This is a genomic window from Pseudomonas sp. Au-Pse12 (assembly GCF_021341665.1).
Classification (GTDB): domain Bacteria; phylum Pseudomonadota; class Gammaproteobacteria; order Pseudomonadales; family Pseudomonadaceae; genus Aquipseudomonas.
In genome coordinates, this window is sequence record NZ_JAJTTH010000002.1 from 1 (window position 1) to 115,343 (window position 115,343).

The following is a 115,343-nucleotide window of genomic DNA, read 5'->3' on the forward strand; positions in this document are numbered from 1 at the left end:
CAGAATGAACGCCAACCCGCGTTTCGACAGCCCCCAGAAGGTGTCGCGCGGTTGCAGGGCTGCGCACCCCAGCGGGAGCAAGCTCCCTCGCCACAGGGCAATGCGGTGCACTTGAAGGACTTCTCCTTTGGGGCGGCAGCGGAGCCCAAGAAAAACGGCGCTTGCTCATCTTGAGGAGGCGCCGTTTTTTGTTAAGTGAACAGTATTAGGACCAGGTCCGGGCTTTTCATCGACAGCAGGCGGCGGGTTTACTCAGCCGCCGGCGCCTGTGGCTTGCGGCGCTTGAGTGGCGCCAGGCCGTCCTGGCTGACCAGGCTGTCGCTTTTCGGGCGGTTGGCGGTCTTGCGCTTGGTCGGGGCCTTGGCCACGGCCTTTTTCTTGTCGCCCTTGGCGTCGGTCTTTTTCTTCTTCACGCCAACGGCCTTGCCGGACGCCTTGACCTTTTTCGGGCCGCTGTAGGTGCCTTTGACTTCCTTGATGGTGCGGCGCTCGAAGCTCTGCTTGAGGTAGCGCTCGATGCTCGACATCAGGTTCCAGTCGCCGTGGCAGATCAGCGAGATGGCCAGGCCATCGTTGCCAGCGCGACCGGTACGGCCGATGCGGTGCACGTATTCGTCGCCGCTGCGCGGCATGTCGAAGTTGATCACCAGGTCCAGGCCGTCGACGTCCAGGCCGCGGGCGGCGACGTCGGTGGCCACGAGGATCTTGACCCCGCCCTGCTTCAGGCGGTCGATGGCCAGCTTGCGGTCCTTCTGGTCCTTTTCGCCGTGCAGCACGAACGCCTTGTAGTCCTGTGCCACCAGGCGGCCGTAGATGCGGTCGGCCATGGCCCGGGTGTTGGTGAAGACGATGGCCTTCTGGTAGGTCTCGTTGGCCAGCAGCCAGTTGACGATCTGTTCTTTGTGCTGGTTGTGGTCGGCGGTGATGATCTGCTGACGGGTGGTTTCGTTGAGCTGGCTGACGCTGTTGAGTTGCAGGTGCTCAGGGTTGTTGAGGACCTTGGCGACCATTTCGCGCAGGCCGGAGCCGCCGGTGGTGGCGGAGAACAGCATGGTCTGCTGGCGGTTCGGGCATTCGTCCACCAGGCGCTGCACGTCTTCAGCAAAGCCCATGTCGAGCATGCGGTCGGCTTCGTCGAGCACCAGCACTTCGACTTCTTTCAGGTCCAGGTTGCCGGCATTGAGTTGCTCCAGCATGCGCCCCGGGGTGCCGATGAGGATGTCCGGCACCTTGCGCAGCATGGCAGCCTGGACCTTGAAGTCTTCACCGCCGGTGATCAGGCCGGACTTGATGAAGGTGAACTGGGAGAAACGCTCGACTTCCTTGAGGGTCTGCTGGGCCAGTTCCCGGGTCGGCAGCAGGATCAGGGTCTTGATGCTGACGCGGATCTTCGCCGGGCCGATCAGGCGATTGAGGATCGGCAGGACAAAGGCCGCGGTCTTGCCGCTGCCGGTCTGTGCCGTCACCCGCAGGTCACGCCCTTGCAGCGCGAGCGGAATAGCCGCTGCTTGCACCGGCGTCGGCTCGACAAATTTAAGCTCGGCCACGGCTTTGAGCAGGCGTTCGTGCAGGGCGAATTGGGAAAACACGGGTGCTACCTCGAAGATATGCAAAAAAACAGCTGCATAGGGTAACGGTTTCGAGCGCGAAGGCCGAGTTTCTTTGTGCAAACGGTGGCAAAGAGTTGGTTTTTTGTTAGCCGATTTGTCCTTGACCGTAACTTTCCCAGGGTTAAATGCTCTAATCCTCCCCTTGTGTCTCATAGAAGAATCGTTTTAGCCCATGGATTTCAAACAGCTCTGGCTCGATACCCAGGACCTCTGGGGAGCCCTCGATCAACACCCTCTCCTGCACGCCGGCATCGGCTTGGCCCTGTTACTGGTGGTCGCCCTGGTGCTCGGACGAGTGGCCCGCTACCTGGTCCTGCACGCCGTCCGGCTGCTGGGGCGCCAGCCGGCCCTGCACTGGCTCAATGACCTGCGCCACAACAAGGTGTTCCACCGCCTGGCGCAAATGACCCCGTCCCTGGTGATCCAGTTCGGCCTGCACCTGGTGCCGGAGCTGAGCAAGACCAGCCTGCTGTTCCTCGGCAACCTGGCCATGGCCTTCACCATCCTGTTCCAGTTGCTGGCCCTGAGCGCCCTGCTCAATGCCCTGCTGGACATCTACGCCCGCACCGAACACGCCCGCACCCGCTCGATCAAGGGCTACGTGCAACTGGCGAAGATGGTGCTCTACGTGTTTGGCGCGATCATCATCGTTGCCACCCTGATCGACCGCTCGCCGCTGTTGCTGCTGTCGGGCCTGGGCGCCATGTCGGCGGTGATCCTGTTGGTCTACAAGGACACCCTGCTGTCCTTCGTCGCCAGCGTGCAGTTGACCAGCAACGACATGCTGCGGGTCGGCGACTGGATCGAGATGCCCCAGGTCGGCGCCGACGGCGATGTGGTGGACATCACCCTGCACACGGTCAAGGTGCAGAACTTCGACAAGACCATCGTCTCCATCCCCACCTGGCGCCTGATGAGCGAGTCGTTCAAGAACTGGCGCGGCATGCAGCAGTCCGGCGGCCGGCGGATCAAGCGCAGCCTGTACATCGATGCCAGCGGCGTGCGTTTTCTGCATGACGACGAAGAACAGCGGCTGAGCAAGGTGCGCCTGCTCACCGACTACATCGGGCGCAAGCAGGCCGAGCTCAAGAGCTGGAACGAAGCCCAGGGCAATGTCGCCGCGCTGTCGGCCAACCGCAGGCGCATGACCAACATCGGCACGTTCCGCGCCTACGCCCTGGCGTACCTGAAGAGCCACCCGGAGATCCAGCCGAACATGACCTGCATGGTGCGCCAGATGCAGACCACGGCCCAGGGCATTCCGCTGGAGATCTACTGCTTCACCCGCACCACCGCCTGGGTCGATTACGAGCGTATCCAGGGGGATATCTTCGATTACCTGCTGGCGGTGATGCCGGAGTTCGGCCTGAACCTCTACCAGCAGCCCAGCGGCACCGACCTGCGGGCCGGTTTGCTGCCCGCGGTGCTGGGCGCCAGCCACGTTCCCCAACCGGAGAAACACGCACTTTAATCTGTCGCCGCAGCCGAGCCATGGCGAGGCTGCGCGAAGGCCCGCAGGGCCTTTTTACGTCCCTGCGGCAGCGGCTACAGCACGCCCGAGCCGCTGCGCCACGGCTTCAGCGAGTGACCAACCGGGAGCCGCGGCGGCTGATCCACACCGCCCCAAGGATTACCAACCCGCCCAGCAACAAGCGCCCCAGGTCTTCGTGCTGGTTCCAGATCAGCAGGTTGATCAACAGCCCCACCGGCACATGCAGGTTGTTCATCACCGCCAGGGTGGCGCCGGTCACCAGGCACGCGCCCTTGTTCCACCAGTACATGCCCAGGGCCGTGGACACCAGGCCGAGAAACAGCAGCACCGCCCATTGCAGCGGCGCATCAGGCAGGTAATGGGCCTTGCCGAACAGCAGGAACGCCGGCAGCACCACCAGCAGCGCCCCCAGGTAGAAGTAGCCGAAACGCCGGTAGTGCGGCTGGTCGCTGGGGTAGTGCGCCACCAGGTGCTTGTACAGCACTTGCCCGGCGGCATAGGTGAAGTTGGCCAGTTGCAGCAACAAGAAGCCGATGAAGAAATCCGGGTTGATGCTGTCGTAGCGAATCACCACCGCGCCCGCCACCGCCACCAGCGCCGCCAGCAGCCCCCAGGGGTTGAAGCGCCGGTTCAGGGCGTCTTCGATCAGGGTCACGTGCAACGGGGTAAGGATGGTGAACAGCAGCACCTCCGGCACCGTCAACACGCGAAAACTCAGGTACAGGCACACGTAGGTGATGCCGAACTGCAGCGCGCCGATCAGCAGCATGCCGCGCATGAAGGCCGGCTCCACCCGGCGCCAGCGGGTCAGCGGAATGAACACCAGCCCGGCCAGCAGCACCCGCACCAGCACCGCGAAGTAACTGTCGACATGCCCGGCCAGGTATTCGCCGATCAGGCTGAAGGAAAACGCCTGGATCAGCGTGACAAAAAGTAGATAGCCCATGCTCGCCTCGTCTTGAATGGCGGCGACGATAGCGGTTTTGCCCACCGAGATGAAATCCCGGGCAAAAAAAAGCCCGATCTCGCTAGGCGTGCAATCGGGCGTCGGTACTGAAGGAGCAACCAGTACAAAGGGAGGTTCGATGCGCGAACCGGCTTGAAGGGGATCCGCAGGCGCTACTTCAACACCGGGGGATTATCTGCGGATTAACAGCGCCGCCCAGCCCTTCGCTGAGCGGCGCCGCGGCTCAAGAATCGTGGCTCAAGCCACCTGGGCCAGCTTGGCGTTGGCCTGGTTCAGGCCCTTCTCGTGGAAGTCGCCACCTAGGTTCAGGCCTTCGGCATGGATGAACTCGACGTCGTGGATGCCGATAAAGCCCATCACCTGACGCAGGTAGGGTTCCTGGTGATCGGCGCTGCTGCCGGCGTAGATACCGCCACGGGCAGTGAGCACGTAGGCGCGCTTGCCGGTGAGCAGGCCCTGCGGCCCGGTGTCGGTGTACTTGAAGGTCACCCCGGCGCGCAGCACATGGTCGAGCCAGGCCTTCAGGGTGCTGGGAATGGCGAAGTTGTACATCGGCGCGGCCATCACCAGGACGTCGGCAGCCAGCAGTTCGTCGGTCAATTCATTGGAGCGTTGCAGGGAGTCCTGCTCGGCGGCGCTGCGCTGCTCGGCGGGTTTCATCCAGCCCCCCAGCAGGTTGGCGTCCAGGTGCGGCACCGGGTTGCGGGCCAGGTCGCGGACCGTGATCGAGTCACCAGGGTGGGCGGCCTGCCATTGCTGGATAAAGGTCTGGGTCAGTTGCCGGGATACGGAATCCTGCTGGCGGGCACTGCTTTCAATGATCAGGACGCGGGACATGGCTGAAGCCTCCATCGGGGTATGCGTAAGTCGATGGAGCGCAGATTAAACAGAGTGATATCGATGAAAAAGCGCAAATAACTGCTATAACCAATCAACAAATTCGTTTATAAGCGGAGCAATCCCCAAGGCCTTGCCCCGCCTGCATCATTTGGCTGAGCAGTTCAGGTCCAGGCGCAGCTTGATGATCTTGCGGTTGAACTTGGCGGTGACGTTCTTGCTCTGCCCCGCGGCGACTTCCACCTTGCGGGTGCGCGGCGACTCGGGACCGTTGCGAAACACCACCGAGCACAGGGCATCGCGCTTGCCGAAGTTGTTCAACTGAATGGAGCCGATGTCTTCATCGGTGTCGTAGGCCGTGTAATCGATGCTCAGGCCGTTGAGCTGCTTCTCGACCTCGATGGGGTAGGCCCAGGCGCTCAAGGGCAACAGGGCCAGCAACACACAACAGAATTTTCTCATTCGGCAGTCTCCAATAAGGAGCGCCAGCTTAGGACAAGAGGAGTCCCTCATGAAAGCGCCCCGCGTGACCCTGGATCAATGGCGCACCCTGCAGGCGGTGGTCGACCACGGCGGCTTCGCCCAGGCCGCCGAAGCCCTGCACCGCTCGCAGTCCTCGGTCAGCTACACCGTGGCGCGCATGCAGGACCAGCTCGGCGTGCCACTGCTGCGCATCGACGGGCGCAAGGCCGTGCTCACCGAAGCCGGCGGCGTGTTGCTGCGCCGCTCCCGGCAACTGGTCAAGCAGGCCAGCCAGCTGGAAGACCTGGCCCACCATATGGAGCAGGGCTGGGAAGCCGAAGTGCGGCTGGTGGTGGACGCCGCCTACCCCAACGCGCGACTGGTGCGCGCCCTGACCGCTTTCATGCCGCAAAGCCGCGGCTGCCGCGTGCGCCTGCGCGAGGAAGTGCTGTCCGGGGTCGAGGAAGTGCTGCTCGAAGGCGTGGCCGACCTGGCCATCAGCGGTTTCAACATTCCCGGTTACCTGGGCACCGAGATGAGTTCGGTGGAGTTCGTCGCCGTGGCTCACCCGGAACACGCGCTGCACCGCCTGCAGCGCGAACTGCATTTCCAGGACCTGGAAAGCCAATTGCAAGTGGTGATCCGCGACTCCGGCCGCCAGCAACCGCGGGATGTCGGCTGGCTCGGCGCCGAGCAGCGCTGGACCGTGGGCAGCCTGGCCACCGCCGCGACCTTCGTCGGCAGCGGCCTGGGTTTTGCCTGGCTGCCCCGGCACCTGATCGAACGGGAACTGCGCGAAGGCCTGCTCAAGGTCCTGCCCCTGGACCAGGGCGGCAGCCGCCACCCGACCTTCTTTCTCTATTCCAACAAGGACAAACCCCTGGGCCCGGCCACGCAGATCCTCGTGGAACTGCTGCGCACCTTCGACACCGCGCCCCTGGATGCGCCCTTTGCCGCCCCCGAGCAAGCCTGACGTCCCCACCACCAGAACAGGAGTTCTGCCATGGCGTATTTCGAGCATGAAGGTTGCACCCTGCACTACGAGGAATACGGCCGGGGCGACCCCCTGCTGCTGGTCCACGGCCTGGGCTCCAGCGCCCTGGACTGGGAAAAACAGATCCCCGAACTCTCGGCCCGCTATCGGCTGATCGTCCCGGACATTCGCGGCCATGGGCGCTCCGACAAGCCCCGGGAGCGCTACAGCATCAGCGGCTTCACCGCCGACATCGTGGCGCTGATCGAGCACCTGAACCTGGGCCCCGCGCACTATGTCGGGCTGTCCATGGGCGGCATGATCGGCTTCCAGCTGGGGGTGGATCAGCCGCAGTTGCTCAAAAGCCTGTGCATCGTCAACAGCGCCCCCGAGGTCAAGGTACGCAGCGCCAACGACTACTGGCAGTGGTTCAAGCGCTGGAGCCTGTCTCGGGTGCTGAGCCTGGCCACCATCGGCAAGGCCCTCGGCGCACGGCTGTTCCCCAAGCCGGAACAGGCCGAGCTGCGGCAGAAGATGGCCGAACGCTGGGCAAAAAACGACAAACGTGCTTATCTCGCCAGCTTCGACGCCATCGTCGGCTGGGGAGTTCAGGAACGTCTGGGCCGCATCACCTGTCCAACCCTGGTCGTCAGCGCCGACCGCGACTACACCCCGGTGGCGGTCAAAGAAGCTTATGTCAAACTGCTGCCGGATGCGCGGCTGGTGGTGATCGAGGATTCCCGACACGCCACGCCGCTGGACCAGCCGCAGCGCTTCAACCAAACCCTGCTCGAATTCATAACCACAGTCGACACCACCACCCAGGATCACTGACCCATGCTGAAAAAAATCGCCCTCGTCGCCGGCTCCGTACTCTTCGCGGCCAACCTGATGGCCGCGCAACCGGCCAAGGCGCCTCACGTCCTGCTGGACACCAGCTTCGGCAAGATCGAAGTCGAACTGGACCCGATCAAGGCACCGATCTCCAGCAAGAACTTCCTCGACTACGTCGACAGCGGCTTCTACACCAACACCATCTTCCACCGGGTGATCCCGGGGTTCATGGTCCAGGGCGGTGGTTTCACCGCGCAGATGGTGCAGAAGGACACCCGCGACCCGATCAAGAACGAAGCCTCCAACGGCCTGCATAACGTGCGCGGCACCCTGTCCATGGCCCGCACCTCGAACCCCAACTCGGCCACCAGCCAGTTCTTCATCAACGTCGCCGACAACGCCTTCCTCGACCCGGGCCGCGACGCCGGCTACGCGGTATTCGCCAAGGTGGTGAGCGGCATGGACGTGGTGGACCAGATCGTCAATTCCCAGACCACCACCAAGCAAGGCATGCAGAACGTGCCGATCGACCCGGTGCTGATCAAGTCGGCCAAGCGCATCGACTGAATCCGCCAGCCTGTCCCGACGGCGGCGCCCCACCCGGCGCCCCGTCCGCTTTCAGAACAGGAGAGCCCGTACCCCGGGCGTCAAGACCCCCATGCTCTATCGTCGTTTTGAACAACTGATCGATATCTTCCGCGACGCTCCCAGCGCCACTCCGCCCAATCGGGTCCTGCCGTTCTACTTCCACTACATCAAGCAAGTCTGGCCGAGCTTCGTCGCCCTGCTGGTGGTGGGCCTGTTCGTGGCGCTGATCGAGGTGTCGCTGTTCAGCTACCTGAGCACCATCATCGACCTGGCCCAGGGCACGCCCAGCGTCCAGGTGTTTACCGACCACGGCCTGGAACTGGCCTGGATGGCGGTGGTGGCGCTGTTGTTCCGGCCATTGATGGTCGGCCTGCACGACCTGTTGATGCACCAGACCATCAACCCCGGCATGACCAGCCTGATCCGCTGGCAGAACCACAGCTACGTGCTGCGCCAGAGCCTGAACTTCTTCCAGAACGACTTCGCCGGGCGCATTGCCCAGCGCATCATGCAGACCGGCTACTCGCTGCAGGATTCCTCGGTGCAGGTGATCGACGCCCTGTGGCACGTGACCATCTACGCCATCGGTTCTTTGGTGCTGTTCGCCGACGCCGACTGGCGCCTGATGATTCCGCTGCTGCTGTGGATTGCCGGCTTCATCGGTGCCATGCGCTACTTCGTGCCGCGCATCCAGAAGCGCTCGGTGGACGCCTCCGACGCCCGCTCCAAGCTCATGGGCCGGATCGTCGACGGCTACACCAACATCACCACCCTCAAGCTCTTCGCCCACACCCACTTCGAGCAGAGCTACGCCCGCGAGGCGATCGCCGAGCAGACCGAGAAAAGCCAGCTGGCCGGGCGCGTGGTCACCGCCATGGACGTGACCATCACCAGCCTCAACGGCCTGCTGATCGTCAGCACCACGGGCCTGGCCCTGTGGCTGTGGAGCCAGTCGCTGATCAGCGCCGGGGCCATCGCCCTGGCCACCGGCCTGGTGATCCGCATCGTCAACATGTCCGGCTGGATCATGTGGGTGATCAACGGCATCTTCGAGAACATCGGCATGGTCGAGGACGGCCTGCAGACCATCGCCCAGCCGCTGCAGCTCACCGACCGCGAGCAGGCGCCCAAGCTGGCCGTGGCCAACGGCGGCGTGCGCTTCGAGCATGTGGAGTTCCACTACGGCAAGGCCAACAAGGTGATCAGCGACCTCAACCTGGACATCCGTCCCGGGGAGAAGATCGGCCTGATCGGTCCGTCCGGGGCCGGCAAGTCGACCCTGGTCAACCTGCTGCTGCGCCTGTACGACCTGCAGGGCGGGCAGATCCTCATCGACGGCCAGAACATCGCCGAGGTGACCCAGGAAAGCCTGCGCGAACGCATCGGCATGATCACCCAGGACACCTCGCTGCTGCACCGTTCGATCCGCGACAACCTGCTCTACGGCCGCCCCGACGCCACGGACGAGGAACTCTGGGAAGCGGTGCGCAAGGCCCGCGCCGATGAGTTCATCCCGCTGTTGTCCGATGCCCAGGGGCGCACCGGTTTCGACGCGCATGTCGGTGAGCGCGGGGTCAAGCTGTCCGGTGGCCAGCGCCAGCGCATCGCCATTGCCCGGGTGCTGCTCAAGGACGCGCCGATCCTGATCATGGACGAAGCCACTTCGGCCCTGGACTCGGAAGTCGAAGCGGCGATCCAGGAAAGCCTGGAGACCCTGATGCAGGGCAAGACCGTGATCGCCATCGCCCACCGCCTTTCCACCATCGCCCGCATGGACCGCCTGGTGGTCCTGGAACAGGGGCGCATCGCCGAGACCGGCACCCACGCCGAACTGCTGGCCCGTGGCGGTCTGTATGCACGCCTGTGGCAGCACCAGACCGGAGGGTTCGTCGGCATCGACTGACCGGCGGCGACAGGTTGCAATCAGGTGCAGAAGGTTGTGCCTCGCGACGCCAGGGCCCTGTTTCCAGGGGCCCTGGCGTTTTTTTGCGGACTGGAATTGCGCCGAAAGCCTGCTGTACTGACCCTAGGTTCCGGAGCGGAACCTGTAGTTAACCTGCGGGATGCATAACAGTTGTATCGCGTTGATAGGTTGACCTATCAAGGACTCACTCATGTCTTTGTTCAAACGTTCCGTTACCGAAATGCTCGGTACTTTCTGGCTGGTCCTGGGCGGGTGCGGCAGCGCCGTGCTCGCGGCGGCCTTTCCCAATGTCGGCATCGGCCTGCTGGGCGTTGCCCTGGCCTTCGGCCTGACGGTGCTGACCATGGCCTTCGCCATCGGCCATATCTCCGGTTGCCACTTGAACCCCGCCGTGTCCGTAGGGCTGGTGGTGGGCGGACGCTTTCCGGCCAAGGAACTGCCAGCCTATATCGTCGCCCAGGTGATCGGCGGGGTGATCGCCGCGGCGTTGCTGTACTTCATCGCCAGCGGCAAGCCCGGCTTCGAGCTGGCCTCGGGGCTGGCTTCCAACGGCTATGGCGCCCACTCCCCCGGCGGCTATTCGATGGCGGCGGGGTTTGTCTGCGAGCTGGTGATGACCTTGATGTTCGTGGTGATCATCCTCGGCGCCACCGACAAGCGCGCCCCGGCGGGGCTGGCGCCGATCGCCATCGGCCTGGCCCTGACCCTGATCCACCTGATCTCGATCCCGGTCACCAACACCTCGGTCAACCCGGCCCGCAGCACCGGCCCGGCGCTGATCGTCGGCGGCTGGGCCTTGCAGCAGTTGTGGCTGTTCTGGCTGGCGCCGATCCTCGGCGCGGTGATCGGTGGCGTGGTCTACCGCTGGCTGGGCAAGGAAGACAGCTGACGCAAGGGGGCGAGGGTCACGCCTGCCGATACGGCAAGGCGTCCCTCGCCTCCTCGGCGTAGACGCGAATTCCGCTGCGCTCCTGTTGCAGGAAATCCTTCACCGCGGCATTCAGGCCGGGGTGGCGCAGGTAGTGCCAGGAGCGGGTCAGCACCGGTTCAAAGCCGCGGATCAGCTTGTGCTCGCCCTGGGCTCCAGCGTCGAAGCGTTGCAGCCCGTGGGCGATTGCGTAGTCCATGCCCTGATAGAAACAGGTCTCGAAATGCAGGCGGTCGAACTCCGCCAGGCAGCCCCAGTAGCGCCCGTAGAAACTGTCGCCACCCACCAGGCTGAAGGCCATGGCCACTGGGCGCCCGCCCTGCTTGGCCAGGACCACGCGAATCGCCTCGGGCATGCGCTCGGCCAGCAGGCTGAAAAACGCCCGGGTCAGGTAGGGCGACTGGCGCCGCACCGCATAGGTGTTGGCGTAGCAGGCGTAGACGAAATCCCACTGTGCCTCGTCCAGTTCATGGCCTTCGAACCACTGGAAATCAAAGCCCTGCCCCGCCACCTGCTCGCGTTCCTTGCGCATCTGCTTGCGCTTGCGCGAGCTCAGGGCATCGAGAAAATCCTGGAAGTCGCGATAGCCACGGTTCTGCCAGTGGAACTGGCAGCCCAGGCGCTGCTGCCAACCCGGTTGCTGTTCCAGGGCGGCGTCGCTGAAGTCGTCGGTGAAGTTGATATGGGCACTGGAAAGCCCTTCGATCTCCAGGTAGCCGGGCAGGCTTTTCAACAGCTCGAACGCATCCGCCTGGGTCGCCGCCAACACCCGCGCGCCACTGACCGGGCTGAAAGGCACCGCCGTCAGCAGCTTGGGGTAATAGTCGATGCCGGCCCGCGCGCAGGCGTCGGCCCAACCGTGATCGAACACGTACTCGCCGTAGGAATGCCATTTGCGATAGCTGGGCAGCGCCGCCAGCAGGCGGCCGTCCTCCACATGCAACAGGTGCTCGGCCTGCCAGCCCGAGCGCGGGCCGAGGCTGCCGCTGTCTTCCAGGGCACTGAGAAAGGCGTGGCGTACAAAGGGTTGCCCGTCCTTGAGCAGGCCATCCCATTGCGCGGGATCGACGGCAGACAGACTGTTCAAGGATTGCAGCGGCATCGGGGTCCCCGGAATTCAGATCGGACAACCCGGCGAGTATCCTCCATCCCCGGGCTCACCGAAACCGCTGCCAGCCGGGCACCGCCTCAACGCCCCAGATGCTCGGCGAGAAAATCGATGAACACCCGGGATTTGCGCGGCAGGTGCGCGCTGTTGGGAAACAGCACATGCACCGGCTGCGGGGCCAGGCCGTACTGCGGCAATACCCGCACCAGGCGGCCGCTGCCCAGGTCGTCGAGGACCATCCACTCCGGCAGCACCGCCAGCCCCAGGCCCGCCAGGGCCATGGCACGAATCGCCGTCGCCGAGTTGGATTCGTGCCCGGGGCTGACCTTCACCTCCACCTCGCCACGACGCGCATGGTTGAAGGTCCAACCGGGTGGCCCGGCCAGGTTGCTGTTGCCGATCCACGGCAGTGCGCTCAGGTCTTCGATCTGCTGCAGCGCCTGGCCCTCAAGCAGCGCCGGGCTGGCCACCAGGGCAATGGCGTAGTCCGCCAGCTTGCGTCCCTTGAACCCCGAATCCGCCAGGTGGCCGAGGCGGATCACCAGGTCGAGCTTTTCCGCCACCAGATCATTCAGCGATGAATTGAAGTGATAGCTCAGGCGTACTTCGGGGTAGCGCGCGGTGAACAGCGGCAGGATCGGCAGCACGAACGTCTCGGCGTACTCCGCCGTGGAACTGATGCGCAACTTGCCGCTGACCCGGTTGCGCCCATGCAGCACGTTGTCGAAGGCTGTGTCGATAGTGGCGACAATCCCCTTGAATTCATCGTAGAGGTCCTGGCCGGTTTCGGTCAGGGTCACCTGCCGCGTGGTGCGCACCAGCAAGGTGCTCGCCAGTGCCTGTTCAAGGGTCTTTACATGCAGGCTGGCCATGGCCTTGCTGATGCCCAGGTACTGCGCGGCGCGGGTGTAGGAACCGAAGTCGACCACCGCGAGGAAGGTCTGTATCCGGTGCAGCTGGCCGTGAAAATGATCGCTCACTGTCAAATCCTGTTAAACAATGCGTCAAGTATAGGCACCTCGACACCCCGCCCCCAAGCTCCCTAAGCTGCGCGCAAAAAGGGAGACGGCATGACTTACAGATACAAAGTGGCGGTGGTATTTCTCCTCGGGTTCTTTATCGACTGCGTCAACATCTTCATGTCGGCGGTGGCCCTGCCCAGCATTGCCAGCCACTTGCAGGTGTCCAGCGCCGCCGTGGCCTGGGTCGCCAACGCCTACATCCTCGGCCTGACCCTGGTGATCGCCATCAGCACCTGGCTGGCCGGGCGCTTCGGCAACCGCCAGGTGCTCTGCGCCTCGATGCTGCTGTTCAGCGGCGCGGGGCTGATGTGCGGGCTGGCCGACAGCTTCATGTCGCTGGTGTTCTGGCGGCTGGTCCAGGGCATGGCCGGCGGCCTGCTGATTCCCCTGGGGCAGGCGCTGACCTTCAACCTGTTCCAGGGCGTGCAACGCTCGCGGATCTCCACCCTGGTGATGGCCGTGGCCCTGCTGGCGCCGGCGCTGTCGCCGACGCTGGGCGGCGCGATTGTCGACCACAGCTCCTGGCGCTGGGTGTTCTTCGCCAGCCTGCCGCTGTCGCTGCTGGCGGCGCTGCTGTCCTGGTGCTGGATCAACCCTGAACGCACGGCGCCCGTGGATCGCCCGGACCTGCGCGGCCTGCTGCTGGTGAGCGCGAGCCTGGGTGGCCTGCTGCTGGGCATGTCGCTGTACGGCAGCGGCTACCCGGCGTATCAGGCGGCACCGAGCCTGATCGCCGGGCTGTTATCGGCCGAGTGCTATCGGCGCCACTGCAAGGCCTGCGCCCGGCCCATTGTCGAACTGCGGCTGCTGAAAAACCCGCGCCTGGGCCTGTCGGTGGCGATCTATCACGCCATTCCGGGGATCTTCACCGGGGTCAATCTGCTGAGCCTGTTCTTCCTCCAGCAGCACCTGCACCTGAGCGCCCGGCACAGCGGCATGTTCATGCTGCTGTACGCCGCCGGCGCGCTGCTGGCGATGCTGGTGGGCGGGCGCTGCTACAACCGCCTGGGCGCCGCGCGGCTGTTCGCCATGGCCCTGGTGCTGCACAGCGCCGGCATCGCCAGCCTGTGCTGGGTCGACTCGGCAGCCGACCTGCCGCGGCTGGTGATGGCCTACCTGCTGATGGGCCTGGGCGGCGGTGCCGGCGCCAACACCGCGCAGACCACCGCCCTGCTGGACTTCGACGGCGCCGATACGCACCAGGCCAGCGTGATCTGGAACATCAACCGGCAGGTGGCGTTCAGCCTCGGCGCCGCCTGGCTGCTGATGCTCTACAACCTGCTGCTGGGGTACTCCGACGCCACCGGCGCCTACCACCTGAGCCTGTTGCTGGCCGCCGCAGCCGGTCTGCTGCCGCTGCTGACCCTGAACCGACTCCCCACCATGAAGGCCTCCCATGCCCAACTCGATCGTTGAACAAGCGCAACACAGCGTGCAGCGGATTCACCAACTGATTCACAGCGTCTTCAGCAACCAGCGGGGGGACGGCGCGGCCTGCCTCGAACCCTTGATGGCGTTGCTGGCCGAGGACTTCCAGATGGTCACCACCGGCGGCGCCCTGGTCGGCCGCGAGCAGGTGCAACAGCTGTTTCACACGGGCCTGGGCAAGCGCCCGGGGCTGGAAATCCGCCTCAGCGACCTGCATTGCGTGTGGCAGGAAGGCCGGTGCGCGGCGATCCGCTACAAGGAAATCCACCGCCTGGACTCGCTCGAAACCGCACGCCTGTCCCTGGCGATCATCCGTGTCCAGGACAACTCGGCGCAGTGGCTGTACCTGCACGAAACCACCTGCCCCTGACCCCGCCAGGCCCGAGCCCCGAGCTCGGGCCAAGCTGCCCGCCCCGCTTCTCCGACCTCTTGCGGCACGACACCCGCCCGCTGAACGACGGCTGATCGCCCCCGGCATCCCCCCTTCCCCGGCACCGACAACGCCCCTCGCCCAGGGGGGCATTGCCGTCAGCAATCGTCATCTACACGCCATTACTTTGCCACCCCGCTGTCATAAACCATCGTGATACTGGCGCCTGTTTTTAGAGCGCCGGGTTCTACCCGACCACTGTTTTCCGATCTGCACAGGTCGGTTGTGTCCTGGATGGTTGAGCCATCCACTCTTACCTTCGGAGATTGCTATGCGTCTTGCTTCCACGAAAACCGCGGCGGCCCTGTGTGGCGGCCTGTTACTGGCCATGAGCGTTCCCGCCAGTGCTGCGGTCGACGCCAAACTGCTCGACATGCTCAAGGCCAACGGCTCGATTTCCCAGGCGCAGTACGTTGAACTGCAAGCCGAACTGGCCAAGGATCAGAAGGCCCAGCAAATCGCTCAGCAAGCGCAGCAAGAAACCAACGAACAAGTGGCGGCGGCCGCCAAGAAAGCCAACGAGCTGAGCGCCTTCGACCAGAAGCTGGCCTGGGCGGCCAAGACTCAGTTCAAGGGCGACGTTCGGGTCCGCCAGGAAACCGTCAAGATCGATGGCGAATCCAACAACGGCGGCCGCGACAAGGATCGTCAGCGCATCCGTGCCCGCCTGGGCGCCTACAGCGAGATCAACCCGCAGGTGGACACCGGCATCCGCATCGCCACCGGCGGCGGCGACGATGCCCGCTCCACCAACCAGGACATGGACAACTACTTCGACAAGAAACAGATCTGGCTGGACCTGGGCTACATCGACTATCACCCGGACGCCGTCAAGAACCTGCACGTGATCGGCGGCAAGATGCTGCAACCCTGGGTCAGCATGGGCGACGTGATCTGGGACAGTGACATCAACCCTGAAGGCCTGGCCGTCACCTACAAATACCCGCTGGGCGGCAGCGCCGAACTGTTCGGCAGCCTGGGCAACTACAGCCTCAAGGACAACGTCGACGGCGAAGGCGTGCAGTTCCGTCACGACCTGCGCCTGACCGCCGGCCAACTGGGTAGCCGCTTCGCCATCACCGACAATCTGAAGCTGACCGTCGGCGGCAGCGTCTATGCCTACCAGAACGACAAGGACAGCCGTTGCACCGGCACATCCACCCCGTGTGCCCTGGCGGTCAACGGCAACTCGGCCGACAACCAGTTCCGCCTGTACGAAGGCTTCAGCCAGATCGATATCGGCGGCCTGCCGATACCGCTGTCGTTCTACGGCCAGTACGTGAAGAACAACGATGCGGTGACCGATCAGGACACCGCCTGGCTGCTGGGCGCCAAGTCGAAAGTGTTCGGCTTCAACCTCGACTACAACTACCGCGACGTGCAGCGCAATGCCGTGGTCGGCGCCTTTACCGACTCCGACTTCGCCAACGGCACCACCGGTTCCCGTGGCCACAAGTTCAAGGTCGGTTACGACATCGACAAGAACTTTGCCCTGGGCGCAGCCTACTTCCTGACCAAGTCCGACTACTCCAGCCGCACCCAGCGCGACGCCAATACCAACACCCTGCAACTGGACGCCGAAGCCAAGTTCTAAGCGACCCGGTCGTACACCGCAGACGATGCGCGCGCCAACCGCGAGCATCGCCTGCCGGGTTTCAACAGTCCGGCGCGGGGCAACGATCCCCCATCATCCGTTCGTCGTCGCCGCGCCGGCCTGTGTTTTTTCCCTCTCAAGCATCCTTGTTGCGTTGCGTCGCCAGACGCTCGGCCAAGGCATCCAAGCCCTCCAGGGGCGGTTCCGGCAGCACCCGCAAGGTGGCCTGGAGCAGGCGCATCTGACGAATGAATCGCCGGCAATTGGGGCAGAACAGCAGGTGATGACGCACCATCAAGCGCTCGCGAAAGCTCAACTGACCATCGAGATAATCGCTGGAGCGTGCCACTTGTTCCTTACAGGTCAGCATTGGCCGGTTTCCTCAAAATGCTCCACGGTGGCGAAGACCTTCAGACGCGCGCGGTGCAACAGCACCCGGACATTGGAGAGCGTGAGCCCCAAGAGATTACAGATTTCCTCCAGCTCCAGCCCCTGGCGCTCGCGCAGCAGCAGGACGCTGCTTTGCAGCTCCGAGAGGCTGAGCAGGGTGTGCTCCAGGCAGTCGCGCAGTTCGGACTCGGTCAGCAGGGCTTCGGGGGTGTCTTCATGCCAGGCGAAAGGTGCCACCAGCCAGTGGCCGTCCGTGGAAGAGAAGCGCTCATCGCCCACCGTGCCATGGGGCGCCGGCAGGTCATCGAGCAAAACTTCCCGGCGGTTCTGCTTGTAGCGGCCCTTGGCCGCGTTGGCCGTGATGGTCAGCAGCCAGGTCTTGAGGCTGGAACGCCCCTGAAAGCCCGACAGATTGCGCACCACCGACAGCCAGGCATCCTGCACCACTTCGTCGGCGTGGCGGTTGCCGACAATCGCGTAAGCCACCGCGCGCATGGCGCTCTGGTAGGTGCTGACCAGTTCCTTGTAAGCCTTTTGTTCGCCCGCCAACAGGCGCTCTAGCAGTTGCGTGTCATCAGCAGCAGCCATTCGTGCCTCGTTCAATCATGCAGGTTTGAGAGGGTGTGACGCGCCAATGCCGCCCGGCGCCACACCTCAATCAGCCTAGATCAACGCTTGCGCAGCAGGACGCTACCAATCGAATACCCGGCACCGAAGGAACTGAGCACGGCCAGGGAGCCGCTGGCCAGGTCGTCCTGGTACTTGTGGAAGGCAATCACCGAACCCGCCGAACTGGTGTTGGCGTAGGTGTCGAGAATCACCGGCGCCTCTTCCACCGACGCTTCGCGGCCCAGGAGTTTCTTGACGATCAGGTGGTTCATGCTGAGGTTGGCCTGGTGCAGCCAGAAGCGCTTCACGTCGCTGACGTTGAGCTGGTTCTCTTCCAGGTGCGCGGCAATCAGCTCGGCGACCATCGGGCACACGTCGCGGAACACCTTGCGGCCTTCCTGGACGAACAGTTTGTCGCGGGCACCGATGCCCTCTTCCGCGGCGCGGTTGAGGAAGCCGAAGTTGTTGCGGATGTTGTTGGAGAACTGGGTCAGCAGCTTGGTGCTGACGATCTCGAACTGGTGCTTGGAGGTGGCCAGGTCGGCGCGCTCGATGATCACCGCGGTGGCGGCGTCGCCGAAGATGAAGTGGCTGTCGCGGTCACGGAAGTTCAGGTGCCCGGTGCAGACTTCCGGGTTGACCATCAGGATCGCCCGGGCCTGGCCCAGTTGCACGCTGTTGCAAGCAGCCTGGATGCCGAAGGTTGCCGAGGAGCAGGCCACGTTCATGTCGAAACCGAAGCCCTGGATGCCCAGTGCGGCCTGGACTTCGATGGCGATGGCCGGGTAGGCGCGCTGCAGGTTGGAGCAGGCGACGATCACCCCGTCGATGTCGGCGGCGGTCTTGCCGGCCCGTTGCAGGGCTTGCTCGGCGGCGGCCACGGCCATCTGGCAGAGTACCGACCACTCGTCATTGGAGCGCTCCGGCAGGCGCGGCGTCATGCGCTGCGGATCGAGAATGCCGTCCTTGTCCATGACGAAGCGGCTCTTGATGCCCGAGGCTTTCTCGATGAAAGCGGCGTTGGATTCCGTCAGGGCCTGCACTTCACCGCGCTCGATGGCGGCGGCGTTGTCGCTGTTGAACTGGTGGACGTAAGCGTTGAAAGACTCCACCAGCTCTTCGTTGGAGATGCTGTTGGCCGGGGTAAACAGGCCGGTGCCGCTGATGACGACGTTATGCACGGTCGTTCCTCTAATGTGTTGAGGCAGAAGGTATTGGCACCGTCGTGCCAAACCGTAAAGGGACGACTCCCGCTGAGGGAGCCATTCCTGGCATCGCTTTATTCCGATCCGCCCGGGCTGGCTGGGGTGCAGATAACCGGGGCCGGCATTTATGACGGCGAAGTTTGCCATAACCACCGATCTTTCGCCGCAACTGCAAGATCGACGGAGCCTACCTGTAGGAGCCGGCTTGCCGGCGAGCCGGCCCTTGAGCATCGCCCTTGATGGCGCCTTCGCTGGCACGTCAGCGCCTACGGGGGGGCAGGGTCAGGCGTCGACCTGGCTCCATTGCTTGCTCAGGCGCTTGTCGGAAATCGGCACCTTGGTCCCCAGCTGCTGGGCGAACAGGGACACCCGGTACTCCTCCAGCCACCAGCGGTACAGCTCCAGTTGCGGATCACGCTTGCCTTCCTGGGCATGCTTCTGCGCCCGGGTCTGATACTGGTTCCACAGGCCCGTGAGCTCGGTGCTCCAGACCCGGTCCTTCTGCACCTGGCTACCGAGTTTCTCGAAACGCAGTTCCACCGCCTTGAGGTAGCGCGGCAGTTCCTTGAGCCACAGGGCCGGGGTTTCCCGGACAAAGCCCGGGTACACCAGGTTCGCCAGCTGGGCCTTGATGTCGTTGAGGGCCACCGCCTGGGCCAGGTCGATCTTGCCCTTGAAGCGTTTTTGCAGGCCGTGCCAGAGCTTGAGGATCTCCAGGGTCAGGCGCGCCAGACGCTCGGCGTGCTCGGTCCAGGCGCCGCGCTTGCGCTCGGCCAGGGAGGCCAGCCCCGCGCCATCCCGGGGCAAGGTGGCTTCGCCTTCAAGAATGCAGCTGTCGAGGCTGGCCAGCAGAATGTCTTCCACCAGCGCATCGACCCGGCCCAGTTCGCGGTACAGCAGGCCCAGCTCGGTCAGCCCCGGCAACTTGCCACGCAGGAACTTGGCCGGCTCGGCCAGTTGCTGCAACAGCAGGCGCTGCAAGGCCCGGCGGTGCTGGAACTCGGCTTCGGCGGCGGTGGAGAAACGCCCTTCCTTGACCGTCCCGGCCTCTTCCACCAGGGCCGGATACACGGTCATCGACAGCCCGGCGATCTTCTGCTGGGTCTTTTCCGCGACGGCGGCAAACACTTTGGCTTCCACCGGCTGCTGGCTCTTGGCGGTTTGCGGCACCGCCAGGGCAGCCTGGCTGGCTTCGGCGAAACGCGCGGTCAGTTCGGCCAGGTCACGGCCTTCGCCGAGGAACTTGCCCTGGGCGTCGACGATTTCCAGGTTCATCCGCAGGTGGCTTTCCACCTGTTGTTCGGCTTCGCTCCAGGCCTCGTCGCTGACCCGAGCGCCGGTCATGCGCAGCAGCTCGCGGCCCAGGGCCTGTGGCAACGAACCTTCGGCGAAGACCATGCGCTGCAAGGCCGCCTTGACGAAGTCCGGCACCGGCACGAAGTTCTTGCGCAGGGCCTTGGGCAGGTTGCGCACCAGGGCAATGCACTTGGCCTCGATCAGCCCCGGCACCAGCCATTCCAGGCGCTCGGCGGGCAGCGCCGGCAGCAGGGGCGCCGGCACCCGCAGGGTCACGCCGTCGCGGGGATGGTTGGGTTCGAAGTGATAACTCAGGGCCAGTTCCAGGTCGCCGATATGCAGGGTGTCCGGGTACTGCTTGGCGGTGACTTCGCTGGCCTCGCGGGCCAGCACGTCTTCCTCGCGCATGATCAGCAACTGCGGGTTCTTCTGGCTGTGCACCCGGTACCAGCTGTCGAAGGTCGCGGTCTGATGGATCTCGGCCGGCAAGCGTGCGTCGTAGAAGGCGAACAGGGTTTCCTCGTCCGCCAGGATGTCGCGGCGCCGGGCCTTGGCCTCCAGGGCGTCGAGCTGTTCCAGCAACTGGGTGTTGGCGCTCAGGCACTTGGCCTTGGATTGGATCTCGCCGCGCACCAGGGCCTCGCGGATGAACAGCTCGCGGGACACCACCGGGTCCACCGGGCCGTAATGCACCGGCCGGCGCCCGACCACGATCAGCCCGAACAGGGTGATCTGCTCGTAGGCCACCACCTGGCCGCGCTTCTTCTCCCAATGGGGCTCGAAGTGGTTCTTCTTCACCAGGTGGCCGGCCAAGGGCTCGATCCAGTCCGGTTCGATCTTGGCCACCATGCGCGCATAGAGCTTGGTGGTTTCCACCAGCTCGGCGGTCATCAGCCATTGCGGGCGTTTCTTGCCCAGGCCCGAGGACGGGTGAATCCAGAAGCGTCGCTGACGGGCACCGAGGTAGTCGCCGTCTTCGGTCTTCTGGCCGATCTGGCTGAGCAGGCCCACCAGCACCGCCTTGTGCAGTTTCGGGTAGTCCGCCGGTTCCTTATTGAGGCTCAGCTGCAGGTCGCGACAGATCAGGCTCAGTTGCCGGTGCGAGTCGCGCCACTCACGCAGGCGCAAGTAGTTGAGGAAGTTCTTGCGGCACCAGTTGCGCAACGGGCTGGCGGTCAGGGCCTGGCGCTGTTCTTCGAAGCCGCGCCACAGGTTGACCAGCCCGGCGAAGTCCGAGTCCACGTCTTTCCACTGCGCGTGGGCCTGGTCAGCGGCCTGCTGGCGCTCCGGCGGACGCTCGCGAGGGTCCTGGATCGACATCGCACTGGCGACGATCAGCACCTCCTGAAGGCTGCCGAGCTTGGCCGCTTCCAGCAGCATGCGGCCCATGCGCGGGTCCACCGGCAGGCGCGCCAGTTGCCGGCCCAGAGGCGTCAACTGGCTGTTGCGGTCCACTGCCGAGAGTTCCTGCAGCAGGTTGAAGCCGTCGCTGATGGCCTTGCCATCCGGTGGCTCGATAAACGGGAACGCGGTGATTTCACCCAGGCGCAGATGGAGCATCTGCAGGATCACCGCCGCCAGGTTGGTGCGCAGGATCTCCGGGTCGGTGAATTCCGGCCGGCCGAGGAAATCTTCCTCGCTGTACAGGCGCACGCAGATCCCCGGCTCGACCCGGCCGCAGCGGCCCTTGCGCTGGTTGGCGCTGGCCTGGGAAATCGCCTCGATGGGCAGGCGCTGGACCTTGGCCCGGTAGCTGTAGCGGCTGATGCGCGCCGTGCCGCTGTCGATCACATAGCGGATGCCCGGCACGGTCAGCGAGGTTTCCGCGACGTTGGTCGCCAGCACCACGCGCCGGCCCGGATGGGACTGGAAGATCCGCTGCTGTTCCGCCGGCGACAGGCGCGCGTACAGCGGCAGGATCTCGGTGTGCTTGAGCTGGGCCTTGCGCAGCATTTCCGCGGCGTCGCGGATCTCTCGCTCGCCAGGCAGGAACACCAGTACGTCACCGGGGCTGCGCCGCTCGCCGCGCTCGTAGGCGGCGATTTCATCCAGGGTGGCAAGGATCGCCTGATCCACCGTGAGGTCGTCCTCGACCCGGTTGCCCTCCTCGTCCTGTTCCAGGGTCAGGGGCCGGTACCAGGTTTCCACCGGGAAGGTACGCCCGGAGACTTCGACGATCGGCGCGTTATCGAAGTGCTTGGAGAAGCGCTCCAGGTCGATGGTCGCCGAGGTGATGATGACCTTCAGGTCCGGGCGCCGTGGCAACAGGGTCTTGAGGTAGCCGAGGAGGAAGTCGATGTTCAGGCTGCGCTCGTGGGCCTCGTCGACGATGATCGTGTCGTAGCGTTCCAGGTAGCGGTCGTTCTGGGTTTCCGCCAGCAGGATGCCGTCGGTCATCAGTTTGATCAGGGTGCTGGCATCGCTCTGATCCTCGAAGCGCACCTGGTAGCCCACCAGCGAACCCAGGGGCGTGGCCAGTTCTTCGGCGACCCGGCTGGCAACGCTGCGGGCAGCGATCCGCCGGGGCTGGGTATGGCCGATCAGGCCGTGCTGGCCGCGACCGATTTCCAGGCAGATCTTCGGCAGCTGGGTGGTTTTCCCCGAACCGGTCTCACCGGCAATGATCAGCACCTGATGCTTGAGCAGCGCCTCTTTGATCTCGTCGCGCTTGGCGGCGATCGGCAGGCTGTCGTCATAGCGGATCAGCGGCACGCTCGCGCGCCGCGCCGTCACCAGGTTGCACGATGCCTGCATCCGCTCCAGCCACTGGGCGAGCTTGGCCTCGTCGGGTTTCTTGCGCAGCTCAAGCAACTGCCGACGCAAGCGGTGGCGGTCGGCGAGCATGGCGTGATCGAGGTTTTTCAGCAGTTGGTCAGTCATAAAAGCGGCGGCAAGCTTCAAGCGAAAAGCCGCAAGATTAACGCAGCTTCCGTTTTTTAGCTTGCAGCTTGTGACTGGCCGCTAGCCGCTGCTTCTATTCGTCTTCCAGGCCTTTGCGCCGGTAAGGGAAGACATCGATGATCTTGCCGGCGCGAATCGCCTCTTGCAGGCCCTTCCAGTAGTCGGCGTTGTACAGCTCGCCGTGCAACTGGTCGAACAGCTTGCGCTGGCCAGCGTCGGCGAACAGGAACGGCGGGAACTCCTCGGGGAACACGTCGTGTGGGCCGATGGAGTACCAAGGCTCGGACGCCATCTCGTCTTCCGGGGTACGCGGTGCCGGAATGTGGCGGAAGTTGGCTTCGGTGAGGAAGCAGATTTCGTCGTAGTCGTAGAACACCACGCGGCCATGACGGGTCACGCCGAAATTCTTCAGCAGCATGTCGCCGGGGAAGATGTTGGCCGCCGCCAGCTGCTTGATCGCCAGGCCGTAATCCTCCAGGGCCTCGCGCACCTGGTCCGGGTTGGCGTGCTCCAGGTAGAGGTTGAGCGGGGTCATGCGGCGCTCGGTCCAGCAGTGGCGGATCAGCACCGTCTGGTCTTCCACGGCCACGGTGGACGGCGCCACTTCCAGCAGTTCCTCAAGGCAGGCCGGGTCGAACTTGCTCAGGGGGAAGCGGAAATCGGCGAACTCCTGGGTATCGGCCATGCGCCCGACCCGATCCACGCTCTTCACCAGCCGGTACTTCTCGATCACCGTGGCCCGGTCGACGTTCTTCGATGGCGAGAAGCGGTCCTTGATGATCTTGAACACGGTGTTGAAGCCCGGCAGGGTGAACACGCTCATGACCATGCCACGCACCCCGGGGGCCATGATGAAGCGGTCGTCGGTGCTGGCCAGGTGGTTGATCAGGGCACGGTAGAACTCCGACTTGCCGTGCTTGTAGAACCCGATGGAGGTGTACAGCTCGGCGATGTGCTTGCCCGGCAGGATGCGCTTGAGGAAGCCGATGAACTCCGCCGGCACCGGCACATCCACCATGAAGTACGAGCGGGTGAAGGAGAAGATGATCGAGACATCCGCCTCGTCGGTGATCAGCGCATCGATCTGGATGCCCCGGCCTTCGCGGTGCAGCAGCGGGATCACCAGCGGCCACTGTTCTTCATGGGTGAAGATGCGCCCCACCAGGTAGGCGCCCTTGTTGCGGTACAGCACCGAGGAAAACAGCTCCAGGGTCAGCTCCGGGTCCTTGCACACCCAGTCCGGCAGGTTCTCCCGCAATTGCGCCTCCAGGCGCCGCAGGTCGCCCGGCAGGTCGGCGTAGTCCTCGCTGAAGCGGTAGTCGGCGAACACCTGTTCAAGCATCGTCGACAGGTTGCCCTGGGGCTGGTAGCTGCGGGTCTGCGCGGCCCGGGCCCGGCGCAGGCTGGGCCGGGTGGTGTGGATGAACATGCAGCCGTCGCTGATCAGGTCATGGCTGAACAGGCCGCAGAAGATCGAGTTGTACCAGGTCTCGGACAGCTCATCGTCAAAGCGCAGGTCGATCAGGCTGATGTAGGCGCTCTTCACCAATGGCCACTGGCCGACATCCATCAGCGCATCGTCGCTGAAGGCCTGGTGCAAGCGGGCCACGGTTTCCCCGACCTTTTCCTCATACAGGTTGATCCGCGCCGCCGAGGCTTTCTGCGCCTCCTGCCACTGGGCCTGCTCGAAGCGCTGCCGGGCACCGTCGGTGATCTGGCGAAAGTGCTCGCGGTAGTCGTCGAAGCCATCGAGGATCATTCGAGCGATATCGGCGGCGGGCCATGACTGCGGCATAAGTAGACCTCTGCGGGAATTTGCGATGCCAGAGCTTAGCCAGTGAAACGTCCCGAGGAGAAGCTCATTTTTTCGCCCGGCCCATCGCGCCAGGAAATCTTTACCCGGCCTGGCGACAAGTTTTTTAATCGACCATTCGGTCAACAAAAAAACCATTAGTCAGGCGAATCCGGACTTAATCGATTCACCTACAGGCCGCCCCCTACGGGGCGTGAAGGCCTGAAAACACCCGCCAAGCGGCCTCGCAAAAAATGCTCTCGCCACCTGAAAAAAACCACGAACAGCGAAACGAAGGCTCTATTCTGGGCCTTTCAATATAGTGGCACTTTGCCATATAAAGCGCCCACCCTCCCCTAACAACACCTCTAAATCAGCGAGGGCCGAATGTTTTTTTAATGTTTTTAAGGAGCACATGATGTCGATCAGGAATCTTCGAATCGGCTTGCGAGCCAGCTTGAGTTTTGCGGTGCTGGCCAGCTTGCTGGTGATAGTCGGGCTGTTCTGCCTGGGGCAGATGGCGACCCTGCGCGAAAGCGCAAAAGTCATCGAGGCCTCGTGGATGCCCAGCATCGAGAACATCCATGACAGCGCTGCCAACATCGCCACCATCCGCCTGGAAGCGCTGCGGTTGCTGGTCAATGACCAGCCCCTGAGCCGGGAAAAAAGCAAGCACATGATCGCCGACGAACGCCAGGAACTGGCCCAGCGCCTGGAGCGGCACAAGGCGCTGCTGACCAATGAGCAGGAAGCGGCGATGCTGGAGCGGCTGAAAAACACCATCGACCAGTACACCCGCCTTCTGCAGCAGATCATCGAGCAGATCGACGCAGGTCTTAAAGAACAGGCCTACACCCGGCTCAATGTTGAACTGGCCCCCCTGGGCAGCCAGCTGGACACCGCCCTGGAAGAGCTGATCCAGTTCAACCAGCGAGGCGCCGACAGCGCCGCCGAGGATGCCGCCACGCTCTATGAACGTTCGCAGTGGATCGTCGGCCTGATCATTGCCATCGCCCTGGCCAGCACCTTGCTACTGGCCTGGTTGCTGACCCGCAGCATCACGGCACCGCTGGCCCAGGCCCTGGCGGTGGCCCGGACCATCGCCGCCGGTGACCTCAGCCAGAACGTCAACGGTCAGGGCCGGGATGAACCGGCGCAACTGCTGACGGCCCTGGCCGGCATGCAGGACAACCTGCGCTCGACCATCCGTGGCATCGCCGAGTCGTCGCAGCAACTGGCCTCGGCCGCCGAGGAAATGAGCTCGGTGATGGAACAGAGCACCCGCGGCCTGCAATTGCAGAACGATGAAATCGAGCAAGCCGCCACCGCCGTCACGCAAATGAGCGCGGCCGTGGATGAAGTCGCCGGCAACGCGGTCTCCAGCGCCGAAGCCTCCCAAGCCTCGGACCAGGACAGCCGGCACGGCCATCATCAGGTCAGCCAGACCATCGCCTCGATCCAGCAACTGGTCAGCGAAGTGCTGGGCGCCTCGGAGCAGGCCCAGGGGCTGGCGTCCCAGGCCCAGGACATCAGCAAAGTGCTGGAGGTGATTCGCGCCATTGCCGGGCAGACCAACCTGCTGGCGCTGAATGCCGCGATCGAGGCCGCCCGCGCCGGCGAGGCCGGGCGTGGCTTTGCCGTGGTGGCGGACGAAGTGCGCTCACTGGCGCAACGCACCCAGGACTCCACCGAAGAAATCGAACAGATGATCAACCGGATCCAGCACGGCACCGATGCCACCGTCAGCGCCCTGCAAAGCAGCGCCGAACAGGCCGGGCAAACCCTGCAGCAGGCCAACGGCGCCGGCAGCGCGCTGGAGAAGATCACCGGGGCGATCTCACAGATCAGCCAGCGCAACCTGGTGATCGCCAGTGCCGCCGAGCAGCAGGCACTGGTGGCCCGGGATGTGGACCGCAGCCTGGTGAACATCCGCGACCTGTCGACCCAGACCGCCGCGGGCGCCACCCAGACCTCCGCCGCCAGCCAGGAACTGTCGCGGCTGGCGGTGGACCTGAATGGCCTGGTCACACGATTTATTCTGTAGCGGGTGCGATAGGGTTTGCCATGGACCCAGGCTCTGGGCAACATCGCCGCCCTTCAATCAAGGAAATTGCCGTGAGACTTGTCGATCTCCTGCGCCTGCTGTCACTGGCCGCCATCTGGGGCGCGAGCTTCTTGTTCATGCGCATCATCGCCCCGGTGCTGGGCAGCGTGCCCACCGCCTTCTTCCGAGTGTCGATCGCCGCGCTCGGGTTGCTGGTCATGCTGGCGCTGATGCGGGTCGACTGGAACTTTCGCGGCAAGCTCAAGACCGTGCTGCTGCTCGGCGTGATCAACTCCGGCATACCGGCAACCCTGTATTCGGTGGCAGCCCAGGTGCTGCCCGCCGGCTACTCGGCGATCTTCAATGCCACCACGCCCTTGATGGGCGTGTTGATCGGCGGGCTGTTCTTTCATGAGCGGCTGAGCCTGAGCAAGATCACCGGGGTCTGCCTGGGCCTGTTCGGCGTGGGTATCCTGACCCGCGCCGGCCCCATGGCCTTCGACCATGACCTGCTGCTGGGCGCCCTGTCCTGCCTGATGGCCACCACCTGCTACGGCTTTGCCGGGTTCCTCGCCCGGCGCTGGCTGGATCAGGCTGGCGGCCTGGACAGCCGCCTCTCGGCCCTGGGCAGCATGCTCGGCGCAACCTTGTTGCTGTTGCCGCTGTTCGCCTACAACGCCATCAACCAGCCGCCGGCCAGTTGGGGGGGCTGGAGCGTGTGGCTGTCGCTGCTTGGGCTGGGGCTGGGCTGCACGGCTTTTGCCTATGTGCTGTATTTCCGCCTGCTCAGCGCCATCGGCCCGGTGCGTTCGATGACCGTGACCTTCATGATCCCGCCGTTCGGCGTGCTTTGGGGAGCCTTGCTGCTGGATGAGCCGCTGTCCATGGCGCACCTGTATGGTGGCGCGCTGATTGCCGGGGCCCTGTGGCTGGTGCTGCGGCCGACGGTCACCCCCACCGCTCGCTGACCCGAGGCTCCTGTGGCCACGGCTACGCGCGGGTCGTGTAGCCGCTGCCGCAGGCTGCAAACGGCTTGGGCGGCATCCCGACGCCGCAGACGCGGCAATCTGGCGCCCCCCACAAGGTTCGGCAACAGACCGTCAAGCAAGGCCCTGCGGGCCTTTTCGCAGCCTCGCCGGAGCTTGGCAGCGGCTACGGAGTGCAAAGCGCGGCGCTGCTCATCTCGCCATCCACCAGGCGCCGGATACCCAGCGGGTTGGCATTGCGCAGGGCGTCGGGCAGCAGGGCGTCCGGGTAGTTCTGGAAGCACACCGGGCGCAGGAAGCGCTCGATCGCCAGGCTGCCCACCGAGGTGCCACGGGGATCGGACGTCGCCGGATAGGGCCCGCCGTGAACCATCGCATCGCAGACTTCGACTCCGGTCGGATAGCCATTGAGTAACAGCCGGCCAGCCTTTTCCAGCAACACCTCGGTCAGCCAGCGATGCTCCAGCAACTCCTCTTCCTCGCCGATCAGGGTCGCGGTCAACTGACCACGCAAGCCCTGCAAGGCCGCTGTCAGCTCACTAAGATCCGCCACTTCGATGACAATGCTGGCCGGTCCAAAGACCTCTTCCTGCAGCCGTTCATCGCCCTCCAGCAACAAACTGACATCCGCCTGAAACAGCTGAGGCTGTGCCTGTGCGCCCTGCTGCGGCTGACCCGCCAGGTGCCGCAGGCGCGGATGCTGGTGCAAGGCTTCGAGCCCCTGGCAATAGCTGGCCAACGTACCGCTGTTGAGCATGGTCTGTGCTGCCTGCTGAGCCATCTGTGCGCTGAGCTGTTGGATAAACGCGCTGAACTGCGCTGAGCGCAGGCCGATGATCAAGCCTGGGTTGGTGCAAAACTGCCCCGCGCCCAGGGTCACCGACCCCGCCAGTTCGGCGGCGATCTGCGCCCCCCGAACCTTGAGCGCCTCGGGCAGCAGGATCACCGGGTTGATGCTCGACATTTCGGCGAACACCGGGATCGGCTGCGGCCGGCTGGCGGCCATCTGGCACAAGGCGTTGCCGCCCTTGAGGGAGCCGGTAAAGCCCACCGCCTGGATCGCCGGGTGCTTGACCAGCCACTCACCGACCCCGGCGCCGTAGATCATATTGAACACTCCGGCCGGCATTTCGCTGCGCTGCGCCGCCCGGATGATCGCGTCCGCCACCCACTCGGCGGTCGCCATGTGCCCGCTGTGGGCCTTGAACACCACCGGGCAACCGGCGGCCAGGGCCGCGGCGGTGTCGCCACCGGCAGTGGAGAACGCCAAGGGGAAATTGCTCGCCCCAAACACCGCCACCGGCCCCAGGCCAATGCGGTACTGACGCAGGTCCGGGCGCGGCAGCGGCTGGCGCTGGGGCAAGGCGCGATCGATCCGCGCGGCATGAAAATCGCCACGCCGCAGCACCCTGGCGAACAAGCGCAGTTGCCCGCTGGTACGCCCGCGCTCGCCCTGGATACGCCCAGCGGGCAGAGCGGTTTCCCGGCAGACGGTGGCAATGAAGTCATCCCCGAGGCTGTCCAGTTCGTCGGCAATCGCATCGAGAAACCGGGCGCGCCGCTCGGCGCTGAGGTTGCGGTACAGCGGGTAGGCCTGCGCGGCGGCCCGGGCCGCGGCATCCACTTCCGCCGCGGTCGCCTGGAAGAAGCAGCCCGGCAGCGCTTGGCCAGTGCTGGCATCCAGGCTGTGCAGTTGTACGTCGCCCAGGGCGCTGCGGGCGCCGCCGATGTAGTTGTGTCCAGACAAGCGAGTCATGAGGCATTCCTTGACCGGCGCGCAGGGCCGGTGGTTGAAGATTTACAGGGCACGCACCTGACCGATGGCCAAGGGCTGGGCGCTTTCGCCGAGGGTGTTTTCCAGGGGCGCGCCGAAGGCTTCAAGGCTGATCTGGAAGCGATCGCCGGGGCGCGTGCGCACGCCGTCGGCAAAGGACAGGGTGGCCGTGCCGAAGTAGTGGACGTGGACGTCGCCGGGACGCAGGAACTGCGCGTACTTGAAGTGGTGGTATTCGAGGTTGGCCAGGCTGTGGCACATGTTGTCCTCACCGCTGAGAAACTCCTTTTCCCAGAGCACTTCCGTGCCGCGGATGATCCGGCTGCGCCCCACCAGGTGCCGGGGCAGTTCGCCAACCCGCAGCTCCGGGCCATAGGCGCAGCAGCGCAGCTTCGAGTGGGCCAGGTACAGGTAGTTGCGCCGCTCCATCACATGGTCGGAGAACTCGTTGCCCAGGGCATAACCCACCCGGTACGGCTGGCCATCGTCACCGATCACATACAGACCAGTGAGCTCCGGCTCCTCACCGGCATCCTCGGCAAAGGGCGGCACCGGAAAGTCGCCGCCGGGGCGCACGACAATGCTGCCATCCCCCTTGTAGAACCATTCTGGCTGGGCCCCCACCTGCCCGGCCTCGGGTTTGCCACCTTCCAGGCCCCATTTGAAGATACGCATGGTGTCGGTCATGCCGGCTTCGACCTCGCCGTCATGCTGGTGCATCTTGTCCCGGGCCGAGGCGCTGCCCAGGTGTGTCAGGCCGGTACCGCTGACCAGGCAATGGGCCGGGTCCTCATGATCCAGGGGCGGTAGCACCCGGCCCTGCTGCAACAGTTGCCCATAGTCCGGCCCCGGGTCAGTGCCGCGCCGTTGCGCTTCCTGTTGCAGGCTGCACTGGTTGCGGATGGCCGCCAGGGCCAGCTCACGGGTGCTGACGGTATCGCGCAGTACTCGCAATTGCTGCCCTTCGACCACCCCGACCTGACGCTGGCCGGTGCTGCTGGCAAATTGAATCAAGCGCATGTTCGCTCTCCCACAGGCCTGCACGGCGCCGCCCGCAAGCGGCGCCCGAGGCTTATTCGATGATGTTGAATTCGCTCAGGTAGTCTTCGGAGATTTCCAGGCCCAGGCCCGGCTTGTGATCGTCGAGCTGGATGTAGCCCTTGACCGGCTGCGGCTCGCCCTTGAACACGTAGTAGAAGAGTTCGTTGCCGACCTCGACGTCGAACACCGGAAAGAACTCGGCCATCGGCGAGGCCGTGGTGGACAGCGTCAGGTGGTAGTTGTGCATCTGCCCGGCATGGGGAATCACCGGCACCGACCAGGCTTCGGCCATGGCGTTGATCTTGCGCGCGGCGGTGATGCCGCCGACGCGGTTGGTGTCGTACTGGATCACGTCGACGGCGCGGCGTTCCAGCAGGTCCTTGAAGCCATAGGAGGTGAACTCGTGCTCGCCGCCGGAGATCGGCATGATGCCCATTTTCTTCAGCTCGACGTAGCCTTCCAGGTCGTCGGCGATCACCGGTTCCTCCAGCCAGCGCGGCTCGAACTCGGCCAGTTTGGGCAACATGCGCCGGGCGTACTCCAGGGTCCAGCCCATGTAGCATTCGAGCATGATGTCCACGTCGGGGCCGGCCAGCTCGCGCAGCGCCCGTACCTGTTCGATGTTGCGGCGCATCCCCGCCGGGCCGTCCTTGGGCCCGTAGCCGAAGCGCATCTTCAGTGCGCTGAACCCCTGGTTGAGGTAGCCCTGGGCCTCTTCGAGAAACAGGTCGAGATTGTCATTGGCGTAGAGCTTGGAGGCGTAGGTCCAGATCTTGTCCTTGGTGCGCCCGCCGAGGAGCTTGAACACCGGCTTGTTCACGGCCTTGCCCATGATGTCCCAGAGGGCGATGTCGATCGCCGAGATCGCCGCCATGCCGATGCCCTTGCGGCCCCAGGCGTGGCTCTGACGGTACATTTTCTGCCAGATGTACTCGTTGTCGAACGGGTCTTCACCGATGGCGATCGGCGCCAGGTAGGTGTCGATGATCTCCTTGGCCACCCGCGGCGCCAGGGCACAGTTGCCGATGCCTACCAGGCCATTGTCGGTTTCCACTTCCACCACCAGCCAACCATGGAAACGGAATGAACCCATGGCATCGCCACGTTCGAAGAGGATGTCCGTGGCGTTGGTGCAGAAGTGCGCCTGGGGCGGCACGACGTTGCCTTTCCATTCGAAGACGCGGGTACGGATCGCTTTGATTTTCATCAGGGGGGATTCCTTGCAAGGCTTGGGTAGTGATCAGCCGACCTGGGCCGGTGTGAGCTGTTTAGGGGCGGTCGGGGTGTGCCGGGTGCGCAGACGGGACAGCAAGATGGCGCCGAAGATGCCCACCAGGGCCAGGGCGAACATGCCCGCACGCGGATCGGCGAATTGGCTTTCCATCAAGGTCTTGAGGTTCGGCGCGACAAAACCGCCGAGGTTGCCGATGGAGTTGATCAGGGCAATGCCGCCGGCCGCCGCCGCTCCGCTGAGGTAGCCGGTGGGGAGGGTCCAGAACAGCGGCTGCACGGCGACAAAGCCGGCGGCGGCGAAACAGAAGGCCAGGACCACCGGGACCATGCTGCTACCCAGTGCCGAGGCGGCGATGCCCAGCGCGGCCATGGTCAGCATGACCACCGCCATGCGCCGGTGCTGGCCGCTGCGGTCGGCGTAGCGGGTGACCAGCCAAGTCACCACCAGGGCGCAGATCCACGGGATCGCCGTGATCAGGCCGACACTGAGGCCGACATGGCCATCCAGCAGCCCGGCGATGCGTGTCGGCAGGTAGAACACCACGCCGTAGACGCTCATCTGGATGGTGAAATAGGCCAGGCAGAACTGCATCACCCGCGGGTTGCGCAGGGCGCTGAGGAAACCGTGGGGGCTGCTGTCCTTTTTCTTCGCGTCCTCTTCAGCCAGGGCGTCATGCAGCGCCTGCTTCTGCGCGCCACTCAACCAGCGCGCGTCACCGGGACGGTCCACCAGGTAGAAGTAGGCGGCGATGCCGACCACCGACGCCATCAGGCCCTCGACCACGAACAGCCACTGCCAGTTGGTCAAGCCGAACACACCGTGGAACTCCAGCAGCCACCCCGACAGCGGGCTGCCCAGCACCAGCGCCAGGGGCAAGCCGAAGTAGAACAGCCCCAGGGCCTGGCCACGGCTCCGGGCCGGGAACCAGTAGGTCAGGTAGAGAATGATCCCCGGGAAGAAACCGGCCTCGGCCACTCCCAGCAGGAAGCGCAGGACATAGAACGTCTGGGCGTTGTGGGCAAACATCATCGCCGCCGACACCAGGCCCCAGGTGACCATGATCCGGCACAGCCAGACCCGCGCGCCGAGGCGATGCAACATGTAGTTGCTGGGGACTTCGAAGAAGGCATAACCAACGAAGAAGATGCTCGCGCCAAAGGCGAAGGCCGCGTCGCCAAGACCGGTGTCGGCCTGCAGCGCGGCCTTGGCGAAGCCGACGTTGGAGCGGTCGATGAAGGCCAGGATGTACATCAGGATCAGGAAGGGCAGTAGCCGCAGCCGACTTTTGGCGATGGCGCTGGCAAGTGCCGGCGCGGAATCTGGACGAGTCATGAGGATGTTCCTTGAGTGCCGGTCATGCCTTGCACAAGGGCAAGGCGGGCTTCTTGTAGTTGTTCGATCGCTTGAGGAAATGGCGCGGCGCCCCCCTCAATCGATGGGGCGACTTTAGCCAGGGCGGGCCGTAGCGGCTAATCACTTATGGGCATCCACCGATAACCCAGGGTGATCACATCACCCGGTTTATTGCTCTGCAGGGTTATCGGAAATCAGCACGCGCCGCCAAGCCGGCCGCTACAGGAGGGGCCGACTGCCAGCGCAGGCGATTTCATCAGTGGCAGAAACGAGAACGCATTCCCCTGCCAGCGCAGGGGAATGCAGAAGGAAGGCAATGCTGCCTTCAGTGACGATGGGCGCCCATGCGACAGGCAATGTCGAAGGCCTGGTGAATGGCCCCGGCATTGGCCCTGCCCTGCCCGGCAATATCGAACGCCGTGCCATGGGCCGGCGTGGTGATGGGAATCGGCAGGCCACCCTGGACCGTGACGCCGCGGGAGAAGCCCATGAGCTTGATCGCGATCTGCCCCTGGTCGTGGTACATGGTCACCACCGCGTCGAACACACTGGCGTCGCCCTGGACCTTGAGGAAGATGGTATCGCCCGGGTAAGGCCCATCGGCGGCAATGCCCAGGGCCTGGGCGGTCCGTACCGCGGGGCCGATGATGTCCAGCTCCTCGCGGCCGAAGGAGCCGTTGTCGCCGTTGTGCGGGTTGAGCCCGCACACACCGATACGCGGCCGTGCCAGGCCGTTGCGCCTGAGGGCCTGATCGATCAGCTGGATGGCCTCCAGCACGCGCGCCTGGTCGAGCAGCCCAGGCACCTCGGCCAAGGCTACATGGGACGTCACCCGTGAGGTCCAGAGATTGTCGAGGACATTGAACTCACAGAATGGCCCGTGGAAATCCAGCCGCTCGGCGAACCAGTGCAACTCATCGTTGTGGGCCATGCCCGCCATGTGCAGCGAGGTCTTGTTCAGCGGGCCGAACAGCACCGCGTCAGTGGCCCCCTCGCGGGTCAGGCCCAAGGCCAGTTCCAGGGTGTCAAGGCAATAGCGCCCGCCCATCACGCTGGCTTCGCAACGGGCAAACTCACCCGTTGTGCTACCACGAAAATCATAGAGCAGCGGTGTGTCATCACTGAACGCCAAGGACTCCAGTGAGCGTACCTTGCGGTAGGGGAACGCCACCCCGGCGATGTCCATGCCACGGCGCGTTTCGGCTTCATCGGCAATCAGTATCACCTGGGCCTGGGCCCGTACCTGGGGCTGGCCCAACAACCGGGCGATGAGTTCCGGGCCGATGCCCGCCGGGTCCCCCAGGACCATGGCGATGGTGCTCTTGCTCATGTCTCACTCCTTGCTGGTTCAGGCTCGGGGCGCGCATCCGCACCCGGCTCGCAACGGTAGAGCTGTTGCGCATTGCTATGGAACAGGCGCTGCTGGTCGGCCCGTGGCAGGTCGGCAACCAGCTGCTTGAAACCGCTGAAGATGCTGTCGAACGAACCGCACAGGCTGTCCACCGGGAAGTTACTGGCGAACATCGCCCGCTGGCTGCCGAACAGCTCGATCACCTGGCGCACGATCCAGGCGTTGTCCTCGGCCCGCCAAGCCTTGCCGGGCTGACCGAGCCCGGAAATCTTCACCGCCACATTCGGCCAGCGCGCCAACCGCGCCATGGCCCTGTGCCAAGCCTTGAGCCCCTGTTCACTGCGATCGCTGGGCAGGCCGGCATGGTTGAGAATCAGCCAGGTGCCGGGAAAATCCCGGGCCAGGCGTTCGGCTTCTCCAAGGTTCCACCAGGGGGTCTGCAAATCGAAATGCAGGCCCAGCCCTTCGAGGGCGGCATAGCTGCGACGCCAATGCTCATTGCTCATCAGGCTGCGCACCCGCCCGGCTTCCTGAGGGGTCTGCGGCCCGCCCGGCTTGTGCCGGACACTGCGCACGGCGCGGTAGGACGCCTGCTCGGCAAGCAGCGCGATGGCCTCGGGATGGTCGAGCCAGGCTTGAGCCACCACCGCATTGGGCACCCCGTAGCGCGCCGCCAGTTGCTGGGTGAAACGTGTCTCGCCGATGGGGTCGCTCGGGTCCCATTCGGTTTCCACATACACGGTCTGCACCACCCGGTGGGTGCCGGCATCGCGGAAATAGTCATCGGGAAAATAGCGCCGCTTGATGGCGCTGTAGTCGCCATAGCGAAAATCCACTCGCGCCTCGGGGGTCAGCCATGGGTGGTGGTTGATCGAGGGGTCCCAGAAGTGCTGGTGGGCGTCGACGATCGGTCCGTCCCAAAGTTCAGCCATGGTTCACCTCCTGGGCAACGTCGAGGCTGATCAACAAGGTCGCCAGGACGAACAGTGCCGAACACAGGGCAAAGAAGCCCAGCACCGGGGCGAAGCCACCGGTGAACTGCAGGATCACCCCCACCAGAATCGGCACCGCAATGCCGCCAGTGCTGCCGGCCATGTTCATCACCCCTCCGATCAGGCCAACCCGCGCCGGCGCCGCCAGCAACGCCGGAAAACTCCAGTACAGGCTGCCCCACATCAGGAAGAACGCCGTCACGCAGAGCAGTGCCACGGCGCCGAGCGGGTGGCTCAGGGTCGGCAGCAGCAGAAAGGCCCCCAGGGCAATCACGCCAGAAAATGCCAGCAGGCCCTTGACCGCCATCCCGCGCCGCACACCGCGGCGGATCAAGCTGTCGCAGAGAAAACCGCCGGTCAGGGAACCCAGGGCGCCACAGATGAAGATCACGAAGGTCGCCGCGCCAATGCCCTTGATATCGAAGCCCCGAGCCTGGGCCAGGTAGCTCGGCCCCCAGGTCAGCAGGCCGAAATAGACCATCGCCCAACTGGCCCGGCCGATGAGTAGGCCACACAGTGAACGCCGGGCAATGCCCAACCCCTTGACCGGCAGGCGCGCAGCCTGTGCTGCGGCGGTAGCGCGGCCGGCGTTGATCTTCTCCAGCTCGGCGGCGTTCACCTGCGGGTGGCTGGCCGGGTCGTCACGCAGGTAGCGATGGGCAACCCAGGCCAGCACCAGCGTTGCCACCCCGGCGATGACGAAGGCCAGGCGCCAGGAGTCCAGAACAGCAATCAGGTAGGCAATGATCAGGCCGCCCAGGGCCACGCCCAAGGGGCTGCCGCTGTCCATCAGCACCGCGCCGCGGCTGCGTTCGCTGGGGGCCAGCCACAGCGAAATCAGCTTGCCGCCAGAGGGGAACAGCGGCGCCTCGGCCGCGCCCAGGGCAACCCGGGCGAACAACAGCGACAGGCCGCCGCTGGCGAACGCCGCCAGCACCTGGAAGGTGCCCCACAAACCGGTGGACCAGCCAATCACCCGGTGCGGGCCGAAACGGTCGATCAGCCAGCCACCGGGGATCTGCAACAGCGCATATGCCCAGAAAAAACTGCTGAGGATCAGCCCTTGCAGGCCCGGCGAAAGCTCGAACTCATGGGCGATGGTGGGCATGGCGATGGACAGCGACACACGGTCGATGAGGTTGACCATGGTCAGGGCAAAGATGATCGCGAAGATTCGCCAGCGCACCGTACTCGAGCGCGCGGTGACGGCCGCAGCCGGGGTGGAAACACCGCTATCGGGCAGGTGCAGGGAAGCACTGGAGCGAGCCATGCTGCGTACCTCGTTTTCTTATTGTTGTAATGACTGCGGCGCTTGGCCGGAGCGACGCCGCTTGAGCGCACTATCGAGCCCGCGGTGATAACCGTCTAATCAAAACTTGAGATACACCGATAGCCGGAAGATATCCCTACAAGGCTTTCAGAGAACTCCGAAACAACCACAGGGTTTCCATCGCTCATTCCAGCAAGGCTCTGGACCGGGCATTTCAGCGCTTTCACCGAGCCCGAGCAGCCCCGATCTATAACCCCAGGCTATCGGTATATGTATTGTTTTGAGTAGACGTTGCGTCGCCAGCTTCCCACACTCGGGACCAGTCTTGCGGCCTCAGGCCACGGGCACACCACTCATAACAACTACAAGAACCAGAGGCCCCTCCATGCGCTCAACCTTCGTTCGCTGTACTTCACGTCTGCTGCTCGGTGTCAGCCTGCTCGGCGCCCTGCCCTCGCTGGCCCTGGCCTGGCAGCCGGAACAGAACGTCGAAATCGTGATCGCCGGCGGTCCCGGCGGCGGCACTGACCAGCTCGGCCGGCTGATCCAGTCGATCATCACCAGCCACAAGCTGCTGGAGGTCAACACCGTGGTCCTGAACAAGGGCGGCGGCAATGGCGCGGAAGCCTTCCTCGACCTGAAGATGGCCAAGGCCGATCCGCACAAGCTGGTGATCGGCACCAACAACATCTACCTGCTGCCGCTGGTGGCCAAGCTCGGCTACCAGTGGCAGGAGCTGACCCCGGTGGCCGCCGTGGCAGAGGACGACTTCATCCTCTGGACCTATCAGGACGCGCCGTGGCAAGACGCCAAGGCCTTCTATGAAGCGGTCAAGGCCGAGCCGAAACTGCGCATGGGCGGCAGCCAGTCCAAGGACGTCGACCAGACCCTGACCCTGCTACTGAACCGCACCACCGGCAGCAAGCTGACCTACATCCCCTTCAAGAGCGGCAGCGAAGCGGCCACCCAGCTGGCGGGCAAACACATCGCCAGCAACGTCAACAACCCCGCAGAAAGCATCAGCCAGTGGCGCGGCAATCAGGTCCGGCCACTGTGCGTATTCAGCCGCGAGCCGATGCTGTACACCGACAAGGTCGCCGGCGAGCACTCCTGGTCGGACATTCCCACCTGCCAGTCCCAAGGCCTGGGGATCGACCAGTACCGCTTCCCGCGCACCGTGTTCATGCCCGGCGGGGTCAGCGCCGAGCAGCGAGCGTTCTACGTCGAGCTGATGCGCACAGTCACCCAGACGCCAGAGTTCAAGGCCTACGTGAGCCAGAACGCCCTGGTGCCGAGCTTCATCGAAGGCGAACCACTGAAGGCCTACATCGAGCAGGACACCGCCCGGGTGACCCCGGTCTTCAAGGAAGCCGGCTGGCTGCGCGACTGATCCCGCGGGCGGCCCCCGCCCCGCCTGAGGCTCAGGCTGGGCCGCTGCCGCTCGCCCTTTTTCCGGAGGTGCAAGCATGTCCCGTCCCGCAGATTCATCGTCACTCCTGGGCACCCGCTGGGTCGAGCTCGGGCTGGCCCTGTTCACCGCCCTGGTCGGCGCCCTGGTGATGCTCGGCAGCGTCGAACAAGGCATCGGCTGGGGCGACGCCGGCCCCGAGCCCGGGTATTTCCCGTTCTACATCGGCCTGCTGCTCAGTGGCGCCAGCGCCGCCAACGCCCTGCTCACCGGAATGCGCTGGCGAGCCTTGGCCCTGGCCTTCGTCAGCCGCCCGGCGTTCGTCCAGGTGCTCTCGGTGTTCATCCCGATTGCCCTGTTCGTCGCGGCCATGCCCTTCACCGGGATCTACCTGGCCTCGGCGCTGTTCATCGCCTGGTTCATGTGGCGCGACCGCCTGCGAGCCAGGCCCTATGGCCGCTGGATGATCGGCTGCGTGTCCCTGGGAGCGGTGCTGGCCAGCTACCTGATCTTCGCCCTGTGGTTCAAGGTGCCGCTGGACGCCGGGCCGCTGGGTGACTGGCTGGCCCTGGCCGGGAGTTGCCTGAAATGAGCGAGTTCGACTCTTTGCTGCACGGCATGAACCTGATCCTCACTCCCGGGCATATCGGCCTGATGGTGGTGGGCGTACTGCTGGGCATCCTGGTCGGTGTGCTGCCCGGCCTCGGCGCGCCCAACGGAGTGGCCCTGTTGTTGCCGCTGACGTTCAGCATGACGCCGGTGTCGGCGATCATCCTGCTGTCGTGCATGTACTGGGGGGCGTTGTTCGGCGGGTCGATCACCTCGATCCTGTTCAACATTCCCGGCGAACCGTCATCGGTGGCCACCACCTTCGACGGCTATCCCATGGCTCGTCAGGGGCGAGCCGCCGAAGCCCTGACCGCGGCCTTCAGTTCGGCCTTGATCGGCGCCCTGTGCGGAGTGTTGCTGCTGACCTTCCTGTCGACGCGGATTGCCGAGTTCGCCCTGTCCTTCAGCTCGCCGGAATTTTTCGCGGTGTACCTGCTGGCCTTCTGCACCTTTATCGGCATGAGCAACAACCCGCCGCTGAAAACCCTGGTGGCGATGATGCTCGGCTTCGCCATGGCGGCCGTCGGCATGGACACGGTATCGGGCAACCTGCGCCTGACCTTCGACCAGCCGATGCTGATGACCGGCATCAGCTTCGAAGTGGCGGTGATCGGCCTGTTCGGCATCGGTGAGATCCTCTGTACCGTGGAGGAAGGCCTGGTATTTCGCGGCGAGCACGCGCGGATCACGCCCATGATCATCCTGCGCACCTGGGCGCGCTTGCCGCGCTATTGGCTGACCCTGCTGCGCAGCACCCTGGTGGGCTGCTGGATGGGCATCACGCCCGGCGGCCCCACCGCGGCCTCATTCATGAGCTACAGCCTGGCGCGGCGCTTCTCCAAGCACCGCGAACACTTCGGCAAGGGCGAAATCGAGGGCGTGATCGCCCCGGAAACCGCCGACCACGCGGCGGGCACCAGTGCCCTGCTGCCGATGCTGACCCTGGGCATTCCCGGTTCCGCCACTGCGGCGGTGATGCTCGGCGGCCTGATGATCTGGGGCCTGCACCCGGGGCCGACGCTGTTCGTCGAACAACACGATTTTGTCTGGGGCCTGATCGCCAGCATGTACCTGGGCAACGTGGTCAGCCTGATCGTGGTGCTGGCCACCGTGCCGCTGTTCGCTTCGATCTTGCGGATTCCGTTCTCGATCATCGCGCCGATCATCATCATGGTCTGCGCCATCGGGGCCTACTCGGTGCACAACGCCTTCTTCGACGTGGTCTTGATGCTCGGCTTCGGCGCCCTGGGCTACCTGTTCAAGAAGCTCGGCTACCCCATCGCCCCCTTGGTGCTGGCGGCGGTACTGGGGGACAAGGCCGAGGATGCGTTCCGCCAGTCGATGCTGTTCTCCGATGGGCAACTGGGGGTTTTCTGGTCCAACCCGCTGGTGGGCTGCCTGACCAGCGCCGCCCTGCTGATGCTGTTCTGGCCGCTGCTGTCTGCTGCCCTGCAAGGCCTGTTTCAGCGCCGCGTCGAAAACTGATCGAACAGCCAGCCCCACTCTTGATGCAGCCCCTGGCAACGCCTGGCATTTATTGTCAGGCTTGCCCCTGCCTTCTACTGCGAGCCCGGCCCATGACCAAGATTCCTGATGCCAATGTGATTCACAGCCGCCTGCGCCTGCGACAGCTGCGGCTGATGCTGGCCTTGCAGGAGTTTGGCTCGCTGCGCCGTGCCGCGGACAACATCGGCATGACCCAGCCGGCGGCCACCAAGATGCTCCACGAAGCAGAGGACCTGCTGGGCGTGGAGCTGTTCGAACGCCTGCCTCGGGGCATGCGCCCCACGCCCTTCGGCGAGACGGTGATCTATTACGCGCAGATGGTCTTCGCCGAGATCAGCGGCATGCGCGAGGAACTGGTGGCACTGGAATCCGGCAACCTCGGGCGGGTCGCCGTGGGGGCCATTCCGGCCCTGGCCTCGGGCCTGCTGACGCGCACCATCGCCACCCTCAAGCAAAGCCATCCCCGGTTGTCGATGAGCATCCAGGTCGACACCAGCGACGTGCTGGTCCAGGCCCTGCTGCAGGATCAACTGGACATTGTCCTGGGGCGGATTCCTGCCGGTGCACGGGCCGAGGAACTGCTCTTCGACAGCCTCGGTGAAGAAGCCCTGTGCGTGATCGCCGGGGCACAGAATCCTCTGGCACAAGCCACCCGCCTGGACTGGGCGCAACTGCAGAACGAAACCTGGGTGCTGCAACAGCACCCCAGCCCCATGCGTTCGATCATCAATCAAGTGTTCCACAACGCCCGGGTCGACATCCCCAGCAGCATCGTCGAGACCACGTCGATCATGACCCTGCTGTCGTTGGTGCAACAGACCGACATGATCGGCGTCACGCCGGTCTCGGTGGTCGAGGACTACCCTGGGCGCGATCTGCTGGCGGTGCTGCCGATCCAGTTCGAGGCGCGCCTGCCCCCCTTCGGGCTGATCACCCGACGACATCGCATTCAGTCGTCGGCGATGCAGGCCTTCATGAGTTCAGTGCGCAAGGAACATGAGCTGAGCCGCACCTGAGTGCCGACAAAGAGCCCTATGGAACGCTCAGGGTAATCAGGTAGGTGCCGGAAGTAATGACCTTGCCGGACGGGTCGACGAAGGCGTAGTGCTGATCGTAGTAGCGTCCGCCAGGACCGCTGTCGGCCAGCAGCTTGAGCTTGACCGGGGAACGATCCAGAGAGCTGACGCTGGCCACTGAACCGACACGGGTCACATCGATCGCGCCACCACGGGAGCCTTGTGGGCACTGGCGCAGACTCAACCCGGTGCCAGCAGCACTGGAAGCGCAATTGGCTTCGACAATACTGCCAGTAAAGCGGATGACTCCCTGGGCCACGGGAGCAGCGGCGAAACAACTGCTCGACAGGCCCAAAAGCAAGCCGACCGCTGTTGAAACGAGCACTACTTTCATACTGACTCTCCTTTGTATAAGGACTATGTCGTCAGTCTAGATACCGGCTTTAATTTTTAAGGTTTGTCTTATGGACAGCTTTGGAATACCCCAAAAAAAGTCCAAACATCTGGTTATCAAAAGGAGCTTGAAGGTTCGACTCAGCGACTGCTCATGCCCCTTCAAGGCTTTGAAGTCAGCCTTTTTTTCAACCGGCAGAGACCTTTACGACAATAGTGGCATATAGCCACCATTCTTGCTTATAGTCGATCATTCATAGAATCAATGAGCCAGAAAACGACCGGGCATTGCACCCGGTCGCAGGCCAGGGCGGCCGTCAGAAAACTCACCGCCCTGGACACTCAAGCGCCCTTACGGAACACGAAGACCAAGCCGACAATGATCAGGCCCATGCCCATCAGGCTCAGCAGCGCCAGACGATTGCCGAAAAAGATAAAGTCCATCAATGCGGTCACCGCCGGCACCAGGTAGAACAGGCTGGTGACATTCACCAGGTTGCCCTGGGCGATCAACCGGTACAGCAGCAGCGTGGCCAGTACCGACACCACCAACCCCATCCACAGCAGCGGAATCACGAAGCCGGCGCTGTACTCGAAGTGAAACGGCTGGAACGGCACGAACAGCGCACACAGCACCAGGCCCGCCAGGTACTGCACCGGCAGCGTGCCCAAGGGGTTGTCGGTAATGCGCTTCTGCATGATCGAACCAGCCGTCATGCTGACCAGCGCCAGCAGGCCGCAGAGCATGCCGGAGACGGATATCCCCGCCAGACCGATGCCCTGGTACACCACCATGATCAGCCCGGCGAGCCCCAGGCTGAGGCCGAACAGACGGCTCCAGGAGCGCTGGCGCTCCATCAGCACCACCGTGAGGATCGGCTGCACCCCCATGATGGTGGCCATCACGCCTGGGGTGACTTTCAGGTCCAGGGCCAGGATGTAGAAGATCTGGTAGGCCCCCAGCAGCACCAGGCCGGTGGCCATGGCAAAGCCCACCGCCCGGCGTCCCTGGGGCAACCTGAGCTTGAGCAGGGGCACCAGCAGCACCAGGCCGATCAGGGCAATGACAAAGCGCAACAGCAGGAAGGCAAAGGGCGAGGCGTGGGCCAGCCCCCATTTGGAGAAAATTGCGCCGCTGCTCCAGAGCAGGACGAACAGGCTCGTGGAAGCCGCCGCCAACGCGGACTTTTTGCAAATGAGCAACATGAATACCACCTGTAATCAGGCAAGAAGCCAATTCAGCCGAGGCTGAAGTTCAGTAGTGTTTGTTTCAGGCGGGCGCAGGGAACAGCAGCGATTGCTGATCAGCCCGAGAAGCCAACGCCCGGCGGTGATACGACTGCGTACACCGGCGTGCTACTGACAGGTGGGGGGTACTGACCGATCTCTACAGGCTGCTGATTCCCGCACGGCACGACGCCAGCGTTGACCGCTGAAAGCACTACCGCGTTGAGAGGGGAAAAGGCCATGTACTGATGGTTCTCGAAGGGAAAAAACCGTGAGTCGGCAGACTCATCGAGCGCCGAATATACCCAGCGCCCGATAGTTATTGCAAGATTTATCCGAACAGCCACTTCCACAGAATCACCAGCACCAGCACCGCCAGCACCGGGCGCAGAATGCGGTAGAGCTTGGGATTGCGGCGCTTCCACTGCTTGACCACGCCACTGAAGCTGTCGCTGAAACGCTTGCTCCAGGCATAAGCCTGGTTGATCCCGCCGACGCGTTCGTCGTCGAGGTTCTGTGGCGCGGTGGCACGGCCCAGCTGGGCGCTGACCCAGCGGTTGATGCGCGTCATCAACGGGCTGCTCAACGGCCGCTCGATGTCGCAGAACAGGATCACCCGAGTGACGTCGGTTTCGTTCTTCACCCAGTGCACATAGGTTTCGTCGAACATCACGTCTTCACCGTCGCGCCAGGCGTATTCCTCGCCATCGACGAAAATCCGGCAAGCATCGGAGTTGGGCGTCGACAGGCCTAGGTGATAACGCAGGGAACCGGCAAAGGGATCGCGGTGCGGGTTGAGGTGGCTGCCACCGGGCAGCAACGCGAACATCGCGCCCTTGACGTTGGGAATCGCGCTCACCAGCTCGACCGTCTTCGGGCACAGAGCGGCGGCCGAGGGCAGTGGCTTGTCGTACCACTTGAGGTAGAAACGCTTCCAGCCTTTCTTGAAGAACGAGCCGAAGCCGGCATCGTTGTTCTTCTCGGCCGCGCGGATATAGCCCTCATCAAACAGATGCATGGCCTCTTCGCGGATCACTTCCCAGTTGTCCCGCAGGATGTCCAGTTCAGGGAACTTGCTGCGGTCCAGGTAAGGCTTGGAAGGCACCCCGGAAAACAGGTACATCAGGGCGTTATAAGGGGCGAACAGCGCCGAATGGTTGACGAACTGGCGCAGTACCGGCAGACGCGCCTTGCCGCGCAGATGCACGTAAAGGATGCTGCCGACGAACAGCGACAACACCGCGAACTTGGCGGCAAAGGAAAAGCTCATGCAACGACTCCTTGGAAATAGGCACCTGTGGAGGGAGTGTTCACCCGACCTGGCAGCCGGCAATGATAAACACTCCTGGCACCTGGAAAAACCCGCACAACCCAACATTCAGTGTTAACGGCCGTGCAACAAAGGCGCTTAAGTAGCATAAGCGGCCAGGCCCTTGCCTGATGTGGATCAGCATTCGCCGGCGAGCCAGCGCCTGCCGACGAACACCCGGGGTGCGTTACTGCTGGTTTTCCTGCTCGGTGAACAGGTCGCTGAACAGCATGCTCGACAGGTAGCGCTCGCCGGAGTCCGGCAGGATCACCACGATGGTCTTGCCCTGCATTTCCGGGGTTTCCGCCAGACGCACCGCCACCGCCATGGCGGCGCCGCAGGAAATCCCGCAGAGAATCCCCTCCTCCTGCATCAACCGCAGGGCCATGGCCTTGGATTCTTCATCGGTCACCAGCTCCACCCGGTCGACCATGGCCAGGTCGAGGTTCTTCGGCACGAAACCCGCGCCGATGCCCTGGATCTTGTGGGGGCTGGGCTTGATCTCTTCACCGGCGAGCTTCTGGCTGATCACCGGCGAAGTCGCCGGCTCCACCGCCACCGACAGGATCGGTTTGCCCTGGGTCTTCTTGATGTAGCGCGACACGCCGCTGATGGTGCCGCCGGTGCCGACCCCGGCCACCAGCACGTCCACGGCGCCGTCGGTGTCGTTCCAGATTTCCGGACCGGTGGTTTTCTCGTGGATCGCCGGGTTGGCCGGGTTATCGAACTGCTGCGGCATGAAGTACTTGGACGGATCGCTGGCCAGGATCTCGGCGGCCTTTTCGATCGCCCCCTTCATGCCCTTGGCCGGTTCGGTCAACACCAGCTCCGCGCCCAGCGCCTTGAGCACCTTGCGCCGTTCGATGCTCATGGACGCTGGCATGGTCAGCATCAGTTTGTAGCCACGGGCGGCAGCGACGAAGGCCAGGCCGATCCCGGTGTTGCCCGAGGTCGGCTCGACGATGGTCATGCCCGGCTTGAGCTTGCCGCTGCTTTCAGCGTCCCAGATCATGTTGGCGCCGATCCGGCACTTCACCGAGTAGCCCGGGTTACGCCCTTCGATCTTGGCCAGGATGGTCACCCCGCGCGGGGCGATGCGGTTGATCTGCACCAAGGGCGTATTACCGATGGAATGGGCGTTGTCAGCAAAAATTCGGCTCATGGCTGGGTCCTTATGCAGCAGTGAAGAAGTCCTCAAGGGTATGCCTGGCGCCCTTGAGCGTCCAGTCGCACCGCTGGGCCTGCAGGCCGCCCACGAGCGGCACCCGCGCAGACTGACCAAGTCACCCCGTGACGCTCCATTCAGAGACTGAATGGGGCGTCTACGTTCACAGTCGACCGGGCAGCGCGTTATAGTCGCGCCATCACTCCCCATTCAATCGACCTGCCCCGGGCAGCTCGCCGTCACCGTTCGAGGAATTGCAGATGAAGTTCGAAGGCACCCGCGCCTACGTCGCCACCGATGACCTGAAGCTGGCAGTCAACGCCGCCATCACCCTGGAGCGTCCGCTGCTGGTCAAGGGCGAACCCGGCACCGGCAAGACCATGCTCGCCGAGCAACTGGCCGAATCCTTCGGCGCCAAGCTGATCACCTGGCACATCAAGTCCACCACCAAGGCCCACCAGGGCCTGTACGAGTACGACGCGGTCAGCCGCCTGCGCGACTCGCAACTGGGCGTGGACAAGGTCCACGACATCCGCAACTACCTGAAGAAGGGCAAGCTCTGGGAAGCCTTCGAATCCGAGGAGCGGGTGATCCTGCTGATCGACGAGATCGACAAGGCTGACATCGAGTTCCCCAACGACCTGCTGCAAGAGCTCGACAAGATGGAGTTCTACGTCTACGAAATCGACGAGACCATCAAGGCCAAGCAGCGGCCGATCATCATCATTACCTCCAACAACGAGAAGGAACTGCCGGACGCCTTCCTGCGTCGCTGCTTCTTCCATTACATCGCCTTCCCCGACCGCACTACCCTGCAGAAGATCGTCGACGTGCATTACCCGGACATCAAGAAGGACCTGGTCAGCGAAGCCCTGGACGTGTTCTTCGACGTGCGCAAGGTGCCGGGCCTGAAGAAGAAGCCCTCGACCTCGGAACTGGTGGACTGGCTCAAGCTGCTGATGGCCGACAACATCGGCGAAGCAGTGCTGCGCGAGCGCGATCCGACCAAGGCCATCCCGCCGCTGGCCGGTGCCCTGGTGAAGAACGAGCAGGATGTACAGCTGCTTGAGCGCCTGGCCTTCATGAGCCGTCGCGGTAGTCGTTAAGAGGCTGATGCCATGCTGCTCAACCTGTTCAATGAAATGCGCGCCGCCAAGGTGCCGGTGTCGGTGCGCGAACTGCTGGACCTGATCAACGCGCTCAAGCAACGCGTGACCTTCGCCGACATGGACGAGTTCTACTACCTCGCCCGGGCGATCCTGGTGAAGGACGAACGGCATTTCGACAAGTTCGACCGGGCTTTCGGCGCCTACTTCAACGGCCTGGAAAAACTCGACGACCACTTGCAGGCGCTGATCCCCGAGGATTGGCTGCGCAAGGAGTTCGAGCGCTCGCTGACGGATGAGGAGCGAGCGCAGATCCAGTCCCTGGGCGGCCTCGACAAGCTCATCGAAGAGTTCAAGAAACGCCTGGAAGAACAGAAGGAACGCCACGCCGGCGGCAACAAGTGGATCGGCACCGGCGGCACCAGCCCGTTCGGCTCCGGCGGCTTCAACCCGGAAGGCATCCGTGTCGGCGACGCCGGCAAGCGCCAGGGCAAGGCGGTGAAAGTCTGGGACCAGCGCGAGTACAAGAACCTCGACGACTCGGTGGAACTGGGCACCCGCAACATCAAGGTGGCGCTGCGCCGCCTGCGCAAGTTCGCCCGCCAGGGCGCCGCGGACGAGCTGGACATCGACGGCACCATCGACCACACCGCTCGCGACGCCGGGCTGCTGAACATCCAGATGCGCCCGGAACGGCGCAACAACATCAAGCTGTTGTTGCTGTTCGATATCGGCGGCTCCATGGATGCCCACGTGAAGATCTGCGAGGAACTGTTCTCGGCCTGCAAGACCGAGTTCAAGCACCTGGAGTACTACTACTTCCACAACTTCATCTATGAGTCGGTGTGGAAGAACAACCTGCGCCGCGGCTCGGAACGCACCTCGACCCAGGACCTGTTGCACAAGTACGGCGCCGACTACAAGGTGATCTTCGTCGGTGATGCCGCCATGGCGCCTTATGAAATCACCCAGGCCGGCGGCAGTGTCGAACACTGGAACGAGGAAGCCGGTTATGTGTGGATGCAGCGCTTCATGGAGAAGTACAAGAAGCTCATCTGGATCAACCCCTACCCGAAGGACACCTGGGGCTACACCGCCTCGACCAACATCGTTCGCGAGTTGATCGAGGACCAGATGTACCCGCTGACCCTGCGCGGCCTGGAAGAAGGCATGCGTTTCCTGTCCAAGTAAGCGCCGCAGGGCCGTCAAGCAAGGCCCTGCGGGCCTTTTCGCGGCCTCGCCATGGCTCGACAGCGGCTACAGAGCCCCCTGTAGCCGCTGCCGCAGGCGGCGAACGGTCGCGAAGCGGCCGCCTTCAGCCACTACCCAAACCTGCGCAGGAACGCCACCTGCTGCCGATGCGCCGTTTCCTGCACCACCGGCGTCAATCGCACCTCGCTGCCCGGCAAGCACTGCGCCAGCCGCGCCAGGGATAACGGCGTCAACGCCCCCAAGCGCGGATAGCCGCCAATGGTCTGCCGGTCATTGAGCAGGACAATCGGCTGACCGTCCGGCGGCACCTGGATCGCCCCCAGGGGAATGCCCTCGGAAATCATCGGCGGGCCCTGATACTGCAATGACGGCCCAAGCAAACGCGCCCCCATGCGATCGGCCCGGCTGTCCAGGGTCCAACGGCTGTTGAAGGCATCGAACAAGCTCAAACCGCTGAACCGACCGATCTGCGCGCCGAGGATCACCTCCAGCGGTGCAGCGGAGTGCCAATCCGGCAACTGCGCAGCCGACAGACTCTTGAGCGCCCCGCCGATTCCCGAATAGCTCAGCACCCCGCCCTCGCTCAGCGCCCGGCCATAGCCGTCGAGCCCGCCAAGGGCCTCGCGCTGCACACTGGCGCAACTGCCCAGGACCCTGGGCGCGTCGAAACCACCCGGCGCCGCCAGGTAGGCCCGGGCGCCAAAGAAGGGTTGGGTAAAGCGCAGTTGCTGGCCCTTTTGCAGGATGAAACTGCGCCCCGGGGTCAGCGGACGCTCATCCACATAGGCCCCCAGGTCGGCGCCGGCCAGGGACAGCAGGCAATAGTCCTCGGCCACGAGGGTGAAGCCGCCCAGGGTGATTTCCACCACAGGCGCATCCAGGGCATTGCCCAGCAGCCAGTTGGCCCAGGACATCGACACCCAGTCCAGCGCGCCGCCCTGGGTCACCCCCAAATGGCGCACGCCAAAACGTCCGGCATCCTGCAACAGGCACAGCGGGGTGCTGGCCTCGATCATCAAGCGGCTCATGCCGGCACCTCCAGTGGCGTGTCATCGCCCCCCAGGCGCAGGAACTCGGCCCGATCCACCGCAGCAAAACGCACCCGATCCCCCGGCTGCATCAGGCTGTAGCCGTCGCGCTCGCGGTCGAACAGCCGGCTCGGGGTGCGCCCGATCAGGTTCCAGCCACCCGGTGATACCACCGGGTAGGCCGCGGTCTGGCGTTCGGCGATCCCCACGCTGCCCGCCGCCACCCGCTTGCGCGGGGTGTTCAGCCGCGGCGTCGCCAGGGCCTCTTCCACCAGCCCCATGAAGGCGAATCCGGGCGCGAAGCCCAGGGCAAACACTTGATATTCACGCTGGCTGTGACGCTGGATCACCTCGGCCACCGACAGCCCACTGCGACGGGACAACAGCGCAAGCTCCGGCCCGACACTGAGGTCGTACCACACCGGCAGCACATGCTCGCGCCCGGCCCGGGTGGTCCCGGGCGTCAGATCGGTCAAGGCGACCTCGATCCGCTGCCGGGCCTCGGACGGGCTCAGGGCCAGCAGGTCGTAATGCACCATCAGCGTGGTATAGGACGGCACCAGATCGACCAGAGACTCGCCAAAGGCCCGCCGCAGCCCTTCGGCGGCGGCCAGCATCCAGGGCATGTTGTCCTCGGCGATCACCTCGAACAACCGCACCATCAGGCAGTCGATGGCGACTACTTCAACCTGTGGCTTCATAGGCCGGACTGCTGGTTCAAGGCCTCGCGAATACGCTGCACGGCGGCCACCGAGCTGGCGTTGTCGCCATGCACGCACAGGGTGTTGGCCTGCAGCAGCAAGGCGCTGCCATCACTGGCGGTCAGCGGTTCGCCCCGGGCAATGGTCAGGGCCTGCTGGAGGATGGTTGCCGCGTCATGGTGCACCGCCCCCGGCAACTGGCGCGACACTAGATGCCCGGCATTGTCATAGGCTCGGTCGGCAAAGGCTTCGAACCACAGGGTCACGCCGTATTCATCGCCCAAGGCCTGGGCCGCGCTGTTGTCACGGGTGGCCATGAGCATCAATGGCAATTGCGGATCGTAAGCCGCCACCGCCTGGATCACTGCGCGCAGTTGCGCAGGCTTGGCCATCATGTCGTTGTACATCGCGCCATGGGGTTTGACGTAGCTGACCCGCGTCCCCTGAGCCCGGCAGATGCCGTCCAGGGCGCCGACCTGGTAGTGCAGCAGGTCCTGGATTTCCTCGGGCGAGTAGCTCATGGAACGACGGCCAAAACCGGCCAGATCCTGATAGGCCGGGTGCGCACCGATGCGCACGCCATTGGCCAGGGCCAGGGCCACGGTCTTGCGCATGATGCCCGGGTCGCCGGCATGAAAGCCGCAGGCGATATTGGCGCAGTCGATAAAGGGCATGACTTCGGCATCCAGGCCCAGGGTCCAGTTGCCAAAGCTTTCGCCGATGTCGCAATTCAATAACAGGCGGCTCATGGTCGGTCTTCCTGTGTTTTTTATAAGGGTCAGCTGCAGGACAGTGCTGGCAATGCCCGGCAGATTATCAGTTAGCGCGCCTCAAGTTCCTTGCCGCGGGTTTCCGGCAGGCTCAGGGCCGCCAGCACCACCACGCCGTAGGACACCGCGGCGAACGTGCCAATGGCCACGCTCAGGGGCACGTGCTGGCTGAGCAGGCCGATCAGCAGCGGAAACAGTGCCGCCAGTGCCCGGCCGCTGTTGTAGCAGAAACCCTGGCCGGAGCCGCGGATGCGGGTGGGAAACAGCTCGGTGAGAAAAGCCCCCATGCCGCTGAAGATCCCCGAGGCAAAGAAGCCCAGGGGAAAGCCCAGCCAGAGCATTACCGCGTTGCTCACCGGCATCTGCGTGTAAAGCAGCACGATGGTGAAAGACCCCGCGGCGAACAGCACGAAGTTCTTCTTGCGCCCGAGAATGTCGGTCAAGTAGGCGCTGACCACGTAACCCACATAGGAGCCGACGATCACCATGGCCAGGTAGCCGCCGGTGCTCAGCACACTGAGGCCGCGCTCGGTCTTGAGAAAGGTCGGCAGCCAGAAGGTGATGGCGTAGTAGCCGCCCTGGGCACCCGCCGCCAGCAAGGACGCGCGCAAGGTGGTGCTGAGGATCCCCGGGGCGAAAATCTCGTAGAACCGCGCCGGGTTGCTGGGTTTTTCACGGGCGCGGGTTTCCCGGTAGACCTCGGGGTCCTTGACCAGGCGGCGGACGAAGATCACGAAGATCGCCGGCAGGATGCCCAGCAGAAACAGGCCCCGCCAGGCATCTTCCGCTGGCAGCAGGGAGAACAGCAGCGCATAGAGGATCGCCGTCATGCCCCAGCCCAGGGCCCACCCCGATTGCACCATGCCCACTGCCTTGCCGCGGTTCTTGGCGCTGATCACCTCGCCGATCAGCACCGCCCCGGCGGTCCATTCGCCACCGAAACCGAAGCCCATCAGGGTCCGGGCGATCAGCAACTGTTCGTAGTTCTGGGCCAGGCCACAGAGAAAGGTGAAAAACGCGAACCACAGCACAGTGAGTTGCAACGTCCGCACCCGACCGATGCGGTCGGAGAGAATCCCGGCGATCCAGCCCCCCAGGGCCGAAGCGAGCAAGGTGCTGGTGTGGATCAGCCCAGCTTCGGCGGAGGTGATGCCCCACAGCGCGATCAGGGTCGGGATGACGAAGCTGAGCATCTGGGTGTCCATGCCATCCAGGCCGTAACCGAGCTTGCAGCTCCAGAATGTCCGGCGCTCCTGCTGGTTGATATCGCGATACCAGTCAAACGGGCCAGCGCGGCGCGGGGCCTTGGCGGCCAGTGTTTCGGGCGCACTCATGGCGATCTCCAGGGTAGTTTTTTTGCTGTTGTTTTGAGCCCCGACGACACCTATCGTGGGTTGGGCCATTCTTCGGTTCAGGCACAACCTGCGTCCAACTAATAAAAACCGCTCCAAGGCATAAGAAAAGTTGATCCCATGAATCTCAAGTTTCTCGAAACCTTCGTCTGGGTGGCGCGGCTGAAGAGCTTCAGCCTCACCGCGGAAAAACTCTTCACCACCCAGGCGGCGATCTCCAGCCGCATCGCGGTGCTGGAAGGCGAGCTGGGGGTCAAGCTGTTCCTGCGCGATTCCCGCGGCGTCAGCCTGACCCCGGAAGGGCTCAAGGTGCTGGAACACGCCGAGCAGATGCTCGATACCCTGCACGTGCTGAAACAGTCCATCGAGGCACCGTCGAGCAAGGTCGGGCGGATTCGCATCGGGGTCATGGACACGGTGATCCACACCTGGCTCAGCCCCCTGGTGGCGGAAATGATGGATCACTACCCACAGGTGGAAATCGAACTGGTGGCCGACACCTCGCTAAACCTGTGCGAGCAATTGCACAAGGGCTTTCTCGACCTGGTGCTGCAAACCGACCTGCTACGCCAGGAAAGCATCCGCAGCCTGGAACTGGCCAGCTATCCGATGGGCTGGATCGCCGCCAGCAACTCGATCTACAACCGCGACTACGCCAGTGTCGCCGAACTGGCCCGGGAGCGGATCGTCACCTACTCGAAGAACTCCCTGCCCCACCAGCAGGTGTTGAGCCTGATGCAGGCCAACGGTGTGCTCGCGCCGCGGCTCAACTGCGTCAACTCGGTTTCGGCCATCACCCGCCTGCTGCGCGACGGCTTCGGGATCGGCGCTCTGCCGCCGGTGCTGGTGCGCGAGGAACTGGCCCGGGGCGAACTGACCCTGCTGGCCATCGAGCAGCGCCCGCCCAACCTGCAGGTGGTGGTGTCATGGCGGGTTGGGGTGGAGCTGGTGGAGGACGTTGTGCAGTTGTGCCAACGCGTGGTGCAGCGCTATGGGCAAAAGCTCGGCGAGGATTACATCGTCCTGATCGACCCGCTGTAACCACCGCCCCCGCCCCACGCAGGAACTGGCTGCCAACGAAGGCAGCCTGCGCCGGCGAGCCGGCTCCTGCAGGGCGTCAGAGGCCTTTGAGGTCGCGCTCTTCAATCGGCCGGCTCTGGCGCAGGCGCTTGCCGCCCAGCACCACCCAGTCGATCAGCCGGTACAGGCATTCCAGCCCGAAGGACAGCAGCAAGGCGCCACTGATCCCCCAGATCATGGCTTCCGGGGTCAGCAGGATCTGGTAGCTGTAGCCGTCCCAGGTTTCCTTGCGGATTTCCGGGTCGGCCGCCAGGGCCACTTGCAACAGGCGGATGTACCACGGCCCCTGCATCGCCTGGTATTGCTTGTCCAGGGCCAGCTGCCGGCTGAGCAAGCCGCTCAGGCTCTCGGCATCGCTGCGAAACACCGGGTCCTCGCTGGCCCGGTAATGGGCCACCAGAGCGTTCATGTCGCCCTTGAAGAACTGCTGCGCGGTGCCCTGGAAGCCCCGCAGGCTGTTCTGCGACTCGATCAGGTGAGCTTCCACGCGCTTGGCGTAATCGCTGATGAAACCCGGCACTTGCACACCGATCAACAGGCCGGCGGCGAACAGCACCAGCCGCAGATAACTGAGCAACATAGGGATGTCCTTATTCGGTCTGGCCATGGCTGACGCATTCACCGCGCCGCCACAGGCTCCACTGGCCCGGCTGGTAGCGGGTCCAGGTTTCGTTTTCGGTCAAGGGTTCGGTCGCAATCACCGTGACCACGTCGTTGGGCGTGGTTTCGGCCTGGAAGTCGACGATCACATCGACATCCTTCAGCCGCGCCGGGCCGAAGGGTGCGCGCCGGGTAATCTGCGCCAGTTTGGTGGAGCAATAGCAGAACAGCCAGTCGCCATCGCTGAGCAAGCCGTTGAACACGCCTTTGCTGCGGTATTCGCTGCAGGCCTGGATCAGGGTCGGCAACAGCTGCTCGATCTCCACCGGCTCGGGAAAGGCTTCGCGCACCCGGTTCAGCAGGTCGCAGAACGCCGCTTCGCTGTCGGTATCGCCCACCGGACGGTAGAAGCTGGCCCGGGGCTGGAAATCGGCCAACTGGCCGTTGTGCGCGAAGCACCAGTTGCGGCCCCACAATTCACGGACAAAGGGATGAGTATTGGCCAGGCACACCTTGCCAACGTTGGCCTGGCGGATATGGCCGATCACCACTTCGCTCTTGATCGGGTAGCGTTGCACCAGGTTGGCCACTTCCGATTCGCTGCTGGCCGCCGGGTCCTGGAACAGACGCAGGCCACGGCCTTCATAGAAGGCGATGCCCCAGCCGTCGCGATGGGGGCCGGTACGACCGCCGCGCTGCATCAGCCCGGTAAAGCTGAAGACGATATCGGTCGGTACATTGGCGCTCATGCCCAATAACTCACACATGCTCGGACTCTCGCTTCAATGCCGGGGGCAGCGTTACAAACGCGGTTCGACCCGCGTATTCAGGGGGTTGCCTGGCGCAGGCGGACGACCATAACGGTCGTTGCCGGCGTTGCCAAAGGGTTGGTCTTCTTCGGCTTCGGCGGCCTTGGCCGCGGCTTTCGCCGCTTCGTTGCGCGCCTGGCGCTCCCGGGCAGAACGCTCGATGGGCCAGCGGATCAGCACAAACAGCAGGTAGACGCCAAAGGCGATCATGCCGTACATGAACAGGTCGGATACCGCGCGCCAGGCGTTGTTGCCGACCTTGAAGGCGATGTCCAGGGCGGTGATGGCCACGGCTGGGGCAAATTTATCCTTGACCGAGTCGATGATGGTGGGGCTGAACAGCAGCACCGCCATCAGCACACGCAGCGGCTCGCGCAGCCAGCGCCACATCCAGCGGGTCAGGCGCATCCACACCAGCAGGCAGCCCAAGGCGGCGAAGGCGTAAAGCCCCCAGGCGATCAGATAGTCGTTCTCGGTCATGGTGTCCATGGCAAGGCAGGCAAAGAGGCGCTTATGATAACGACTTTTGCCGTGTCAGGCTGCAACGCCGTCTGCCCAGCCCTCATTTGTCATCGCCCGAGAGCCACCCATGCCCTTACCCGCCAACGACAGCAGTGCCCCGATTGCCCACAAGGCCGACGGCGCTGACCCGTATGCCTGGCTGCAGGAACGCGACACCGACGCGGTGCTCGATTACCTGAAGGCTGAAAACAGCTACCTCGACGCCCAGCTGGCGCACCAGGCCCCCCTGCGCGAAACGCTGTTCCAGGAGATCAAGGGCCGAATCCTCGAAACCGACCTGTCCCTGCCCTCGCCCTGGGGCCCGTACCTGTACTACACCCGCACCACCGCCGGCGACGAATACGCCCGCCACTACCGCTGCCCGCGCCCGGCGGACGACAGCCTGACGGTCGACGAAAGCCGCGAACAACTGCTGCTGGACCCCAACGCCTTGGCCAACGGTGGTTTCTTCTCGCTCGGCGCCTTCAGCATCAGCCCCGACCACCAGCGCCTGGCCTACAGCCTCGACACCACGGGCGAGGAAATCTACACCCTGTTCGTCAAGGAACTGGCCAACGGCAAGGTCAGCGAACTGTCCTTCGACAACTGTGACGGCAGCATGACCTGGGCCAACGACAGCCTGACCCTGTTCTTCGGCGAGCTGGACGACACTCACCGCCCGCACAAACTGTTCCGCTACCGCCTGGACGGCACGGCCGCCGAGGAAGTGTTCCACGAACCGGACGGGCGCTTCTTCCTGCACTGCTACCGCTCAAGCTCCGAGCGCCAGTTGCTGCTGTCCCTGGGCAGCAAGACCACCGGCGAGACCTGGGCCCTGGACGCCGCGCAACCGCAGTTGCCGTTCACCTGCCTGGCGCCACGGGTCGAAGGCCATGAATACGATGTCGATCACGGTCAACTCGACGGCCAGTGGACCTGGTTCATCCGCAGCAATCGCGAGGGCATCAACTTCGCCCTCTACCAGGCCGCGGACAACGGCACGATTCCCGAGCAAGACGACTGGCAACTGCGGGTGCCGCACAACCCCGAGGTGATGCTCGATGGCGTGACCCTCAACGCCGGCGCCATGACCCTGAGCCTGCGCGAAGGTGGCCTGCCGATCATCGAAGTGCATCCCCAGGACCTGCCGGCGTATCGCGTGCAACTGCCGGATGCGGCCTACAGCCTGCATGTGCAGAACAGCCTGGAGTTTTCCAGCCCGTGCATCCGCCTGCGCTACGAGGCGCTGAACCGCCCGGCCCAGGTGCGCCAGTTGCAACTCAGTAACGGCCAGCAACAGGTGCTGAAGGAAACCCCGGTGCTGGGCCCGTTCGACCCGGACGCCTATGTCAGCCAGCGCCTCTGGGCCAGCGCCGCCGATGGCACCCAGGTGCCCATCAGCCTGGTGGTCAAGCGTGAATGCCTGGGCCAGCCGACACCGCTGTACCTGTATGGCTACGGCGCCTATGGCGAAAGCCTCGACCCCTGGTTCTCCCACGCGCGCCTGAGCCTGCTCGATCGTGGCGTGGCCTTTGCCATCGCCCACGTGCGCGGCGGCGGCGAACTGGGTGAAGCCTGGTACCGCGCCGGCAAGCAGGAACATAAGCAGAACACCTTCAGCGACTTCATCGCCTGCGCCGAACACCTGATCGCCCAGGGCCTGACCAGCGCCAAGCAACTGGCCATCAGCGGCGGCAGTGCCGGCGGCCTGTTGATCGGCGCGGTGCTCAACCAGCGCCCCGAGCTGTTCCGGGTCGCCATTGCCGAGGTGCCTTTCGTCGATGTGCTCAACACCATGCTCGACCCGGATCTGCCGCTGACCGTCACCGAATACGACGAATGGGGCAACCCCGAGGAACCGCAGGTGTATGCGCGGATCAAGGCCTACGCCCCCTACGAGAACGTGCGCGCCCAGGCCTACCCGGCGACCCTGGTGATCGCCGGCTACAACGACAGCCGCGTGCAGTATTGGGAGGCGGCCAAATGGGTGGCCCGGCTGCGGGCCACCAAGACCGACGACAACCCGTTGCTGCTCAAGACCGAACTCGGCGCCGGCCATGGTGGCATGAGCGGCCGCTACCAGGGCTTACGTGACGTAGCCCTCGAATATGCCTTTGTCCTGAACATTCTGGACCTGGGCTGAGGAACTCCCGGCGGCGCTCCTGTCTTAACCCAGGACCACCGCCGGCAATCGCCGGACCGGGCCTGTGCCCGTGCACCAGACACAAGAAAAAGACTGTGATCCCATGTCCGAACCCACCTTACTGAACAACGAGATCCGCGACTGGCTGATGGACTGCGGCCTGTTCGATCAACTGCTGCCCGCCGACTTCAACGCCGCGGCCGGCTATTTCAGCATCAGCAGCATCGCCGAGGGCGAGGCGATCTTCCGCGAAGGCGATGCTGGCAGCTTCATGTGCATCATCCACAGCGGCCAGGTGGCCGTGCAGAAGAGCAACCACGACGGTCAGCCCCTGACCATCGCCACCCTGCGCAGTGGCCGGGCCTTTGGCGAGATGGCGGTGCTCGATGGCGAACGACGCTCGGCCAGCTGTGTGGCAGCCAGCCACTGCCAACTGCTCAACCTGGGCAAGGACTCTCTGGAGAAGATGCTCAACGATGCGCCGAAGATCGCCGCCAAGATCATCCGCGCCCTGGCCGTATCCTTGTCCAAGCGCTTGCGCATGGCCGACGGCCAGCTGCTCGCACAGCAGATCTGAGCCCGCACACCCGTGGCGAGGGAGCTTGCTCCCGCTGGGTGGCGTAGCCGCCCCAAAGGCCACCACCCGGTTTCAACCGTCACAACACGGACTCAGCTAATGCGGCCGCTACGCAGCCGAGCGGGAGCAAGCTCCCTCGCCACATAGGCCGGTTCAGGCATTAGCCCTGGACCTTGGGCTTGTTGTCGTTCTGCTCCAACCCCGGCAGGGTCTGGTCCTTGGGGGGCTTGGGCATATCGATCGGCGGCAACAGGGGCGCGCTGCCACTGCTGCCGGCTTTCGGTGTACTGGGCGGGGTCACTTGCGGATAAGGCGTGGGCGTTGCGGTACCCGGGGTGCCGAGGGTCGGCGTCGGGGTCACCACCGGGGCGCTTTGCGGCTCGTCGGCCAGGGCCGGGCCAGCACTCAGCGCCAGGGCTGCGGTCAGGGCGAGCGCCGCTTGGGCAATCACCGTTAGAATAATGCGCTTCATCAATGGCTCCATTGCTATTGTCTGGCGTCAGGCTACTCCCAACCGGGGCGTTTTGCCTTCCTCAATGAGATCTCCATGAAACGTTTCGTACTGCTGGACACTACTGCGATTCCTGAAAACGGCGGTGCCTTGTGCCTGTTCGAATACGGTGAGGATTTCGTCATCAAGATCCAGGGCGGCGACGGCGGCCAGCTGATGAACACGCGCATGCACGGTTCCGAGGATGCCCTGGCGCAGATCCCTTGCAGCAAGGTCGCCGGGCGCCCGAACTCGCGGGTGCTGATCGGCGGCCTGGGCATGGGCTTCACCCTGGCCGCGGCCCTCAAGCACCTGGGCAAGAGCGCCGAGGTGGTGGTCGCCGAGCTGGTGCCCGGGGTGGTGGAATGGAACCGTGGCCCGCTCGGGGAGAAGTCCGGTCGGCCACTGCTGGACCCGCGCACGGTGATCCGCCTGGAAGACGTGGCCAAGGTCCTGCAAGCCGAGCCCCAGGGCTTCGACGCGATCATGCTCGACGTCGACAACGGCCCCGAAGGCCTGACCCAGAAAGCCAACAGCTGGCTCTACTCCAGCGCCGGCCTGGCCGCTTGCGCCCGGGCCCTGCGGCCCAAGGGCATCCTCGCGGTATGGTCGGCCAGCGCCGACCGGCAATTCTCCGAACGCCTGCGCAAGGCCGGCTTCAAGGCCGAGGAAGTGCAGGTGTTCGCCCATGGCAATCGCGGCACCCGGCACACCATCTGGATTGCCGAGAAGCTCAAGGCCTGAGCTAAACTTTGTCCATTACCGTCATTAGTCCTTCTACAAAGGTGAACCCATGAGTTCGTCCACTCCTCCGTCCAACACCGCCAAGCTGGACCGTATCCTTGCCGACGCCCAGCGCGACCGGGAAATGGGCTACCGCGACAAGGCGCTGAAGATGTACCCCCACGTCTGCGGTCGCTGCGCCCGGGAATTCTCCGGCAAGCGCCTGAGCGAGCTGACCGTGCACCACCGCGACCACAACCACGACAACAACCCCCAGGACGGCTCCAACTGGGAACTGCTGTGCCTGTACTGCCACGACAACGAGCACTCGCGCTACACCGACCAGCAGTACTTCGGCGAAGGCTCGCTGAGCACGCCGAAAGTCGCCAAGGCGACCCACAACCCGTTCGCCGCCCTGGCCGGGTTGATGAAGAAAGACCCGGAGTGAGTGCCGGCAGCCGGGCCCTGCGCTAACGATCCCTGTATGGAAAACCCTGTGGCGAGGGAGCAAGCTCCCTCGCCACAACAAGCCCCCGAGCGGTGGGCAATCCCCGTATAATCGCGCTCTTTTCCCCCAAGGCTTTTCCCTCGTGGCAAACAAAAGGTACAGCTGCATCGGTTTGTATAACCCCAAGTCGCCGGAGAACGTCGGTTCGGTGATGCGCGCCGCCGGCTGCTATGGCGTCGCCTCGGTGTTCTACACCGGCAAGCGCTATGAGCGGGCCCGCGACTTCGTCACCGACACCAAGAAGGTCCATCAGGACATTCCGCTGATCGGCATCGACGACCTGAAGAAAATCCTTCCCCTGGGCTGCATCCCGGTGGCCGTGGAACTGGTGGAGGGCGCCCGCCCGCTGCCGGAATACACCCACCCGGACCGGGCCCTGTACATTTTCGGCCCGGAGGACGGCTCCCTCGACAAGGAGATCCGCGACTGGTGCGAAGACGTGGTCTACATCCCCACCACCGGCTGCATGAACCTGGCGGCGACGGTCAACGTGGTGCTCTACGACCGCCTGGCCAAGGGCAACAACACCCGCTCCGGCCCCAAGTTCTGAGCACAGGCCAATCATTGCCCGGGAACCTGTAGCGCCTTCGCGCAGTCAGCCTTGTATCCCTTACCGCCCTTGGAGACAGATCATGAGCGAGCGCAAACAGCTGCAAACCCTCGAACCGACCCCGTTGCAGAGCCAGCCCACGCAGAACGTCCAGGGCTGGGAGCGCATCGGCTCGCTGGCCGGCGGCGTGGTGATGATGGGCAAGGGCCTGCGCCGTGGCGGCGTGTTCGGCCTGATCCAGGTGGCCATCGGTGGCGTCGCCCTGGCCCGGGGCATCACCGGCCACAGTTCGGCCAAGAGCCTGCTGGAGAAAAGCCGCCAGGACATGCACACCGTGCGCAGCAAGATCGAACGCGCCGGGGAAGAACTGCGCAACCTGAAGGCCAATGCCGACGCGGCTAGCCGCCATGCCAAGGCCGCCAGCAATGATGAAGTGAAGGCCCCCAAGGCCTGAAGCAGGGTCAGTGCAACAGGCGGGTGTCGAGGACCCTGGAGGACTCGCCCAGCACGCTTTCACTGAGCTGGATGAATTCGGCGGTGCTGACGCTCTCCAGGCGCATCGCCGCTTGCAGCACATCGTCAAGGGAACGCTTGTTGCGGGTCTTCAGGCGAATTTCCCGATCCAGTTCCTGCAACAGCAGCACCGCCCTGGCCACGGTGGCGCTGTCCACTTGTTCGCCACGCAGGCTGCCGACCTTGTGGCTGTCCCGCGCCAGGCGCTTCTCCAGCACCTGATATCGCTCGTCGCTGATGCCACCGGCCCGACGCAGCAGCTCGATGGCGTAGTACTCCGCCAGCCCTTCGCTGATCCAGTCGCTGCGCTGGCTGTCGTTGATCCGCGCCAGGGACTGCACCAGCTCGCGCAACAGCGGGCTGCTGCCATTTTCGCCCACCAGCGGCAGGCGGCTGTGGAGGAACAGCGAATCGCGCCCGGCCAGGCTGCCGCGCCACATCGGATCGGCCGCGCCGACGATCAACAGCTTGCCTGGCTGACGCGGAAAAACCGCCTGCACTTGCGGCCAGACAACAGTCAGCAGCGTCAGCACATCCATGCGCCGCATGCCCTGCCCCAAGGGCGAGACCACGCTGACTTCGGTGCTGCCCAGGCGCGTGCGCCGGCTGCCCAGGTTGCCGGCGAGCATCCAGCCGGCAGGACGATCGAACAGGCGCGAGGGGTTGTCGATGCGAAAACGCTGCTTGCCGATACGCGGCCAGGCGGTCTCGACACTCTTCCAGCCAGTGGGCAATTCGAAGTCCAGGCGCGCCACCAGCTCGACGCCGTCCTGCTGGTCGAGCCTGGCCGGTGGCACCAGCGTCTCGCCCCGCAGCAAGGCCCAATTGGCGGTGCTGCGGCTGTCGTAACTGCCTTTCTTGATGCTGTGGCTCAGGCGCACGCGATAGCTCAGGCTGGCCTTGCCGCTGGCCGGGCGCCAGATGCCGCGCTGGCCACCGGCATCACCGGGCGCCGCCTGCCATTGGCCGTCGGCCTTGAAGTCGCTGTAGTCGCCGCCGGCGCCCAGGTCGAAGTCCAGGCTGCGCAGGGCCGTGCCCTCGGCCAGGGTCAGGCGCACTTCGGCCTGATCGCTCTGGGGCAGAAAGCGCACGTGATAATCCAGATCGACCTTCTTCGCCGCAACCGCCGCAGCACTCAATGCCAGCAGCGCAGCGGCCAACGCCAGCTTCGCCCCCACCCTCATACACACTCCTTTCCTGGGTAACCTGGTTCTGCTGCCAACGCGGCGAATCCTCAGCCGGCGCGGAAAATCAGGTGGTCTTCCCAATCCTCTTCCGCCACGCTGCCTTCGGCGAGCATGCGGCCGGACTGGGAAATGCGTTCGTGGTGCACCGCATCGCGATCGCCGCACACCAGGTGGTGCCAGAGCGGCAAGTCCTTGCCTTCGCTGACCAGGCGGTAACCGCAGGTGGGCGGCAGCCACTTGAACTCGTCGGCCTTGCCCGGCGTCAGCTGGATGCAGTCGGGCACCGACGCGCGACGGTTGGCGTAGTCGCTGCACTGGCAGGTCTTCAGGTCCAGCAGCTTGCAGGCGATGCGCGTGTAATAGACGCTGTTGTCGTCCTCATCTTCAAGCTTTTGCAGGCAGCACAGGCCACAGCCATCGCACAACGACTCCCATTCGTCCTGGTCGAGTTGTTCGAGGGTTTTGCGTATCCAGAAAGGTTCGACTTTGGCGGCCATGGCTCAAGCATCAGTATCCGAGGGTGAAAAGGCCGCCAGTCTAGTGCCGAAGCCCCCGCCGGCCAAGCGCTAGCGACTGCCGGTAGCCCGGGACTTGTCAGCAGGCAATGGGCACAGTAGCTTTGCCCCTCGGACCGCCCCGCGTCCGTGTGCCATGAACGCTCGACCGCGTTGCACCCGGCTAACCGCACGGGGTCAGGAATACCCCTTCGCTCAGCTCATCTGCGCTTGCCGGTTTATTCCACTCTTCTCACTTGCTGCCAGGAGTTTTTCCATGAGCGCCAACCCACGCGTTGCCGACTACGCCATCCACCCGCAGTTCACCCAGCGCTGGTCGCCCCGGGCCTTCACCGGCGAAAGCATCCCGGAAGAAACCCTGCTGAGCTTCTTCGAAGCGGCACGCTGGGCGCCTTCGGCCTATAACTCGCAACCCTGGCGCTTTCTCTATGCCCGCCGCGACACGCCGAACTGGGAACGCTTCCTCGGCCTGCTCAACGAATTCAACCGCGGCTGGGCGCAACACGCTTCGGCCCTGGTGATCGTGATTTCCAAGACCACCTTCACCGCCCCTGGCGCCACGGAAGAAACCCCGGCCCTGTGGCACACCTTCGACACCGGTTCGGCCTGGGGCCACCTGGCCCTGCAGGCCAGCCTCAGCGGCTGGCACACCCACGGCATGGCCGGCTTCGACCAGGAACTGACGCGCAAGGAACTGAAGATTCCCGAAGGCTATGCGCTGCATGCCGCCGTGGCGGTGGGCAAGCTGGGTGACAAGTCGACCCTGGCCGACTACCTGCAGGCCCGGGAAGAGCCAAGCCCGCGTCGCCCCCTGAGCGAAACCGCCGCCGAAGGCGATTTCAGCCTTTAAAGCAGCCACAAGCCCCAAGTCGGCAGCGACAAGCTTGAAGCTACCGGCTTGAAGCTTGTCGCTGCGTTCTAATAGCCGCGGGCGAAATCCACTTCACCGCGCAAGGCCTGCTTGGCCTCGTAGGCCCGCAGGTTGTCGACAAACAACTGCACCATCAATTCCGGCGACGTCGGCGCCGAACTGTGGCCCGTCAGCAGCAAGCCCCAGGCGGTCCAGAACGGGTGCCGTTGCGGCAACGGTTCCTGGCGGCAGACATCAATCACCGCCCCGGCCAGATGCCCATCCTTGAGGGCCTGCACCAGGTCCGCATCGACCACCGCCACACCCCGGCCAACGTTGATGAACAGCCCCGTGGACTTGAACTGCTTGAACAGCGCCGCGTCGTACAGATCGTGGGTGCTCGGGGTGTTGGGCAACAGGTTGACCACGTAGTCCACCTCCCCCACCAGGCGTCCCAGGTCTTCCAAGCCGGCCACTTCGATAAAAGGCGCCTGCTCCCGGGGCTGGCTGGCGATGCCGTACAGCTTCACGCCAAACGGCAGGAGGAACTGCGCCACGCTCTGGCCGATGTCGCCGGTGCCGACGATCAGCACCTTGCGCCCCACCAGGCTCTGGCCCAGGCGGTTGTCCCACTTGCGCTCGACCTGGCTGACCAGGCGCGCCAGCACTTCGCGCTCATGGCCGAGGATGTAGGTCAGCACGTACTCGGCCATCACCTGGCCGAAGATGCCGACCGCTCGGGTCAGGCGGTAGTGCCGCGGCAAGCCGTCGGCCAACAGCGGGGTGATGCCGGCCCAGGTGGATTGCAACCACTGAGGCTGGTGCCCCTGGCGCAGCAGGGTCGCCAGCAGGTCCGGCTGCCCCAGCCAGACCGGGCAATCGGCCGCCAGCCGTGACAGCTCGGCGGAGTCGCCACTGGTCAGCACTTCCAGCTCCGGGGCCGCCTGACGCAACAGGCGGGCATAAACAGCGTGATCGTGTTCGGCAATCAGAACGCGCATGGTTCAAACCTTAAAAAACGGTGCAGGTCGCCGCCGACGGAGTCTCGCTCCATCGATCAAGGCGGCGGCCAGGTCAGTCAGTTTGCATCTAACAGCGGCTCGGGACCGAGCCGCTACAGGTCAGACCGGATCATTGCGACGCAGCAACTCTTCGGGCAAGTGCTCGATGTACTCGTCTTCCGCCGGTGGCATCTGCAGGTGATACCCCTGCTTTTCGAGGTTTTCCAGCACCTGGTGGATGTCCTCGCGGGACAGCTTGCGCTCCGGGCTCAACACCAGGTCGAAGGCATGTTGCGGCTTGCCGAAGGCCAGCAGCAGGTTTTCCGGCACGCGTTCCAGGGCCTCGCTTTTCAGCACGTAGAGGTACATCTCGTTCTTGCGCGGGCTTTTATAGATGGAGCAGATACGTTTCAAGGCTGTTCTCCGGCGGTGGCCAGGCTGTCCAGCAGCGCCTGGCCCATCAATTCGCGGCGCCAGCCACGCAGCGAATCAGGCAATTGGTAAGGCCCATTGGGGAAGCCGCTCTTGAGCAGGCTCTCCAGGGTTTTCTTGCGCAGCATCACTTCCGGGGCGATCTCCAGACGCTCGGCTTCGGCCTGGCCCACGGCCTTCAGGCGCTTGAGCAGGACCGAGGCTTCGATCGGCAGCGGCTCGGGCACGGCCGGCGGCCATTGATCCGGGCCGACGCTGGCGGTGCGCTTGATCAGGTCGAGAAGAAACTCGCCGTCCTGACGCACGGTGCGCGGGTGCATGTCTTCGATCTTGGCCAGCGCCGACAGGTTGTCCGGCTGGGTCTTGGCCAGCGGCCACAGGGCGTGTTCGCGCACGATGCGGTTGCGCGGCAGGTCGCGGGCACGGGCCTCGCGCTCGCGCCAGGCACACAGCTCACGCAATACCGCCAACTGCGCGCGGGACAGTTTCCAGGCCAGCTTGGCCTCGCGGTAGACCTCATAGGGGTCGACTTCGCGGCGCAGGTTGGCCACCAGTTCGGCACCGTCTTCCAGCACCCAGCGGTACTTGTCCGCGGACAGTTTCGGCCGCAGCTCGGTGAAGACCTGAGCCAGATGCACCGCGTCTTCGGCGGCGTAGCTGACCTGGGTTTCCGACAGCGGGCGTTGCAGCCAGTCGGAACGGGTTTCACCCTTGGGCAGCTCGATGCCCAGGACTTCCTGCACCAGGCGCGAGTAGCCCATGGAGAAACCCAGGTTCAGGTAGGCGGCAGCCAGTTGCGTGTCGAACAACGGGGCCGGCAGGCTGCCGGTCAGGCGCAGCAGGACTTCAAGGTCCTCGCTGCAGGCGTGCACCACCTTGACCACCGCCGGGTTCTCCAGCAGGGCTGCCAGGGGCTGCCAATTGTCGATGGTCAAAGGGTCAATCAGGTAGGCGCGCTGCCCATCGCCAATCTGCAACAGGGCGGCGATGGGATAAAAAGTGTCGACCCGCATGAATTCGGTGTCGAGGGCGACGAATGGCAACTGCTGCCATTCGGCGCAAAGCTGACCGAGGCTATCGTTGTCGCGAATCCAATGTATATCGATGGCCACACGGCTCTCCCTTGAAGAATGGCGCGCAGTATATATCGCCTCCGGCGATTTCTGAGCATTCACCCGACAAGAGCAAGTGCAAAACCATCTGCCGGAAAGCAAGAATAGTCCCAGCGTCCGAACTAACCCTGTTTTCTCAGCACATAGACCCGTGAAGGCGCCCAGCCAGGCAGCAGATCACGGTGATCGAGCACCTCGAAACCCGCTTCGCGGAACTCCGCTTCCAACTGCACCTTGCTGGCCAACGGCGGCATCCCGGCACTGGCCGGTGCACGCGTGGCAAGCTTGAACAGCGGCTCGATCCGCGTGGCCAGGATCACCGTGTCCCGGCTGACCCGGTAGAACTCACGCAGCAAGGCCAGGCGGTCCTCGCCCAAGGTCACGTGGGCAAACAGCTGCATGCAGATGATGCAGTCCACCGCATTGGCCGAGAGGCCGATGTCGAACGCCGAGCTGTGGAAGGTCTTGACCCGTTTCAGCAGGCTGGCCGAGTGGTGGGTCTGAGCGTGATTCAACATGTCCTGGGAAGGGTCCGCCGCCAGGATCACCCGGTTGCCGTGCTCGGCCAGCACCGGCCAGTAGCGCCCTGCGCCGCAGGCCACATCCAGGATCAGCCCCGGTTCGCCGGCTTCCTTCAGGGCGTGACGCACCAGGCTCGCCATGCGCCAAGCGGCCAGGCGCGCGCCAATCCCGGCTGGCCGGGGCTCGCGGCAGACTCGCGCGTGCTCCTGGTCATAGCGCCGAGCGAACTCCAGTTCGATGGACGGTGGGGGGTGGGACGACATGGACGACGAACTCTTGTTGGAATCCAGGGGCCACAGGTTAACGTGCCATTCGTGAAAAAAAGGTCGAAAGCCAAGCCGCTTTCCAACAGGGCACCACGTGCGCGCAACCTTGCCTGCCCAGGGGATGCGACCAATAATGCCCCGCCACCCGGCCCCGCCCGATCACTCAAGGAACGACCCCATGCTCCCGCGCCTGCTGTTCTGTACCCTGCTGGGCCTCAGCGCCCCGGCCCTGTGCTTGGCCCAAGAGCCGAGCTCGCACCTGGACCGGGTGATCGAGAGCGGTCACCTGACGGTCTGCACCACCGGCGACTACAAGCCCTACAGCTACCTGCGCGACGACGGCCACTACGAAGGCATCGACATCAGCCTGGCCGAGTCCCTGGCACAGAGCCTCGGGGTCCGGGTGAAGTGGGTCAACACCACCTGGAAGAGCCTGATGGCGGACTTCCAGAGCCAGCAGTGCGACATCGCCGTGGGCGGCATTTCGGTGTCCCTGGAACGGCAGAAAAAGGCCTTCTTCAGCCAGCCCTTGGGCATCGACGGCAAGATCCCCCTGGTGCGCTGCCAGGACCTCAAGCGCTACCAGACCCTGGAGCAGATCAACCAGCCACAGGTGCGCCTGATCGAGCCGCCGGGTGGCACCAACGAAGTCTTCGCCCGCGCCCACCTGCCCAAGGCCAGCCTGACCCTGTTCGCCGACAACGTGACGATCTTCGATCAACTGCTGGCGCACCGCGCCGACGTGATGATCACCGACGCCTCGGAAGCGCGCTTCCAGCAGCGGCGCAAGCCAGGGCTGTGCGCGGTCAACCCCGAGCACTACCTGCAATACAGCGAGAAGGCCTTCCTCCTGCCCCGGGACGATGTCGCCTGGAAAAGCTACGTCGACCAGTGGCTGCACCTGAGCAAGGCCACCGGTGCCTACGACCAGGTGGTCAATCAGTGGCTGGCGGCGCCGTGATCACCCTGGACAGCAAAGACAGCGGCAAGCCTCAAACTGCAAATCCAGGCACCCCACTTGCCGCTTGTGGCTTGTGGCTTGCCGCTTGCGGCTTATTTAATTTTTAAATAACACCGCAGACTTTCTGATTTGCCCCTTCCCTGAGCCGCGCCGCCTAATCGGGCCCTTGTTTGTTGAAGGTCTGGTTATGGAAAACGTTCGTGCAACTTCCCGCCCCGCACTCTGGCTGATGGTCAGCGTGATTCTGGTGGCGCTCAATCTGCGGCCGTCGATGGCCGCCGTCGGCCCGCTGCTGTCGGGCATCCGTGGCGATATTCCCTTGAGCTTCAGCCTGGCCTCGTTGCTGACCATGCTGCCGGTGATGGCCATGGGCCTGGCGATGTTCTTCGGCATGGCCATCAGCCAACGCCTGGGCGAACACCGTACCGTGGTCCTGTCGCTGCTGATCATCGGCCTGGCAACGGTTTCGCGATTGTTCATGGATTCGGCCGCCGAGCTGATTCTCAGCGCGGTGCTGGCCGGCATCGGCATCGCCCTGATCCAGGCGTTGCTGCCGGCGTTGATCAAGTCGCGCTTTGCCGACAATGTCTCGCTGTTCATGGGGCTGTACGTCACCTCGATCATGGGCGGCGCGGCGCTGGCCGCGTCCTTCGCGCCGCTGGTGATGAACCACAGTGGCAGCTGGCGCGTGGCACTGGCGATCTGGGCCGCCCTGGCGCTGCTGGCCCTGCTGTTCTGGTACGCCCAGCGCAGCGCCCTGCCCAGGCTGCCAGCCAGCGCCGGCACACGGGAATCCTTTGCCGGCAACCGTCGGGCCTGGCTGCTGGCGGTGTTCTTCGGCCTCGGCACCGCCTCCTACACCTGTGTGCTGGCGTGGCTGGCGCCCTATTACGTGGAGAACGGCTGGAGCGAACAGAACGCCGGCCTGCTGCTGGGGTTCCTGACCGCCATGGAAGTGATTTCCGGGCTGGTCACCCCGGCCATCGCCAACCGCAGCCAGGACCGGCGCCTGGTGCTGGTGGTCCTGTTGGTGCTGATCATCGCCGGCTTCTGTGGCCTGATCCTCAGCCCGAAACACCTCAGCCTGCTGTGGCCATGCCTGCTGGGCCTGGGCATTGGCGGGCTGTTTCCGATGAGCCTGATCGTCTCCCTGGACCACCTCAACGACCCGCGCCGCGCCGGCGGCCTGACCGCCTTCGTGCAAGGCATCGGCTACCTGATCGCCGGCCTCTCGCCCCTGCTCGCGGGAGTGATCCGCGACCAGTTGGGCAGCTTCGAATGGGCCTGGTGGTCACTGACCGCGGTGATGCTGGTGATGATCCTCATGGTGCTGCGTTTCGATCCGCGTCATTACCGCCAGCACATCCGCTGAGCCACCGGAGCCTGCCATGAATCCCGTGAACTTCACCCAGGCGCATCTCGGCATGCTGCTGTGGGCGGTGCTGATCGCCGCGTCGTTCTTCGCCGCCGCCCAGGTCAGCCAGGCCATCGATCCGGTGCTGCTGACCGCCCTGCGCCTGCTGTTCTCGGCCCTGATGTTCGTGCCGCTGCTGTGGTTCAAGGGCTCGGCGCCCATGACCCTGGCCGGGTTGCGCGCCCATGGCTTGCTGGGCCTGCTGCTGGCGCTGTACTTCGGTTCGCTGTTCGAAGCCTTGCGCTACACCTCGGCGGTCAATACCGGAACCCTGTTCACCCTGGTGCCGCTGCTGACCCTGCTGTTCGAAGGCTGGCTGCTGCCCGGCAGTAGCCAGCGACAGCGCCTGCTGCCGATGCTGGTGGCCGGGGCCGGGGCGCTGCTGCTGATTCTCAAGGGCGGCGCGCCGGGGCAATGGCCCTCGCTGTACGCCATGGCCATCTATGCCCTGGGCTGCCTGGCCATGGCCGCCTACTCGCCGCTGAGCCAGCGTTTCAAGGCCCGCAGCCTGCAAGGTCGCAGCCCGGCCGCCATGACCTTCTGGAACATGCTGTTCGGCGCGCTGTTCCTGTTTGCCGCCAGCCTGGCCAGCGGCGGCTGGCGCAGCGCCGCGCGGCTCACCGGCATCGACCTGCTGTGGCTGCTGTACCTGGCGTTGTTCGCCACCCTGGCGACCTTCTGGCTGCTGCACCGGGCCATCGGCGTGATCGCCCCGTCCACGGTGATTTCCTACATCTACCTGAGCACCCTGTTTCTGACCCTGTTCCACTGGCTGTGGCTGGGCCAGGGCCCGCAACGGGCAGAAATCCTCGGCGTCGCGCTGGTGGCCCTGGGCATGCTCAGCCTGGTGCGCGGCAGCCGCCCGGGCCGTGCCCCGGCCTGAAATGGCCCCGGGACAAGCACCGTTGCAGTGCGCGAAACTGCCCAGGTCGTGTTATCGGATATTTATGTCCCGATGCTGTCCGCGAATCCCCGCCACGGGCATTTAATTAGGACGATCGTTCCGCTAGCATCGACCCGGTTTGCGCGCCACCGGCGCCAGGTGCCCAGCGGGATGGAACGGATGCTCATCAACAACGTGCTCAGAAAACTCGACATGCAGGACCTCATGGTCTTTATCGCGGTGTACGAGCAAAGCAGTGTCACCGGGGTTTCGGAAACCCTCTGCGTCAGCCAGTCGACCGTCAGCTACTGCCTGAAGAAACTGCGCAACGGCTTCGAGGACGAGCTGTTCATCAACACCCGTACCGGCATGCGTCCGACCTACAAGGCCACCAGCATGTACGGCCACGTGCTGAAGATCCTGGAAAGCATCAACCTGTGCCACAGCGGCGTGCCGGCCTTCGACCCGACCCGCCAGGCCGTGACCTTCAACCTCTGTGCCCCGGAATACTTCGAGCTGCTGATCCTGCCGCGCCTGCTCAAGGGTTTCGACTACGCCGACCTGCCGGTGACGGTCAATGTGCAGAAGCTGGAGAGTGATATTCCCGCCGAGGAGCTGCGCGACGGCAGCGTCGACCTGGTGATCTGCTTTGGCCCGAACTTCCATCGCAGCCACGCCGACCTGAAGTCGCAGATGCTGCTGGAGGACGATCTGGTGTGCGTCTTCGACAAACGCGCGACGCCGCCGAAGGAACCGCGCTTCAGCCTGCAGTCATTCATCGAGCGGCGCCACGTGTTTCCCACGCCCTGGACCTCGGACAGCAACATGGTGGATGGCTGGCTGGCCCGCCAGGCGCACAAGCGGCAGATCGTCGCGCGCTCCAACAGCTACAGCGCGGCGTTGAAGATGATCACCGGCACCGACTTCATCCTCACCCTGCCGCGACGCATCCAGGCGCTACTGGCCAACGAAGCGGTGTTCAACCATTGCGAGGCCCCCAGCGGCCTGCCGGGGTTCAGCCTGGACATGCAATGGAGCGAGCACACCGATCAGGACAGCGCGCAGACCTGGTTCCGCGAACAGGTGGTCAAGGTCTGCGCCGAACAGGGCCTGGTCTAGCCCTCAGCGGCCGACGGCGGCCTTGCTGTAGGAAGCACGGTCGATATCGATGAGCTCCACGCACAGCTGCACCGACAGGTCTTCAGGCCAGGGCGCCAGGTCCTGCAGCACCGCCAGCAGGCTCTCGGACAGCTGCTTCTTGGCCTCTGGCGAACGGCCACTGAGCAAGGCCAGCTTGACGTGGACAAAGGCCCGCTCACCCAGGCCGGTGCCGACCCGGAACGCCTCGACCTTGACCGCGCGGCTCTTGATGTCGAACTCGTCGGAGAACTGCCCGGATGCCACCAGACCATGGTTGAGCCGCAGCAACGCCTTGTCGACGTCCAGCTGGGGCAGGTTGGCGGTGTATTCCATATGCAGGTGCGGCATGGCAAAGCTCCCGGTCAGTCAGGGGTAAAAAGGCGCTTCATACTACACAAGCGTTCCTGGCCGGTTGAATCATTCCTTGGCCTTATTGCTCCGCCTGCGCCGCCCGCTCCCGCAGGGCCAGGGTTTCCCAGGCCGCCACCAGCAGCATCACCAGGGTCGTCAGGCTGCCCAGCGCCAGGGCGGAGAACCACTGGTTCCAGGCGCCAGGCAACAGCAACAGCAGGGCCGCGAGCCCGGCCAGATGGGACAGCGGCGGCAATGGCCGCTCGTTCATCACCCACTTGAACAGCGCACAGCCCAGCAGGAACAGCCAGGGGCCGCCAATGATCACCAGCACCGCGGCCTGGCTGGCCTGTCGCGGGTGCACCAGCACCAGCTCGTCGGCCACCGCGCTGACGATGATCCCGGCCACGATCAACAGGTGCAGGTAGGTGTAGGCGATCCGCGCCTGACGCCCCGGGTCGCTGGCGTGGGCGATGCGGTGGTGGGCACGCTCGGCGCCACTGTCGAAATACACCCACCACATGGCGATGCTGCCCAGCACCGCCACCAGGAAAGCCAGCGCGCCCTCGGTGCTGCTGGCCAGCTCGGCGAAGGTCGCGCCGGTGACCAGCAACGACTCACCCAGGGCAATGATCACGAACAGGCCGCAACGTTCGGCCATGTGGTTGCCTTCGACATTCCAGTCATCCAGGGTCGAACGGCCGAGCCCCGGCACCCAGAAATACAGCGACGGCGACAGCACCTCGATGGCCAGCGCCAGCCCCCAGCAAGCCAGGCGCTGCGGCCCCTCCAGCAGCCCGCCGGCGAGCCAGAAAACCCCCGAGAACATCAGCCACGCCAGGATCCGCTGGAAGTTGCGGGTCATGTTCAGCGGCTCGCCGCGCACCGCCCACAGCGAGTAGGCGGTACGCCCCACCTGCATGAACACATAGGCGCCGGCGAACAGTAGCCCACGCTCGCCGAAGGCCTGGGGAATCGACGAGGACAGCAGCAGCCCGGCCACCATCAGCACAAACAGCCCGAGGCGGATCGGCAGGGTTTCCGGATCCAGCCAATTGGTGATCCACGAGGTGAAGATCCATACCCACCACACCGCCACCATCAGCAGCAGCACCTGCAACGCCCCGCCCGCAGTCAGGTGCGCCAGCAGCGAGTGAGAGAGCTGAGTCACGGCAAACACGAACACCAGGTCGAAGAACAGCTCGACCATGCCAACCTTGCCGCTGTCGTGGCGGCCACGCCCACGCAACAGGGAACGGGAACGACTCATGGGCACACTCCGCGATCAATGTTTCACCAGAAGACCTACACAGCAAAGCAGCCGCCCGCGCCAATGCCAAGCTGGCAACACCGAATCCAGCCACCCGACCCGCCGGGCAGAGCGCACGGGCAGTTGAGGGTTAGCCCGGGAGGGGCGCCCTTTCACTCATGAAGGCTTCCAGCCGCGAACGCAGCCAGCGCTCGGCGGGGTCGGTGTCCACATGGCTGAGCCAGACCATGGACAGGTCCAGGGTCGGGGTCTTGAAGGGAAACGGCTCGCAATACAACTGCCCCGACGCCGCCATGGCCTCGGCGGCATAGTCCGGCAGGCTGGCGATCAGCTTGGTCCCGGCCAGCAGGGCCGGCAACGAGCTGTACTGGGGCACCGACAGCACCACCTGGCGGGTGCGGCCGATCTCCGCCAGCCACTCATCGGCAAAGCCTGCGACATTGGCGGTATGGGACACCAGCACATGCGGCCGCGCGCAGTATTCGTCGAGGGTCAGCGGCGTGTCGCTGGCATCGGCCCGCAGCAAGCAGGGCTGAATGTGCCGCAACAGCTTGCGCTTGGCGTTGGCCGGCAGGCCGCGGGTCTGGCTGATGCCCACCGTGATGTCGCCGGAAGCCAGCAGATCGGGAATCCGCCAGTAATCCACGTGCTGCACCACGACCACCACTTGCGGCGCCTCCTGGCGCAGGGCCCGCAGCAGAGGCGGCAGCAGGCCGAACTCGACGTCGTCGGACAGGCCGATGCGAAAGGTCATGGTGCTGCTGGCGGGGTCGAAATCGTGAGTCAGGCTCAGGGCCGAGGACAGCGCGTCGAGGGCTGGCGACAGGTGCTGGATGATCTGCTCGGCACGGGCCGTGGGCTCCATGCGATGGCCGACGCGAATGAACAGCGGGTCATTGAACATCGCCCGCAGCCGGTTGAGCGCGGAACTGATGGTCGGCTGGCCAAGAAACAGCTTCTCCGCCACCCGCGTGACGTTGCGTTCAAGCATCAACGCCTCGAACACCACCATCAGGTTGATATCGGCCTTGCGCAGTTCATTGCGATTCATCAGTGCTGACCCCGTCCCCAGACGGGGGGCAGTGTAGAAAGGCCCGGGGCCCGGCGTCCAGATAAACCCCGGGACAATGGCCGTTCGCTCAATCGAAGGTGAAATTGAACCGGGCGCTGCTATTGGCCGAACCCTCGGTGATCGGCCCCGTACGAATGTACTGGGCGCGAAAGCTGAAGCTGGCGTTGTCGCTGCCCGACAGGCGCTCCATGGCGTATTGAGTACCGTTGCAATGAATGCGCGGGATCTGTTCATTGAACATGACGATGCCGACGCCCTTGGCGACGGACCGCCCCCCGTCCTGAGCCGATTGAGTGAGCCCCAGTATCCCGGTCGGGTCGCAGCGCGAGGCGGGTTCGGTACTGAACGAGACCTTCGGCAGGCTGTTGGCCGAGCAGTCGCTGACTTCAAGCCTGGCCATGGCCGAAGGCGGCGACGTCGAACCCAACGCTGGAAAGTCATGGGCCGAGGGGCTGCCCAGGCGCAGCGTGACGTCGCGGGTGACCACCTGGCACTTGGCGGCGAACTTGATTTCATCAGTGCCGAGCAGGTCGCGTTCACTCAGTACCAGGCTCTTCTGGCAACGCCGTCTGTTCTCCTGGGACGGCAGCTCCAGCAAGTGTTGCCCGACCTGCGCCACGCCCTTGTCCAGGTCCAGCGCGTACAGCGCCAGCTGGGCACCGCTCAGGCTGTTAACCACCAACGGCCCCTTGGGCAACTCACTGGCGGGTCGAGTCAGAATCAGCGAATACATATAGGCCGTCAGTATCTTGAACCTCGCCCCGTCCGTGTGCTCGACATCATACTTTTCCAGTACCTGAGGGAAGAAGTTGCCGGTGAGCACTCTGGCTTCCCCCCGGCCGGGGTAGGCCGTCACTTTGAGGCTGATGCCATCGATGTTGGTGGGAACAATGCCATCGGGAAACCTGATGCCAGGCAAATGCGCGGCGGACACAAACTCATGTCGCTCCAGGGTTTTGGATTCCTCGGTGGTGTATTCGATGAGCGGGTTCACGTGACGCTGCATCAACACAGCGCCCACCGGGGTGCTGCGGGTCAACGGTGTGATCTCCTTCCAGGCCTGGCCGTTGCTGCCATAACTGCTGAACGCACAGTTCACCGCCTTGCCCTCCTTGGCGGCATGAACACCAGCGCCAGGTTGCAGCCACAACAACATGAAGAGGGCTGCGAGAGTCAGGCCGTGAGGCCCCCGCCGCTGCTTGAGGCGTCTGAACCATTGGCAATCCATCGGTCATTCCCTCCACTTTCTCAGCAGGCCCCCGGGCGCAGCATGCAATGCCCCCGGGAACCCGCCGATTGATATTGAACAGGTTCATGGATGCCCGCTACGCCAGGAACCATCCCTGGCGCAGCGGGCCCTAACGGGCAGCGGTCCTTATTCCATCAGGCCGACCAGCGGCAGCGGGGTGCTGGGAACGCGAACCGAAGAGTAGGTACCGTGGTTGATGCCAACCTGGTTGCCGTAGGTCTGGAAATAACCCCAGGTGCTATCGACCTTGCCCGTGGCACTCGAACCGCGGATATCCCCCTCGTTCACGCCCACCAGGCCGCCCATGGTAGTGCGCCAGCCACCCTTGACGCGGCCACGGGCGTCGGAGTTGACGATCAGCGACTGGTTCTCGCCGGCCAGACCACCGACCTTGCTGTGCCAGGTGCCATGGACGTTGCCTGTCGCCAGGGCGTTTTCGATGACATGCTTCTTGTAGTCGGCGTTGATTCCCACCAGTCCGCCCACGGAGCTGTAGGTATCACCGAACACATTGCCGTGGGCTTCGACCGACAGCAGATTGCCGTCGTTATAGCCGATCAACCCGCCGACGCGGCTGTTGGCATAGCCTTCCACATCCCCAAGCGCCTTGGCATCGTAGATGAGGCCACCGACGTTGCTGCCGACCAGGCCGCCAATATTGGCGCCCACCCCTCCTTTGACCGCCCCCTTGGCCTCGACGTAACCACGGACGGTGCTGTCGTCGTTTTTGCCGATCAGGCCGCCCAGGTGCGTGCCGAGCCGGTCGATCACATCCCCGGAGGCCTTGACGTTGGTCAGGACACTCTGGTCCTGGTTCAAGCCGACCAGGCCACCCGCCGTCTCGGTGACGGCCCCGTAGACATCGCCACTGGCGCTGGAGCCACTGATGCTGCCTGACTGGTTGAGCCCGACCAGACCGCCAGCATGGCTACCCAGCGAACCGTATACCGTCATCGTCGACTTGGAACCGGTGATGCTGCCGCCCTGGTTGTTGCCCACCAGACCGCCCAGGTTCAATCCCTTGTAGATCGGGTTGAGAGTCCCGACGGAGCCCTTGCTCGACGAGTCGCGGATCACCCCGCCGTTGTTGACACCCACCAACCCACCGGCGCCGCCCATGGTCTGTTTGTGCATGTGCGTGGTGATATCGACATCGCTCGAACTGCGGCTCACGGTACCAGCATTGACGCTGCCGAAACGGTTCTCCCCGACCACCCCGCCGATGGCCGAGGTCAGGAGACCGCCATGCAGCGAACCCGAGACCGAAGAGTCACTGATCAGGCCGCCGTGGTTGACGCCCACCAGGCCACCGACCTTGTTGCGCTGGTCACTATCGGCATTGACCTGCATATCGCGGGCACTGACATTGACAATGCTGCCGCTGTTGCTGCCCACCAAGCCGCCGATCTCACTGAAACCGTTCTTGCTGTTCAGCCCGTTGACGGTGATCGAGGACAGCTTCACGTCGCTGATGGTGCCGGAGGACTGGCCGAACAACCCGGCGTACAGGCCCGAACTGTTCACGGTGAATCCACTGATGGTATTGCCCAGGCCATTCAACGTACCGGTGAACAGCTGGTCGCCACCAATGGTGTTGATGGTCCCGTAGCCCAGGATCTGGTTGCCCAGGACGTAGGCGTCATCAAGCTTGTGGCCAATGGCCTGCAACTGCTCGCCGGTCTGGATCACCTTGTGCTGCTGGCCATTGGCGTCAAACTTGGCGCCACGGCCGGACAAGGTGACCCGGCCCTTGTCGCCCAGGACCAGTTGTTCGCCATAATCCACCCCCAGGCTACTGTTGGCGCCAGTGAGGCTCACCTGACTGTCGAGGCGGACCGACCTGGCGGCGTTCAATTCCAGACGCGAGTTGGCCCCCGTGGCGTTGATCCGTTGCTTGACCTTGACGTCCTTCGCCGCGCTCAGGGTCAGTTGGTTGCCGCTTTGCCACTCGACCGGAGCGTCCACGGTCACGTCGCCATTGCGGCTGCGCAGGTGAACGCTGGTGTTCTTCAGGCTCTGGGAGAGCGTGCTGTCGACCAGGGTCGGGCTGCCAGCCACGCCCGTGGAACCCACCTTGACCTCGTCGGATTCGATGAGCCAGGTGCCGGTGCGACCGTTCCTGGAACGGGTATCGACCTCGGCGTTGAGCTCGACTCGGGTGGTTGCGCCCGAGGTTTCAACCGTACCGCCGTTGCCGTCCACGCCCAACGCCTTGGCCGACAATTGACCACCGACATTGACCACGCCACGCTCGCCACCGTCGAGAACGATCCGTCCGTTCTTGCTGGACAGCGTATTGGCCTCGACCACGCCCTGGTTGTTGACCACCGCCTGAGTCAGCGCATTGGCGCTCTTGGCCAGCATCAGCACCTGACCGCCATCGGCCTTGAGCAGCGCCATGTTCTGCACCAACGCATCGGCGGCTGCGCCGTTGACCTGCAGATTGATCAGACTGTCGTTATCCAGGCTCAGGGTGAAGTCGTTGCCTGCCCCCAGGGCCACGGAGCCCTGATTGGCGACGATTTCGCCGTTGTTGCGCACCCGCGCGCCCAGCAGCGCCACATAGCCGCCCTCGGCTGCGTTGATCTTGCCGTCGTTGACCACTTCGACCACCGAGCTGCCGGAGAACTGGTAGCGACCGTTGCTGAAATCCTCGTCACTGATGCCACGGGTCGATGCCACCAGGCCGCCAACGTTGACCTTCGCGCCTTGGCTGATCACCACCCCGTTGGGGTTGATCAGAAACACCTGGCCATTGGCATTCAGCGCGCCCTGGATGGTGCTGCCCTTGAAGCCGGTCACCCGGTTCAGGGCGATGGACTCGCGACCCGGCTGGTTGAAGGTCACCGACTGATCGGCAGCGATGTTGAAATCGGTCCAGTTGGTGACCAGCTTGTCGCTGTGCTGGTCGATCACCAGATGGTTGTTGGAGGCTTTGTAATCGGCACTGCCGGACACCAGCGTGCCCCCTTCGGGCAACGCCATCGCCGGCGTCAGCCCTCCCAGCGAAAGCAAGCCGGCGGCCACCACCAGCAACCCCTTGCGTCCACCGCTGCGACGCCGGCGCCGCGCGCCCTCGCACGCCACCTTCCAGCAGCCTTGGGCCTGGTTCCATACCAATGCATAAATCTTGTTCACGATGACTCCTTATTAACGTTCAAACGCTCTGCAGTTCATTGCAGAACGGCACCACTTCCAAAGCACACGCAGGCCTTCAGAAAAACTGTGTCGCGCTCACCCAGACCCGCGGAGTGCGCTCGGGACCGTCCCCGGCCTTCTGGTTATCCAGGGGCCAGGTACTGCTCAGGTTGAGTTGCCGCTGGTCGCCGCTCCAGCGTGCCCCCAGCCCCGCCGATTGCAGGCGCTGGGTGTTGATTTCGCTCGTCCAGGGCTGGCGGTTGACCTGCACGTAGCCCTTGTCGGCAAACAGGCTGAGCTGCCAGCGCGGCGCCAGGGCGTAGCTCAGCTCAAGGCCGGCCTGCCAGCCCTGGTCGCCAATGCCGGCGTTCTGCGGATAGGCGCGCACGCCGTAGGGGCCGCCGAGGCTCATCTTTTCCGAGCCGTCGAGGTTGGCCGAGGCCCACTGGGCGTTGACTTGGGCATAGAGCTGGAAACGACTGCCCAGGCGCTGCAGGCGCGCGACCTGCAGGTTGGTCTTGGCGAAGCCGCCGCCGGTGCCGGCGGTATAGCGATCGAAGCGCTGTTCATCGGCGTCATCGAAGGTCAGATGGCCATGGCCGTAGGACAGGCTGAACTGGTTGTAGCCACCGCCCAGGAACGGGTCCTGGCGGTTGCCGCCCAGGCTCAGGGTCCACAACTCGATGTGCTTGCGCTTGCTCAGCTCGAACAGGTCGATGTCGTCGCGCAGTTGCTTGTTCTCGTACTGCAATTGCGTGCTCAGATCGTAGGTCCGGCCCCGCAGGATCGGCTGCACGAGGAACAGGCTCCGGACACTGGCCTGGCCATTCATCTGCAGCTTCTTCACGCGCTTTCTGTTGAGCTCGTAGCTCATGTGCGAATAGGCCGCGCCGACCCGGGTCGACCAGGGCCCCACGGGCAGCTGATAGGCGCCACGCCAGTAGCGCTGGTCGCGGTCGGTGCCAAGCAGGCGCAGATTCAACAGGTCCCCCAGGCCCAGGGGGTTGTTGAGGTTGAAGCTGCCCCCCAGGCGAAACTCGCCGGTGTGGTAGCCACCGAAGTTATCGGCCTCCAGGCTGCCACTGGCCCAGGGGCCGGGCTGGGCATCCACCAGCAGGTCGCTGGTGCCGGGAACCTGGCCCGCGCGCAACGTGCCCTTGGCCCGGACCCCGGGCAAGTCGTTGAGCAGCAGCAGGCTGCGCTCCAGATCGGCACTGTTGACCACCGCGCCAGTGTCCAGGGAAGCCAGCGGCGCACGGAGCACAGCGTCCCGGGCACGGGACTGGTTGCTCAACTCGACACGCCCGAAACGGCCCTCCACGACCTCGATGCGCACCACCCCGCCATCGATCTCCTGCGCCGGCAAAAAGGCCCGGGCCAGCAGGTAGCCGTGCTGCTGGTAATAGGCAGTGATGCGCTGCGCCGCGCCACGCAGACCAGCCAGGTCGAGCTCCTGCCCCGGCAGATCCTCCAGCAACTGCTGCAGCACCTGATCACTGAACAGCTGATTGCCCTCGACGATGAATGCCTTGACCTGCAAGCGCAGGCCCGAGGTGTCCGGGGGCACGGCCGAGCGATCGGCCTTGGGCACATCCAGCGGCACCTCATCGGTTGGCGGCGGCAGCGCCGGCTGGGTGGCTTCGATATCCCGTATGGCCTGCCCGGCGCTGGGCACCTGGACCCGCATCTGGGCTTGCACCAGCACTGGCCACGACAGGACCAGCACCATCCCCCACCTCACCATCGAACGCACTGTTGCCCGCCCTGGGCGTTGACGGTTGCATCCACCGGCCAGCAGCCCAGCTGCTGCACCACTACAGGTGTATTTGCGCACTTCCACTCAGCGTCTCCCCGCTGTCTAAAACCACTTGGTATCGAACGTCTGCCGTGCCGGCGCTGAAGGCTGGCGCAGCGCCCAGGGGCAACTGCACCGAGCCGAACGGCTCGACGGTGATGCCCTGCAAGGTGATGGATTGGCGGCTGTCGCCCAGCTCCACCTGGGCCAGGGACACGTAGTAGGGCGTCGGGTTGCTCGCCTTGAGCGCCGCACCTTGCCCCCCCTGCTGCAGGCTCCAGCTCAGCTGCTGCACCGCCTCATCGGCGCGCCCCGGCAGGCCCTGGGGGCGGTACAGCAGCTTCATGCGCAAGCGATAGCTGACGCGCAGCTGGTTGCTGCTCAGGGCTTGCAAGGACGGCACTTCAAGAAAGTTGAGCCAGAACACCGACTCGCGATCGGCGGGCAACGGCTCGCCACTGTGGCGCAGCGACAGCACCGAGCTCTGCTGTGGATTGAGCCGCGAAAGAGGCGGCGAGAGCACGAACGGCACTGCCAGCTGGCTCGGGTCGGCGCTGGCATCCCCCTTGTCCAGCCAGGCCTGAAGCAGCAGCGGCGATGTCCCGAGATTGCCGACCCGGATGCTCAAGGCCGCCAGCCCGGCGGGATAGATGAAACGCGTACCGACGATCGACAGATCGGCCGCGGCCACCTGGCTGAACAGCACCAGCAGCGCCGCACTCAGCAGGCCCACGCGCAACCGAGCACCACGCGAGCGCTGAAAAAGACCGCCACTCAAGATGAATGCTCCTGGCTGCCGTTGGCCTCAGGGCCCCGCGGTGGCAAGCCGCGACACGGCAAGTCGAGCACGCTGTAATCATTGCCCGCCGCCTGCGCTGCACGCGCAGGCAGCACATAGTCAATCTGGCACTGCTCTGCGGGCCCTTCGCCCCATTGCACACGGATGCTTCCCTGTTCCTTCTCGCTGCGCAGCACCAGGCGACTGCCCTGCCCCACGGCCCCGAGTTCCTCGGCGCTTTCAGCGTCGAACGCGATCGCGGCAAACGGCAGCGGCGAGCCATCGGCCTGCCGGCTGTCGACCAGAAACGCCCGGGCCTTGCGGGTCGGATAGGAAAGCCTGACCACCGCCCCCGCCTTGGGCGCGACGTTGCGTGAACTGACCTGCAACTCGACGTCGTCGGCCATGCCGCTGGGGTCCAGGTCCACGGTGTTGAGCTGATAGGGCGCAAGACTCGGCAGCACCGCATAGCCGTGTCCGTCCACCTGGGCACCGCCATAGCCCACGCTGGCGCCCTTGGCATGCGGGGCGTCTACCAGGGCGGTGGTTTCGCTGAGGGTCTGGGACAGCGTCAGGCCACCGGCGTGCAAGAGCATGCCGCCGGAAGCGCCCAAGGACTGCGCCCGATAGTCACGGCCCTGGGACAGGCTCGAATTCAGGGACACCTGCGGCAGGGAATAGCTCAGGTTAGCGTTGGTCGAGGTTTCGCGAGGCTGAGCATCATGGGACACCGAGACACCGTAGGAGGCGGCTTCACCCACGGATCCGGAAATGCCGCTGGAGTAATGGGCGCCGGAATTCTGGTCATGGCTGATGTAGGCGTTGGCCATGGTCGAGCCTCCGGACACGCCTCCCAGGGGTATCGACAGGCTGAAGTTCCACAGGGTGTTTTCACTGCTGCTGCGACGCCCCGAAAACTCGTTGGAGCTCTGGGTCCGCTGGATGCTGAAGGCGTAGCTGAGGCCGCGCCACTGGTTGTTGTAGCCCAGAGAGTAGTTGCGGGCCTGTCCGCGACTGTTCCAGTAGTTGAGGGAGGAGCCGTTGAGGTAAAAGTCACCGCCGATACCGCTCACTTGCTGGTTGATCGTCACATCCAGCCGATCGCGGACCCGGGCGAATGCTTCGAACCTGGCCCCTCGGTTGACGAAGTCCTCCAGGTCGATGGCGTCCCTCAGGCTCAGGTAGCCCCGGGTGGAATAGCGATAAGCCAGCAACGAGAACTGGGTGCCGCTGTCATGCAGGTTCTTGCTGTAGGACAGGCGCAGGCTGGAACCCTGCAGGCTGCCGTTGCGCGGAACCTCGGTGCGGGACTGGGTCAGGTCGAGGCCGAAACCGCCGAGCTCGGTGTTCAGCGCCGCGCCGACCAGGCCCGCCATATAGCTGCCGGTGAGCGAGGCACCGGCATAACCGGTGACCTGGTTGTCCAGGCCACGCTGCAGGGTGCCCTGGGCCACATACTGGTGCTGGCCACGCCCCCCGGCCTTGATCACCTGGCCGCCACTCAGGTTGTAGCGGGTTACGCCCGGACGCAGGTGCCGAGCCAGGGTGGCAAAGGGCACGGTGAAGCGCTGGCTGCGACCGTCGGCCTCGGTGACGGTCACCTCCAGGTCCCCGCCAAAGCTTGCGGCTTGCAGGTCGGCGATCTCGAAGGGGCCCGGAGCGACGGTGGTCTCGTACACCAGGTAGCCGCGCTGGTGCACCGTGACCTTGGCGTTGGTGTTGGCCGAACCGCGCACCACCGGAGCGAAATAGCGCTGGGTCGTGGGCAGCATTCGTTCATCACTGAACAGCTTGACCCCGCGAAACGACACCGAATCGAACAGCTCGGAATCCGTCACGCTTTCCCCCACCAGCAATTGCGAACGCCAGTCGGTCAGGTCGGTCTGGCCGTAGATATAGCCGCGCTGATAATCGCTGCCGCTGTCGGGCGACCAGGAAAAGGTGCCGCTGTGGCGCAGGCGCAGAGCCCCGAGGTTCAAGCCCATGTTCAATCCGGCGTAACCGTTGGTGCTGCGCTGCCCACGGCTCTGGGAGCTGAACAGGTTGGTGCTGTAGTTGAGCCGGGCAGCGTTGATGCCCGTGTCCCAGCTGGCCGGATCGACATAGCTGGATGACGCTTCAGGCAGCACGAAAAGCTGTGGCACGGAGAGTTCCAGCTGCTGCTCGGCCATGTTGACCTGGGTGATCACGTGCGGGATGTAGGTTGCAAGGTCGCCACAGAAAACACCGTCGCCCTGCAGTGGATGGCTGGCCGGAGCCCGCGCGGCATCGACTTTCTGCAGATCGATCCCCAGCTGTTGGAGCAACGTGCGGTTGTAGCAAGGCTGGCTGCCCTGAGGGTCATCGCTTTCGCGCATCTCGATCTCGATCAGCCCCCGCCAGGCACCGCTGACCCGCACATCCAGCGGATACTTGCCTGGTGCAACGTATCCCGGACGCTCGAAGCGCTGCATGTCGATAAAGGTGCCCGGCCCCTTGAACAGCATCTGCGTATCGAATAACGCCGGAGCGTTCTGGGCATCGCCGGGCACGGGCGATACCGACGACTGATCTGCCGCCACCGGCTGTGCCGCAATGGGGGCCACAAGCCCCAGCAGCCCGGCAAAGACCGACAGGGCTCGCAAGAGCGGGGCCAAACCATCACCAGGACAGACGCGCGCGCGCACAGGAAAACCCAGCCGCAAAGACTGCACACTGAACATAATCGATACCAATCCACTCAGCGCTTAACAGCCAACCAGGGCCAAGACACAGCTGAATTAACAGGGCAACTAGAGAAGGTTCTTTTCGAGCGGTACGCGGCCACCGAAGTCATTGACGACCTCAACGTGAACAGCCGCATTGCGTGGCGCTTTTTCGGCATTGGCCGGCCAGGCAAAGGACGCCTGAGCAAAGGGCGCAACCATCCCGGCCCCCAGGTCGACCGTCCGCCCCTGCACTTTCACCTCGACCTTGCTGAAGGACAGGTAATAAGGCGTCGGGTTGGATACCTGGATAAGTGGCCCACGGGCCATGCCTTTTGCAACGCCCTTGGGTTCAAACTTCCAACTAAGCTTTTGCGCCGCCGAGTTGATGTTGGTTTTCAAGTCAGCAGGACGGAAGAACAACTTGATCCGATGTCGGAAGGTAAAGGCCAAGCGATTTTCATCCTGGCTTTGCTGAGGAGGAACCTCCAGGATATTCAGCCAATACAATGACTCACGATCACTGGGCAACGGTTCTTTCGAATAACCAATGCGCAACACCGCAGTGGCATTGGCCTCCAGGCGACTGAGTGCGGGAGTCAACTGAAAGGGAACTTTCATTTCCTCAGGGGCCTTACTGGCATCACCATCATCAATCCAGGCCTGCACCAACATTGGCTTATCGCCTGGGTTGTTCATCCTCAGCGTCACATCACGGGCAGCGGCTGGATAAACCACACGCGTTCCATGAATGATTATTTCCGCATTGACTGCCGAGGAAAATAAACTCAGAAACATGGCGCCGACAACGAACGCTTTAAACACATGCGCTTTCGGCGCCATGAGCAACTCCTTATCTAACTGACAACGGTCAGTTGTACGTCACGTCGAAGTTGATGTTGGAGTCAGCACGACCTTCCACGATCGTGTCGCTGACCGCGACATAGGAGGCCTTGAACTTCAGGACAGCCTTATTGCCCACGACGTCGGCAACCTGCTGGTTATTGTTTTCCGACAGGTCGATTTTCCCCGGCGCGGCACCGTTGTTGTGAATCTGGATCTGCACGCCCGATGCCGAACCGGCACCACCGTCGATCAGACGCAGGTTGCCGGTGGCGTTATCGATGAAGCCGTCCTTGTGGAAGCTGACAGCAGCCTTGGAACCGTCAGTGCAACCGCCGCCACTCAGGTTGATGTTGAATTCCTTGAACTCGGAAGCCGTGCCAACGCCATTGAAGACCGAAGGCAGGATGTTGCCGAACTTGACCGTACCGGTGTTCACGCCGGACTCGTTGGCATCGACCTGGACCTTGCAACTGACACTGGAGATCAAGCCTTCGAACTTCACGTTGCCGGAGTTGACACCGGTCTCTGCGAAACTCAATGCCGGAGTCAATGCCACAAACAACAACCCGGAGGCCGCTACGGACGCAAAAGATTTAAGTTTCATCTGATTCCCTATTATTAAAAACCATCTAAGAGCACAGCATTCAAAACAATATCGCCTTCCCGAGATATACAGCACCACTAGACATCGAGTTAACGAAACATGAGTTGAACGCCATAACCTAGCTCAACGGAACTCACCCGCAATGAAACACATACTGACAACATGCTGCTGCATTCCATTCAGAGCGAGCGTTACAATACCGACCATCCCCATTCATTAGAATAACGACCAATCCTCATGTAACGAGGCTCGATCCCTAAATGAACAAGACTTTTCTTGACAACTTGTAGCACTTCTAAAAAATCCGACCGATCAGAACTAAAGCCAACTAATAAATAAGACACTTCTTATATATGCAGTCCGCCCGTGTCATTCGAACAGGCGACAAACAACCAGGATTCAGCCCGGTAAACACCGGATCAAGTCGCTGCTGACTAGTTCCGGGCGCCCGCATGGTGCGGCACGCAGGCCCAGGCCCAACGTAAAACGCCCGGTGCAGTGCACCGGGCGTTTGGCCAGACAACCATCGACAGCAAGCTGCACCGCAACCGCTTACAACCCGCTTGTGCGCTCCTGAACGGGATGTGCAGCCGGAGCCCTGCGGCGTAGCGCAGGCTCATCCTCCTGGCCCTGGCGCAAGCGCAACGCCGCCAGCGCGGCCACCAGCAGTACCAGGGCAATCGCCTTGAGGCCATTCATCGCATCGCCGGTGCTCATCTCGATCGCCCCCATCACCGAGGGTCCGACAAAGCCGCCCAGCAGCCCGCAGGAGTTGACGAAGCCCAGGCCGCCCGCCAAAGCCGCGCCTTTAAGCCGTGAAGCCGGGTACAGAAAGATGATCGACTGCACCACGAAGAACATCAGCGCCGCCACGCAGAACCCCAGCAGGCTGAACACCGGCCCGGAAAACGCAGCGATCGACAGCCCCGCCGCCATCACCAGCAAACCGCAGACCAGCAGGCGCCGCGAGCGTTGCGGGCTGTTGGCCAGCCGGGGCAAGGCGATGGCCCCCACGGCCGCGGCGATCCAGGGCAGCGAAGTCAGCAGGCCGACGCTCATGATGCTCAGGTTGCCGTATTTGCCGATGATGCCGGGGAGGAAAAAGATCACCGTGTAGACAGTGATCTGGTGGCAGAAGTAGACAAAGATCGCCAGCAGGATCTGCGGCGTGAAGCATTGCCGGAACGAATGCCCGCCCTGCCCCGCGCCCTCGTCGGCTTCCCGCGCCAGGCGTTGCTCGATGGCCGCCGCCTCGGCGGCGCTCAGCCAGGGCGCGCGGCTCGGACGATCCGGCAGGCGCCGCCACACCACCCAGGCGAACAGCACGGCCGGCAACCCTTCGAGCAGGAACATCCACTGCCAGCCGTGCCACCCCAACAGGCCGTCCATCTTCATCAGCGCCGCGCCCAGCGGGCCACCGATGATATTGGCCAGGCACACCCCCAGCAGGAAGTACCCGGTGGCCCGGGAGCGCATAGGTGAGGAAGAACAGGCCGGCGCCCAGGCCATAGGCCGCGGCGGAAATGCCCAGGTCCACATCCAGTTGATGCTTGGCCAGGGCGATATTGGTGCGGTCGAGAAAACTCAGGACATAGGCCGCGATCAGCAGCGGCATCAGCTTGCGGAACATCAGCCGGGTCAGTTGTTGCGGGTCCCGGGGCGGCGCGGTGGTTGCAGTGTTCATGGGCATATCCCGTTGTCATTGTTATGTGGGATCGCCGGCGCCGCAGCAGGCGCCGGCAGTGGGCCGACGGGGCTCAGAATGCGACTTGGTCACGCCCCTTGAGCCCAAGCAGGGCACGGGCTTCATCGGCCGTCGCCACGCGCCCGCCCAGGGCTTCGATGACGCCACGAATGCGCCGCACCTGGTCGGCGTTGCTCGCCGCCAGCTTGCCGGGGCCGTCCCACAGCGAGTCCTCCAGACCGACCCGGGCATGGCTGCCCATGGCCAGGCCCATGGTTGCCAGCGGGATCTGGTTGCGCCCGGCGCCGAGGATCGACCAGTGATAGGCATCGCCGAACAGCCGGTCGGCGGTGCGGCGCATATGCGCCAGGTCTTCAGGATGGCCACCGATGCCGCCCCGCAGGCCGAACACCGACTGGATGAACAGCGGCGCCTTGAGCAAGCCGCGCTCAAGGAAATGCGCCGCGGTGTAGAGGTGGCCGATGTCGTAGCACTCGATCTCGAAGCGGGTGCGATTCTCCGCACAGGCGCTGAGGATATGGGCGATGTCGCGGAAGGTATTGCGGAAGATCCGGTCGTCGCTCTCCTCCAGGTACGGCCGCTCCCAGTCGTGCTTGAACTCGGTAAAGCGGTTGAGCATTTCGTACAGGCCGAAGTTCATCGAGCCCATGTTCAGCGAGGCCAGTTCCGGCTTGAACTCCAGCACCGGTTGCAGGCGCTCCTCGACGCCCATGGTCGGCGCGCCGCCGGTGGTGAGGTTGATCACCACGTCGCAGGCGTTCTTGATCTGTGGCAGGAAGCGCCGGAACAACTCGGGGTCCTGGCTCGGCCGGCCGTCCTCCGGGTCTCGGGCATGCAGGTGGACGATGGCCGCCCCGGCCTCGGCGGCGGCGATGGCCTCGGCGGCAATCTCCGTGGCCGTGACCGGCAGATGGGGCGACATGGAAGGGGTATGAATCGCACCGGTAACGGCGCAGGTGATGATGACGGGTGTTTTTCCAGGCATGACGGTACTCCGACTTTTATTCTTGATGAAAAAAATCCCAGGGTGTCGCTTGATGATTTCAGCGCGGGCGGTCCTCACCGGCGCGGCCGGTCGGCGTGGCTAGAGGTACTCGACGTTGCCGTCGACGCTGATCGCCTGGCCGGTAACGTTGCGGGCGGCCGGCGAGCAGAGAAACAGCGCCATGGCCGCCACGTCCTCGGCGCTGACCATGCGCTTGAGGGAAATCTTCTCCAGGTACTGCTCACGCATCTGCGCCAACGGCACGCCGGTCTGCTCGGCCCGGGCCTGGATCACCGCATCCATGCGTGGCCCCTGGACGATCCCGGGCAACAGTGCGTTGACCCGGATATCGCTGGCCCCCAGCTCCGCCGCCAGCGACTTCATCAGCCCGACGATCGCCCACTTGGTGGCCGCATAGGGCGTGCGCCAGGCATAGCCCAGGCGCCCGGCCACCGAGGCGATGTGCAACAGGTGGGCTTTGTCCGAAGCCTTGAGCAGGGGCACCGCGTGGTGAGCAAAACGGTATTGCGCGGTCAGGTTGATATCGATGGTGCGCTGCCAGTCGGCATCGCTGACGGCATCGATGCCCGCCGTCGGCCCGGCGATCCCGGCGTTGTTGACCAGCACATCGAGGCCACCGAAACGCTGCACCTGAAGCGCGAACAAGGCCTCGATCTGCGCCGGGTCGGCCACATCGGTGCGGGTTGCCAGGGCCTCGGGATAGCGATCACGGAAGGCCGCGAGGGCCGCCTCGCTGACATCGCACACATGCACCTGGGCACCGGCCTGGAGATAGGCGGCGGCCAGCACTTCTCCGATACCGGCGGCGCCGCCGGAAATCATTACCCGAAGGCCCGGATAAGGCTGCAAACGTTGCAGAATGTTCATGCTCGATCTCCTTTGGCCTTGTTCGCCGACGCGCCTTCACTCTTGGCCAGCAAGCGGCCCAGGGAGTCCGCCGCCTGCATGATGTCGTCAGTGACCGCCGCCCGCGCCCCCGGGCCATCGCCGGCCACCAGGGCTTCGACGATACGGTTATGCGCTTCCATGGAACGTTGCAGGTGGGCCTTGTCCGGCGCCACCAGGGCGAAGCAGGGGCCCATGTGCAGCCAGAAGTTTTCCACGGCAGCCATGGTCAGTTCGGCCCGGGCCACAGCGTATATCCGCCGGTGGAAAGCGAAGTTGGTCCACAGATAACGGGAAACATCCACCTCGTCGGCGGCCTTCTGCATCTGCCGGCAGAGGTCGGCGATCTCCTGCATGTCGGTTTTTTGCAGGTGCTGCACGGCCTTTTCCGCCAATAGCCCTTCCAGCGCCACCCGCGCATCACGGATCTCCCGCAGGCGCTCCACCGTCATCATGCGGACACGCAGGCGGGAAGTTTCAGTGACCTCAAAGGCATTTTCCGCACTCAACCGCTGCAAGGCTTCGCGCACCGGCATCGGGCTTGAGCCCAGGGCCTCGGCCAGGCCGCGAATGGTCAGTTTCTGGCCGGGCTGGAAACGGCCACTCATCAAGGCTTCGCGGATCTGTCGATACACCTGCTCCTGCAAGGTATCGCGAGAAACCTGACGCAAGGTGGGCAGAGGAATGGGGGATGGAGGATGGGTGACGGGACCTTCGGACATGACTGCACCTGTGGTGTGGTTCTTGTGGACGCCAATATGTGATCACAAATCAAATATGTCAAATAGCCCAATCGGTGTTCGTCACACCCAACAAAGGCTGAAATCCAGTGAAAGGAATACATTTATTCCGCACTGCGAAATACTATTCCGTATTGACCACATAATTTATTGATGACAGGATTATTTTCGCCAGCCGATTCAAACAGCGGAATCCAATCCTGATTTCCGCTCAATGCCCTGAAACCTGGGCAACCATCGGCCTCACGCTGCCCTTCCCCCGGAGACTGCTGCAATGAGTCGCGAAACAGCCCTGCCATCTGTGGAATCCACCTTGCACGGCAACATCCTGGTGCTGACCCTGAATAACCCACCGGTCAATGCCCTTGGCGTGGAGGTCAGGCGCGGGCTGCTGGCCGCCATCGACAGCGCCACCGACAACCCGGCCGTGGCCGCCATACTGCTGGTCGGAGCAGGCCGCCACTTCTGCGGCGGCGCCGACATCCGCGAATTCGGCAAGACGCCCCAGGCCCCGACGCTGCCGGCGGTGGTCAAGCACATCGAGGACAGTCCAAAACCGGTGGTGGCGGCGATCCAGGGCGTGGCCCTGGGGGGTGGCCTGGAGGTGGCGCTGGCGGCCCACTACCGGCTGGCCCTCGACGGCGCCCGCCTCGGCCTGCCGGAAGTTCTCCTGGGCCTGCTGCCCGGGGCCGGAGGCACCCAGCGCCTGCCGCGCCTGATCGGCGCGAAGGCCGCGCTGGACCTGATGCTCAGCGGCCGTCACGTGAACGCCAGGGAAGCCCTTGAGCTGCAGCTGGTGGATCGCCTGGCGGACGCTGACGATGCCCTGGCGGCCGGCCTGGCCTACACCCGCGAGTTGTTGAGCAGCCAAGCCGGCGTACGGCGCACCCGGGACGCCCGCGCCCTCGGCGACCAGCCCCTGCAACGCGAACAGATCAACGCCGCCCGCGAGCAGCTCGCGCACAAGTCCAAGGGCTTGCTGTCGCCGCACAGCATCATTCGCGCGGTCGAAGCCGCCCTCGACCAGCCCTTCGAACAGGGCCTGCAGGAAGAACGCCGGCTGTTCCTGGAATGCCTCGACAGCCCGCAGCGGGCCGGGCTGGTACACGCCTTCTTCGCCGAGCGCGAAGTGCTCAAGGCGCCGGAAACCCGCATCGCCCAACCGCGTCCCATCGAACAGGTGGCCGTGGTCGGCGGCGGCACCATGGGCGCCGGAATCGCCGTGTCGGCGCTCGACGCCGGCCTGCGGGTGACCATGATCGAGCGCGATCAGCAGGCCCTGGACCGCGGGCGTGGCAACGTCGAAAAGGTCTACGACGGGCTGATCGAAAAAGGTCGCCTGGATGCGGCAGGCAAGGCCGCGACCCTGGCCCGCTTCAGCGCCAGCCTGGATTACCAGGACCTGGCCCAGGCCGACCTGGTGATCGAAGCGGTGTTCGAGGACATGGCCGCCAAGCAAGCGGTGTTCAAGGAGCTGGACCGGGTGTGCAAACCCGGCGCGGTGCTCGCCAGCAACACCTCCTACCTGGACATCAACGCCATCGCCGACAGCGTCTCGCGGCCCGCCGATGTGATCGGGCTGCACTTCTTCTCCCCCGCCAACATCATGAAGCTGCTGGAGATCGTGGTCCCGGCCAAGGTCGCCGCGGACGTGGTGGCCACGGCCTTCGAACTGGCCAGGAAACTGCGCAAGGTGCCGGTGCGCGCCGGCGTCTGCGACGGTTTCATCGGCAACCGGATCCTTGCGGTCTATCGCCAGGCCGCGGACCACATGATGGAAGACGGCGCCTCGCCCTATCAGATCGACCAGGCCCTGCGCGACTTCGGCTTTCCCATGGGGCCCTTCCAGGTGGCCGACCTGGCCGGTGGCGACATCGGCTGGGCGACCCGCAAGCGCAAGGCCGCGACCCGTGATCCGGCAGCCCGCTACGTGCAGATTGCCGACCGCCTGTGCGAGCGCGGCTGGTTCGGGCAGAAAACCGGCCGGGGCTACTACCTCTATGCCCAGGGCCCGCGCAGCGCCAGCCAGGACCCGGAAGTCCTGGCAATCATCGAGGCCGAGCGGGCCCGGGCCGGCATCACGCCCCGCACCTTCAGCCCCTCGGAAATCCTCCGGCGCTACATGGCGGCGATGATCAACGAAGGCGCCAACGTGGTGCATGAAGGCATCGCCCTGCGGCCCCTGGACGTGGACATCACCTTTATCCATGGCTATGGCTTCCCGCGCTATCGCGGTGGCCCGCTCAAGTACGCCGACCAGTACGGCCTGCCCCAGGTCCTGGCGGACATCCGCGAGTTCGCCGAAGAAGACCCGCGCTTCTGGAAACCCTCGCCCTTGCTGGTGGAACTGGTAGACCGCGGCACCGACTTCGACAGCCTCAACCACGCCGACTGACCACGCCGACAGACCAAGGAATCCGACCCATGCGCGAAGCCGTAATCGTCGCCACCGCACGCACGCCCCTGACCAAGGCCCACCGCGGCGAATTCAACATCACCCCCGGCCCGACCCTCGCCGCCTTCGCGGTGCGCGCCGCCGTGGAACGGGCCGGCATCGACCCCGGGCTGATCGAAGACGCCATCCTCGGCTGCGGCTATGGCGAGGGCACCACCGGGCGCAACGTCGCGCGCCTGGCGGTGGTCCGCGCCGGCCTGCCCATCAGCATCGCCGGCACCACGGTGAACCGCTTCTGCGCCTCCGGCTTGCAGGCCATTGCCATGGCCGCCGGGCGCATCGTGCTCGACGGAGCCCCCGCGATCATCGCCGGGGGCGTGGAAAGCATCTCGCAGATCCGCGGTCGCGGCAGCGACGACCCGGACCTCGACCCCTGGCTGTTGCAACACAAGCCGGAACTGTTCCTGCCGATGATCGAAACCGCGGACATCGTCGCCGCTCGCTACGGCATCAGTCGCGAGGCCCAGGACCGTTTCTCGCTGCACAGCCAGCACAAGACCGAAGCCGCGCAACAGGCCGGGCGCTACCGCGAGGAAATCATTCCCTGCACCACCCGCATGGCCGTGACCGACAAGCAAACCGGTGAGGTCAGCCAGCACCAGGTCACGGTGGACGCCGACACGTGCAACCGCCCGGGCAGCACCTATGAAGCGCTGGCCAAGCTGGAACCGGTGCTGGGCCCGCAGCGGTTCATCAGCGCCGGCAACGCGTCGCAACTGTCCGACGGCGCCTCGGCCTGCGTGCTGATGGAAGCCGGCGCAGCAGCCCGCGCCAACCTGCAGCCGCTGGGCGTGTTCCGTGGCATGGCGGTGGCCGGGTGCGAACCCGACGAGATGGGCATCGGCCCGGTGTTCGCCGTGCCCAAGCTGCTCGCCCGGCACGGCCTCACGGTGGATGACATCGGCCTCTGGGAACTCAATGAAGCCTTCGCCTCGCAGGCGCTCTACTGCCAGCAGCGGCTGGGCATCGCCGACGAATGCCTGAACGTCAACGGCGGGGCCATCGCCCTTGGCCACCCGTTCGGCATGACCGGCGCGCGCCTGGCCGGCCACGTGCTGCTCGAAGGCCGGCGCCGCGGGGTCAAGTACGCCGTGGTGAGCATGTGCATTGCCGGCGGCATGGGCGCCGCCGCGCTGTTCGAAATCTATTGAGGACGCCGACATGGACCTGAGTTTTACCGCACAAGAAGAAGCCTTCCGCGAGCAGGTGCAGGCCTTCCTCGCCGAACACTTGCCCAGCGAACTGAGTGACAGGGTGGCCAATGGCGAACGCCTGTCCAAGGCCGACATGCAGCACTGGCACTCGATCCTCAATGCCCGCGGCTGGCTGGCCAACCATTGGCCCGAGGCCTTTGGCGGACCGGGCTGGAGCGCCGTGGAAAAATTCATCTTCGAGCTCGAATGCGGCCTGGCCAACGCGCCGCGCATCGTCCCGTTCGGGGTCAACATGCTGGGGCCGGTGCTGATCAAGTACGGCACCGCGCAGCAGCAGGACTACTGGCTGCCACGCATCCTCGACGGCCGCCACTGGTGGTGCCAGGGCTATTCGGAACCCGGAGCCGGCTCGGACCTGGCGGCCGTCAAGACCACGGCCGTGCGCGATGGCGAGCACTACGTGGTCAACGGCCAGAAGACCTGGACCACCCTGGGCCAGCACGCCAACATGATTTTCTGCCTGGTGCGCACCGACCGCGAGGCCAAGCCCCAGGAAGGCATCAGCTTCCTGCTGATCGACATGGCCAGCCCCGGGGTCGAGGTGCGGCCGATCATCACCCTGGAAGGCGACCACGAGATCAACGAGGTGTTCTTCACCGACGTGCGGGTGCCGGTGGCCAACCTGGTGGGCGAGGAGAACAAGGGCTGGACCTGCGCCAAGTACCTGCTGACCTACGAGCGCACCAACATTGCCGGGGTTGGCCTGTCCATGGCCGCGCTGCAGCGCCTCAGGCACGTGGCCGCGCAGCGCACCCGCAACGGCCGGCCGCTGCTGGAGGACGCGCAATTCGCCGCGCGCCTGGCCCGGGTCGAGATCGATCTTGCGAACATGAAGACCACCAACCTGCGGGTGATCGCGGCCGTGGCCGGCGGCGGTGTCCCCGGCGCGGAAAGCTCGATGCTGAAGATCTGCGGCACGGAAATCCGCCAGGAACTCACCGCCCTGCTGCGCCGGGCCATGGGCCCCGCCGCCCGGGTCATGCTGGCGGAGGACGCCGCCGGGGCCATGGACCTGGGCCCGGCTTTTGCCAGCAGCGCGGCGGCGCAGTACTTCAACAATCGCAAGCTGTCGATCTTCGGCGGCTCCAATGAAATCCAGAAAAACATCATTTCGAAAATGATTCTCGGGCTCTGAGGGGGCGCACATGAATTTCGAATACAGCGCGGAACAGCGCATGCTCGGCGACAGCCTGAACCGCTTTATCGCCCAGCAGTACAACCTGGAAAAGCGCCAGCAGAGCCTGCACTCGGAACAGGGGTTCAACCCCGAGATCTGGCGCCAGCTGGCGGACCTGGGGGTGATCGGCGCCCTGTTCAGCGAAGCCGACGGCGGCTACGGCGGCAGCGGCTTCGACCTGGCCCTGGTCTTCGAGGCCATCGGCCGCGGGCTGCTGGTGGAACCACTGCTGGGCAGTGCGGTGCTGGCCGGCGACGCCATCGCTGGCGCCGGCACCGAGGCGCAGAAAGTCGAGCTGGCGGACATCATCGACGGCAGCCTGATCGCCGCCCTGGCCCATGACGAACCCGATAGCCACTACGAACTCAACCGGGTCGCCTGCCGCGCCGAGGCACATGCCGATGGCTGGCGCCTGGACGGCCTCAAGAGCCTGGTCCTGCACGGCGAGCAGGCCGGCCTGCTGGTGGTCTCGGCGCGCACCGCCGGGGCCGTCGACGACAGCCTGGGGATTTCGCTGTTCCTGGTACCGACGGACACCCCGGGGCTGCACATCCAGGGCTGCGCCACCCTCGACAGCGGCCCCGTTGCCCAGGTGCGCCTGGACCAGGTGATCCTGCCGGGCTATGCCCTGCTGGGTGGCCTGCACCAGGGGTACGCGCCCCTGGAGCGGGCGATTGGCCGGGGCGTGCTGGCGCTCTGCGCGGAAGCCCTGGGCGCCATGGAGGCGGCCAAGCTGGCGACCCTGGACTACCTGCGTACCCGTCAGCAGTTCGGCCGCCCGATTGGCAGCTTCCAGGCGCTGCAGCATCGCATGGCGGTGTTGCTGCTGGAGATCGAACAGGCGCGTTCGGCGGTGATCAACGCCGCAGCGGCCCTGGACAGCGATCGCCTGAACCGCGAGCGCGCGCTGTCGGCGGCCAAGGTCAGCATCGGCCGGATCGGCACCCTGGTGGCCGAGGAATGCATCCAGTTGCACGGCGGTATCGGCATGACCTGGGAACTGCCGCTGGCCCATTACGCCAAGCGGCTGGTGATGATCGACCATCAGTTGGGGGACGAAGATCACCACCTGCAACGCTACATCGCCCTCGGCCAACCACCCGCGCCATGAAACACACGCACCGGCGGCCAGCCGACCCTGCCACAACGGCAGCAGGTGTCGCCGCCTTTCTTGCCCGACGCGCAGCGGGCTGCCCGACGCTGCGCGAACCCCCTCGCTGAACTCCTCTCGCTGAACTCCTCTCGCTGAACCTAAGCCTCGCCGGGGGCTGCATGCCCCCGCGCCAGGCCCGGTGGCGAGTGGTGTTTTTCCCGCGCCGCTGCAACAGCGGCGCGACCCAGGTTTGCCTCACTATAAAAACAAGACCGGTGAATACCATGCGTCCAACTTCCAACCCTTGCCTGCCCCTGTCCATCCTGATGGGTGGCTGTGTGCTGCCACCGCTGTGCCAAGCGCAATTGATCGACGACAGCCAGCTGACCCTGGGTGCCCGCAACTTCTACATGAACCGCGATTTCCATGGCGACCGCCCGCCCCAGAACAAATCCGAGGAATGGGCGCAGGGCTTTGTCCTGCGCTACCAGTCAGGCTTTACCGAGGGCAGCGTCGGCTTCGGGCTCGATGGGCTCGGCGTGCTGGGCATCAAGCTCGACTCTGGCAGCGGCACCACCCATACCGGCGCGCTGCTGGTCGATCGCAATGGCGATGTGGCCGACCAGTACGGCTCCTTCGGCGTCACCGCCAAGGCCAGGATCGCCCGGAGCCTGTTGAGCATCGGCACCCACGAGCCCTTGCTGCCGGTGGCCTTTCGCAACGACACCCGCCTGTTGCCACAGACCTTCAACGGCACGCAATGGGTGTCCAACGACGTCAAGGACCTGACCCTGACCCTCGGCCGTTTCGACAGCGTGCGCCTGCGCAACTCCACGGATCAGGAAGACCTGCAGATGTCGGCCCTGGACCGCAACGGCCGGCAGGTCGCGGGGCGGGTCGCCAGTGACCGCTTCAACTACAGCGGCGCCAGCTACAGCATTCGCCCGACGCTCAAGGCCAGCTACTTCTACGCCGAACTGCAGGACAACTACCGCCAGCACTACGCCAACCTGACCCACACCGCGCCCCTGGGCCTGGGCTTCTCGCTGAAGTCCGAAGTGCGCTACTTCGACAGCTCCGGCCTGGGCCGGGCCCAGGTCGACAACCGCAACCTGGGGCTGATGGAAACCCTGAGCCATGGCGGTCATGCCCTGAGCTTCATCTATCAGGACCAGAGCGGCCGCAGCGGCATGCCCTTTATCAGCGGCACCGACCCCTACGGTTTCAACACCTCGACCTACAAGTCCTTCATCCACGCGGGCGAGGACTCCTGGCAGTTGCGCTACCGCTATGACTTCACCACCCAGGGCCTGCCCGGCCTGAGCCTGATGAGCCGCTACGTGCGCAGCAATGAATTCAGGATCGGCCAGCAGCAGGCCCGGGAACAGGAACTGGACACCGATCTGGCCTACGTGATCCAGAGCGGCCCGTTCAAGGACCTGGGGCTGCGCTGGCGCAACGTGGTGTATCGCGCCAACTTCGCCGCCAATGTCGACGAGAACCGGCTGATCCTCGATTACAGCCACAGGTTCTGGTAGGTCGCAGGCCGGCCCAAAACGACGCTGCCGGCATCGGCCGGCAGCGTCAATGCGCGCATGGCGCTTCACCCAAGCCGGCAGCGCATTTCCTGGCAGGCCGCCTGGTATTCCCTGGCCAGGCGCGCCACCAGTTCCCCGGCGGGCGCTACCGCGTCCAGCACGCCGATGCCCTGGCCACAGCCCCAGATGTCCTTCCAGGCCTTGGGTTTTTGCCGCTCGGCGCCGAAGTTCATCTGCGAGGGATCGCTGCTGGGCAGGTCGTCGGGGTCCAGCCCCGCGGCCACCAGCGAAGCCTTCAAGTAGTTGCCATGCACCCCGGTGATCAGGTTGGTGTAGACGATATCCTCGGCCGCCGACTGGCTGATCATCTGCTTGTAGCCCGCCAACGCATTGGCCTCTTCGGTGGCAATGAACGCAGAGCCGACATAGGCCAGGTCCGCCCCCAGGGCCTGGGCCGCCAGGATCGAACGCCCGCAGGCAATGGCCCCGGACAGCAGCAGCGGGCCATCAAACCACTGGCGGATTTCCTGCACCAGGGCAAACGGCGACTGGGTGCCGGCGTGCCCTCCAGCGCCGGCCGCCACCGCGATCAGGCCATCGGCGCCCTTGTCGATGGCCTTGCGCGCGAAGCGGTTGTTGATCACGTCGTGCAGCACGATACCGCCGTAGCTGTGCACCGCCTGGTTGATCTCGGGCCGCGCGCCCAGCGAGGTGATGATGATCGGCACCTTGTGCTCCACGCACACCGCCATGTCCTGCTCCAGCCGCTCATTGGAGCGATGGACGATCTGGTTCACCGCAAAGGGCGCCGCCGGCCGCTCCGGGTGCAGCCGGTCGTGTTCGGCCAGGGCCTGGGTGATCTGTTCGATCCACTGCGAAAGGCGCTCGGCGGGCCGCGCATTGAGGGCCGGGAACGAACCGACGATGCCCGCCTTGCACTGGGCGATCACCAGTTCGGGGGTGGAAATGATGAACAACGGCGCGGCCACCACCGGCAGGCGCAAACGCTGGGTAAGGATCTCGGGCAGGCTCATGCGCTGGCTCCTGGGTCATTGACGATGGGGGTTCATGATTCGGCCAGGGCCGCCATGGCTCGCGGGGCTTTGGCGGTACGCGTGGCAATCAGCACCAGCGCGCCGGCCAGCAGGTACATCAGGATCCCCAGGTACATGCTGGAGACATGCCCGCCGGTGTGGCTGTTGATCACCCCGTTGAGCCAGGGCGTAACGGCCGGCCCGAGGTTGCCCAGGCTGCTGATGAAGGCAATGCCCCCGGCGGTGGCCGCCACCGACAGGTACTCGCTGACCAGGGCGAAGAACAGCGGCGTACCGGCCTTGATTCCTATGTAGGCGACGCACAGGGCCGCCACCGACATCAGCAGATGGCCGTTGAGCACGGTGATGATCGCCAGGCCGAACACCGCAACCGCCATGCAGCCGACGAAGTGCCAGCGGCGCTCGCGCTGCTTGTCCGAGTGCCAGCCGATCAGCACCATGCCGCCGATGCCAACGATGTTCGGCACGGCGGTGATCAGGCCCACGAGCAGCAGGTCCTGGGTGCCCCAGCCCTGGATCAGGCTCGGCATCCAGAACACCAGCATGTAAGTGGCGCCCAGGAACATGAAATAGGCCAGGGACAGCAGGTAGATCCTGGGGTCGCGAAACATCTGCGCCAGGCTGTCCTGGGACTTGTGACGGGCGTTCTGCTGGTCCGCGGTCATGTCCTGGTCGAGCAGTTGTTTTTCCCGAGGGCTGAGCCACCGGGCGTGCTCGGGGGCATCCTGCAGGTAGAAAAACGCCGCCAGCCCCAGCACGCTGGCTGGCAAGCCCTGGATCAGGAACATCCACTGCCAGCCGTGCAGGCCGGCCATGCCGTTGAGGTACTTGAGGATGCTGCCCGAGACCGGTCCGGCGATCAGGCCCGCGACCGCGGCGGCGGTCATGAAGATGGCGATCACCTGCCCTCGGCGCGGCGCAGGAAACCAGTAGGTGAAGTACAGGATCACCCCCGGAAAGAACCCCGCCTCGAAGGCCCCCAACAGAAAGCGCAGGGTGTAGAACTGCAACGGCGTGGCAACGAACATCATCGCCGCGGCCACCAGCCCCCAGCAGAACATGATGCGCAGCAGGGTCTTGCGCACGCCGCTGCGCTTGAGCATGAGGTTGCTGGGCACTTCGAAGAGGAAGTAGCCAATGAAGAAGATTCCGGCGCCCAAGCCATAGACCGCGTCGCCGAAGGGCAGCGTCTGTTTCATCTGCAATTGCGCGTAGCCGATATTGACCCGGTCGAGGAAGGCCACCATGTAGCAGAGCATCAGCAGCGGCAGCAGGCGCCAGCGAATCTTCGCGTACAGCGCATCGAGCTGCCGGGCGGGGTCGGGAAAAACATGCGGACCTGGGACAGTTATTATTTTTGTAGTCATTGTCGCCTCCGGCGGAGTCGGTGGTTACTGCATCGTGGGAATCGCTGATCAGGGGGTGTCGGCCTCGCGCTCTTGCAGCACGCGCCACATGACTTTGCCGGAGCCGGACTTGGGCAGGCTGTCGACGAACTGCACCAGGCGCGGCACCTTGTAGGCGGCCATGTGCTCGCGCGCCCAGTCGATGATCTGTTGCGCGCTGGTGCTGCCCAGCGCCTCCTGGCGCAGCACCACCAGGGCTTTGACGGTTTCTCCACGGTAGGCATCCCGGGCCGCGATGACACAGGCTTCATGCACGGCCGGGTGCTTGAACAGCAAGGCTTCCACCTCCGCTGGCCAGACCTTGAAACCGCTGCTGTTGATCATTCGCTTGAGGCGGTCGGTGAGAAAGAAGTAGCCCTCCTCGTCCATGTGCCCGAGGTCGCCGGTGCGCAGGAAACGCTTGCCCTCGAACTCGACAAAAGCCGCCGCGGTCGCCTCGGGATTGCGCCAGTAGCCTTTGAACAGCATCGGACCAAAGGTGATGATTTCACCCACCTGCCCCGGCGCCAGCTCTGCGAGGGTCAGGGGGTCGACCACCCGCGAGTCCACGCCGAAGAACGGCATGCCCAGGCATTGCAGCTTGGCCCGCTCCGGGGGGTTGCCATGGCTCGCGGCGGCGGTTTCGGTCAGGCCGTAGCCTTCGAGGAACGTCAGGCCGAACTCCTGGCGCAGGCGCTCGGCCACCGCTTGGGGCATGGCCGCCCCGCCGCCGTTGATGTGCACCAGGCTGGACAGCTCGAAGTCCTGGTAATGGGGGCTAGCGAACAGGTCGATGACCATGGTCGGAATGCAGGTCCAGTGGGTCACCCGATGCCGGGAGATCAGGCGCCCGGCCAGCTCCCGGTCCCAGCGCGGCATGATCACCGTGCTGGTGGCGTCGAACACCGCCCGCAGGACAAAACACACCAGGCCGGTGATGTGGAAGAACGGCACCACCCCCAGGCCTACCGATTCCACCGTGGACTGGGTCCAGCTGCCACTGACCGCATTGCTCATCAGGCTGCGGTGAGTGTGCATGCAGCCCTTGGGATGGCCGGTGGTGCCCGAGGTGTATTGCAGCAGCGCCAGGTCATCGGCCTGGGCGGTGTGCGGCCCGGGGCAAAGTGACTGGGCCAGCGCCGCGTTCCAGCGCAGGAAGCCGTCGGGCAACGACGGCTCGCTGCGCAGCCAGGCGTCGATCTCGGCGCTGGCGACTTCCGCCGGGTGCATGTCCGCCGGCGCCGGCATGGCATCGCTGTAGCGGGTCACCAGTACCCGACGCAATTGCGCGCCGGGTTCAAGGGCGGCATTCGCCGCCTGGGCGATGGGCGCCAGGTCCGCGGCGCAGATCAGCACCCGCGCCTGGGCATCGCCGAGCTGGTAGCTCAACTCCTCCACCTTGTTCATCGGGTTGACCGGCACCAGCACCGCATTGGCCCGCAGGATGGCGTAGCAGGCAACGATGAACTGCGGGCAGTTCTGCAGGTACAGCGCCACCCGATCACCGGGCTCGACCCCCTCGCTCTGCAACCAGCCGGCCAGCGCCTGAGCCTCGGCCAGCAGTTGGGCAAAACTCAGCGCACGACCGAAAAACCGATAGGCGACCTTGTCCGGATAACGCCGGGCAGCCACCTCCAGGTTGAACCAGAGCGAAGTGGCCGGCACCGACAAGGCCAGGGGCAGGCGCTTGGGCCAGACCCGATGATGGGGGCGCTGGGTACGAGCAGTGGACATGGAAGACTCCTTCAAGCCCGGAAATGATCGAGGGAACAGCCATGGACAGCGTCATCCGGTAGCGGCTCGACAGCCTGCCCACGCGTGAATGGGCCACCGCCCCGGGTCGATCCTGCCCCATGCAAGGCGTGATTTTCAACCACTTATATTCCGCTGTGCGAAATGACATTCCATATTGACCGATAGAATATTCGCTGACATTCTGCATTTCAACGTGGAATCCGCGTTGCGAAACACATTCAGAAAAATCACTGCCGCCTGCCATCTGGAACACCTGCCCCCAGGCAACCGGACCAGGACCCGACCCAAGAGCCATCGCCCATGAGTGCCGTAACCGATGCTTCGATACTGCAAGGCCTGTTCAGTGGATTCGCGCTGCATATCGGGCTGCACCTGCGGGAATACCGTCAGGCGCAGACCGTGATCGCGGTCACCGTAGAACCGCAGCACCTCAACCAGGCGGGCAATCTCCACGGCGGCGTCATCGCGTCCCTGGCCGACACCGCCATGGGCATGAGCGGCACCTGGCACGCCGACCCCGGCCAGTGGCGGCTGGCCCTGACCCTGTCGCTGAACATCAACTACATGGCGGCGATCGCGCCGGGCACCGAAGTCCGCGCCGTGGCCCGTACCCGCGGCGGCGGCAGCAAGATCTTCATGGCCAGCTGTGACCTGCTGGATGCCCAGGACCGCTTGCTGGCCAGCGCCGAAGGGGTGTTCAAGCGCGGCCGGCTGCGTGCACAGGACCACTGACGCCAGCGCCTGCGGTTGATGGGCGCGGTGCAGGGCCCGGGAGCGGAATCGGCGTTCGAAAGGCAATCGCAGATTTCAATTGCAGCGGTTCCGGGATACCATTTTTCGCCTGTTTCCACGAATCCGCTGTGTGGTCAACTGGCATTGCGCCCGGCACCAGCCCCTACCGGAAGACCCCATGCAAGACCCCAACGACGCCCCGGAACACGCGCCCAAAGACCGTAAGTTCGTCGAAGCCCTGGCCCGTGGCCTGGAGGTCCTGCGGGCCTTTACCCACGGTCACGCGGTACGCGGCAACCAGGACATCGCCCGCATCACCGGCCTGCCCAAGCCCACGGTATCGCGCCTGACCTACACCCTGACGCAACTGGGCTACCTCAAGTACAACCAGGACCTGGAGAAGTACCAGCTGGATTCGGCGGTACTGGCCCTGGGTTACGCCTACTCCGCCAGCCTGCGGGTGCGCCAGTTGGGCAAGCCCTTCATGGACGAATTCGCGCGCCGCACCAACACCACCGTCAGCCTGACCTGTCGCGATCGCCTGTCGATGATCCACGTCGACAGCAGCCGCCCGCCGGAAGTCGCCAGCCTGCGCATGGAACCCGGGCTGCGCCTGCCCCTGGCCACCAGCGCGGCCGGCCGCGCCTACCTGGCCGCCACGCCGAAAATCGAGCGTGACCACCTGCTGGGGGAAGTGGCGAAAAAACTCGGGGACGAATGGCCAGCCCTGGAAAAGTCCCTGGAGGACTCCTTCCGCGAGTACGAGGAATTCGGCTTCTGCCTGTCACTGGGCGAGTGGGACCGCAACGTCAACGGTGCCGGCGTGCCGCTGCGCCTGGCCGACGGCAGCATCATGGCCCTGACCTGCGGCGCCCCGAGCTTCCAGCTCTCCAGCGAAAAACTCGAAAGCTCCCTGGCCCATCAGTTGGTGATGCTGGCCCGGGATCTGGAAAGCCTCGGCGTCTGAGGCAGGCACCGGTGCCCCCAGGCCATGCCTTGCGCCTGTCGCATCGGATCTCAGAAAAAAATGCCATGCAGCAACGGCTGGCTGCCGCCAGCCGTCAGAAAAGAGAACAGGGCCAATAGCACCCTGGATCAGGCCGAATGCTTCGGCAACGCCGCTTTCTCGTGCAGAGAAAGCGGAGTCATTGCTTGGCGGTTTGAGCGTGCCCGCAGAGCGGGGCCTGTTGGCCGATAGCAGCCTTGAAGCGACAGACCCCAGGTAAAGTCAGGCGTGGGCCCGACACTCCTGGAACCTGCACATACCCGGTATTAGCGGGGCTCCTCATTGGTTACTCATCAAGCTCTTGGTGTTGCCGCAGGACGAACCGGCAACGCGGATTTCACTTTACGTTCTTACCGACCAAGCTGTCGACGCTCGAGACAAATTGGGTGTGCAACACGCCAGTGGCCTGGACGTTGCTCAAAACACCACTCTGGTTGAGCCCCACCAGACCACCGGCGGTGTCCATCCCTAGACCGAGCACCATTGCCTTGGCTGACGAGTCAGTGATCCGACCAGCGTTGTTGAAACCGACCAATCCTCCAGCGTTGTTGCTGTAATACCCCACTACGGTGCCCGAGGCGCTGGAACGTAGGATGCTGCCGTCCTGGTTGTAGCCCACCAGGCCACCCAGGTTCCGGGAGGCCGCGTAAGCGTTGTTATCCAACCCAATCACTCCCGAGCTCGAAGAGTCTGCGATCGAGCCACCCTGGTTGATTCCCACCAAGCCGCCCATACCGACCAATGCCTGACCGCCCAAGGAGCCCCCGACCCGAACATTGGCGTGGCTGTTGCTCACGGAGCCCGTGTTCAGCCCCGCCAGGCCACCAGCGGCCGAAGTGGAGCTATTGCCAGCCACGGAACCGCTCACCGATGAAGCATCGATGGAGCCGCCGTGGTTGACCCCCACCAGTCCGCCGATCTGGTTGTCCTGATCATCAAGGGCCCGTACCTGGAGATTGCTGGCTTGGACGTTGCTGATACTCCCACTGTTGCTGCCAACCAGAGCACCGACGGCACTCCCCCCCTGGGTACTGGCTGGCCCCTGGACGGTGAGCGAGGCGAGCTTGAGGTTGCTGATGCTGCCAGAGGAACTGGCGAACAGCCCGCCATTACCGCCGTTACTGTTGACGGTAAAACCACTGATACTGTTGCCCAGGCCGTTGAAGACACCGGTGAATGTGTCCGCGCCACCAATCGACGTGAGGCTGCCGGAGCCGTTGAGACCAGTGCCCAGGACGTAGCGGCCATCCAGGCGTTTATCGATTGCCTGCAACTGCGCAGCGTTCTGAATGACCTCGTACTTGGCCCCGTTGGCGTCAAACCCGGCATCGCTGCCGGACAGGGTCACCTGGCTGTTTTTACCCAAGGTGAGGTCAGCACCGTGCTTCAGGCTCAGGCTGCTGTTGCTCCCGGTGAGTTGCACCTTACCCTTGAGCTCAATGCGCTGATTGGCATCGAGCTCGACCCGGGCCTTGGCCCCGTTGGCGGTCAGGTTGCCATTGAGCTGAATGTCCTTGGCCGCAGAGAGGGTCAACTGATTGCCACTGCTCCAGTTGATCGCTCCGTCCACCACGACATTACCCTTGCTGCTGGCCAACTCGATATTGGTCGTCGCCAGATTCCGCGACAGGGTATCGCCATGATTGATCCCGAAGTAGTCGGCTATGGGCCCGCCAATCGCAATGTTCTCTGATTCGACCTTCCAGGTTCCCGTCTGGCCATTTTTGGCCTGGGTGGAGACACGAGCGTTTTTCTGCACCCACGTCATCCCCCCTCGGGTTTCGATCACACCACCGTCACCCTCGTCCGTTGCATTGGCCAGCAATGCACCGTCGACGTTGACCATGCCCACATCACCGCCGTCCAGGGTGATGCGACCGGCCTTTTGCGACAAGGTATTGGCTTCGATGGTGCCGGTGTTGTTGACCACCGTCTGCGTCATCGCGCCGGCACTCTTGGCGGTCATCAGTACTTGACCGCCATCGGCCTTGAGCAGGCCTCCGTTGGCCACCAGCGCATTGAGCGCGGCGGAATCGACTTGCAGGTCCAGTAGGTTGTTGCCGTCAAAGCTGACCGTGAACGCTTCACCCGCACCCAGTGCCACACGGCCGTTTTGCGCCGTGATGGTGCCGTTGTTGAGAACGTCTGCTGCCAAAAGCGCAACACTGCCACCGTCAGCGGCGGTGATCTTGCCTAGGTTGACGACGCGGGCCTTGGAGGTGCCGGAAAACTGATAGTTACCGGCATTGAACTGCTCATTACCAATGCCCTGCGTCGAGACCACCAGGCCGCCAACATTCACTTGAGCGTTATTGCCGAACATCACCCCGTTGGGGTTGACCAGGAACACCTGGCCGTTGGCGTTGATCGTCCCCATGATGCTGCTGCCATTGACACCCACCACCCGGTTCAAGGCAATCGAGGTATTGGTGGGCTGATTGAAGGTCACCGATTGACCGGCCTGGACGTTGAAGTCTTTCCAGTTGGTGATCAGCTTATCGGTGTTCTGGTTAATGGACATGTGATTGCCCTGAGTCGAAATATCCGCGCTCCCGGACACCACCGCGCCCCCTGTCGGCAAGGCGAACGCCGATGGCAGGCACGCCAGGGCAAGGGCGCCGGCTGCCGCCACAATCAAGCCCTTTGCGGAGCCCGAACAACGACGGCGGCGAGCGCCTTCGTGAGTCACATTCCAGCACCCTTGGGCCTGGTTCCATACCAACGCGTAAATTTTGTTCATGAAGATTCCTTATCGATTTATCAGGACCCTGCAAACCTTCGCAAGGCGACACAACATCTGCTGGAGCACAACGGCTCCGGCAGAAATACGGCTGAGCACCCACGCAACCTCAGGCCATGTATTGCGCCTGTCACAGCGGGCCACTCAGGAAAAAGGACCGTGCAGCAACGGCGGACCGCCGCCAGCTGTCAGAAAGGAGACAAAAGAGAACAGGGCCAATAGCGACCCTGGATCAGGCAAGCCTCGGTATGCCGTGCTTGTGCAGGGCATGCCGAGGGAGTTGCCACCCCTTGGGATCAAGAGGTGCAGGTCACCAGTTGCGAGACTCGCCCTGGCCGACGCGGGTCGCCTGATTCGATCCGCGGTCGTAGGCCATGCTTGCGTAGCTGGGCGCAATCACCTGGATATTGCCGAAGGCAGCGGACTGACGAATGTCACCCAGGTCCACCCCCGCCAGGCCCCCCAGACGAGCATCCCGGCTGCCCGTGACGTTACCGCTGGCGAGTGCGTTGACGATCCGCGCGTGGTTCTGCCCCACCAAACCGCCGACCATGCTGTAGCTGCCACCGGAGACCTTGCCCTTGGCCGACGCGGTGTCGATGAGGCTGTCACCCTTGGCAACGCCATGGGTACCCACCAGACCGCCGACCGCGCTCTTGGCACCGCCACTGACATCACCACGGGCCTCGACTGACTTCAGGTCCCCGGCGTTGTAGCCGATCAGCCCGCCGACATGGCCTTGGTCCTTGCCCACGACATTGCCCCAGGCCATTGAATTGGCAACCAGGCCGCCGGTGTTGTAGCCGATGAGCCCGCCCACGGTGCTGTTGCTCGCGCCCTGGACCAGGCCGAAGGCCTCGGCAAGGCTGACCTGGCTGTCAATGCTCTGCCCGACCAGGCCACCGATGTGCTGGCTGCTTCCGCCATTCACCGAGCCACGGGCGGTAACGTTGCGCAGCACGCTGTCGTGGTTCAGGCCCACCAGGCCACCGGCCGTGGCAAAGCTCTTGCCCAGCAGCCCGCCGCTGGCGCCAGAGTCGCTGATGCGGCCCGATTCGTTGCGCCCCACCAGGCCGCCGGCATTGCTCGCGCCGTTGCCGGAAACCGCCACTGAAGACTGGGAGTCCTCGATGCGGCCGCCCTGGTTGTATCCCACCAGGCCACCCAGGTTGGTGCCCTTGTAGCTGAAGCTGTCACCACTGGAGACCGCACCCGAACTGGACGAACCGGCAATCAGCCCTTGATGGTTGACACCCACCAGTCCGCCGACACCGCCCTCGGCATTGCTGGCGATACTGGTGGTGAGCCGGACATCGGCACTGCTGTTGGTCACTGTGCCGCCACTGTCCGCCACCTGACGGTTCTCGCCCACCAGGCCACCGGCCGCCGAGGTGGAGCTATTGCCCTGTACCACACCGCTCATCGACGCAGCATCAATGGAGCCGCCGGCGTTGCTCCCCACCAGCCCACCGATCAGGTTGTCCTGCCGACTCTTGGCATTGACCCGCAGATTGCTGGCGCTGACATTGGCAATTTTCCCGCTGTTACGCCCGACCAGGCCACCGACGGCACTGGTACCGGAGGTGGGCGTGGCGCCATTGATGGTCATTGAAGCCAGCTTGAGGTTGCCGATGCTGCCGGACGAGCTGGCGAACAGTCCGCCGTCGCTGCCGTTGCTGTTGACCGTCATGCCGCTGAGGGTGTTGCCCAGGCCCTCGAAGATGCCACTGAAGGCTTGCTCCCCACCGATCGAGGTCAGGCGGGCGTTGCTGTTGATGGAGTTGCCAAGGACGTAGCGGCCCGCCAGGTCCTGGTCGATCGCCTGTAGTTGCAGGGCGTTTTGAATGACCGCGTAGGCGTCGCCGTTGGCGTCGAAACGGGCACCGTTGCCGGACAGCGTGACGCCGCCATTCTGGCCCAGGACGAGAGCGTTGCCGTAGTTCAGCCCGAGGCTGCTATGGCTACCAGTGAGCGCCAACTGGCGGTTGAGCTTGATGCCTCCCTGGGCGTTGAGTTCGACCCGGGCATTGGCCCCACCGGCAAACAGGCTGTCATCCAGACGAATGTCCTTGGCCGAAGAGAGGGTCAACTGGTTGCCGCTGAACCAGAAGAGTCCGTTTTCCACCGCCACATCGCCCTTGCCACTGGCCAGTTCGATATGAGTGGTTGCCAGGTTGCGCGATACGGTGTCGGCATGGGCGGTGTTGCGGGTGGCGGTGAGGAAGGAGCCCACCTTGACTTCGTTGCTGGCGATCTTCCAAGTGCCCGTCTGGCCATCCCGGGACTGGGTGTTGACCTTGGTTGGCAGCAGGACGCGAGTGGTTGCGCCCCGGGTCTCGATCACCCCGCCATCGCCCTTGCCGTCCAGCGCGCTGGCGTGCAATGAGCCATCGACACTGACCACGCCCACGTCGCCGCCATCCAGGGTAATGCGCCCGGCTTTCTGCGACAGGGTATTGGCTTCGATGGTGCCCTGGTTGTTGACCACCGTCTGCAGCATGGAGCCCGCGCTTTTGGCGGTCATCAACACCTGCCCGCCATCGGCCTTGAGCAAGCCGGCGTTGTGCACCAGCGCGTTGAGTGCGGCGCTGTCGACGTGCAGGTCCAGCAGTTGGTTGTCGTCGAAGCCGACGGTGAAACCATCGCCTGCAGCCAGCGCCACGCGCCCGTTCTGCGCCTTGATGGAGCCCTGGTTGGTCACCTTGGCCCCGAGCAGCGCCACGCTACCGCCGTCAGCGGCAGTGATGGAACCCTGGTTGACGACCTCGGCCGCCGAGTCACCGGTGAACTTGTAGTTGCCGGCCTTGAAATCGGCATCGCTGATGTCGCGGGTCGTAGCCACCAGGCCACCGACATTCACCTGTGAGCCTTGGCCGAACACCACCCCGTTGGGGTTGATCAGGAACACCCGGCCATTGGCGTTGATCTGCCCATGAATCTGGCTGCCATTGACGCCGACGACCCGGTTCAGGGCAATCGAGGTGCTGGTGGGCTGGTTGAAGGTCACCGACTGACCGTTCTGCACGTTGAAATCCTGCCACTGCGTGATCAGCTTGTCCGTCTGCTGATTGATGGACAGGTGCGAACCCTGGGTATGGAAATCGGCACTGCCGGACACCACCTCACCTCCGGTAGGCAAGGCAAACGCCGAAGGCAGCCCGGTCAGGGCCATGAGACTGGCCACAGCCACCACCAGCCCCTTGCCAGAGCCCGAGCGGCGCCGACGCCGAGCGCCTTCGTGCGTCACGTTCCAGCAGCCCTGGGCCTGATTCCATACCAGCGCATAGATCTTGTTCATGAAAACTCCTTATCGATTGATATCTACGTGCTGCAAACCTTTGCAGCACGGCACTGCTGCTGAAGCGCTCGCCAGGCCTTCAACATTGAACGACGGTGTTGGGAGGAACCCGCCCACGGACGGACCGGCTCCATCAGCGGTCGCCTTCATGGAAAGGTGAAGGTGAACTGCGCAGCGCCGTTGGCCGTTCCCCCGGCCTGGATTTCCTGGTCATTGCCAATGCGGATGTAACTGGCTCGCAGCGGGATCCTCGCGCCATCGCCAATGCGCTGCATCTCGTAGCTCTGGCCGCTGTACTCGATGCGCTGCGAAGTCAGGTCATTGGTCATGACAATGCCGAACCCCCGGGTCTTGGAATTGATCAAGCCCAGCACCCCCGGGACCGAAGAGCCCCCGGACTTGTCGATAAAACTGACCCGTGGCCTGGCCTGCATCGAGCACCGGCTCAAGCCGATACTGAAGGGAACCGCGGGCGAGGTCGCGTTGAGCTGGGGAAAGTCCGACAAGGCAAAGCGCCCCAGGCGCACGTCGATCTCCTTGTAGGCTTCCACCACGCAGGTCTTGGGCAGCTCGATATCCATGTTGAAATCCAGCCCCCCCAGGGCCAGGCCCTTGCGGCAGCTGTAGGTCAGCGGCGGGCTGAGCCTGCTCAGTTCGGAACCCAGGGTCGATTCGTTTTTTCCCAGGTCGTACGCATACAGCTGCAAGATGGAAGAGCCCACCACATGGGTCACCTTGAGGGTGCCCGTGGGCAGCTGATCCGGTGGCGCGATCAGGATCAGCGATTGAACAATCTGGGTGACCATGGTTTGAGCGGGCAAGCCACTCTCGTAGACCAGGTCGTCATTTTTTTCCAACGCGATAGGAAAGGTGACCTGGGTCACGCGTATTTTCTCCCCCTCTCGGGGAGCCGCCTCCAGTCGCAGGCCTATGCCCTGGACATTGGTCGGAGCAGCATCATCGGTCTGCGGTGTACCGCCACTCCAATGCCCGGCAGTCACCAGCTCCCGAGGCTTGCCGGAGATGGCCAGGTTGAAGCTGGTATGCAAGGTAATCGTCCGTTCCCACAACACGGATCCCACCGGGGTATTGGTGTTCAACGGGTTGACCAGCCGCCAGGGCGAACCGGCCTTGCTGGTGACGACGCAGTCCCTGGCGTAACCGTTGGCAGCTTGCGCATCCGCGCCGCCCCAGCCACCAAGCACCCCTGCGAGCATGACGCCACACACCCACAGGGGCAGCGGTCTGCGATCAGCTACAAGCCTCAGCCATTGGCGAATCATTAGTCTTTCTCCCTGCCTGCGCCTTCCTGGCGCCGCCCATGACAAGGGCAGCGTCCTGCACAAACGAGATGGATTGCCCAACGGTGGCCGGCTGCTTCCGGCCCCCCTTAAAAAGTCATCAAGGAACGAGACAAGCAGGTGCCCGCCAGCAGCCAGCCCCCGGTGCACCAGGCATCAACCAGGCACACCGGGGGAACTGCCATTCCTCAGATCAGTGGGTTGCGCTCATCAGTTGCGAATGTCGCCCTGGTTCAGGCCGACGGCAGGTACCTGGGTCGCCAGACCCAGCGCCGTGTTGTAGCGCATGTCGCCGTAGTTGACCCCGACCAGGCCGCCGTAGGTCTGGGCGTAGCGTGAGTCGAAGTTGATCTTGCCGTAGGCCACGGAGTTACGCAGATCGCCCATGTTCAAGCCAACCAGGCCACCCAGGCGGGCACTAGTGCCGCCGCTGACCTGACCATTGGCCAGGGAGTTGGTGATGAACGACTTGTTCTGACCGACCAGGCCACCCACCGAACTCTGGCTACCGCCCACCACGTTGCCTTTGGCCGAGGCGCTGTCAATGCGGTGATCCACATAGTCACCATTGGTCCCCACCAGGCCGCCGACAAAGCTGTTGACGCCGCCGCTGACGTTACCGCTGGCCTCGGCCGAGCTCAGGTCACCGTCGTTGTAGCCCACCAACCCACCGACGTTGCTGATGTTGCCGCCGCTGGCATTGCCACGAGCCACGACATATTCGGTGCTGCCGCCAAAGTTGTGTCCGATGAGGCCACCGACATTGCTGTTGGCACCACCGACCACGTTGCCGGTCGCTTCCGCCGTGTCGATCCGGCTCTCCTCGTTCCTGCCCACCAGACCACCAATGTTGGTGCCGGTGGAGTCACTGACCGTGCCAGTGGCCTTGACGTTCTTCAGCTCGCCGTTCTGGTTCCAGCCCACCAGGCCACCGGCGGCCATGGACATTGCCCCCGTCACCGCACCACTGGCGCTGGAGTCGATGATGGTGCCATTTTTGTTGGTCCCCACCAGGCCACCGATGCGGCTGGCGGCATAACCCCAGACATTGACCGAGGAACTGCTGTTCTCAATCCGACCACCTTGGTTGTAGCCCACCAGACCACCCAGGTTCGGGTCTATGTAAGGTGGGCGAACTGGCGGGTTGACGGGTGGACGCAAACCCATGCCGATCGTACCTGCACTCGAAGAATCCTTGATTTCCCCCCCCTTGTTGACCCCCACCAGGCCGCCCATGCCACCCACCTCACTGAGCTGTATGGTGCCCAGCGCCTGCACGTTGGCGGAGCTATTGGTAATGGTGCCCACGCCAGCACGGCCGACATTGTTTTCACCTACCAGGCCGCCCATGGCCAAGGTGTTGTTGTTACCGGTCACCGTACCGGACATCGATCCACGGTCGATGGTACCGCCAGCGTTGACGCCGACCAGGCCACCGACGGTGTTGGTCTGATTGCTGTTGGCACTCACGGCCAGGTTGATGCCACTGACGTTTTCGATGCGGCCGGTGTTCTCGCCCACCAAGCCACCGATTTTTCCGAAGCCTGAGTTGGAGGTGGTGCCGTTGATTTTCATCGACGCCAGCTTGAGGTTGCTGATGCTGCCGGACGATCGACCGAACAGGCCACCGTAAGGCCCGTCGGTATTGACGGTAAAACCACTGACGGTGTTGCCCAGGCCATCGAAGGTGCCGGTGAACGCTCTGCCACCACCAATGGACTTGATGCTGCCACTGCCCTTGATGTCATTGCCGAGCACATACAGGCCATCGAGGCTGCTACCGATGTCCTGCAACTGCGCGGCGTTCTGGACCACCTTGTACAGATCGCCATTGGCGTCGAACCAGGCGCCGCTGCCGGACAGCGTGACCCGGCCGTTCTGCCCCAGGGCATAGCTGTTGCCGTAGTCGAGGCCAAAACTGCTGTTGACCCCGGTCAGCTCCACCGCACCATTGAGCTTGATGTCCCGATTGGCATTGAGCTCGATACGGGTACCGCCACCGCTGCCCTTGAGGCTCTTGTTGAGGGTGATGTCCCCAGCCGAGACAACGCTCAATTGATTGCCGCTGGTCCAGGCGATATCACCATCGATCGAAACGTCGCCGGTCTTGCTGCTCAACTCGACATGGGTGGTGGCCAGGTTATGCGACAGGGTATCGGCATACACGGTGGTGTCGCCGGGTGTGGAGGTAGGGTTGACCGTGACGTCCGAGGAGCTGATTTTCCAGGTCCCGGCCTTGCCGTTGTTGGCCAGGGTGTTGACCCGGGCGGCCAGTTGCACCTTGGTGGTCGCGCCCTTGGTTTCCACCACGCCACCATCACCGATGGCGGTCAGCGCGTTGGCACTCATCGAACCGCCAACGTTGACCACGCCCACGTCACCGCCGTCCAGGGTGATCTTGCCGGCCTTGCGCGACAGGGTATTGGCTTCGATGGCGCCCTGGTTGTTGACCACGGTCTGCAGCATCGAACCGGCACTCTTGGCGGTCATCAATACCTGCCCGCCGTCGGCCTTGAGCAAGCCGCCGTTGCTCACCAGTGCATTGATCGCCGCGGCATCGACTTTCAGGTCCAGCAGATTGTTGCTGTCGAAACTGACGGTGAACTCGTTGCCACCCCCCAGGGCCACGCTGCCCTTCTGGGCCTTGATGGTGCCTTCGTTGCGCACGGTCTTGCCGAGCAGTGCCACGCTGCCGCCATCGGCCGCGGTGATCAGGCCGTTGTTGACGATTTCAGCCTGTGACACGCCGGCAAACTTGTAGTTGCCAGCCGTGAAGTTGGCATCGGTGATGTTCTGGGTCGAGGCCACCAGACCCCCGACGTTCACCTGGGCGTTATTGCCGAATACCACCCCGTTGGGGTTGATCAGGAACACCTGGCCGTTGGCCTTGATCTGCCCCTGGATGTTGCTGCCGTTGACGCCGATCACCCGGTTCAGGGCCACCGAGGTCTTGGTCGGCTGGCTGAAGGTGACCGTCTGGCCGCGGTTCACACTGAAGTCGTTCCAGTTGGTGATCAGCTTGTCGCTGTGCTGGTTGATCGACATCTGCTTGCCATTGTCGAACGTCAGGATGTCTGCCGTTCCGGAGACAATGGTTTCTCCGGTCGGCAACGCGAAGGCCACAGGTAGAACGCCAATGCCCAGCAGCCCGGCCACCATCACCACCAGGCCTTTGCGCGTTCCGGAGCGACGGCGACGGCGCGCGCCCTCGTCGGTCACACTCCAGCAGCCCTGGGCCTGATTCCATACCAATGCATAAACCTTGTTCACGTTGACTCCTCATCTACTGATTAACGCCCTGCACCCTATGCAGGACGGCACCACCTCCGAAGCGCTCGCAGGCCTTCAGAAATACTGTGTCGCGCTGGCCCAGATCCGCGGCGTCCGCTCGGGTCCGCTGCCTTGCTGGTTGTTATCCAGGGCCCAGGCACTGGTCACGCTGATCTGTTGCGAAGGGCCGCTCCAGCTGGCCCCCACACCGGCGCCCGACAGCTGGCGGCGGTTCTCGTCGTGGATCCAGGGGCGTTTGTTGACCTGCACCGCGCCGTGATCGACAAACGCCTTGAGCTGCCAACGCGGGGCCAGAAGGAAGCGCAGCTCAAGGCTCGCTTGCCAGCCCTGGTCGCCACTGCTGGTGCCCTGGGGATAGGCGCGCACATCGAAGGGCCCGCCGATGCCGAATTTTTCCGAGCTGTCCAGGTTGGTCGAGGACCATTGGCCGTTGAACTGGCCGTAGAGCTGAAAGCGCGGGCTCAGGTACTGCAGGCGCGCGGCATTCAGGTTGAGCTTCTGAAAGCCACCGTTGGTGCCGGCCGTGAAGTGGTCGCGCCACTGGTCCATCGGGTCATCGATGCTCAACCGGCCACTGCCGTAGGTGAGGTAGAAGAAGTTCTGCCCGCCTCCGAGCAGGCTGTCCTGGGAGTTGCCGTTGAGGCTCAGGCTCCAGAGTTCCACATGCTTCTGGCTGCTGACTTCGAACAGGTCGATGTCGTCCCGCAGGCGTTTGTCCTCGTACTGCAGCTGGGCGCTGAGATCGAAGGTGCGGCTGCGGATCAGCGGTTGAGTGATGAAGACACTGCCGATGCTGGCCTGGCCGTGGGCCTCCAGCACCTCGAAGTCGCGGCTCAACTCGTAGTTCATTCGCGAATAGGCCACGCCCAGGCTGGTCGACCAGGGGCCTACCGGGAGTTTGTAGGCGGCGCGGTAGTAACGCTGGTCCTCATCGCTGCCCAGCAACCGCAGGTTGAGCTGGTCGCCCAGGCGCAACGGATTGTTGAGGTTGAGGCTGCCACCCAGGCGATATTCGCCGGTGTAGTAGCCGCCGAAGTTGTCCGCTTCCAGGGTGCCGCTGGCCCAGGGCCCGGGCTGCGCATTGACCAGCAGGTCGGTGGTGCCGCGTTGCTCGCCGGCGCTCAGGGTGCCCTTGACCCGCACGCCGGGAAGGTCGCTCAACAGCAACAGGCTGCGCTCAAGATCATCACTGCGCACCGCGGTATCGCTTCGCAGCGACGACAGGGGGCCGGTGATCACCGAGTTCAGAGCCCGAGACTGGTTGTTCACCTGAATACGCCCGTAACGGCCTTCCATGACCTCGATACGCACCACGCCGCCCTCGATGTCCTGCGCTGGCAGGAAGGCCCGGGCCAGCATGTAGCCCTGGTCCTGGTAATAGCGGGTCAGGCGTTCGGCGGCCGCTCGCAGCTGGTTCAGATCCAGCTCCTGGCCCTTGAGGTCCGCCAGCAGCGGCAGCAGCACCTCGCTGCCGAACAGCTGGTTGCCGACGATCTCGAAGTCGTTGACCTGCAAGCGAATACCGGAGGTATCCGGAGCCTGGGCAGGAGCGCTCGGCGGTTTCGCCGGCAGCTCCGGTTCCGGGGCCGGCGGCTCCGGCAACGCCTGCTGAGTCGCCTCGATGTCACGTATCGCCTGCCCCGCGTTGGGCACATACACAGCGGCAGTCGCCACTGCGGGCACCATCAGCAACAGGCTCAAACAGCCCCGCGACACACCTTGCCCAGGCCGCGCCAGCAAGTTGCTCAATGACCTGCCCAAGGCAACCTCAGTCTTGTATCCGCGCACTTCCACTCAGCGTCTCCCCGCTGTCTGTTGCCACTTGGTAATGAACCACCGCCTGATCCGGGGTAAGTCCCTGTACTTCGGGCAGGGCGATCCGCGTGCTGCCCAGGGGCTCCACGGTGATCCCCTGCACAGTGATCGTGCGGGCGCCGCCCAGCGCCAACTCGGCGAAGGACACGTAATAGGGGGTCGGATTACGGGCCAGCAGCGTCGCTCCAGCCGGCCCGCCGGGCACCAGTTTCCAGCGCAGTTGGCCGACCGCTTCGTCTGCCTTGCCGGGCAGTCCTCCAGGCCGATACAGCAGCTTCATGCGCATCCGCGATGCCAGCCGCAACTGGTTGTCCTTCAGCGCTCCCAGAGGCGGCACTTCAAGAAAGTTGATCCAGAACACCGACTCACGGTCGCTGGGCAGCGGCTCGCCGCTGTAACGCAGGACCAGGGCCGTGTGCTGCCGGGGCTCAAGCCTGGAGATCGGCGGCGACAGCACGAACGGCACCGCCAGGACACTGGGATCGGCCTCGGCATCGCCCTGGTCGAGCCAGGCCTGCAACAGGATCGGGGCCCGGCCGCTGTTGCCGACCCGAATGCTCATGGCCGGCTTGTCGGCGCCGTAGATGAAGCGCGTGCCGAGAATCGACAGATCGGCATGGGCCCAGCCACTGCACAGCGCCAGCAGGCCCGGCAGCAGGCAACGACAAGCGCGCAACGCAGCAGCGCCCGCACGGATCGGTGTGGAACCCATCAAGAACGCTCCCCGGCGGCGCCAGGCATCGCCCGGCAGGGCCGCTGGAGCAGGTCATGAGCGGCAGGGGACGCGGGATCCCGAGGAGGCAACTGGTAGTCGATCAGGCATTGCTGCTCCGGCTCCTGGCCCCACTCCACGCGAACGGTTCCCTGGTCCCGTTCGGCGCGCAGCACCAGGCGGCTGCCCTGGCCCACCGCGCCGAGCTCGACACCGCTCTGCACATCGACAGCGACGGCGGCAAACGGCAACCGCTGGCCATTGGGTTGCAGGCTGTCGATCAGCACCGCCCGGGACCGGCGAGTCGGATAGGAGAGCATCACCACGGCCCCCGCCACCGGCGCGACATTGCGCGAGCTGACCAGCAGCTCGACGTCATTGGCGACGCCAGCGGGGTCGATATCCACGGTGTTCAATTTAAACGGGCTCAGGCTCGGCAACACGGCGTAACCGCGCCCGTCCACCCGCGTATCCGAGTAGCCGACCCTGGCGCCCTTGGCATCGGGGGCGTACACCAGGCCGGTGGTTTCGCTCAAGGTCTGCGCGAACGTCAGCCCCCCCGAATGCAGGACCATGCCCCCGGAAGCCCCCAGGGATTCCTGGCGATAGTCGCTGCCCCGGGAAAAGCTCGAACTCAGG

Annotated in this window: 95 protein-coding genes and 1 pseudogene (1 of these 96 running past the window's edge); 36 read left to right on the top strand and 60 right to left on the bottom strand. The window is 64.3% G+C overall.

Going from position 1 to position 115,343, the window contains the following annotated elements:
• Positions 1 to 248 precede the first annotated feature (248 nt).
• Positions 249 to 1,589, bottom strand: coding sequence for a DEAD/DEAH box helicase (locus LXM55_RS04580; protein WP_011059887.1), 1,341 nt, complete (start codon positions 1,587 to 1,589; stop codon positions 249 to 251).
• 193 nt (positions 1,590 to 1,782) lie between these two features.
• Here LXM55_RS04580 and LXM55_RS04585 point away from each other — a divergent pair, with 193 nt between their 5' ends.
• Entirely contained in the window at positions 1,783 to 3,081 is a 1,299-nt protein-coding gene (locus LXM55_RS04585; protein WP_233319069.1) for a mechanosensitive ion channel family protein, read from the top strand.
• 106 nt (positions 3,082 to 3,187) lie between these two features.
• Here LXM55_RS04585 and LXM55_RS04590 read toward each other — a convergent pair whose 3' ends face one another.
• The 3 genes from LXM55_RS04590 to LXM55_RS04600 all read right to left on the bottom strand — a co-directional run bounded on the left by LXM55_RS04590 (position 3,188) and on the right by LXM55_RS04600 (position 5,368).
• Positions 3,188 to 4,048 (bottom strand): carboxylate/amino acid/amine transporter, encoded by an 861-nt coding sequence (locus LXM55_RS04590; protein ID WP_233319071.1) that lies wholly within the window; start codon positions 4,046 to 4,048, stop codon positions 3,188 to 3,190.
• 258 nt (positions 4,049 to 4,306) lie between these two features.
• Complete coding sequence (locus LXM55_RS04595; RefSeq protein ID WP_233319073.1) at positions 4,307 to 4,906, bottom strand: FMN-dependent NADH-azoreductase; 600 nt, start codon at positions 4,904 to 4,906, stop codon at positions 4,307 to 4,309.
• A gap of 147 nt (positions 4,907 to 5,053) precedes the next feature.
• Positions 5,054 to 5,368: a 3-phosphoglycerate kinase gene (locus tag LXM55_RS04600; protein WP_233319075.1), complete on the bottom strand. Its 315-nt coding sequence runs from the start codon at positions 5,366 to 5,368 to the stop codon at positions 5,054 to 5,056.
• Positions 5,369 to 5,417: 49 nt separating this feature from the next.
• Here LXM55_RS04600 and LXM55_RS04605 point away from each other — a divergent pair, with 49 nt between their 5' ends.
• The 5 genes from LXM55_RS04605 to aqpZ all read left to right on the top strand — a co-directional run bounded on the left by LXM55_RS04605 (position 5,418) and on the right by aqpZ (position 10,576).
• Positions 5,418 to 6,341, top strand: coding sequence for a LysR family transcriptional regulator (locus tag LXM55_RS04605; protein ID WP_015634576.1), 924 nt, complete (start codon positions 5,418 to 5,420; stop codon positions 6,339 to 6,341).
• A gap of 30 nt (positions 6,342 to 6,371) precedes the next feature.
• Positions 6,372 to 7,175 (top strand): alpha/beta fold hydrolase, encoded by an 804-nt coding sequence (locus LXM55_RS04610; protein ID WP_233319078.1) that lies wholly within the window; start codon positions 6,372 to 6,374, stop codon positions 7,173 to 7,175.
• A gap of 3 nt (positions 7,176 to 7,178) precedes the next feature.
• Complete coding sequence (locus LXM55_RS04615) at positions 7,179 to 7,742, top strand: peptidylprolyl isomerase (RefSeq protein WP_233319080.1); 564 nt, start codon at positions 7,179 to 7,181, stop codon at positions 7,740 to 7,742.
• Positions 7,743 to 7,833: 91 nt separating this feature from the next.
• Positions 7,834 to 9,666, top strand: a complete 1,833-nt coding sequence (locus tag LXM55_RS04620) for an ABC transporter ATP-binding protein (RefSeq protein WP_233319082.1) — start codon at positions 7,834 to 7,836, stop codon at positions 9,664 to 9,666.
• 211 nt (positions 9,667 to 9,877) lie between these two features.
• Positions 9,878 to 10,576: an aquaporin Z gene (aqpZ, locus tag LXM55_RS04625; protein WP_233319084.1), complete on the top strand. Its 699-nt coding sequence runs from the start codon at positions 9,878 to 9,880 to the stop codon at positions 10,574 to 10,576.
• 16 nt (positions 10,577 to 10,592) lie between these two features.
• Here the strand turns inward: aqpZ and LXM55_RS04630 are convergent, their stop codons facing one another.
• A complete protein-coding gene (locus LXM55_RS04630) occupies positions 10,593 to 11,717 on the bottom strand; it encodes a GNAT family N-acetyltransferase (protein ID WP_233319085.1) in 1,125 nt (374 codons plus the stop codon).
• 86 nt (positions 11,718 to 11,803) lie between these two features.
• Positions 11,804 to 12,709, bottom strand: coding sequence for a LysR family transcriptional regulator (locus tag LXM55_RS04635; protein WP_233319087.1), 906 nt, complete (start codon positions 12,707 to 12,709; stop codon positions 11,804 to 11,806).
• A gap of 84 nt (positions 12,710 to 12,793) precedes the next feature.
• Here LXM55_RS04635 and LXM55_RS04640 point away from each other — a divergent pair, with 84 nt between their 5' ends.
• From LXM55_RS04640 to LXM55_RS04650, 3 genes are all read left to right on the top strand, one after another.
• Positions 12,794 to 14,161: an MFS transporter gene (locus LXM55_RS04640; protein WP_233319089.1), complete on the top strand. Its 1,368-nt coding sequence runs from the start codon at positions 12,794 to 12,796 to the stop codon at positions 14,159 to 14,161.
• Positions 14,142 to 14,543, top strand: coding sequence for a DUF4440 domain-containing protein (locus LXM55_RS04645; protein ID WP_233319091.1), 402 nt, complete (start codon positions 14,142 to 14,144; stop codon positions 14,541 to 14,543). The genes LXM55_RS04640 and LXM55_RS04645 overlap by 20 nt, the downstream gene beginning before the upstream one ends.
• A 331-nt stretch (positions 14,544 to 14,874) precedes the next feature.
• Entirely contained in the window at positions 14,875 to 16,197 is a 1,323-nt protein-coding gene (locus LXM55_RS04650) for a putative porin (RefSeq protein WP_233319093.1), read from the top strand.
• A gap of 136 nt (positions 16,198 to 16,333) precedes the next feature.
• Here LXM55_RS04650 and LXM55_RS04655 read toward each other — a convergent pair whose 3' ends face one another.
• The 5 genes from LXM55_RS04655 to aceK all read right to left on the bottom strand — a co-directional run bounded on the left by LXM55_RS04655 (position 16,334) and on the right by aceK (position 24,393).
• Positions 16,334 to 16,567, bottom strand: coding sequence for an anti-sigma factor family protein (locus LXM55_RS04655; protein WP_233319095.1), 234 nt, complete (start codon positions 16,565 to 16,567; stop codon positions 16,334 to 16,336).
• Positions 16,561 to 17,175 carry an RNA polymerase sigma factor gene (locus LXM55_RS04660; RefSeq protein WP_233319098.1) on the bottom strand — a complete coding sequence of 205 codons (615 nt, stop codon included), beginning with the start codon at positions 17,173 to 17,175 and terminating at the stop codon, positions 16,561 to 16,563. The genes LXM55_RS04655 and LXM55_RS04660 overlap by 7 nt, the downstream gene beginning before the upstream one ends.
• A gap of 80 nt (positions 17,176 to 17,255) precedes the next feature.
• A complete protein-coding gene (locus LXM55_RS04665; protein WP_233319100.1) occupies positions 17,256 to 18,377 on the bottom strand; it encodes a beta-ketoacyl-ACP synthase III in 1,122 nt (373 codons plus the stop codon).
• A 306-nt stretch (positions 18,378 to 18,683) separates the two neighbouring features.
• The gene (gene hrpA / locus LXM55_RS04670) at positions 18,684 to 22,577 is read right to left on the bottom strand and encodes an ATP-dependent RNA helicase HrpA (RefSeq protein ID WP_233319104.1); all 3,894 of its coding nucleotides are present in this window, start codon (positions 22,575 to 22,577) and stop codon (positions 18,684 to 18,686) included.
• A 94-nt stretch (positions 22,578 to 22,671) separates the two neighbouring features.
• Positions 22,672 to 24,393, bottom strand: a complete 1,722-nt coding sequence (aceK, locus tag LXM55_RS04675; RefSeq protein ID WP_233319106.1) for a bifunctional isocitrate dehydrogenase kinase/phosphatase — start codon at positions 24,391 to 24,393, stop codon at positions 22,672 to 22,674.
• A gap of 415 nt (positions 24,394 to 24,808) precedes the next feature.
• On the opposite strand from aceK, the gene LXM55_RS04680 reads away from it, so the two are divergent.
• Complete coding sequence (locus LXM55_RS04680) at positions 24,809 to 26,434, top strand: methyl-accepting chemotaxis protein (RefSeq protein WP_233319108.1); 1,626 nt, start codon at positions 24,809 to 24,811, stop codon at positions 26,432 to 26,434.
• Positions 26,435 to 26,505: 71 nt separating this feature from the next.
• Positions 26,506 to 27,402 carry a DMT family transporter gene (locus LXM55_RS04685; RefSeq protein WP_233319110.1) on the top strand — a complete coding sequence of 299 codons (897 nt, stop codon included), beginning with the start codon at positions 26,506 to 26,508 and terminating at the stop codon, positions 27,400 to 27,402.
• 184 nt (positions 27,403 to 27,586) lie between these two features.
• Here the strand turns inward: LXM55_RS04685 and LXM55_RS04690 are convergent, their stop codons facing one another.
• From LXM55_RS04690 to LXM55_RS04720, 7 genes are all read right to left on the bottom strand, one after another.
• Positions 27,587 to 29,176: an aldehyde dehydrogenase (NADP(+)) gene (locus tag LXM55_RS04690; RefSeq protein ID WP_233319111.1), complete on the bottom strand. Its 1,590-nt coding sequence runs from the start codon at positions 29,174 to 29,176 to the stop codon at positions 27,587 to 27,589.
• 42 nt (positions 29,177 to 29,218) lie between these two features.
• Positions 29,219 to 30,214: an AraD1 family protein gene (gene araD1, locus LXM55_RS04695; RefSeq protein ID WP_233319113.1), complete on the bottom strand. Its 996-nt coding sequence runs from the start codon at positions 30,212 to 30,214 to the stop codon at positions 29,219 to 29,221.
• Between the two features lie 52 nt (positions 30,215 to 30,266).
• Positions 30,267 to 31,442: an L-rhamnonate dehydratase gene (locus LXM55_RS04700; RefSeq protein WP_233319115.1), complete on the bottom strand. Its 1,176-nt coding sequence runs from the start codon at positions 31,440 to 31,442 to the stop codon at positions 30,267 to 30,269.
• A 33-nt stretch (positions 31,443 to 31,475) separates the two neighbouring features.
• Positions 31,476 to 32,801 carry an MFS transporter gene (locus LXM55_RS04705; protein WP_233319117.1) on the bottom strand — a complete coding sequence of 442 codons (1,326 nt, stop codon included), beginning with the start codon at positions 32,799 to 32,801 and terminating at the stop codon, positions 31,476 to 31,478.
• Positions 32,802 to 33,147: 346 nt separating this feature from the next.
• Positions 33,148 to 34,152 (bottom strand): 4-hydroxythreonine-4-phosphate dehydrogenase PdxA, encoded by a 1,005-nt coding sequence (locus tag LXM55_RS04710; protein WP_233319120.1) that lies wholly within the window; start codon positions 34,150 to 34,152, stop codon positions 33,148 to 33,150.
• Complete coding sequence (locus LXM55_RS04715) at positions 34,149 to 35,105, bottom strand: amidohydrolase family protein (RefSeq protein WP_233319122.1); 957 nt, start codon at positions 35,103 to 35,105, stop codon at positions 34,149 to 34,151. Before LXM55_RS04715 ends, LXM55_RS04710 begins: the two co-directional genes overlap by 4 nt.
• Positions 35,098 to 36,435: an MFS transporter gene (locus tag LXM55_RS04720; RefSeq protein WP_233319125.1), complete on the bottom strand. Its 1,338-nt coding sequence runs from the start codon at positions 36,433 to 36,435 to the stop codon at positions 35,098 to 35,100. Before LXM55_RS04720 ends, LXM55_RS04715 begins: the two co-directional genes overlap by 8 nt.
• Before the next feature lie 385 nt (positions 36,436 to 36,820).
• Between LXM55_RS04720 and LXM55_RS04725 the strand changes: the two genes are divergently transcribed.
• The 4 genes from LXM55_RS04725 (at position 36,821) to LXM55_RS04740 (ending at position 40,974) form a co-directional block, all read left to right on the top strand.
• Complete coding sequence (locus LXM55_RS04725; RefSeq protein ID WP_233319128.1) at positions 36,821 to 37,825, top strand: tripartite tricarboxylate transporter substrate binding protein; 1,005 nt, start codon at positions 36,821 to 36,823, stop codon at positions 37,823 to 37,825.
• A gap of 76 nt (positions 37,826 to 37,901) precedes the next feature.
• The gene (locus LXM55_RS04730; protein ID WP_233319130.1) at positions 37,902 to 38,435 is read left to right on the top strand and encodes a tripartite tricarboxylate transporter TctB family protein; all 534 of its coding nucleotides are present in this window, start codon (positions 37,902 to 37,904) and stop codon (positions 38,433 to 38,435) included.
• Positions 38,432 to 39,937: a tripartite tricarboxylate transporter permease gene (locus LXM55_RS04735; RefSeq protein WP_233319132.1), complete on the top strand. Its 1,506-nt coding sequence runs from the start codon at positions 38,432 to 38,434 to the stop codon at positions 39,935 to 39,937. The genes LXM55_RS04730 and LXM55_RS04735 overlap by 4 nt, the downstream gene beginning before the upstream one ends.
• 92 nt (positions 39,938 to 40,029) lie before the next feature.
• Positions 40,030 to 40,974, top strand: a complete 945-nt coding sequence (locus tag LXM55_RS04740) for a LysR family transcriptional regulator (protein WP_233319133.1) — start codon at positions 40,030 to 40,032, stop codon at positions 40,972 to 40,974.
• A gap of 16 nt (positions 40,975 to 40,990) precedes the next feature.
• On the opposite strand, the gene LXM55_RS04745 is transcribed toward LXM55_RS04740, so the two are convergent.
• The 4 genes from LXM55_RS04745 to cysK form a co-directional block, all read right to left on the bottom strand.
• The gene (locus LXM55_RS04745; RefSeq protein ID WP_233319135.1) at positions 40,991 to 41,368 is read right to left on the bottom strand and encodes a type 1 fimbrial protein; all 378 of its coding nucleotides are present in this window, start codon (positions 41,366 to 41,368) and stop codon (positions 40,991 to 40,993) included.
• Between the two features lie 341 nt (positions 41,369 to 41,709).
• On the bottom strand, positions 41,710 to 42,573 hold the full coding sequence (locus LXM55_RS04750; RefSeq protein WP_233319137.1) for a DMT family transporter: 864 nt from the start codon (positions 42,571 to 42,573) through the stop codon (positions 41,710 to 41,712).
• Positions 42,574 to 42,925: 352 nt separating this feature from the next.
• On the bottom strand, positions 42,926 to 43,864 hold the full coding sequence (locus LXM55_RS04755) for an aspartyl/asparaginyl beta-hydroxylase domain-containing protein (RefSeq protein WP_233319139.1): 939 nt from the start codon (positions 43,862 to 43,864) through the stop codon (positions 42,926 to 42,928).
• 226 nt (positions 43,865 to 44,090) lie between these two features.
• Positions 44,091 to 45,065: a cysteine synthase A gene (gene cysK / locus LXM55_RS04760; protein WP_060838043.1), complete on the bottom strand. Its 975-nt coding sequence runs from the start codon at positions 45,063 to 45,065 to the stop codon at positions 44,091 to 44,093.
• Between the two features lie 263 nt (positions 45,066 to 45,328).
• Here cysK and LXM55_RS04765 point away from each other — a divergent pair, with 263 nt between their 5' ends.
• Complete coding sequence (locus LXM55_RS04765) at positions 45,329 to 46,174, top strand: AAA family ATPase (protein ID WP_123336222.1); 846 nt, start codon at positions 45,329 to 45,331, stop codon at positions 46,172 to 46,174.
• 12 nt (positions 46,175 to 46,186) lie between these two features.
• Positions 46,187 to 47,365 (top strand): vWA domain-containing protein, encoded by a 1,179-nt coding sequence (locus LXM55_RS04770; RefSeq protein WP_060838041.1) that lies wholly within the window; start codon positions 46,187 to 46,189, stop codon positions 47,363 to 47,365.
• A 131-nt stretch (positions 47,366 to 47,496) separates the two neighbouring features.
• Here LXM55_RS04770 and LXM55_RS04775 read toward each other — a convergent pair whose 3' ends face one another.
• From LXM55_RS04775 to LXM55_RS04790, 4 genes are all read right to left on the bottom strand, one after another.
• A complete protein-coding gene (locus LXM55_RS04775) occupies positions 47,497 to 48,414 on the bottom strand; it encodes a biotin-dependent carboxyltransferase family protein (RefSeq protein ID WP_233319141.1) in 918 nt (305 codons plus the stop codon).
• On the bottom strand, positions 48,411 to 49,115 hold the full coding sequence (gene pxpB / locus LXM55_RS04780) for a 5-oxoprolinase subunit PxpB (protein ID WP_233319143.1): 705 nt from the start codon (positions 49,113 to 49,115) through the stop codon (positions 48,411 to 48,413). The genes LXM55_RS04775 and pxpB overlap by 4 nt, the downstream gene beginning before the upstream one ends.
• Positions 49,112 to 49,864 (bottom strand): 5-oxoprolinase subunit PxpA, encoded by a 753-nt coding sequence (locus LXM55_RS04785; protein WP_233319146.1) that lies wholly within the window; start codon positions 49,862 to 49,864, stop codon positions 49,112 to 49,114. The genes pxpB and LXM55_RS04785 overlap by 4 nt, the downstream gene beginning before the upstream one ends.
• Before the next feature lie 71 nt (positions 49,865 to 49,935).
• Positions 49,936 to 51,219 carry an MFS transporter gene (locus tag LXM55_RS04790; protein WP_233319148.1) on the bottom strand — a complete coding sequence of 428 codons (1,284 nt, stop codon included), beginning with the start codon at positions 51,217 to 51,219 and terminating at the stop codon, positions 49,936 to 49,938.
• A gap of 138 nt (positions 51,220 to 51,357) precedes the next feature.
• On the opposite strand from LXM55_RS04790, the gene LXM55_RS04795 reads away from it, so the two are divergent.
• The gene (locus LXM55_RS04795; RefSeq protein ID WP_233319149.1) at positions 51,358 to 52,278 is read left to right on the top strand and encodes a LysR family transcriptional regulator; all 921 of its coding nucleotides are present in this window, start codon (positions 51,358 to 51,360) and stop codon (positions 52,276 to 52,278) included.
• 76 nt (positions 52,279 to 52,354) lie between these two features.
• Here LXM55_RS04795 and LXM55_RS04800 read toward each other — a convergent pair whose 3' ends face one another.
• The 3 genes from LXM55_RS04800 to LXM55_RS04810 are packed head-to-tail and all read right to left on the bottom strand — an operon-like array spanning position 52,355 to position 54,215.
• Positions 52,355 to 52,897 carry a DUF2937 family protein gene (locus LXM55_RS04800; protein ID WP_233319151.1) on the bottom strand — a complete coding sequence of 181 codons (543 nt, stop codon included), beginning with the start codon at positions 52,895 to 52,897 and terminating at the stop codon, positions 52,355 to 52,357.
• 10 nt (positions 52,898 to 52,907) lie between these two features.
• Entirely contained in the window at positions 52,908 to 53,684 is a 777-nt protein-coding gene (locus LXM55_RS04805) for a class II glutamine amidotransferase (RefSeq protein WP_233319154.1), read from the bottom strand.
• A gap of 33 nt (positions 53,685 to 53,717) precedes the next feature.
• Complete coding sequence (locus LXM55_RS04810) at positions 53,718 to 54,215, bottom strand: MFS transporter (protein ID WP_233319156.1); 498 nt, start codon at positions 54,213 to 54,215, stop codon at positions 53,718 to 53,720.
• Between the two features lie 100 nt (positions 54,216 to 54,315).
• On the opposite strand from LXM55_RS04810, the gene LXM55_RS04815 reads away from it, so the two are divergent.
• Positions 54,316 to 56,370, top strand: coding sequence for a S9 family peptidase (locus LXM55_RS04815; protein WP_233319158.1), 2,055 nt, complete (start codon positions 54,316 to 54,318; stop codon positions 56,368 to 56,370).
• 103 nt (positions 56,371 to 56,473) lie between these two features.
• The gene (locus tag LXM55_RS04820) at positions 56,474 to 56,947 is read left to right on the top strand and encodes a cyclic nucleotide-binding domain-containing protein (RefSeq protein ID WP_233319160.1); all 474 of its coding nucleotides are present in this window, start codon (positions 56,474 to 56,476) and stop codon (positions 56,945 to 56,947) included.
• 160 nt (positions 56,948 to 57,107) lie between these two features.
• Here the strand turns inward: LXM55_RS04820 and LXM55_RS04825 are convergent, their stop codons facing one another.
• Positions 57,108 to 57,419, bottom strand: a complete 312-nt coding sequence (locus LXM55_RS04825; protein WP_233319162.1) for a hypothetical protein — start codon at positions 57,417 to 57,419, stop codon at positions 57,108 to 57,110.
• 75 nt (positions 57,420 to 57,494) lie between these two features.
• Between LXM55_RS04825 and LXM55_RS04830 the strand changes: the two genes are divergently transcribed.
• The 4 genes from LXM55_RS04830 to LXM55_RS04845 all read left to right on the top strand — a co-directional run bounded on the left by LXM55_RS04830 (position 57,495) and on the right by LXM55_RS04845 (position 59,672).
• The gene (locus LXM55_RS04830; protein WP_015634551.1) at positions 57,495 to 58,181 is read left to right on the top strand and encodes a spermidine synthase; all 687 of its coding nucleotides are present in this window, start codon (positions 57,495 to 57,497) and stop codon (positions 58,179 to 58,181) included.
• 49 nt (positions 58,182 to 58,230) lie between these two features.
• Positions 58,231 to 58,608, top strand: coding sequence for a YajD family HNH nuclease (locus LXM55_RS04835; RefSeq protein ID WP_011059841.1), 378 nt, complete (start codon positions 58,231 to 58,233; stop codon positions 58,606 to 58,608).
• A 142-nt stretch (positions 58,609 to 58,750) separates the two neighbouring features.
• Positions 58,751 to 59,218 (top strand): RNA methyltransferase, encoded by a 468-nt coding sequence (locus LXM55_RS04840; RefSeq protein ID WP_011059840.1) that lies wholly within the window; start codon positions 58,751 to 58,753, stop codon positions 59,216 to 59,218.
• Between the two features lie 82 nt (positions 59,219 to 59,300).
• Positions 59,301 to 59,672: a YgaP family membrane protein gene (locus LXM55_RS04845; protein ID WP_233319163.1), complete on the top strand. Its 372-nt coding sequence runs from the start codon at positions 59,301 to 59,303 to the stop codon at positions 59,670 to 59,672.
• 7 nt (positions 59,673 to 59,679) lie between these two features.
• On the opposite strand, the gene LXM55_RS04850 is transcribed toward LXM55_RS04845, so the two are convergent.
• Entirely contained in the window at positions 59,680 to 60,915 is a 1,236-nt protein-coding gene (locus LXM55_RS04850; protein WP_233319165.1) for a hypothetical protein, read from the bottom strand.
• A gap of 50 nt (positions 60,916 to 60,965) precedes the next feature.
• Complete coding sequence (locus LXM55_RS04855) at positions 60,966 to 61,415, bottom strand: YcgN family cysteine cluster protein (protein ID WP_016964444.1); 450 nt, start codon at positions 61,413 to 61,415, stop codon at positions 60,966 to 60,968.
• Positions 61,416 to 61,689: 274 nt separating this feature from the next.
• Here LXM55_RS04855 and LXM55_RS04860 point away from each other — a divergent pair, with 274 nt between their 5' ends.
• Positions 61,690 to 62,283, top strand: a complete 594-nt coding sequence (locus tag LXM55_RS04860; protein WP_233319168.1) for a nitroreductase family protein — start codon at positions 61,690 to 61,692, stop codon at positions 62,281 to 62,283.
• 68 nt (positions 62,284 to 62,351) lie between these two features.
• On the opposite strand, the gene LXM55_RS04865 is transcribed toward LXM55_RS04860, so the two are convergent.
• The 4 genes from LXM55_RS04865 to LXM55_RS04880 form a co-directional block, all read right to left on the bottom strand.
• Positions 62,352 to 63,284 carry a D-2-hydroxyacid dehydrogenase gene (locus LXM55_RS04865; protein WP_233319170.1) on the bottom strand — a complete coding sequence of 311 codons (933 nt, stop codon included), beginning with the start codon at positions 63,282 to 63,284 and terminating at the stop codon, positions 62,352 to 62,354.
• A gap of 120 nt (positions 63,285 to 63,404) precedes the next feature.
• On the bottom strand, positions 63,405 to 63,698 hold the full coding sequence (locus LXM55_RS04870; protein WP_072451013.1) for a YcgL domain-containing protein: 294 nt from the start codon (positions 63,696 to 63,698) through the stop codon (positions 63,405 to 63,407).
• Positions 63,695 to 64,828 (bottom strand): ribonuclease D, encoded by a 1,134-nt coding sequence (gene rnd, locus LXM55_RS04875; protein ID WP_233319172.1) that lies wholly within the window; start codon positions 64,826 to 64,828, stop codon positions 63,695 to 63,697. The genes LXM55_RS04870 and rnd overlap by 4 nt, the downstream gene beginning before the upstream one ends.
• Positions 64,829 to 64,950: 122 nt before the next feature.
• A complete protein-coding gene (locus tag LXM55_RS04880; RefSeq protein WP_233319174.1) occupies positions 64,951 to 65,613 on the bottom strand; it encodes a class I SAM-dependent methyltransferase in 663 nt (220 codons plus the stop codon).
• A gap of 181 nt (positions 65,614 to 65,794) precedes the next feature.
• Between LXM55_RS04880 and LXM55_RS04885 the strand changes: the two genes are divergently transcribed.
• The 4 genes from LXM55_RS04885 to LXM55_RS04900 all read left to right on the top strand — a co-directional run bounded on the left by LXM55_RS04885 (position 65,795) and on the right by LXM55_RS04900 (position 69,993).
• A complete protein-coding gene (locus LXM55_RS04885) occupies positions 65,795 to 66,577 on the top strand; it encodes a transporter substrate-binding domain-containing protein (RefSeq protein WP_233319176.1) in 783 nt (260 codons plus the stop codon).
• A 187-nt stretch (positions 66,578 to 66,764) separates the two neighbouring features.
• Positions 66,765 to 67,949, top strand: a complete 1,185-nt coding sequence (locus LXM55_RS04890) for a cyanate transporter (RefSeq protein ID WP_233319178.1) — start codon at positions 66,765 to 66,767, stop codon at positions 67,947 to 67,949.
• Between the two features lie 16 nt (positions 67,950 to 67,965).
• On the top strand, positions 67,966 to 68,874 hold the full coding sequence (locus tag LXM55_RS04895; RefSeq protein ID WP_233319180.1) for a DMT family transporter: 909 nt from the start codon (positions 67,966 to 67,968) through the stop codon (positions 68,872 to 68,874).
• A 180-nt stretch (positions 68,875 to 69,054) separates the two neighbouring features.
• A complete protein-coding gene (locus tag LXM55_RS04900) occupies positions 69,055 to 69,993 on the top strand; it encodes a LysR family transcriptional regulator (protein WP_233319942.1) in 939 nt (312 codons plus the stop codon).
• 3 nt (positions 69,994 to 69,996) lie between these two features.
• On the opposite strand, the gene LXM55_RS04905 is transcribed toward LXM55_RS04900, so the two are convergent.
• The 14 genes and pseudogenes from LXM55_RS04905 to LXM55_RS04970 all read right to left on the bottom strand — a co-directional run bounded on the left by LXM55_RS04905 (position 69,997) and on the right by LXM55_RS04970 (position 88,119).
• Positions 69,997 to 70,362 carry a 5-carboxymethyl-2-hydroxymuconate Delta-isomerase gene (locus LXM55_RS04905; protein WP_233319183.1) on the bottom strand — a complete coding sequence of 122 codons (366 nt, stop codon included), beginning with the start codon at positions 70,360 to 70,362 and terminating at the stop codon, positions 69,997 to 69,999.
• Between the two features lie 82 nt (positions 70,363 to 70,444).
• Positions 70,445 to 71,635 carry a low temperature requirement protein A gene (locus LXM55_RS04910; protein WP_233319185.1) on the bottom strand — a complete coding sequence of 397 codons (1,191 nt, stop codon included), beginning with the start codon at positions 71,633 to 71,635 and terminating at the stop codon, positions 70,445 to 70,447.
• A 130-nt stretch (positions 71,636 to 71,765) separates the two neighbouring features.
• Positions 71,766 to 72,686 carry a LysR substrate-binding domain-containing protein gene (locus LXM55_RS04915; RefSeq protein WP_233319187.1) on the bottom strand — a complete coding sequence of 307 codons (921 nt, stop codon included), beginning with the start codon at positions 72,684 to 72,686 and terminating at the stop codon, positions 71,766 to 71,768.
• An 88-nt stretch (positions 72,687 to 72,774) separates the two neighbouring features.
• Positions 72,775 to 73,806, bottom strand: coding sequence for a fimbrial protein (locus LXM55_RS04920; protein WP_233319190.1), 1,032 nt, complete (start codon positions 73,804 to 73,806; stop codon positions 72,775 to 72,777).
• A gap of 276 nt (positions 73,807 to 74,082) precedes the next feature.
• Positions 74,083 to 77,094 carry a two-partner secretion domain-containing protein gene (locus tag LXM55_RS04925; RefSeq protein WP_233319191.1) on the bottom strand — a complete coding sequence of 1,004 codons (3,012 nt, stop codon included), beginning with the start codon at positions 77,092 to 77,094 and terminating at the stop codon, positions 74,083 to 74,085.
• A 76-nt stretch (positions 77,095 to 77,170) separates the two neighbouring features.
• The gene (locus LXM55_RS04930) at positions 77,171 to 78,823 is read right to left on the bottom strand and encodes a ShlB/FhaC/HecB family hemolysin secretion/activation protein (RefSeq protein ID WP_233319194.1); all 1,653 of its coding nucleotides are present in this window, start codon (positions 78,821 to 78,823) and stop codon (positions 77,171 to 77,173) included.
• Positions 78,824 to 78,908: 85 nt separating this feature from the next.
• A complete protein-coding gene (locus LXM55_RS04935; RefSeq protein ID WP_442799744.1) occupies positions 78,909 to 79,628 on the bottom strand; it encodes a fimbrial biogenesis chaperone in 720 nt (239 codons plus the stop codon).
• A 35-nt stretch (positions 79,629 to 79,663) separates the two neighbouring features.
• Positions 79,664 to 82,303: a fimbria/pilus outer membrane usher protein gene (locus LXM55_RS04940; RefSeq protein WP_325169830.1), complete on the bottom strand. Its 2,640-nt coding sequence runs from the start codon at positions 82,301 to 82,303 to the stop codon at positions 79,664 to 79,666.
• A gap of 135 nt (positions 82,304 to 82,438) precedes the next feature.
• Positions 82,439 to 83,194, bottom strand: coding sequence for a fimbrial biogenesis chaperone (locus LXM55_RS04945; protein WP_233319198.1), 756 nt, complete (start codon positions 83,192 to 83,194; stop codon positions 82,439 to 82,441).
• A gap of 28 nt (positions 83,195 to 83,222) precedes the next feature.
• Positions 83,223 to 83,801, bottom strand: coding sequence for a fimbrial protein (locus LXM55_RS04950; protein ID WP_233319200.1), 579 nt, complete (start codon positions 83,799 to 83,801; stop codon positions 83,223 to 83,225).
• A 552-nt stretch (positions 83,802 to 84,353) separates the two neighbouring features.
• Positions 84,354 to 85,485: pseudogene (locus LXM55_RS04955) on the bottom strand (MFS transporter).
• A gap of 73 nt (positions 85,486 to 85,558) precedes the next feature.
• Positions 85,559 to 86,491 (bottom strand): 3-keto-5-aminohexanoate cleavage protein, encoded by a 933-nt coding sequence (locus LXM55_RS04960; protein ID WP_233319203.1) that lies wholly within the window; start codon positions 86,489 to 86,491, stop codon positions 85,559 to 85,561.
• Positions 86,492 to 86,590: 99 nt separating this feature from the next.
• The gene (locus tag LXM55_RS04965) at positions 86,591 to 87,379 is read right to left on the bottom strand and encodes an SDR family oxidoreductase (protein ID WP_233319205.1); all 789 of its coding nucleotides are present in this window, start codon (positions 87,377 to 87,379) and stop codon (positions 86,591 to 86,593) included.
• A complete protein-coding gene (locus LXM55_RS04970) occupies positions 87,376 to 88,119 on the bottom strand; it encodes a GntR family transcriptional regulator (RefSeq protein ID WP_233319207.1) in 744 nt (247 codons plus the stop codon). Before LXM55_RS04970 ends, LXM55_RS04965 begins: the two co-directional genes overlap by 4 nt.
• Positions 88,120 to 88,411: 292 nt before the next feature.
• Here LXM55_RS04970 and LXM55_RS04975 point away from each other — a divergent pair, with 292 nt between their 5' ends.
• The 5 genes from LXM55_RS04975 to LXM55_RS04995 all read left to right on the top strand — a co-directional run bounded on the left by LXM55_RS04975 (position 88,412) and on the right by LXM55_RS04995 (position 95,614).
• Positions 88,412 to 90,532, top strand: coding sequence for a 3-hydroxyacyl-CoA dehydrogenase NAD-binding domain-containing protein (locus LXM55_RS04975; RefSeq protein ID WP_233319209.1), 2,121 nt, complete (start codon positions 88,412 to 88,414; stop codon positions 90,530 to 90,532).
• A 29-nt stretch (positions 90,533 to 90,561) separates the two neighbouring features.
• Positions 90,562 to 91,743 carry an acetyl-CoA C-acyltransferase gene (locus tag LXM55_RS04980; RefSeq protein ID WP_233319211.1) on the top strand — a complete coding sequence of 394 codons (1,182 nt, stop codon included), beginning with the start codon at positions 90,562 to 90,564 and terminating at the stop codon, positions 91,741 to 91,743.
• 10 nt (positions 91,744 to 91,753) lie between these two features.
• Positions 91,754 to 92,941, top strand: coding sequence for an acyl-CoA dehydrogenase family protein (locus LXM55_RS04985; protein ID WP_233319213.1), 1,188 nt, complete (start codon positions 91,754 to 91,756; stop codon positions 92,939 to 92,941).
• A gap of 10 nt (positions 92,942 to 92,951) precedes the next feature.
• Positions 92,952 to 94,094: an acyl-CoA dehydrogenase family protein gene (locus tag LXM55_RS04990; protein WP_233319215.1), complete on the top strand. Its 1,143-nt coding sequence runs from the start codon at positions 92,952 to 92,954 to the stop codon at positions 94,092 to 94,094.
• Positions 94,095 to 94,360: 266 nt separating this feature from the next.
• On the top strand, positions 94,361 to 95,614 hold the full coding sequence (locus LXM55_RS04995; protein WP_233319217.1) for an OprD family porin: 1,254 nt from the start codon (positions 94,361 to 94,363) through the stop codon (positions 95,612 to 95,614).
• Between the two features lie 65 nt (positions 95,615 to 95,679).
• On the opposite strand, the gene LXM55_RS05000 is transcribed toward LXM55_RS04995, so the two are convergent.
• From LXM55_RS05000 to LXM55_RS05010, 3 genes are read right to left on the bottom strand one after another with little or no spacing between them, the layout of a single operon-like run.
• Positions 95,680 to 96,648: an NAD(P)H-dependent flavin oxidoreductase gene (locus tag LXM55_RS05000; RefSeq protein ID WP_233319219.1), complete on the bottom strand. Its 969-nt coding sequence runs from the start codon at positions 96,646 to 96,648 to the stop codon at positions 95,680 to 95,682.
• 32 nt (positions 96,649 to 96,680) lie between these two features.
• Positions 96,681 to 98,036, bottom strand: coding sequence for an MFS transporter (locus LXM55_RS05005; protein WP_233319221.1), 1,356 nt, complete (start codon positions 98,034 to 98,036; stop codon positions 96,681 to 96,683).
• Between the two features lie 48 nt (positions 98,037 to 98,084).
• The gene (locus LXM55_RS05010; RefSeq protein ID WP_233319223.1) at positions 98,085 to 99,788 is read right to left on the bottom strand and encodes a long-chain fatty acid--CoA ligase; all 1,704 of its coding nucleotides are present in this window, start codon (positions 99,786 to 99,788) and stop codon (positions 98,085 to 98,087) included.
• 321 nt (positions 99,789 to 100,109) lie between these two features.
• On the opposite strand from LXM55_RS05010, the gene LXM55_RS05015 reads away from it, so the two are divergent.
• A complete protein-coding gene (locus LXM55_RS05015) occupies positions 100,110 to 100,541 on the top strand; it encodes a PaaI family thioesterase (RefSeq protein WP_233319225.1) in 432 nt (143 codons plus the stop codon).
• 178 nt (positions 100,542 to 100,719) lie between these two features.
• Entirely contained in the window at positions 100,720 to 101,508 is a 789-nt protein-coding gene (locus tag LXM55_RS05020) for an IclR family transcriptional regulator (RefSeq protein WP_233319228.1), read from the top strand.
• A gap of 376 nt (positions 101,509 to 101,884) precedes the next feature.
• On the opposite strand, the gene LXM55_RS05025 is transcribed toward LXM55_RS05020, so the two are convergent.
• The 7 genes from LXM55_RS05025 to LXM55_RS05055 form a co-directional block, all read right to left on the bottom strand.
• Positions 101,885 to 104,287 carry a two-partner secretion domain-containing protein gene (locus tag LXM55_RS05025; protein ID WP_233319230.1) on the bottom strand — a complete coding sequence of 801 codons (2,403 nt, stop codon included), beginning with the start codon at positions 104,285 to 104,287 and terminating at the stop codon, positions 101,885 to 101,887.
• A gap of 310 nt (positions 104,288 to 104,597) precedes the next feature.
• Entirely contained in the window at positions 104,598 to 107,585 is a 2,988-nt protein-coding gene (locus tag LXM55_RS05030) for a two-partner secretion domain-containing protein (protein ID WP_233319232.1), read from the bottom strand.
• A 146-nt stretch (positions 107,586 to 107,731) separates the two neighbouring features.
• A complete protein-coding gene (locus LXM55_RS05035; protein WP_233319234.1) occupies positions 107,732 to 108,802 on the bottom strand; it encodes a fimbrial protein in 1,071 nt (356 codons plus the stop codon).
• Between the two features lie 294 nt (positions 108,803 to 109,096).
• Positions 109,097 to 112,156 (bottom strand): two-partner secretion domain-containing protein, encoded by a 3,060-nt coding sequence (locus LXM55_RS05040; RefSeq protein WP_233319236.1) that lies wholly within the window; start codon positions 112,154 to 112,156, stop codon positions 109,097 to 109,099.
• A gap of 75 nt (positions 112,157 to 112,231) precedes the next feature.
• Positions 112,232 to 113,863: a ShlB/FhaC/HecB family hemolysin secretion/activation protein gene (locus tag LXM55_RS05045; RefSeq protein WP_233319944.1), complete on the bottom strand. Its 1,632-nt coding sequence runs from the start codon at positions 113,861 to 113,863 to the stop codon at positions 112,232 to 112,234.
• 82 nt (positions 113,864 to 113,945) lie between these two features.
• A complete protein-coding gene (locus LXM55_RS05050; protein ID WP_233319238.1) occupies positions 113,946 to 114,704 on the bottom strand; it encodes a fimbria/pilus periplasmic chaperone in 759 nt (252 codons plus the stop codon).
• Positions 114,704 to 115,343, bottom strand: the end of a protein-coding gene (locus LXM55_RS05055) for a fimbria/pilus outer membrane usher protein (protein ID WP_442799737.1). 2,045 nt of this gene lie beyond the right edge of the window; the window shows 640 of its 2,685 coding nt (coding positions 2,046-2,685); its start codon lies beyond the right edge, outside the window — the gene reads right to left on this strand; the stop codon is at positions 114,704 to 114,706. Before LXM55_RS05055 ends, LXM55_RS05050 begins: the two co-directional genes overlap by 1 nt.

Coding starts and splice junctions, on each gene's coding strand:
- LXM55_RS04585 (WP_233319069.1), top strand. CDS start 1,783: ATGGATTTCAAACAGCTCTGGCTCGATACCCAGGACCTCTGGGGAGCC.
- LXM55_RS04590 (WP_233319071.1), bottom strand. CDS start 4,048: ATGGGCTATCTACTTTTTGTCACGCTGATCCAGGCGTTTTCCTTCAGC.
- LXM55_RS04595 (WP_233319073.1), bottom strand. CDS start 4,906: ATGTCCCGCGTCCTGATCATTGAAAGCAGTGCCCGCCAGCAGGATTCC.
- LXM55_RS04600 (WP_233319075.1), bottom strand. CDS start 5,368: ATGAGAAAATTCTGTTGTGTGTTGCTGGCCCTGTTGCCCTTGAGCGCC.
- LXM55_RS04605 (WP_015634576.1), top strand. CDS start 5,418: ATGAAAGCGCCCCGCGTGACCCTGGATCAATGGCGCACCCTGCAGGCG.
- LXM55_RS04610 (WP_233319078.1), top strand. CDS start 6,372: ATGGCGTATTTCGAGCATGAAGGTTGCACCCTGCACTACGAGGAATAC.
- LXM55_RS04615 (WP_233319080.1), top strand. CDS start 7,179: ATGCTGAAAAAAATCGCCCTCGTCGCCGGCTCCGTACTCTTCGCGGCC.
- LXM55_RS04620 (WP_233319082.1), top strand. CDS start 7,834: ATGCTCTATCGTCGTTTTGAACAACTGATCGATATCTTCCGCGACGCT.
- aqpZ (WP_233319084.1), top strand. CDS start 9,878: ATGTCTTTGTTCAAACGTTCCGTTACCGAAATGCTCGGTACTTTCTGG.
- LXM55_RS04630 (WP_233319085.1), bottom strand. CDS start 11,717: ATGCCGCTGCAATCCTTGAACAGTCTGTCTGCCGTCGATCCCGCGCAA.
- LXM55_RS04640 (WP_233319089.1), top strand. CDS start 12,794: ATGACTTACAGATACAAAGTGGCGGTGGTATTTCTCCTCGGGTTCTTT.
- LXM55_RS04645 (WP_233319091.1), top strand. CDS start 14,142: ATGCCCAACTCGATCGTTGAACAAGCGCAACACAGCGTGCAGCGGATT.
- LXM55_RS04650 (WP_233319093.1), top strand. CDS start 14,875: ATGCGTCTTGCTTCCACGAAAACCGCGGCGGCCCTGTGTGGCGGCCTG.
- LXM55_RS04655 (WP_233319095.1), bottom strand. CDS start 16,567: ATGCTGACCTGTAAGGAACAAGTGGCACGCTCCAGCGATTATCTCGAT.
- LXM55_RS04660 (WP_233319098.1), bottom strand. CDS start 17,175: ATGGCTGCTGCTGATGACACGCAACTGCTAGAGCGCCTGTTGGCGGGC.
- hrpA (WP_233319104.1), bottom strand. CDS start 22,577: ATGACTGACCAACTGCTGAAAAACCTCGATCACGCCATGCTCGCCGAC.
- aceK (WP_233319106.1), bottom strand. CDS start 24,393: ATGCCGCAGTCATGGCCCGCCGCCGATATCGCTCGAATGATCCTCGAT.
- LXM55_RS04680 (WP_233319108.1), top strand. CDS start 24,809: ATGTCGATCAGGAATCTTCGAATCGGCTTGCGAGCCAGCTTGAGTTTT.
- LXM55_RS04690 (WP_233319111.1), bottom strand. CDS start 29,176: ATGACTCGCTTGTCTGGACACAACTACATCGGCGGCGCCCGCAGCGCC.
- araD1 (WP_233319113.1), bottom strand. CDS start 30,214: ATGCGCTTGATTCAATTTGCCAGCAGCACCGGCCAGCGTCAGGTCGGG.
- LXM55_RS04700 (WP_233319115.1), bottom strand. CDS start 31,442: ATGAAAATCAAAGCGATCCGTACCCGCGTCTTCGAATGGAAAGGCAAC.
- LXM55_RS04705 (WP_233319117.1), bottom strand. CDS start 32,801: ATGACTCGTCCAGATTCCGCGCCGGCACTTGCCAGCGCCATCGCCAAA.
- LXM55_RS04710 (WP_233319120.1), bottom strand. CDS start 34,152: ATGAGCAAGAGCACCATCGCCATGGTCCTGGGGGACCCGGCGGGCATC.
- LXM55_RS04715 (WP_233319122.1), bottom strand. CDS start 35,105: ATGGCTGAACTTTGGGACGGACCGATCGTCGACGCCCACCAGCACTTC.
- LXM55_RS04720 (WP_233319125.1), bottom strand. CDS start 36,435: ATGGCTCGCTCCAGTGCTTCCCTGCACCTGCCCGATAGCGGTGTTTCC.
- LXM55_RS04725 (WP_233319128.1), top strand. CDS start 36,821: ATGCGCTCAACCTTCGTTCGCTGTACTTCACGTCTGCTGCTCGGTGTC.
- LXM55_RS04730 (WP_233319130.1), top strand. CDS start 37,902: ATGTCCCGTCCCGCAGATTCATCGTCACTCCTGGGCACCCGCTGGGTC.
- LXM55_RS04735 (WP_233319132.1), top strand. CDS start 38,432: ATGAGCGAGTTCGACTCTTTGCTGCACGGCATGAACCTGATCCTCACT.
- LXM55_RS04740 (WP_233319133.1), top strand. CDS start 40,030: ATGACCAAGATTCCTGATGCCAATGTGATTCACAGCCGCCTGCGCCTG.
- LXM55_RS04745 (WP_233319135.1), bottom strand. CDS start 41,368: ATGAAAGTAGTGCTCGTTTCAACAGCGGTCGGCTTGCTTTTGGGCCTG.
- LXM55_RS04750 (WP_233319137.1), bottom strand. CDS start 42,573: ATGTTGCTCATTTGCAAAAAGTCCGCGTTGGCGGCGGCTTCCACGAGC.
- LXM55_RS04755 (WP_233319139.1), bottom strand. CDS start 43,864: ATGAGCTTTTCCTTTGCCGCCAAGTTCGCGGTGTTGTCGCTGTTCGTC.
- cysK (WP_060838043.1), bottom strand. CDS start 45,065: ATGAGCCGAATTTTTGCTGACAACGCCCATTCCATCGGTAATACGCCC.
- LXM55_RS04765 (WP_123336222.1), top strand. CDS start 45,329: ATGAAGTTCGAAGGCACCCGCGCCTACGTCGCCACCGATGACCTGAAG.
- LXM55_RS04770 (WP_060838041.1), top strand. CDS start 46,187: ATGCTGCTCAACCTGTTCAATGAAATGCGCGCCGCCAAGGTGCCGGTG.
- LXM55_RS04775 (WP_233319141.1), bottom strand. CDS start 48,414: ATGAGCCGCTTGATGATCGAGGCCAGCACCCCGCTGTGCCTGTTGCAG.
- pxpB (WP_233319143.1), bottom strand. CDS start 49,115: ATGAAGCCACAGGTTGAAGTAGTCGCCATCGACTGCCTGATGGTGCGG.
- LXM55_RS04785 (WP_233319146.1), bottom strand. CDS start 49,864: ATGAGCCGCCTGTTATTGAATTGCGACATCGGCGAAAGCTTTGGCAAC.
- LXM55_RS04790 (WP_233319148.1), bottom strand. CDS start 51,219: ATGAGTGCGCCCGAAACACTGGCCGCCAAGGCCCCGCGCCGCGCTGGC.
- LXM55_RS04795 (WP_233319149.1), top strand. CDS start 51,358: ATGAATCTCAAGTTTCTCGAAACCTTCGTCTGGGTGGCGCGGCTGAAG.
- LXM55_RS04800 (WP_233319151.1), bottom strand. CDS start 52,897: ATGTTGCTCAGTTATCTGCGGCTGGTGCTGTTCGCCGCCGGCCTGTTG.
- LXM55_RS04805 (WP_233319154.1), bottom strand. CDS start 53,684: ATGTGTGAGTTATTGGGCATGAGCGCCAATGTACCGACCGATATCGTC.
- LXM55_RS04810 (WP_233319156.1), bottom strand. CDS start 54,215: ATGGACACCATGACCGAGAACGACTATCTGATCGCCTGGGGGCTTTAC.
- LXM55_RS04815 (WP_233319158.1), top strand. CDS start 54,316: ATGCCCTTACCCGCCAACGACAGCAGTGCCCCGATTGCCCACAAGGCC.
- LXM55_RS04820 (WP_233319160.1), top strand. CDS start 56,474: ATGTCCGAACCCACCTTACTGAACAACGAGATCCGCGACTGGCTGATG.
- LXM55_RS04825 (WP_233319162.1), bottom strand. CDS start 57,419: ATGAAGCGCATTATTCTAACGGTGATTGCCCAAGCGGCGCTCGCCCTG.
- LXM55_RS04830 (WP_015634551.1), top strand. CDS start 57,495: ATGAAACGTTTCGTACTGCTGGACACTACTGCGATTCCTGAAAACGGC.
- LXM55_RS04835 (WP_011059841.1), top strand. CDS start 58,231: ATGAGTTCGTCCACTCCTCCGTCCAACACCGCCAAGCTGGACCGTATC.
- LXM55_RS04845 (WP_233319163.1), top strand. CDS start 59,301: ATGAGCGAGCGCAAACAGCTGCAAACCCTCGAACCGACCCCGTTGCAG.
- LXM55_RS04850 (WP_233319165.1), bottom strand. CDS start 60,915: ATGAGGGTGGGGGCGAAGCTGGCGTTGGCCGCTGCGCTGCTGGCATTG.
- LXM55_RS04855 (WP_016964444.1), bottom strand. CDS start 61,415: ATGGCCGCCAAAGTCGAACCTTTCTGGATACGCAAAACCCTCGAACAA.
- LXM55_RS04860 (WP_233319168.1), top strand. CDS start 61,690: ATGAGCGCCAACCCACGCGTTGCCGACTACGCCATCCACCCGCAGTTC.
- LXM55_RS04865 (WP_233319170.1), bottom strand. CDS start 63,284: ATGCGCGTTCTGATTGCCGAACACGATCACGCTGTTTATGCCCGCCTG.
- LXM55_RS04880 (WP_233319174.1), bottom strand. CDS start 65,613: ATGTCGTCCCACCCCCCACCGTCCATCGAACTGGAGTTCGCTCGGCGC.
- LXM55_RS04885 (WP_233319176.1), top strand. CDS start 65,795: ATGCTCCCGCGCCTGCTGTTCTGTACCCTGCTGGGCCTCAGCGCCCCG.
- LXM55_RS04890 (WP_233319178.1), top strand. CDS start 66,765: ATGGAAAACGTTCGTGCAACTTCCCGCCCCGCACTCTGGCTGATGGTC.
- LXM55_RS04895 (WP_233319180.1), top strand. CDS start 67,966: ATGAATCCCGTGAACTTCACCCAGGCGCATCTCGGCATGCTGCTGTGG.
- LXM55_RS04900 (WP_233319942.1), top strand. CDS start 69,055: ATGCTCATCAACAACGTGCTCAGAAAACTCGACATGCAGGACCTCATG.
- LXM55_RS04905 (WP_233319183.1), bottom strand. CDS start 70,362: ATGCCGCACCTGCATATGGAATACACCGCCAACCTGCCCCAGCTGGAC.
- LXM55_RS04910 (WP_233319185.1), bottom strand. CDS start 71,635: ATGAGTCGTTCCCGTTCCCTGTTGCGTGGGCGTGGCCGCCACGACAGC.
- LXM55_RS04915 (WP_233319187.1), bottom strand. CDS start 72,686: ATGAATCGCAATGAACTGCGCAAGGCCGATATCAACCTGATGGTGGTG.
- LXM55_RS04930 (WP_233319194.1), bottom strand. CDS start 78,823: ATGGTGCTGGTCCTGTCGTGGCCAGTGCTGGTGCAAGCCCAGATGCGG.
- LXM55_RS04945 (WP_233319198.1), bottom strand. CDS start 83,194: ATGGCGCCGAAAGCGCATGTGTTTAAAGCGTTCGTTGTCGGCGCCATG.
- LXM55_RS04950 (WP_233319200.1), bottom strand. CDS start 83,801: ATGAAACTTAAATCTTTTGCGTCCGTAGCGGCCTCCGGGTTGTTGTTT.
- LXM55_RS04960 (WP_233319203.1), bottom strand. CDS start 86,491: ATGCCTGGAAAAACACCCGTCATCATCACCTGCGCCGTTACCGGTGCG.
- LXM55_RS04965 (WP_233319205.1), bottom strand. CDS start 87,379: ATGAACATTCTGCAACGTTTGCAGCCTTATCCGGGCCTTCGGGTAATG.
- LXM55_RS04970 (WP_233319207.1), bottom strand. CDS start 88,119: ATGTCCGAAGGTCCCGTCACCCATCCTCCATCCCCCATTCCTCTGCCC.
- LXM55_RS04975 (WP_233319209.1), top strand. CDS start 88,412: ATGAGTCGCGAAACAGCCCTGCCATCTGTGGAATCCACCTTGCACGGC.
- LXM55_RS04980 (WP_233319211.1), top strand. CDS start 90,562: ATGCGCGAAGCCGTAATCGTCGCCACCGCACGCACGCCCCTGACCAAG.
- LXM55_RS04985 (WP_233319213.1), top strand. CDS start 91,754: ATGGACCTGAGTTTTACCGCACAAGAAGAAGCCTTCCGCGAGCAGGTG.
- LXM55_RS04990 (WP_233319215.1), top strand. CDS start 92,952: ATGAATTTCGAATACAGCGCGGAACAGCGCATGCTCGGCGACAGCCTG.
- LXM55_RS04995 (WP_233319217.1), top strand. CDS start 94,361: ATGCGTCCAACTTCCAACCCTTGCCTGCCCCTGTCCATCCTGATGGGT.
- LXM55_RS05000 (WP_233319219.1), bottom strand. CDS start 96,648: ATGAGCCTGCCCGAGATCCTTACCCAGCGTTTGCGCCTGCCGGTGGTG.
- LXM55_RS05005 (WP_233319221.1), bottom strand. CDS start 98,036: ATGACTACAAAAATAATAACTGTCCCAGGTCCGCATGTTTTTCCCGAC.
- LXM55_RS05010 (WP_233319223.1), bottom strand. CDS start 99,788: ATGTCCACTGCTCGTACCCAGCGCCCCCATCATCGGGTCTGGCCCAAG.
- LXM55_RS05015 (WP_233319225.1), top strand. CDS start 100,110: ATGAGTGCCGTAACCGATGCTTCGATACTGCAAGGCCTGTTCAGTGGA.
- LXM55_RS05020 (WP_233319228.1), top strand. CDS start 100,720: ATGCAAGACCCCAACGACGCCCCGGAACACGCGCCCAAAGACCGTAAG.
- LXM55_RS05025 (WP_233319230.1), bottom strand. CDS start 104,287: ATGAACAAAATTTACGCGTTGGTATGGAACCAGGCCCAAGGGTGCTGG.
- LXM55_RS05030 (WP_233319232.1), bottom strand. CDS start 107,585: ATGAACAAGATCTATGCGCTGGTATGGAATCAGGCCCAGGGCTGCTGG.
- LXM55_RS05035 (WP_233319234.1), bottom strand. CDS start 108,802: ATGCTCGCAGGGGTGCTTGGTGGCTGGGGCGGCGCGGATGCGCAAGCT.
- LXM55_RS05045 (WP_233319944.1), bottom strand. CDS start 113,863: ATGGTGCCCGCAGTGGCGACTGCCGCTGTGTATGTGCCCAACGCGGGG.
- LXM55_RS05050 (WP_233319238.1), bottom strand. CDS start 114,704: ATGGGTTCCACACCGATCCGTGCGGGCGCTGCTGCGTTGCGCGCTTGT.